We start from the raw sequence: 114,758 nt of genomic DNA on the forward strand, positions 1-114,758 counted from the left end.
ATGCGTCGTCGTGCAAGCTGAGCGCGCACGAGAACTGCGCCTTCGAGATCGCGGCCTTCGACTGTGCGGGCAAGACCTTGTTTCGTGTGCCGCTCGCGGGGTTTTTGTCCAAGAAGCAGCGGCTCGAGGTCCAGGACGCACGCTACTTCGCCGGGGTCGTCTACTTCAACGAAGCGTGCCAGAGCTACTCGCGAGAGGCGGGCGGCAAATGCTCGTCTTTGATCGCGCTCGACCCGTTCACGAAGAAGGTGCTCTGGCGCACGAAGGCGTTGACCAGCAACAACCGCATCATGGTGTACGAGAAGTACATCGTGTCCGGCTACGGTTTCACCGCCGAGCCGGATTTTCTGTTCGTGGTTCGGCGCAGCGACGGCAAGGTCATGCAGAAGGTCGATCTGCCCTCGGCGCACGAGGACTTGATCGATGGCCCGGGCTCCATCGTGGCGCAGCTCGAGCGCGGCCGCGGGCTCCTGTTTCGGCGCGACGGGTTCGACGGCGCGACGCCAAAGTTGGTGCTCGAGGGAATGAGCGAGAAGCAGGCGCAGCCGTGAAGGGTGCGGGCCGGGGGTAGGGGAGAAGAAGAAGAAGAGCGGGCACGGGCACGGGCACGGGCACGGGCGAGAAGCGGCACTCGATATAGCGACACGCCCTAGATGCGGTCCACCCAGATTGGCGCGGTCCAGGCCGCGCGGTTCGCATCGAGCTCGAGGACTTCGACGTAGAAGAAGTGCTCCCCCGGGGTGGGGACGTCGAGAGTGAGGGGGTGCCAGCCCGCCGAGAGCCCGCTCTCTTCGACGACGACCTCGACCTTGCCCAGCGCCGTGCCGTGGAAGAGCCGCACCACGAAGGGTCCGCTGTAGTCCGGATCCGCCAGCCACAGGCGCGCCGACAGACTCGCGGCGGGCGTCTGCGTGCTGCCGCCCATCGGCACGCGATCTGCCGCGAAGAACCGCACCGAGAGGTTCTGATCCTCGCTCGCGTACACCTCGCGCTGTTCGATGGCGTCCAAGAGCGCGTCGGCGCTCAATCTGTCTGCCATCACCACGGTGCGACTGGTGTGGCCGGTGCCCCAGTTGGCGTAGTGGTTGTCGTGAGAGGCGGTGGGCGCGAGGCGAAAACCCCGGGTCAGGAAGAAGTCGAGGTCACTCAGCCGCGTGCGGCGCACGATCGCGCCGGGGTTCTGCAGATCGTCGACCAGGCTGGGGTTCGCGGGCGTCTCCCCTCCGAGCTCCGTGCCGCGCCCGAGAGTGACCTCCATCGTGCGCGCGAAGGGAGCGGCGCTCGCCCAGACCGCCGCCAGCGTCTTGTCGACGATGATGGGGTCCGGCAGCGCCTCTCCGGCGATCCACTGGGCCCGCACGTCCTTGAGCGGAGCGAAGTCGTCGATGCCGTAGTCGTTGAACTTGTAACCGCGCTCGCTTGCTTTCGGGATGTCCGTCAGCTTCACACCGAAGATCATGTCCCAGTTGCCTTCCAATCCGGCTTCGTCCGCGCGGAAGGTCTTCGGGTGGTTGAGCATGATCAGCGGTCTGTCCCCGGCGGCCTCCCGCTCCGGCAGGAACTCTCCGTAGAAGGTATCGAAGCGCCCTCGCTCGGTCTTGGCCACCGCCCCCGAGCCCACCACACCGACGTGGTTGCCCAGGCTGTTGGTGCTCCATTCCATGCCCGCCAGCGCCACGAAACTCGCGCTGGTCGTGGCGGCCGCGGCGGCCTTCAGCGCGGCAAAGCCGGCCTCGCTCATGTTGGCGCCGTCGTTCCCCGCGCCGTCGTCGTGGCAGTGGGGTGACAGCGCTTGAAAGTCCAGGCCACCGGCGTCGCGCGAGTACGCGAACGCGTTCTCGGCCGCCGCGCCGACGTCGCCGGGAATGCTCACGGGCAGCGTCTGCCCGTCCGCGCCCTTCTTCTCCGGCTTGCCGTCGTCCAGGGTCACGCCGTCCGCGCTGGCGTGAAAGTGGGCGTGCAGGTTGCCGAAGTAGGAGTGGGTCTCGTCCACGTGTTGCTGGGCCGCGTCTCGGCCCTGATCGAGCGACGCCGCAGTCAGCGACCAGGTCCAGAGCCGGTGGTACAGCTCGCGGATGCGCTGCATCACACGCGGGTGATCGACCACCACGTAGTTCTCGAAGTTATTGAAGAACGCACTGCCCGACCAGTTGCCGGAGCCGTCGATCATCTGGCGCCCGTCGATGATCACGAGCTTGTGGTGCATCAGCTGGTAGGCGGCCTCGTTCACCCGCTTGTAGCGGATCCGGCCGCCTGCAGCGACCAGCTCGTTCCACGCCGTGCCGCTGTGCGCCGCCCGCTCCGGCACGTTCAGCAAGACCCGCACCCGCACGCCGCGCTGAGCGGCGTTTCGCAGCTCCTTCACCAGATCGGTGAAGGTCAGGTGATGCATGAGGACGTCGACGCTCTTTTTTGCGTTATTGAGCCGGTCCTCCAAGAGCTTGATGGGTGCGCTGCTCGGGGTGAACGCCACGCTCGGGTTGGTACAGGCTCCGGCGGCGGCGTGGTCGCTGTCCCAGATCGCCGAAAAGTGACAGGAAAAGCCCGAGATCAGCGGGTGGTCTGGGCTGCCCCGGACCAGGATGGCGTTCTCTTCGTTGAGCGTGGTTCCGGTGGAGGAGAAGTTGTTGCTGCCGTTGAGCAGCGTCTTGCCGTCGACCAACAAGAACTTCGCGTGCAGGAGCCCGGTGCCCTCGGGGCCGCTCGGCTTGCCGCTGACGAAGCGGACGTCGAGACCCTGGTTTGCGAGCGCCGTCGCCTTGGACTCGGGTACTTTCTGGGCCGAGTCGATGGCCAAGCGCACCTTGACCCCGCGCGCGTGAGCCCGCAGCAGTGCGTCGGCGATCTCCGACACGCTGAAGGTGAACTGGGAGACGTCGACGGACTTCTCTGCACCGTCGACCAGCTCGACGATCTTCTTCACCAGTGGGGAGCGCGCCTTGAGTACGGCTTTGTCCTGGTCCGTGCACACGTCGCAGTAGGGCTCGGTCAGGAGCAGCTCGATGTCGTCGCCCGCGCCGGCGCCGGGGCCCAGGCAGCCCTGCTTCGGATCCCCCTTCCAGAGCATGCCCTCCGACTCGGGCGTGTCACCGCAGGCGTCGGGGTCGGGGCCGCAGTCGGGATCGGGATGTGCGCAGTAGCCGTACGGGTCGTCGCAGAAGTTGTTGGCGTCGTCGTACCAGCCGTTTGCCGCGCACGGGTCCGGCGCGTCGGCTTTGCCCGGCGGGTACGCGGGCACACAGCCCTTTCGATGCTCTGGCGCGCCGCACACCGCGCCGGGTGCAGCTTCGGATTCAGCGCTGCAGCCGGGCAGAGCAGAGGGCAGGAAGACCAGCAAGGTCGAGGCGATGAGCAACCACCCACGGGAGCCGAGCGAGAGCTTCATACTACAGAAGCCTACATGTTCTTACATAAGCCCACAATACTGAATTGTGCCTATGATTCCGCCTAGATCAGGCTGATGGTGGAAGAAATGCTAGTTTCCTGCCCCGGTGCGCACCTTCTCCGTCGTCACATTTGGCTGCCAGATGAACGAGCACGACTCGGATCGGATGGCCGAAGTGCTGCGCGCCGCCGGCCTTGCGCAGGTGGCCGAGTACGCCGACGCCGACGTCATCCTCTTGAACACCTGCAGCGTGCGGGACAAGGCAGAGCAGAAGCTGAGGAGTGAGGTGGGGCGGCTGGCGCTGCTCAAGCGCGAGCGGCCCGGTCTCGTGATCGGCGTCGCCGGCTGTGTCGCACAGCAAGAGGGCGAGCGCCTGCTCAAGCGAGTGCCGGAGCTCGATCTCGTCTTCGGCCCCGACAACATTCCGGAGCTGCCTGCGCTGCTGCGTGAGGTGGAGGCGGGCGGACCGCCCCGCGCGCGTACGGTGCACGACGTGGACGAACCACACTTTCTCCGCGCCGCCGCCGAGAGAGGACGGGTCGGGCCCGCGGCTCACGTCACCGTGATGAAGGGTTGCAACGAGCGCTGCTCGTTCTGCATCGTGCCCCACACCCGAGGCCCCGAGCGTTACCGGCCGAGCCACGAGATCATCGACGAGGCGGCGCGGCTCTCCGCCGCCGGGGTCCGCGAGATCATGCTGCTCGGCCAGACCGTGAACAGCTATCGCGATCCGTCGAAGCAGCTCGGGGTGGCGCCCGGGGCCGGCGAGCTGCCCTGGACCCACACCCATCCCACCACCGCTCGAGAGGACGAGAGTGAGTTCGCAGCCCTGGTGCGGGCCATCGCCGCGCGTGTGCCGGAGCTCGGGCGACTGCGCTATGCGAGCCCGCACCCGAGGCACCTGACGATGAGCCTGATCCGTGCGCATCAGGAGTTGCCGGTCCTGGCCCGACACGTACACATGCCCGTGCAGAGCGGCAGCGATCGCGTGCTGAAACGCATGATCCGGCGCTACAGTTTGGACGAGTACCGCGAGCGGGTGGGGGCCCTGGTCGCCGCGGTCCCGGGCATCACCCTGTCCACGGACTTGATCGTGGGATTTCCGGGGGAGACCCGCGAAGACTTCGAGGGCACCCTGGCCATCGTGCGGGAGCTCGACTTCGCCGGAGTGTTTGCCTTCAAGTACTCCGAGCGGCCATTCACGCCGGCGCAGAAGCTCGCCGACGACGTTCCGGAAGCAGAGAAGCGTGCGCGGTTGGCGGAGCTGTTTGCGGTAGCGGATCCGTTGCGGGTGAGGCACCTCGCGGGGCTCGTCGGCTCCACTCAGGACGTGCTCGCGGTCGGGCGCGGCAAGACGGGATACACCGGCCGCACCGAGGCCAACGAGATCGTACACTTTGGTTGCACGGACGATCCCACCGGGCAGATGGTCCGAGTGCGCATCGTGCAGGCCTTCAAGAACTCGCTGGAGGGAGAGCTTGCCGACGTGCGTCGGGTGGCGCCGCTCGAGAACGCGCGCAAGGAACCCGCGCGAGTCAGCCTGCCGGTGGTCGCCTGATGGCCTGGGTGCGTCCGTTCAGGGAGTTTGTGCCGCGCATCGCGGCTGGCTGTTTCCTCGCGGAAAACGCCGTGATCGTCGGCGACGTCGAGCTCGGCCCGGACGTGAACGTCTGGTACGGGGCGGTGCTGCGCGGCGACTGCGGGCGGATCAAGATCGGCGCCCGTACCAACGTGCAGGATCTTTGCATGATCCACATGACGACCGGGATCAGCCACAGTGAGATCGGGGAAGATGTGACCATCGGTCACAGCGTCGTCATCCACGGCGCGCGGGTCGGCAACCGCGTGCTGCTCGGCATGGGCAGCATCATCCTGGACAACGTCGAGATCGGTGACGATTGCCTGATCGCGGCCGGCAGCGTGCTGCCACCGCGCATGAAGATCCCCGCCCGCAGCCTGGTGCGAGGGTCGCCGGCGAAGGTGATCCGCGAGGTGACCCACGACGAATCGCTGCTCGGGATCAACGGAGCCGTGTCGTACCTGGAGCTGGCCCGGGAGCACCAGAAGCTCGTGGGCGGTTGAGCCTCAGCCGCCGCCGACGAAGTGCACGATCTCGATCACGTCGCCGTCCGACAGCGCCGTGGTCTCGTGGGCGGCGCGCGGCACGACCTCTTGGTTCTGCTCCACCGCGACCGGGCCGTCGGTCAGGCCGAGGTGCTCCACCAGCGCGCGCACCGTGAGCCCATCCGGGATCTCGCGGGATTCCCCGTTCAAGGTCAGCTTCATGCGGGGAGGGCTATAGCGCGCCTGGCGCCGGGTCGGCGAGGTCGGGAACACGACCCCGCCATCCGAGCGTAATCCTTGGCAAGCGCTCCTCCGGCCGCCGGCACTTTGCCGGAACCACCGAGAGGCCGCTACCCTTTGTCCTGTGCGCCGTGACGTAGTCTTTGCGACCGTACTCAGTCTGAGCGCAGCTGCGCTCACCGGGGCTGGCAGCTGGGTGTATTTCGACTTCATGGCCTCGGGTCGGGCGTTGCCTGGCACCACCATCGGCGGAGAGCTGCAGCCGGAGGGTGTGGCGCTCGGCGACTGGCTCGAAGCGCGTCGGGTGCGCCTGCTGGATCGCGAGGCGTTCTTCGAGCTGCCGGATCACGACGGCACACTGCCGGTCTCGGCGGGCGAGCTGGGCATCGAGCTCGACGTGGCGGCGACCATGCGGGCCGTGCGCGACGAGCTCGATCGCGGGAACGCCAGCGAGCGGCTGTACCGTGTGCTCAAGGCCCGGCGCGGAGAGATCGACGTTCCGCTCAGCTGGTCGTTCGACACCGAGCGCGCCAAGGTCGCGCTCGCCCGGGTCGCGCCTCACGTCGAGCAGGCCCCGGTCGACGCGCGCCTCGACCTGGTCGAGCACCTGCGCATTGACGAACGCGTGGGCCGGGTGCTCGACGTCGAGGGCACGTTGCAGATGCTCACGGAAGGCGAACGGAACGAGCTGTCGGTCTACGCCATCGCAACCCAACCGGTTGCTGCGAGGGTCACCAGCGCGAGCCTGGCGGCGGTGGACGTGTCCAAGGTTCTGTCGTCGTTCGAGACCAAGTTCGGCGGGACCGGGCATGGCCGCGCCGTCAACATCGAACGGGCCGCAAACAACCTGAACGGCTTCGTCGTGGCCCCCGGTCAGACCGTCAGCTTCAACCAGATCGTCGGGCCCCGGACGCTGGAGCGGGGGTTCGTGTCGGCGCCGGTGATCCGCGACGACGAGCTCGAGCCCGGGCTCGGCGGGGGCACCTGCCAGGTCGCTTCGACGGTGCACGCGGCGGTGGTCTTTGGTGCGCTCGACGTCCTGGCGCGCCGCAGCCACAGTCGCCCGAGCGGGTACGCGCCGCTCGGCCTGGATGCCACCGTGATCTGGGGTGAGGTCGACCTCAAGTTCAGGAACCCCTACGACACGCCGCTCATCATCCACGCGTTCCTGCCGAGCGCGGGCAAGCTGCGGGTCGAGTTCCTGGGACGGGAGCCGACCGGGAAGGTCGAGCACACCTACGCGGTGATCCGGACGCACGATTTCTATCGCCGCGTGTGGACGAAGCCCTTCGTGAAAGAGGGCAAGACCATCAAGCGCCAGCGGGGCATCAAGGGGTACGACGTCGTCAGCAGCGTGCGGCTCGTGCTGCCCGGCGGCGAGGTGCGACCGCTGCGCAGTTACTACAGCGAGTACCGGCCGGTGCCGGAGGTCTTCTGGGTGGGGCCCGGCGCCAACCTGGAGGAGCTGCCCGAGCTGCCGGAGGGCGCAAAACACGTCGAAATCGACGGCAAAGGCCGGGGCGGCGAGCCGGTGAGCGAGGCACCCTCGGACTCCGATCCGGCGGGCTGAGGCGCGTTTGACGTGCGCGTGAGATTCGCTATGAACCGCGACTCGTCGTGAACGCACGCAGCATCAGACAGCTCGCGGCAGTAGCGGGGCTGCTCGTCGGGGCACCGCTCGGCTGCAAGTCAGGGAAGGCCTCGGGCGCTGCACCGAGTGCCTCCGCGCGCGCACAACCGAACCCCGTGTCGAGCCTGAAGGTCGAGCACGGAGAGCTCGATACACAGGCGCCGGACACCGCGCCCAGGCTCGGCGCCACCGTCATCGCAGCCACCGTGTACAAGTTGGCGGACGTCGATTCGCGCAAGCTCGGTTACCTGCGACTCGGCGGTGTGGTGAAGCGCGATGCTGATGCCGTCACCGGCAAGGGGTGCAAGGGCGAGTGGTATCGCGTGTACCCGATGGGGTTTGCCTGCACCGACGAGGTGACGACCGACATGGAAGCGCCGCTCTTGCGCGCGGCGAGTGTGCGGCCGGAGCTCGACAAACCGATGCCGTATCGCTACGGCTTCGTGCGCGCCACGGCGCCTCAGTATCTCCGCGTGCCGACCAAGGCAGAGCAGGAAAAGAGCGAGTTCCAGCTCGCGGAACATCTGGACTGGTACGAAGCGCACAAGAGCGAGGTTCAAGCTGTCGTGACCGGCGCCAACGACGTGCCGCTCGACGCGCGCGGCATCGCATTGCCCGGGCTGAAGCTCCCGGAGGGCGTGAAGCCGAGCACCGAGCTCAGCCAGAACCAGCTCTTCGGTGGCAAGACCCCGAATGACCCGATTCCGTTCTGGCTGGAGGGTAACAAGCGCACGATCCCGAACGTCTCGGGCTTCAACGTGCCCGAGTACGCGGTGTTTGCCGATCGCGTGCGAAGAAAGACAGGCCTCTCGTTCGTCGGGGCCTTCGACGCCGATGACGGCGGATTCAAGCGGCACTTCGCCATCACGGTCGACCTCCGGCTAATCCCCACGACCAAGGTGAAACCCGATACCGGCTCGCCCTTCCACGGCATCGAGCTCGGCAAGGCAGTCGAGATGCCGTTCGCCTGGGTGAATCGTAGCGAGGTCAGCACCTGGAAGCTGATCAGGAACAAGGACCAGGCCAAGGCCGCCGACGAGATCCCCAAACGCGCCATCGTGCTGCTCAGCGGCAACGCGCGCATCAAGGCGGGCAAGCGCTTCTACCAGACGAGCAAGGACAAAACCCGCTGGCTGAGAGCCGAGGACATCTCCGTGGTGACTCCGCCCGCGACCTGGCCGGAGTCGGCCGAGAAGGGTGAGAAGTGGATCGACGTGTCGCTGGCGCAGCAGACGCTCGTGCTCTACGAGGGCAAACGTGCCTGGTACGCCACGCTGGTCTCGACGGGGCGTGACCGCATGGGGGATCCCAAGACCACACTCTCGACCATTCAGGGGCAGTTCAGGCTGCAGAGCAAGCACATCGCGGCGGCGATGGACTCCAACGAGAACTCGACGCTCGCCGGCGGCAGCATCACGCGCGCCGTGGCGGTCAGCGGCGACGCCGCGGCGACCGTGGCACGGCTCAAGGCCGCCGAGGAAGACGGCAAGAGACTCAGCGAAGACGACCAGCGCCGGTTGCTCAACATCAAGAAGGGGCGTGATCCCGAGTACGGCATTACGGTGCGACGGGGAGCGAAGAACTTCGAGCTCCGGGACGTGCCCTGGATCCAGTATTTCGCGGCCGGCTACGCGCTGCACGGCGCCTACTGGCACGACGTGTTTGGCATCCCGCGCAGCCACGGCTGCATCAATCTGGCTCCCGTCGATGCGCGGCTGGTCTTTCGCTGGACCGACCCTCCGCTGCCGGAGGGCTGGCACGGCATCAACGTCGGGCCGGACATGGGGCAGGGGACCGCCGTCTACGTCCACGAGTGACGGGCGCTGGAGGCGGCTCGCGCTTGGGCGACAAATCGCGGCGATTCGCCCTCGGTCACCCTCGGCTCGGGCCACGCCGGGCGGGCGCGCCGGTCGTATGCGGCCGCTAGCACTCGCCCGATCGGAGGAGCTGAGCTATCAGACACGGCGATGGGTGCACTGCGCTTCCGGCTCTTCGGCTTCCCGGTGGAAATCCAGATCGGGTTCTGGCTGCTGGCCCTGATCATCGGCCTGCGCCCCGGGCGGCCTTGGACCGACGCGGTGTTGTGGCTGGTCATCATCTTCGTCTCCATCATGGTCCACGAGCTGGGGCACGCTTTCGCGGCACGGGCCTACGGCCAAACCCCGAGCATCGCCCTGCACATGCTGGGCGGCGTGACGTCCTGGTCGGCCACGCATGACCTGGGCAAGAAACGGCGCATTCTGGTCACCCTCGCCGGGCCGGGCGCCGGCTTCGCCCTCGGGTTCGCGGCGTACGCGGCGCTGGTCGGCGTGACGCGACTGGTGGGCACCGCGCCGAAAGAAGCCCCCTGGGTCGAGGCGCTGGCGCTCCTGGCTTTTGCCAACGTGTTCTGGAGCGTGATCAACCTGCTGCCGGTGCTGCCCTTCGACGGCGGGCAGGTGCTCGCGACCGCGCTCGGACCCGAGCGGCGCAAACTCTTCGCGACGGTCTCGCTGATCTTCGGGGTCGTGACGACCATCGTTCTTTATCGAATGGGTTCGCTGTTCGGGGCGCTGCTCTTTGGCATGGGAGGCATCTCGAACTTCATGTCCGCGATGCAAGAACAACCCGCGGAGGCGGCGGGCCGCTTGCCGCCCGACGCGGTGAAAGAGCTGCTCGACGAGGCCAAGCGCGCGCTCGATGGCTCGGATGGCGCCCGCGCGGCGACGCTGGCGGGCGCCGCGCTCGAGACCAGCCGCGTGCCGGCTGAACGCAAGCTGGCAGTGGAGCTCCTGGCCTGGGCTGCGCTGGCAACTGGCGACGTCGCCCGCGCCCGAGACCTGGTTCGCCTCTCCAAGGGCACCCTCGACCCCTACGTCGAGGCGGCAGTGGCGGAGGCCGACGGGGGGCGGGACCACGCGATCCGGCTACTGACCGCGCTCCGACTGCAGGGCGACGCCCGCGTCGAGGTGGCCGCGACCTTGGTGAGGCTGCAGCTCGAGGCAGGCTCGACCCGGGGAGCCGCGGAGCTCACGCTCGAGATCGCCGAGCACGTCCCGGATGGGGATCTCGAGCGCATGGCGGAGCTGGCTTCCGCGGCGGGACTCGCGGATCTCGTGGAAGGTCTGCGCGCGAAACTGGCCGAGCGCAGCACCGCCTGAGCCGAGCATCGGGTCGAGTTGCGGCGTACTGGTGGGGCGCGAACGAGCGCGGCCGCAGGCCTCGTCGAGAGCGGTAGGCGGAGGCCAGACTCGGCGGCACGACGGATGCACTGGCTCCAATCATGTCCGGGAATTTGGTTGGGTCACCCGAGCGCTGCGACCATGTAGGTGGAGGTCGTATGAGTCGGCATCTCTTGGCGGGGTTCTTGGTGGTGGCGGGAAGCTTCTTGAGCCAAGGGGCTGGAGTCATTGTGGATTCGGCAGCGTATGCCAGCCGCAGCGCGATCCCGAGCTTCGCCGAAGCGGCTCCTCTGGGCACCGCCGACCCCTACCAGGGAGCGATGGACGACCGTCACGCGCCTCGTCACACGCCGCGTAACAGCGTCACCCGTGCGGGGTTCGACGTGAACGTTGCGCCCACCCCTGACAGCCCCGTCGCGGGGGCGCCGCCCGGTGCGGTGGCGCAGAGCGGCAAGGCCTGCCCGCCCGAGATGGTCACCGTGGAAGGCGACTACTGCACCGACGTGCGCCACAACTGCGTGAAGTGGCTCGACGACCCGGCGCTGCCGTACGCGCGCTGCGGCGAATACGAGCCGAAAGCGACGTGTGTTGGCGAGCGCGTGAAGATGAACTTCTGCATGGATCGGCACGAGTACACAAAACCCGGCGAACAGCTGCCGATGAACCAGGCGAGCTTCGTGATCGCCAGTGACACCTGCAAGGGCATCGGCAAGCGGATCTGCACCGAAGACGAGTGGAATTTCGCCTGCGAGGGCGAAGAAATGCGGCCCTATCCCTACGGCTGGACGCGCGAAGCCAAGTGCAACCAGGACCGCCCGAAGGAAGAGCTCTACGACGCGAACAACAAGCAGTACCAGGTGCTCGCCGACCGCCGCATGCCCAACGGCGGCAATCCCGAGTGTGTGAGCCCGTTCGGCGTCTACGACATGGCGGGCAACCTGGACGAGCCGGTTCTGCGCGAGAGCCAGCGCTACAACTACCCCTACCGCAACGGGCTGAAGGGCGGCTGGTGGATGCCGGCCCGCAACCGCTGTCGCCCGGCCACGACCAAACACGACGACCACTACAAGGACATCCAGGTCGGCGTGCGCTGCTGCTCCGACGCCCCAGGCGCCTCGGTGGGCGCGCACGGTTGAGCGGCAGGTGGGTTAGCGCACAGCCTGAGATGTGAAGGCAAAGCGGCCGAAATCGCAGCTTTGTCTGGGATGGGCAGAGATTCCGACCGGGCGGCCGGCGAACAATGCGCTTGACGCACCCGCGTTCCCCTGAGATTCAAAGACGGCGTGAGACGCCTCCCCACCGCCGGCGTGATGGGCGCAGCCTTGCTGCTGCTCGTCGCCTGTAACCGACGCGACGCGGCTCAACCGCAGGCGGTCGACGAGGTGGGCTCCGTCCCGATGCTGGCGCAGTCTCCCACGCTCGCCTCGCTGCTGCCCGCAACGGTCAACTTGGTCGACCTCGCCCGGCCGGCCGAACCGAAAGCCTGTGGCGCGGGCATGGTGCTGGTCGAGGGGGAGTATTGCCCGGAGGTCGAGCAGCGGTGCCTCAAGTACATGGATCCGCCGGGCCGCTTCGAGTTCTTCCGCTGCGCGGAGTACGCACAGCCCGCGAGGTGCCTCTCGCCCAAGAAGAAGATGCGGTTCTGCATGGACCGGTCCGAATACGTGAAGCCCGGTGAGACGCTGCCTGCGAACGACCAGAGCTGGACGGATGGGGACCGGACCTGCCGCGGGCTGGGCAAGCGGATGTGCATGGAGAGCGAGTACAACTTCGCCTGCGAGGGTGAGGAGATGCGCCCGTACCCCTACGGTTTCAAGCGCGACGCCTCCGCCTGCAACGCGGACCACACGGACGTCGTCTCGCCCGAGGGCAAGCTGCGAGACATGCGCGTGACGGCGGACGAGTACCCGCGCTGTGAGAGCCCGTTCGGGGTCAAACACCTCGCCGGTAACCTCGAAGAGTTCGTCAGCATCGACAACTCGACCCCGGTGCGACCGGCCATGAAGGGCGCCTACTGGCAGCCCAGCCGGAACTTCTGCCGCGCCGCTCAGACCGCGCACGACCGCTACTATCACGGGACCGAGACCGGTTTCCGCTGTTGCTCTGACGCCAAGTGACCCGCGGCGCGAGCCCGCCGTCAGGCGACGAGCAGGGTGCCGACGCTGCCGGGTTGGGCCGCGGCCTGCGCCAAGCCGCCGTTCAATAAGTGCACGCGGGGCACGCCGGCCTCGAGCGCGACGACGGACTCCTCCAGCTTGGGGATCATGCCGCCCCGAACCACCCCCTCGGCGATCAGCTGCCGAGCGCGCTCGATACTGAGCTGGGGAAAACGGCTGGCCGGATCGTTCCGGTCCGCGAGCACACCCGGCACGTCCATCAGCGCCATCAGATCCGAGGCGCCGAGCGCGACGGCCACGCGGGTCGCCACGATGTCGGCGTTGATGTTGAAGACGCGCCCGGCGGAGTCGGCGCCGAGGCACGCCAGGACCGGCAGGTAGCCCGCGCCCCCGAGCAGGTCGAGCAACCCGACGTCGAAGCCAGCCACGTCGCCGACGTGACCCAAGTCGATCGGGTCGGGGCCTGCACCGCTGTAAATCCGCGGAGGACGCTGGGTGGCTCGGATGACCGAGCTCGACGCGCCATGCAGGCCGACGGGTTTGGCGCCCGCAGCCAGGAGCGCCGCGCACAAGTCGACGTTCGCTTGCCCTGCCACCGCCATCTTGATGGCTTCTAGGGCGAGCGCATCCGTCACGCGCCGGCCGCCGACGATGTTCGGCGTCTGGCCGAGGCTTTTCTGTAGGGCGGTCGTCTGCGGTCCGCCGCCGTGCACCACGACCACCCGCCGCGAGCGCGCGAGCTCTGCCAGCTCACTGGCGACCGAGCCGAGCTCACTGCCCCGGATGACCTCGCCGCCGAGCTTGACGACGATGCGCTCGGTCACGGATAGCCGCCGGGATCTTCGAGCGAGAGCCGCTCGTCGAGGCCGAGCAGCAGGTTCATGTTCTGAATGGCCTGGCCGGCGCCGCCCTTGATCAGGTTGTCGGTGACGCTGAAACAGGTCAAAAGCCGGGTTGCGCCGTCGACGGGCCCTGCAACGATGGCGACCTCCACGTGGTTCGAGCCGGCCACTGCGACCACCTCGGGCAGGCGCCCGTGGGGAACCCGTACGAAGGGCTCGTCGGCGTAGAAGCGGCTCGCCAGCGTCTCGATTTCGGTCGAGGGAATGGCTGCGTCGACTCGCACGAAGGACGTCGCGAAGATCCCGCGGGTGAGCGGCGCCGACACCGGCACGAAGCGCACGGACAGCTGCTTGGCGCCCGCGGCGGCGAGGGTCTCCTCGATCTCGGGCACGTGCTGGTGTGACAGCGGTTTGTACGTGCGCAGGTTGCCGGCTCGCACCGGGTGATGCGTCCCGGCGCTGGGCACGATGCCGCTTCCGCTCGAGCCGGTGATGGCGACCGTCTCGACCGACCCGCTGAGCCAACCGGCTCTCGCCAGCGGGAGCAGCGAAAGCTCGATGGTCGTGGCAAAACAACCCGGCGAGGCGACGTACCGAGCGCGCCGGATTGCGTCGCGGTTCAGCTCCGGCAGCCCGTAGACGAATTCAGCGAACAGCTCCGGACAGGGGTGCGTCTTGCCGTAGTGTTTGGCGTAGGCATCGGCGCTCTTCAGCCGGAAGTCGCCGCTCATGTCGACGATGCGTACGCCTGTGGGCATCAGCTTCGGCACCACCTCGGCGCTGATCTTGTGGGGCAAGCCGAGCAGCACGACGTCCATGCCCGCGGCGGCGGCCTCGGGGGGCAGCGGCTCGAAGCGGAGCTCGGTCAACCCGTCGAGGTTCGGGTGGGCAGCGCCCAGCGGCTCGCCGATGAAATCGAGGGAGGACACCCGCGCGAGCTCCACCTCGGGGTGGAGCAAGAGCCGGCGGATCATCTCGCCGCCGCCGTAGCCCGAGCCGCCGATGACGGCTGCTTTGAAGCGTTTCACGGGGGCGGAAGTTAGCGTGCGGACCTGGGCTTGGCGAGTGGGGCATTGCCGAGGCGCCCAGGCCGCGGCTAGGCTCCCGCCGCCATGCGCCGACTCGCCTTCGTTCTTGCCGCCGCCGCCTTTGTGTACGCGCTACCCGCCGCCGCCGAAGAGGCAGCCGCCCAGCCCAAGGCGCCCGGCACCGCGGCGCCCGCGGCGGACAAACCCGTCGAGGAAGCCGAGGCGCCGAAGGAGTCTCCGCTGCCGTTCGCGATGTTCATGTCGGGCGCCGGCGTCGGCACCGCGGCGGTCGGGGCGTACCTGGCCTTTGCGACCGACGATCTGGGCTCGAAGCGCCTGGGTGTTCCGCTGATGATCGCCGGCGGTCTCAGCGCCGCCGCGGGCGTGACGCTGATCGTGCTCTCGAGCAAGGAGCCGGCGAAGGTGGGACGGGCGCCGCGCCCGGTGCACACCCTGAGCTTGGGCCCCACGAGCGCGGCCTACAGCTTTCACTTCTGATTCGGCTTTCGCGCTTTCGAGCGAAACACGAAGGCTCAGCCGCGGCCGGCAGCGGTCAGTCTTTTTCCTGGCCGCTCAGCTTGATCGGGATCCACAGCGTGCGGATCTTCACCAGATCACCGCGGCGTGTGTAGCCCGCGAGACCATACAGCACGTTCCACCAGTGACCGTCGGGGGTCTCGCCGTAGCTGAAGGCGGGGAAGACGTGGATCTCCCAGTCCAGGCCGTTCGAGAGCTTCTTCTCGTGGTAATAAACGTTGCCGACCAGCTGAGCCACGCTGTCACGATCGCTGAAGCGCCAGTAGATCGGGAAACCCACCGTCGCGCGGGAGTCCCGCCCGACGAAGTCCCAGAAGAACGGCGCGACGACGGTGTGTGAGCTGTGGCCGTTGCGTCCGAGATACAGAATCGGGTGAATGTTCGTCTCCCAGCCTCGGAGATCGGTCGTGTGCTGGAAGAACGGAGTGATCCAGGTGGTCTCACTCACGCCGTAACGCTTGAAGTGGCCCCAGAACGGGAAGAAGACCTGGTTGGACTCCCGGGGGCTCGTGCGCGAGTACAAAAACGGGAAAAAGAGCTTCTGATCGAGGCCGATGTCCGGGTCTTCGTAGTGCCAGTAGAGCGGCGTGATCATGTCGAGCTTGGTGCGCCCGCGATGGCGCGCGTAGCCCCAGGTCACGAACGTGCTCGCGCCATCCTCCGCCTTGGAGATCAGGTAGAACGGGTTCACGAACAGCGACGAGTTGCCCTTCCACCCGTAGTGGAAGAACGGGAGCAACGTCGTGTGCCGCTCGTTCGGTCCCCAGATGCTCCAGTACAGGGGCATCAAGTGGAAGATCTCCCGCTCCTGAGTGCGCTCGCGATAGTACGGCCCCCAGAGATTGACGTACGTCTCGGTGCGGTCGTTGTACTTGTAGTAGTGGAGCAGCGGCGGGATCAGCTCGTACTTGCTCTGCTCGGTCTGGCCGAAGAAATAGAAGGGCGCCACCCCGAAATCGAGGTCGTAGGCGGTGCGCGGATCGCACGATTTGCCGCCCTTCCAGGTGCAGAACATCGGCCCGACGAGGTTGAAACCACCCTGGCCGTCCGCGTCGGTGCGCGTATACGTGAGCAGCGGCGGGATGATGGTGTAGCCACCGTGTTTGCGCTTGCCCGTGAAGTAGAGCGGCGCCAACCAGTTGTCGCGCTCGCCGGGCGCAACTCGGTTTACATAAGGACCCACCACGGTGGTGCGGCTGCCAACCTTGAGGTCGCGCATGTTCCACACCAGAGGGAACAGCACGTCGTCGGCGCGCTCGGCGCTGCGGCGGTTGTAGTAGAGCCCGCCGTAGAGCGACGCGCGATCCACGACCTTGGGGGCCGTGGCTGACGGTTGGGTGCGCTCGGCCCAGACCGGAAACGCCACGCGGAAGCGGTAGCCGCCGTTCTTTTCCGAGTAATACAGGCCCAGGAACTGGCGCTCGATCTGGCCGGTCTGGCCCTGCGCTTGGTCGTCGAGCTGGGTGCTCGTGCCGATCTTCTGTTTGATCTTCTTGCCGACCTTGAGCGGGTCTTTCGGCAGTCCGGGCTCACTGCCCGGCGGGAGCAGCGAGTCGCCGCCGCCCGCCGCGTGCATCTCGGGTGAGCCGGGCGGTGCCTTCGGCTGTGCGCCCTTCGGCTGCTGACCCGTGCCCATCGGCGCGATGCCGGGGCCGAACGGGTCTTGCGCGTGGGCTGGCCGCGCCAGTGCAACGACCGAAAGCGCGCACAGCACCAGCAACCAGAGGCAGCGGAGTCGGTTCACACGCCTCCGCCGGCCGCGGCGCCTGCGACCTTGGCGACCACGTCGCCGAGAGCGAGCGCCTCTTGGGAGTGCTCGACCAGATCCTTGAGCTGAACGACGCCTTGCTCGAGCTCGGCCTCGCCGATCACGATGCACCAGCGAGCTCCCAGGCCGTCGGCACGGCGCAGCATGCTCTTCAACGAGTTGCCGCGGCCGTCGACGTCGGCCCGCACGCCGGCTTTTCTCAGTGCCCGCCCGACCTTCAGGGCCTCCTCGATGGCGCGACCGCCGAGAGGTGCGACCGCACAGGTCGGGCGCTGGGCCAGGTCTCGCTTGCCGAGCGCCAGGAGGATGCGCTCTAGGCCCATGGCAAAACCAATCGCGGGCACCACCGGACCCCCGAGCTCGCGGATCATGCCGTCGTAACGACCGCCGCCGCACAGGGTGTTTTGGGCGCCGAGCTCGCCCGCGCCGCTCTTCAGCTCGAACAAGGTGCGGGTGTAGTAATCGAGGCCGCGGATCAGCAGCGGATCGACCGTGTACGGGGTCCCGAGGGCGTCCAGCTGGCGTCGCAGCGTGTCCCAGTGAGCCTGGTCGTCGGGCTCGAGCACGTCGAGCACGTTCGGCGCGTCCTCGCAGGCGGCCTGGTCACGGGGATCTTTCGAGTCGAGGATGCGCAGTGGGTTCACCTGCAGGCGAGTCCGCGCGTGGTCACTCAGCTCGTCGGCCTTGGGTTCGAGGAAAGCGAGCAGCGCCTGGCGGTACCGCTCGCGCGTCGCAGCGCCTCCGATGCTGCCGACGCTCGCCACCACGTCGGAGATGCCGAGCTCGCGGAACAGCCCGACGAGCATGTCGATCATCTCGGCGTCACACGCCGGCCCCGGATCGCCGAAGATCTCGCAGCCCGCCTGGTAGAACTGCCGGTAACGTCCACGCTGCGGACGTTCTGCCCGGAACATCGGCCCGAGGTAGTACCAACGGCTGATCGGCTCCTTGCCGTGCAGCTTGTGCTGCACGTAAGCCCGAGCCGCGCCGGCGGTTCCCTCGGGGCGCAAGGTCAGGGACTCGTCGTGCCGAAGGAAGGTGTACATCTCCTTCTCGACCACGTCGGTGGTCTCACCGATGGAGCGCACGAAGAGCTCGGTCCCCTCCACGATGGGGGTCCTGACCTCGCCGTAGCCGTGAAGCTCCGCCGTCTCCCGGAACGCCCGTTCGAGCGCGTGCCAGTGGGCGACTTCATCCGGCAGGATGTCGTTCATCCCCTTGACGGCGCGATAGCTCATGAACGGTTCCTGGGGTGGGCTCCCCCGCGTTTTCGCCTCGCGCTTATGCTCGGATGAGGGGGTAGGGTCAAGGTCTCTGAGCGAAATCGAGCACATGGCGCCGCGCGTGATAGAACCTCCGGCGATGCGCGCGGCTGCCATCGATCTGGGGACCGTCCGGGTCGGCCTCGCCGTGGCGGACGACCTCGGCGTCCTGGCGCACCCCAGGCCGTTCTTGAACGGGCGAGACCGGCCCGCGTTGTTGAAAGAGCTGAGCCGGATGGCGCGCGAGGACGCCATCGAGCACTTCGTGGTTGGGCTGCCCCGGCGCCTGGACGGTCGGGAGGGGCCGGAAGCGCGCCGCGCCCGGCAGTTCGCCGAGAAGCTCCGGGCTGCCTCGGGCGTTAGCGTGGAATTGATGGACGAGTGGCTGAGCACCAAGGAGGCCTCGGCCCGCCTGCGTGAGCGGGGCGTCAAGGCCAAGGAGGCGCGGCAGCTGATCGACAGCGAAGCAGCCGCCGTGCTGCTGCAGAGCTGGCTCGACGGGAGACGCGAGCGCTCGTGACCGCGAAGCGTCCTCGCCCCCGAGCGCCGGCTCGCAAGAAACCTGCGAAGCGTCCGCGGCGTCGAGCTCGCGGCGGGAAGCGGACCTGGGTCGGGATCGCCATCGGGGTCGGTGTCGTGATGCTGCCCTTCTGGTTGTTGTTCGCCTGGGCGACCCTGCCCGGGGCCGGCACTGGCAAGCGCGTCGTGATCGACTGGCCGCGGGACGACGATGCGACGGCTGCGGGCGCGCGGCTCGCTCGTGCGGGCGTCATCACGAGCCCGCGGCTGTTTGCCTTCTACCTGTGGGTGTTTGCCAGTGCTTCGGAGGTCGAGCCGGGCACCCATCTCTTGGACGATCGACTGAGCGCGCGTCGCATCGCGCAGCGCCTGACCCGCGGGCGCTTCCGACCGCGAAAGAAGATCACGCTGCCGGAGGGGTGGACGCACGTGCAACTCGCCCGACGGCTCGAGGACAACGACGTCTGCGGGGCCGACGCGTTCGCGCAAGCCGTCCGGGATCCTGGACTGCGGCGCGAGCTCGGCGTCGATGGTGAGACCGTCGAAGGGCTGCTCTACCCGGCGACCTACGATTTCGGTGTGGACACCGCGCCCGCAGAGATCGTGCGCATGCTGGTCACCACGTTTCGTAAACGCTTCGGTAACCTGGCGGCGAGGCATCCCGGCGCACTCGAGGCCCTCGAGACCAAGCGGGGTTGGGGGGACCACGAGATCGTGACGCTGGCGTCCATCATCGAGCGCGAGGCCGTGGTCGACAGCGAGAAACCCATCATCGCCAGCGTGTACTTGAACCGCCTCGACGACCCCGAGCACAAGCCGGAGAAGATGCTGCAAGCCGATCCGACCGCGGCCTACGGTTGTGTGATCGAGCCCGAGCGGGCGCCGAGCTGCGCCGCGTTCAAGGGCAAGGTGACGCCGGCGCTGCTCAGGGACGCTGCGAATCGCTACAACACGTACAAACATTCCGGCCTGCCCCCCGGACCCATCGCGAGCCCGGGGGATGCGTCGATCGAAGCGGTGCTGGCCCCGGCGACCACCGACTATCTGTATTTCGTGGCGGCTGGCGGGGGCAAACATCGCTTCAGCCGCTCGCTCGCCGATCACAACAAGGCCATCGAGGAGACCCGCTGAGGCTGTCGGCCCCAGGCCGTGAGTTTCTTCTGGGCGAGTGCCCGGTAAAAGCTCGACGCTCCGGCCCGCCCCTTGGCGGCCTGACGCCGCTGGTCTACGGGACGAGGCCATGTCGACCGCCTTCGAGTCCGCCGTAAAGACCGTTCGTTTTCTGTCCGTCGATGCCGTCGAGCAGGCCAATTCTGGCCACCCCGGCACACCGATGGCCCTCGCCGGCATCGGCGTCGAGCTGTTCACTCAGCACCTGCGCTACGTGCCGACCGAGCCCGACTGGCCGAACCGCGATCGCTTCGTGCTCTCGGCGGGGCATGCGTCGATGCTGCTCTACTCACTGCTGCATCTCGCTGGGTACGACGTCTCGCTGGATGACCTGAAGGCGTTTCGGCAGTGGGGCAGCAAGACTCCGGGGCACCCGGAGGTCGGCCACACTGCAGGGGTCGAGACGACCACGGGCCCGTTGGGGCAAGGTGTCGGCAACGCGGTCGGCCTGGCTCTGGCTGGCAAGATGATGGGCGCCCGGGTGAACGAGCCCGGTGACCCCGTGATCGACTATCGGGTGTTCGGCATAGCCGGCGACGGCGACATGATGGAGGGGATCTCCAGCGAAGCTGCCAGTGTTGCGGGCCACCTGGGGCTCGACAATCTCGTTTTGATCTACGACGACAACAAGATCACGATCGACGGCGCGACCAGCCTGTCGTTCAGCGAAGACGTAGGCAAGCGCTTCGAGGCCTACGGTTGGTACGTGCAGCACGTGGACGGGCACGACCCGGACGCCGTGAGGAAAGCCATCGAGAGCGCCATCGCCGAAGACCGCCGACCGAGCCTGATTGCTGCGCGCACCCACATCGCGATCGGGGCGCCGACCAAACAGGACACCTCGGCGGCCCACGGCGCGCCCCTTGGAAAGGAAGAAATTGCCGGTGCAAAGGCCAAAGCCGAGTGGCCCGCGGAGCCGTTCTTCGTGCCCGCCGACGCCACGACCCCGTTCAAGGCCAAGGTCGCCGAAAATACCAAGCTGCTCGCCGCGTGGAAGGCGAAGGTCGAAGCGTTGGCAGGTCCGCGCAAGCAGCTCTTCGCCGCGCTCTCGAGCCGGAGTGTGCCGGCGAACCTGTTGCCGGAGTTGGTCAAGACGCTGGATGGCAAGGCCGACGCCACGCGCTCCCTCGCGGCGAAGATTGAACAGCAGGTCGCGGCGCTCGTGCCTTCACTCGTCGGCGGTTCGGCCGACCTGGACGAGAGCTGCAAGACCCACATCAAGGGCGGCGGCTCGGTGTCGCGTGGCGAGTACGGCGGCAGGAACTTGCACTTCGGTATCCGCGAGCACGCCATGGGTGCCATCACCAACGGCCTGGCACTCTCGGGCTTCTTCGTGCCCTTCGGCTCCACCTTCCTCGTGTTCAGCGACTACATGCGCCCGAGCATTCGTCTCTCGGCGCTGATGGGTCAGCGCGCCATCTGGATCTTCACCCACGACTCGGTGCTGCTCGGGGAGGACGGGCCGACGCACCAGCCGATCGAGCAGGTCGCGGCGCTGCGCCTGATCCCGAACCTGGACGTGGTGCGCCCGGCCGACGGGCTCGAGTGCGCCGCAGCCTGGGCCTACGCGGTCGAGCGAGTGCACGCCCCGACCTCGATCGTGCTCACGCGCCAGAAGACGGCGGCCTTGTCTCGACCCGAGGGTTTTGATCCGGCGCAAATCGCCCGCGGCGCCTACGTGCTCGACGACGCCAAGGATCCCAACGTGATCTTGATCGCCAGCGGCAGCGAGGTGGGCGTGATGGTCGAAGCGAAGAAGCTCCTCGGAGCGGATGGCTACCGCGTGCGGGTGGTGAGCGCTCCGTGCTGGGATGCGTTCGCGCGCCTGCCCGCGGCAGAGCAGGAGGCGGTGATCGGCAAGGGCGTCCCGAGGGTCACCTTGGAAGCCGGACGCACCTCGCTGTGGCAGAGCGTCGCCGGCCCGTCGGGGCTCGCCCTGGGCATCGATCGCTTCGGCGCTTCTTCGCCCGCGGCCCGCATCGCGGACGAGCTCGGCATCACGCCCGCGAAGGTGGCGGCGCAGATCCGCGCGCACCTGGTCCCGCGCTGAACATCGGATCCCGATCCCCGCTGGGGTCGGTCCAGGGTATGAATCTGCGAGCCCCGGGGTGGCACCATGAGCCTACCGATCGTTCTCGTACCGCACCCCCACGTACGCGTGGACGCGAAGACTCTTGGCGGGAGTCCGCATGTGGCGGACACCCGCATCCCCGTGCGCCGTTTGTACACGTTCTACAAGAACGGCGCGCGCGTCGAGACCTTGCTCAAGCGTTACCCGCAGCTCGAGCCGGCGAAGGTCTTCGACGCGCTGGCGTTCGCCCTCGACAACCTGGAGGTGATCGAGGCCGACCTGGAGCGAGAGCGGGAGATGCTCGAGCGCACCGGAGCGCGGCCGGCGCCTGGCTCCGGCAACGCTCGTCAGATCGATCTGCCCTTCGGGGAGTCGGCTCCGAAGACCCTGCCCGCGGCCCGGGCGCGCACGCGCTCACGAAACGCTGGGCCTCGCTCGCGCTGAGCGGGCGCCGGACCGACCCGCGGGCCGGTGTCGCTTGGCAGGGGCTCACTGAACAAAGGTCTTTACAACCCCGGAAAAAGGGGCGATATCGCCGGCGACGTGAGCCGGGATGCGCCCGACGAGCGTCTTCTGCACAGGCCTCTGGCCGGCTTTCGGCCGATGCACGTTACAGACGAGGCGAGTGACTCGAACCCAAGACTGCGCTTCCAAAGCGCGGTGATCCGGGTGTAGCGTCCCCCGCGGCTTTGGATAGTCAGCTTCCGAGGAGGAGATTGAAGATGGTCGTTAATCGTTGGCGGATGATGGGTGGTCCGGTGCTTGGCACCGCGGCTCTGATTGCAGCACCGCTGCTCATGAACTGCGGCGGCATGCCGGGGTTGCCGGGGTTGCCTGGCTCGTGCCCGGCGGACATCAGCGATCCAAGCGCGATCATGAAGGCCAACTTCGGCCTCGAGGCGGGCATGGAAGGCAAGATCAAGGGCGCGCTCGCAGCGGGCGCGAACTTGAAGAACCTCGCGGCTGCGGTCGAAGGCGACGTCACGGTCGCGTGCGGCGACCTCGCGAAGGATCTCGGCGCTTCGGACGAAGACATCACGGCGAAGGAAGAGGGCCCGGGCAAGAAGGCGGAAGCCGCCTGCCAGGCCGCCGTGAAGTTCCTCGGTGTGGTCAAGGCCAAGGCCAAGATCAGCGGCAAGCTCGACGTCAAGGTCGTCCCGCCGAAGTGCTCGGCGTCGATGAACGCGGCGGCCGAGTGCGCTGGCTCCTGCGACGCATCGGTCTCGGGCGGCAAGGCCGAGGTCAAGTGCGAGGGCGGCGACATCAGCGGCTCGTGCGAGGGCGAGTGCAAGGGCGGATGTACCGTCGAAGCCGGCGCGAAGTGCGAGGGCAGCTGCGGCGGCTCCTGTGAGGGCAGCTGCGAGGCTGACTTCAGCGGCACCTGCGGCGGCGCTTGCGAAGGCAAGTGCGACGGCCAGGCCTCCACCGGCAGCGACAAGAACAAGGGCGCATGCAAGGGCAAGTGCGAAGGCAAGTGCTCGGCGAGCGCGAAGGGCAACTGCGGGGGCAAGTGCTCCGGCAAGTGCTCGGCGTCTTGTGAGGTCAAGGGCCAGGCCAAGTGCGAAGGCACTTGCTCGGGCAGCTGCTCGGTCGAGTTCAAGGAGCCCAAGTGCTCCGGTGAAATCGTCCCGCCGAAGGTGAGCGCGGAGTGCAAGGCGAGCTGTGACGCTGAGGTCAGCGCGAAGCTCGAGTGCACGCCGGCCCGCGTCAGCGTGAACTTCTCGGGTGCGGCGGACATGGAAGCGTCGGCCAAGCTCAAGGGCGCGCTGGAGAAGAACCTCCCGGCACTGCTCAAGGTGACCCTCGGAATGAAGGGCCGTATCGAAGGCGCGATCGCCAGCGTGAAGGCCTCGATCGAGGGCGTGCAGGCGGCGGTCAAGGGCGGCGGCAAAGCTGCTCTCAAGGTCGGCGGCTGCCTCGTGGCGTCGCTCAAGGCTCAGGTGGATGCTTCCGCCAGCCTGAACGTGTCGGTCTCGGCGAGCGCTTCTGCAAGCGGCTCGGCTGGCGCCGGCTGAGTCCAGTCTCGACTGGATGAGGACCAGGGCCTCGCGGAAACGCGGGGCCTTTGTCTTTTGTGGGGAGAGGGCTACGGGCGCGGCAGGCGGGCAAGGGAGCCGGGAGCGGCCGCGGGTGCGGGACGCGATCAGCTGAGGCGCTCTGCCAGCTCGGCTTCGAGTGCTTTCACGCTCGGACCACCAATCTTCGACGCATCCGCCGCCGGTCGGGGAGGGAAGCGGCGGCGCGCTGAGAGGCAGCGGCCGACGGCTTGTTCGCAGCGCTCGCGGAACTCCGGTGAGCGCTCGGCTTCCGCGGTGAGGGCGGCGTGAGCGCGCTCTTGCAAAGCGAAGTCACTGCAGATGAGGAGCGCGTCGCAGCCCGCGCGGATCGCGCGCACGGCGCTCTCCTCGACAGGCATGCGATCGGCGAGGGCCTTCATCTCGAGGTCGTCGCTGAAGAGCACGCCCGCGAAACCCAGTTCGCTGCGAAGCATTCGAGTCGCGATGCGCTCGCTGAGCGTCGCTGGCTGGGCGGGGTCGAGCGCGGGGTAGACCACGTGGGCGCTCATGAAGCTGGCGATGCCCAGCCTGGCCAGCGCGCCGAACGGAGGGAGCTCGAGCTCCCGCAGTCGCGCCTCGGAGTGGTCCACGAACGGCAGCGCGAGGTGGCTGTCCAAGAGCGTGTCGCCGTGACCGGGGAAGTGTTTGCCGCAGGCCATCACGCCGGCGGACTCGAGCCCTGCGGCCAGCGCCCCCGCGAGGCGGGAGACTTGCGTGGGATCGGATGAAAACGCTCGGTCACCGATGATGGGGTTGGCCGGGTTCGAGTCGACATCGAGCACGGGGGCAAAATCGAGGTTGTAGCCGAGGGCCGAGAGCTCTTGCCCGAGCATCACACCGATCCGTCGCACGAGCTCCGCGTCGGCAAGTGTGCCCAGGGCGCGCATGGGCGGAAGCTTCAAGAACGGCGCGGGCAGTCGGCCGACACGCCCGCCCTCCTGATCGACCGAGATGAAGGGCGGCAGCGCGGCCGGCGTCGCCTGAATCACCTCGAGGTTGAGCGCGTGGGCTGCCTCGAGACTGGGCAAGTTGCGCTTGAAGACGATCACTCCTCCGCGCCGCCCCGCCGAGAGTACGTCGCGCATCTCGCCCGGCAGGCTCGTGCCACTGAAGCCTCCCACGATCAGCTGACCCGTGAGCTCGAGGGTGGACAGGGTGCTCGGCATCACGTCCGAGATTTACGCGAAAGCCGCGCCGCGGGCGAAAAACGCGCCCGTCACTGGCCGAGCCATCACTTGTCCCGGCTGAGCGCCTCGGCGGGGTCGGTGCGCGACGCTCGCCGCGCAGGGCCGAGGGCGCCGAGCAGCGCAAAGGCGCAGGCAAACGCCACGGCCAGCAGCCAGAGCCAACCCGGGAACACGAAGAACGACTCGGGCTTGAAGGGAAAATCCGGGAGATCTTTGGCGGCGCGCCAGTCGGCCACGAACGCACCGGCGCGGGCGACCAGGGCTCCCGCGAGCCCCGCCAGACTGCCGATGACCAGCGCGATGGAGAGCAGCCAGCTGCGCATGTCCCGGGCGCTGGCCCCGAGCGCGCGATAGAGCCCGATCTCGTGCTGTCGCTCGGTGACCAGCATCCGGAACGTGTGCGCGATGTTCAGCGCGGCAACCGCCAGGATGACCGACGCCACCAGCACCAGCAGCGCGAGCACGCCCGAGATCAAGACACTGACGTCGCGTGCGCGGGTGTCGTGGGGCGTGAGCCCGAGCAGGGCGGCGGAGTTGATCACGCGTCCGGAATCGCTGGGGCTCGCCACGCGCACGACCACACTCGAGTATTTCGAGGCCGCGGACTCCCCGGCGTATTCGCGGTTCCAGCGGCGGACGACCTCGATCGGCAACGTGACCCCGAGATCGATGGCCTTGGGGGAGATGCCAACCACCTTCACCCGCACCTTGCGCTCCTCGCCGTGACGAGCGACCCCGAGCAGGGAATTGCCTAGAGTCATTTCGAAGGCCACGCCTTGGGCGCGTCCGATCAGCGTTGCGGCCACCGGCGGCAGGCCGTGTGCGGGTGCGATGCCGTGGTCGAACAGCTCGACCAGGTAGTGACTGACCAGCGCCGGGACGGGATCGGAGCACTGCCCCCGAGGCACGCCGCTCGGGCGCTCGCAGTACTTGGGCGCCGTGCAATCGGCATTGGTCGTGCACTCGGCGCCGGGGCTGGCGAGTGGATCCGTGAACTCCGGGATCGAGGCTGGCCCCGGTCGCGTGACGAGCGCCGTGTCGATGCCGTCGCCGACCATCTCGTGCGTGCCGATCTCGGTTCCGAGGATTTCCTTGCCCCCGCGGGCCATGCTCGGGAATCGAAAGCGCAGCTTCGGGAAGACCTCGAGCACGCCAGACTCGGCCTTCAGCCTGTCGACACTCGCAGCATCGATGCCCGGGGGTTCGGTGGGGCCGCCCAGGAGCGACAGGAGGCCCGCGCTGGTCTTTTTCGGCTCGAGCTCGATCTGATCGATGGGGAAGACGTCCCCGAGCAGAACCTTGCGCGCGCCGAGGCCCAGCGCCAGGAAGAAGACCAGGGACGCAACGCCGACGGCGATGCCAAAGCCCGCGGTGACGAGGGGCCCGCGGGCGCGACCGAGCTCGGTCTTCACCATCGTGGACAGGGCGTCGAACCTCATGCGCCTTCCGCTTCCTCGGCGTGGATCACGTCCGCGTCCACTGCCTCGTGCTCGCGCCCCATACCCAGCTGGCCATCCACCATGTCGATGGTGCGGTGAGCCAAGCGGGTCAATCGGTCCTCGTGGGTCACGATGACGATCGTGCTCTGAAAATCCTCGTGCAGGCCGGCGAAGAGGTCGATGATCTGCTCTCCGGTCTTGCGATCGAGGTTGCCCGTTGGCTCGTCACACAGGAGCAACGTCGGTTTGTGAAGCAGGGCGCGCGCAATGGCAACACGCTGGCGCTGACCGCCCGAGAGCTCGGCCGGCGTCGAGCCTGCGCGATCCGCGAGCCCGACCCGCTCGAGCACCTCCCGAGCGCGCTCGACCACCGGGCGGCCCGCTTCATCGCGCGCGAACAGTGCGGGTACCATCACGTTCTCGAGCACCGTGAGGTGACCGAGCAAGTGGAAGGCCTGGAACACGAACCCGATCCGCTCACCCCGGAGACGCGAGAGCTCGGCGTCCGAGAGCGCACTGACGTCTTGGCCAAATAGGCTCAATTTCCCCTGAAAACTGCGATCCAGCCCGCCAAGCATCGACAAGAGGGTGCTCTTGCCGCAGCCACTCGGGCCGAAGATGAGCACGACCTCACCCCGCTCGACCGAGAGGCTCACAGCATCCACCGCCTTCCGCGCGGCCTCGCCGGCGCCGAACACACGGGTCAGATCCCGCGCCACGATGACAGGTTCGGCGCGCGTCACTCGGACAAGCCCATGTCGGAGCGCGCGGCCTCGGCCATGGTCTTCACGCTTTGCTCGAGCACGGCCAGATCCGGACCTTCGACCATCAAGCGGAGTTTGGCCTCGGTCCCGCTCCATCGCACGAGCACCCGCCCGTCGCGACCGAGCTCGGCCTCGACCCGGCGGATCTCCCGCGTGAGCGCCGGCATCTCGTCGACCGGTCGCCGGCTCGGCAAGACGACGTTCTCGAGCAGCTGCGGCACCTTGGTCATGACCTGCGCGAGCTCGGACAGCGGTTTGCCCTCCGCGACCATGATCGCGAGGACCTGCAGCGCGCCGATCACGCCGTCTCCCGTCGTAGCGTGGTCGATGAAGACCAGGTGACCACTCTGCTCGCCGCCGAAGCTGAAGCCACCCTTGCGCATGGCCTCGACCACGTAGCGATCGCCGACGGCCGTGCGCAGGACGGTGCCGCCGAGGGGGGTGAGGGCGCGCTCCAGTCCCATGTTGCTCATCACCGTTGCGACCACCGTGCCGTGCGCCAGCTGCCCGGCCCGCAGCATGCGCGTGGCACACAGCGCCATGACCGCATCCCCGTCGACGATCTGCCCGTTCTCGTCGGCCACGATCACCCGGTCAGCGTCGCCGTCCAGCGCGATGCCGATGTGGGCGCCACGCTTGGCCACCTCACGCACCATGGCTCCGGGGTGGAGCGCGCCGCAGGCCTTGTTGATGTTCCTGCCATTCGGGGTGACCCCGATTGCAAACACCTCGGCGCCCAGCTCGGTGAAGACCAGCGGCGCCACGCGATAGGCCGCGCCGTGCCCGGCGTCGACCACGACCTTGAGCCCATTCAGCGTCAGATCCTTGGGGAACGCGCTCTTTGCGTAGACGATGTACCGACCGGTCGCGTCGTCGATGCGCTCGGCCCGACCCACGCGGTCCCCGGTGCATGGCCGCTGATCGAGCGCCGCGTCGTCGAGCAGGCGCTCGATCTCGAGCTCGCTTTCGTCGGCTAGCTTGAAGCCATCCGGGCCGAAGATCTTGATGCCGTTGTCGTCGTAGGGGTTGTGACTGGCGCTGATCACGACGCCGGCGTCGGCGCGCATGCTCTGGGTGAGATTGGCGACGGCTGGCGTGGGCATGGGGCCCGTCAACAGCACCCGCCCGCCCATGGCGCAGATGCCCGCGGCCAGCGCCGTCTCGAGCATGTATCCCGAGAGGCGGGTGTCCTTGCCGATCACGATGCGGGGGGCGCGCCCGCTCTCGCGCCGCGCGACCAGCGTGATGGCGCGCCCGAGCCGCACCACCAGCTCAGGCGTCATCGGCGGGATGTTCGCCTTGCCCCGGATGCCGTCGGTCCCGAAGAGCCTGCGCCCGCTCATCAGTCCCTGAAATTCACGAACTGGAGCTCGATTCCCAGATCTTCTTTTTTCAAGAGCCCGATGACGTCCTGCAGGTCGTCGCGCTTCTTGCCGGTGACCCGGACGGTGTCTTGCTGAATCGACGCCTGGACCTTGGCCTTGCTGTCCTTGATCAGCTTGATGAGCTGCTTCGACTTGTCCTGCTCGATGCCCTCTTTGATCTTGACCAGGATCTTGGCGCCGCCTCGGGGCCCAGGGGTCGGATCACCCACCTCGGTGTGTTTGAGGCTCACCTTGCGCCGGATCAGCTTCTCTTGCAGCACGCCAACCGCGGCCTGCGCACGCTCATCGCTGTTCGCGCGGATGACGATGCCTTCCTCGGTCTTGTCGAGGCTGGTCTCGGTGTCCTTGAAGTCGAAACGCTGGGAGACCTCCCGCGAGGCCTGATCCAGCGCGTTCGTCACCTCGGCCCACTCCACTTTCGAGACGATGTCGAACGACGGCATGTTGACGACGAAGCTCCAGCTGGCGACGAAACGTAAACCTAGAGATCCACCGCCGGATCGGCGGGAAGGTTCAACAAGATGGCGCGGGCTGCGCCCACTAAATAAGTCGAGCCGGTGACCACGACGAGCCCGGTCTGACCCACGCGCGCGCGGGCGAGGCTCAGGGCCTCCGCCACGCTCGCGGCGACGGTGCCGTTGAACGCCGCTGCCATTTCGCTCGGGTCGACGACCTTTGCGGGGTCGAGCGGGGGAGCGACGAAGATCTTGTGGGCCGCAGCCTGATCGAGCCGCCGCACCATGGCCTTCCAGCTCTTCGTGCGCAGGGCGCCGAACACCAGAGCGACGTCGCGCCGGCTCTCGATCTCTCCGAGCACGGAAGGATCGAGCACGTGCGACAGCGCCACCGTGCCGTCGGGATTGTGTGCGCAGTCGAGCAGCGTGAGCTCCTGGCCGTTCCGGTGCAGGAGCTCGTTGCGCCCAGGCCACTGGGCGGACTCGATGCCATCGGCGATGGTGCGGGGCGCGAACCCCAGCTCTTGCGCCGCAGTGACCGCGACGGCGAGGTTCGAGCCGAACATCGCGAAGCGTGGGTACGCGAGCGCGGCGCCGGGGATTGGCTCGGGGCTGCCCAGCGCCACCACGTGTGCGCCCACCTGAGCCGAACGGCGCTCCACCACGTCGCGCGCGTCGGGGTGCAGCTTGCCGACCACGACCGTGGAGCCCTTCTTGATGATGCCTGCCTTCTCGGTGGCGATCTTCGCGAGGCTGTCCCCCAGCTCTGCCATGTGATCGAAGGCGACGCGGGTGAGGACCGCCACCCGCGGTGGGGGGATGACGTTGGTCGCGTCCAGGCGACCGCCGAGCCCGACTTCGAGCACCGCGAGCTCGACCTTCGCCTCCTGAAAGGCCAGGAACGCCGTCAGCGTGGTGACCTCGAAGAAGGTCAGTTCCGGCGCCGCGTCGAGCACCCGGGTGAGGATCCGGAGCAGCGTCTCGTCGTCGAGCGGAACCCCGTCGATCTGGATCCGTTCCGCGAAACGGATCAAATGCGGGGAGGAGTAGAAACCGACGCGTTTGCCGCCGGCGAGGGCGATCGAGGCGAGGAAGGCCGAGACCGTCCCTTTGCCGTTGGTGCCCGCGATGTGCACGGCCTCGAAAGACCGCTCCGGGTTTCCGAGCGCGTCACACGCGGCCTGCATGCGCTCGAGGCCGAGCTGCCGGCCCCGCGGAACGAGGGCGTACAGGCGCTCGAGCGTCGTCTTGAGGTCGTCGCTCACGCGCGCCCCCCGGTCAGGTGCCCGATCAGGACACTCAGCGTGGATTTCATGTCTGCTCGCGGGACGATGCGGTCGACCATGCCATGACTCTTCAGGAACTCCGACCGCTGGAAGCCTTCGGGCAACGTGGTGTGCAGGGTGCTCTCGATCACGCGTGGGCCTGCGAAACCGATCAGCGCGTTCGGCTCGACGATGTTCAGATCACCGAGCAGCGCGGTGCTGGCCGCGACGCCTCCGGTGGTCGGGTGCAGACACAGGCTGATATACGGCAGTTTCACGCTGCGAAACTGCGCCAGCGCCGCCACGGTCTTGGCCATCTGCATCAGGCTGAGGATGCCCTCTTGCATGCGCGCGCCGCCCGAGGCGTGGAGCAGCACGACGGGCAGGCGTTCCGCGGTCGCACGCTCGAACAGACGTGTGACCCGCTCGCCGACGACGGAGCCCATGCTGCCGCCCATGAACGAGAACACGTAACAGCCGTACGCGATGGCGCGGCCGGCCAAGAGCCCGCGTCCGGTCTCGACCGCCTCGGAGTGGCTGCTCTGCTTCTTCGCGCGATCCAGCCGATCGCGATAACTCTTGCCGTCGTTGAAGCGCAGCGGGTCGGCGGGGGCAACGTGGTCATCCCAGCGCTCCAGCGCGCCGCCGTCCAGGAGCAGGTTCCGCCACTCCGCGGGTGACATGCGGTGGTGGTAACCGCAGTCCGAACACACGTGCCACGAGGCGCTGAGCGCCTCGGAGGTCAGGACCGTGCCGCAGCCCCCGCACTTCCTGAACACACCTTCACCGAGTGAGCGTTTCTCGTTCGAGAAGCTCTGAGCCGGGGTCTTGTCGGGGAGGCGGGACACGAGCGGAAGGCTAATCTATCAGAGGGAATAAATAGGGCCGAATGCCCAGCCGGCTTTGACCGCGGAGGGTCGTACAGGCCGGGCGTGAGCGCAAGGCCGGCCTGGGCGTCGGGGCTGAAAACGCCGGGAAAAACCCGAGGTCGGCGTCGATGTCGTACCAGGATTTGGCCCAACCCGCCCGGGGCCGATAGCAATCTTCGTCATGCGCCGGCTCCTACCGACGCTCGTGCTCTTGTCGAGTGTGGCGATCCTGTCGCCGGCGCTCGCGCGCGAGCCTGCCACCGCCAAACAAGCCAAGCGGGGCGCCGCGGCGGGCAAGGCCGCTCGCCGGGTGGCGCGGGCGCGGGCCCGGAGCATCGGCTCGCCCACCGACGGCAAGCTCGAGGGCGCCGTGCCGCTCGAGCCGAGCGCCGAGATCCGGCTGCGCCATGCCAACGGCGCCCACTATGGGCTGCCCGCGCTGATCAACATGCTGGAGCGCTCCGGCCGCCGCCTGGCGGCGCGTTTTGTGGGGCTCACTTTGCACGTGGGCGACATTTCACTGCGCGACGGCGGCGATCTGCCCGGTCACAAAAGCCACGAGAGCGGGCGGGACGCCGACGTGGCCTTCCTGTTCGTCGGGCCCGACGGTGAGAGCATCTCGCCGCCGGAGTTCTACAGCGTCGATGACAAGGGTCTCGCGCTGGAGAACCGGGCTCACCGCTTCGACGACGCTCGGAACTGGGCGCTGGTAGAGAGCTGGGTGACCGACCCCGGAGCGCGAGTCGAGCACATCTTCGTCGCCGACCCCATTCGCCGCCGCCTGCTGGCGCACGCGCGCAGCAAGGGGGTCTACCTGCCGGTCTTGCACCGCGCGGCAATGGCGATGAAACAACCGTCGGCCGGGCAACCCCACGACGACCACTTTCACATCCGCATTGCGTGCCCCAGCGCACAGCGCCGAGTCTGTGTCGCAGCGCCGTCTCGGGCCGCGCCGGAGACCACCCCAGCCGGGATCCGTCGCACATTTCCGCTGCCGCGCGCCCTTGTGAAGCAGAAGAAAGAGCGCGAAACTACGCGGCGATGACCGACCCGCCGCCCCCGCAGATCCCCTTCGGAATCAACGACCTGCGGGCGCCCATCGTGGGGCGCGACGGAGAGCTCGCGTTTCTCCGGACCCAGGCCGAGAAGTCCCGCACGAACGCTAGCGCCGAGGTCGTCAGCCTGGTCGGACCGGGCGGCGTGGGCAAGAGCCGCATCATCCACGAGTTCCTGGTCGGGCTGCGCACCGCTGGCGGGCGCATCCCCCGGGTGTATCGCGGCAGCGCCCGCAACCTGCAGACCTCCAACGGTGTGTTTGCGCGCTTGCTGCGGACGCGCTTCGGCCTGGTCGAGGGCATGGACGCCGAAGCGGCCAAGGCGCAGGTCCGGGCCCAGGTGTCGACCGTGCTCGAGGACCGCAAGGTCGGCGACGTTTGTTATTTTCTCGGTCAGCTGATCGAGCTCGACTTCCTCGGCAGCCCGCTGACCAAGGCCGTCGAGGACGACGCGATTCAGGCGCGGCTCTTGCGGCGCTCGATCGTCAAGGCGTTCTTCGAGGGGGACGCAGCCCAGGGGCCGATCTGCCTGGTGTTCGAAGATCTGCATTTTGCCGACGACGACTCCATCGAGTTGCTCCGTTACCTGATCGAGAACCTCACCGGCCCCATCCTGTTGGTCTGTGCGATGCGCCCCGAGCTCATGACGCGGCACGAAGACTGGTTCTCGTTTGGCAAGGATCGGCACTCGAAGCTGGAGATCGGCACGCTTGCCGAAGAGCAGGCGGTCACGCTCGCCAAGGCCCTGCTCGCCCCGTGTCAGGGTGGGGCGCCAGACCCGCTGGTTGCGGCGGCCGTGCGCATGGCCGGCGGGAACGCCGGGTCGCTCGAGCAAATGGTGCGAATTTTTCACGATTCGGGCGTGCTCGAGGAGCGTGACGCCCTGTCTCGGGATCCGGTCTGGAAGGTCGATCTCGAGAAGCTGGCCGGTGCTCGGTTGCCGATGAACGTCGCCGACGCGGTGGCGGCTCGCATCTCGTCGCTCAACCCGGGTGAGCGCGAGCTGCTGGAGCGCGCCGCGGCCATTGGCAGCGTGTTCTGGCTCGGCGCGCTGGTTGCGCTGTCTCGCATGGACAAACCCGCGCCCGAGCTGTGGACCGCGGGGGACATGAAGGACTGGGAGGAGCACCAGACCACGCTCGAGTCGCTGATTGCCCGCGACTACGTGCTGAAGCTGCCGGACTCGTCGTTCGCCGGAGAGCTCGAGTACGTGTTCAAACACAACCTCGAGCGCGAGCGCATCACCCAGCTGACCAGTGGGGCCGCAGCGCGCCGCTACCACCAGACCATCGCTGATTGGCTGGCGCAGAAAGCCGGCGTGCGCTCCCAGGAGGAGTACTGCGCGATGCTCGCGCAACATCTCGAGAAGGGCGGCGCGCTGGGTCGAGCCGGCCTCACGTTCCTGGAGGCAGGCGATCTGGCCCGGGGCAGCTACGCCGCCAAGAAGGCCAACGAGTACTATCAGAAGGGCCTCGAGCTCCTGGGCGATTCGGACGCTCGCCGGCGCATCGATGCGCTGCACGATCACGGCGACGTCCTGACTCTGCTCGGCAAGCCGGACGAGGCGCTGGCGGCCTTCCGCGAGATGCTGACCCTGTCGTACCGGCTCGCGCGCCGCGCCAAGGGCGGCGCGGCTCACAACCGCATCGGGCGGCTGCACCGGGACACGGGCATGCTGGCCCTCGCGCAAAAACACCTGGAAACGGCCCTGAACTTGTTCGAACTGGCGGAGGACCGCCGCGGCATCGCCTCGTGCCGGGACGACATTGGCAAGCTGCTCTGGATGAAGGGGGACTACGACGAGGCGCTGAGCGAGATGAAGATCGCCCTGGAGATCCGCAAGGAGCTCCAGGACATGCGCAGCATCGCCCTCAGCTTCAACAACATCGGTCTGGTGTGGATGGACCACGGCAAACCGGAGAGCGCGACGGAGGCCCTCGAGGCATCGCTCAAGCTACGGCGGGAGATCAACGACCCGTTGGGCATCGTGCAGAGCCTGAACAACCTGGGCAAGCTGGCCCAGGATCGCAACGACAACGCCGAGGCGCTGCGGCTCTTCCGCGAGTCCCTGGAGGTCGCGCGGGAGATCGGTGAGCGGAACCGCTTGGCGGTCGTGCTGACGAACATAGGCGAGACCCACTACCGGCTGGGGGACACGACCGAGGCCATCCGCGTGCTGAAACAAGCAGAGGAGCTGTGTGACGAGCTGGGGGACAACCTGCACCTGGCCGAGGCCAAACGTGGCCTGGCGAAGGCGTATTTGCTGCAGAAAGATCTGCGCAAGGCCCGCGAGGCGATCAAACACGCGGTCGATCTGTTCGGTCAGGTGCGGAGCAAATCTCACCTGGCGGTTGCGCTGCGCACGCTGGGAGAGATCACCGCAGCAGGCGCATGGGGCGCGGGACACGAGGGCAAGGCCATCGACTACTTCCTGCGGGCCATTGCCCTGTCGAAGGAGATCGGCAACGAAATCGAGGTTGCCCGAAGTTATTACGCCTTCGCCGAGTACGTGATGGGCAGCGACCACTACAAGAACAACACCGACATTCAGCGGGAAGCGCTCAAGCTCAAGGGCATGGCGGACGAGGTCTTCGAGAAACACCGGCAGGCCCGGGCCGCCTCCCAATGAGCGAGCGCTCGCGCTCCGGCAGTCGAGCAGGTAAAAGGCACTGAGCATGGCCGCCGATCTGTCGTCTCGCCTCGGGCGAGTAGCGGAGACCCTCGACGCGCAGTTCCTGGGCAAGAGCGAGGTCATCCGACTGCTCCTGATCGCCGTCGTCGCGCGCGAGCACGCGGTCCTGATCGGGCCGCCCGGCACGGCGAAGAGCGCCCTCATCCGCAGCCTGGCCGAGCTGATTCAAGCGCGTTACTTCGAGTACCTGCTGACCCGCTTCACGGAGCCGAACGAGATCTTCGGGCCGGTCGACATCGCGGCGTTCCGGGACGGGCAGTACCGCCGCAAGACCGACGGCATGCTGCCGGAGAGCGAGATCGTCTTTTTGGACGAGGTGTTCAAGGCCAACAGCGCCATCCTGAACTCCCTCCTCAGCCTGCTCAACGAGCGCCGCTACACCTCGGGCGGGCAGGTGCTCGAGTGCCCGCTGATCAGCGCCTTCGGGGCCAGTAACGAGGTGCCCAGCGACGAGTCGCTGTCCGCGATGTTCGATCGTTTCCTGTTGCGCATTCGCTCGGACAACCTCGACGCTTACCACTTCAACGAGCTGCTCCAGCTCGGGGTGCGCCACGAGGTGCAGAAGCTACGGCGCGAGAAGGCGCAGCCGCTGCTCAGCGCCGCGGACATTCACAACATGACCGAGGATCTGGCGCGTCGGCTCAAGTTCTCGGACGCGTTTTTGTCCAGCTACAAGGGGCTGATCTTCCAGATCCGCGCCGAGGGCGTGACGATCAGCGATCGGCGCGTGGTCAAGATGCTCAAGCTGTTTGCGGCCAGTGCCTACATCGACGGGCGCAGCGAGGCAGACACCAGCGACCTGTTCGTGCTCAAACACATCTGGAACGCGGAGGACCAGGGCCCGATCCTCGAGCAGATCGTGCAGCCGGTGCTGGAGGCCTTTTATCGCGACCACCCGGATCGGCGCCGGGTGGGGGCGCTGGGTGTCGGCGTGGAGGCTCTGTCCGCCGAGATCGAGCGCATCCGCCAGGTCCTGACCGGGGCCGCTCCGCCCAGCGATCTGCAGCTCTTCAGTCAGCTAAAGGCCCTCGGTGAGATCAAGACGGCGCTCTCCCAGATCCCGGACCAGCAGGCCCGCGCGCTCGAACAGCGCGTGAGACAGCTGCTCGACGCGGCGCTCAAGAGCGGGAGATTCGCCGAGCTGTGAAGCCGGTGGTGGAGGTGAAGCGGGTGGGTGCGGTGGAGGTGCCGCTGCCGAGTTATCAGACCGATGGCTCCGCCGGCCTCGACCTCGCGGCCGCGCTGAGCGAGCCGGTCGAGCTCGGCCCGGGACAGCGACGTTTGATCCCGACCGGCCTCGCGCTGGCGATCCCGCCGGGTTTCGAGGGGCAAATCCGGCCTCGCTCGGGGCTCGCGCTGCGCCACGGTGTCGGCATGGTCAACAGCCCCGGCACGATCGACGCGGACTATCGCGGCGAGGTCGGCGTCATCCTGGTCAACCACGGGAGCGAGGCGTTCGTCGTGCAACCCCTGGCGCGGATCGCGCAGCTGGTCATCGCGCCGGTGGCGCACGCGGAGCTTCGCTCGGTCACCGAGCTCACACCCACCGAGCGCGGTGCCGGTGGCTTCGGCTCCACCGGGCGCTGACGCTGCGCGCCCGGTGGCGAGCGCTCGGAGTGTCGCGGGCGCGCGCCCGTCATCCCGCGTGCTGCTCGAAGAACTGGCGCAGCTCGACCAAGACCTGCGCTCGTTCGAGGTCCCGCGTCAGGATGTGGCGGGAGCGGGGCAGGATCACGACCCGAACGTCCTTGGTCCCGAGCCGCGAGGCGACGGCCTGGGCGTTTTTCGCCGGACACACCCGGTCCCGCGCGCCGTGCAGAATCAAGGTCGGGACACGGACCTCGGACAGCCGCGCGCGCAGGGCGCGGCCCGCTCGCTCAACCTCGACCGCAGCGTGAACGGGGTGCTGGCCGTAGGTGAGGTGAGTGCGTCGCGCCTCGGGATCGGCGAGGTCCGCGGCGACCTTTGGCATGCGGAAATCGGGGATCTTCAGCAGATCGACGGCGCGTAACGCCCAGGCGGGGAAGGGGGAGGTCAGCCAGAACGCGTTGCCGAGCAGGACCAGCGCCTTCACTCGGCTGCTTCGAGTCACGGCCAGATGCGTCGCCAGGAGCGAGCCGAGCGACAACCCCACCACGATGGCGGGCTCGCCTTCGGGTGCGGCTCGCTCGAGGGCGCTCTCGACGGCTTGAGCCCAGTCGGGCCAGCGAACTTTCGCGAGGTCGTCGGCGTGCGTGCCGTGGCCCGGCAAGAGCGGCAGGTGCACACGGCGACCGATGGCCTGCGCTGCATCCGCGACGACCCCGACCTCGAGCGGAGTCCCCCCGAAACCGTGAATGCCGAGGATTGGCGGTCCTCGGCCGTCGTGCAGGATCGCCGCAGGATCACCCGGACCGATCAGACGGCCGCGGCTCTGGGTGTCAGCCGGCATTGGTTCGCCGCAGCGTGGGAGCGGGGCCGCCGCCTTGGGCGAAGGCGCTGGCGGGTCCGGCCCGCACGGCTCAGCCCTCTCCGCGCTTGATGCCGTAGGCGCGGATCTTCTTGTGCAGGTTCGTGCGCTCCACTCCGAGCACGACCGATGCCTTCGAGATGTTCCACTCGAACGCCTTGAGCGTGTCGACGATGTACGAGCGCTCGGAGGCCTCGCGGTACTCCCGCAGGGTCAGGCGTTCGCCGCCCTCCTTGACGGGGAAGGGTCCGCCGAGCGCCGCCACGGAGGTCTTGGACTCGGACCCGTCGTCCGCGTCGTCTTCGAAGGGGCTCTGGTGGGGATCCTCGGGCAGATCCGCGATCGTGATCACGTCGGCGGACAAGATCGCCGCGCGCTCGACCACGTTCTTCAGCTCGCGCACGTTGCCAGGCCATTTGCGCCCGGACAGCGCCTCTTTGACCACGGCGTCCATGGCCTTCGCCTTCAGGCCGTTGTCCTTGCAGAAGGCCTCGACGAACGACTGGGCGAGCAGCGGGATGTCCTCTGGGCGCTCCCGCAGAGCGGGCACACGGATCGGGAACACGTCCAGGCGGAAGAAGAGATCCTCGCGGAAACCCCCGGCCGCCACCGCCTTCGAGAGATCTTTGTTCGTCGCCGCCAGCACCCGCACATCGACGTGGATCACGTGCTCGCTGCCGACGCGAACCACCTCGCCATTCTGGAGCGCCCGGAGGACCTTGGCCTGCGCGGTCAGATCCATGTCGCCGATCTCGTCGAGGAACAGCGTGCCGCCGTGGGCCTGCTCGACCCGCCCCCGCTTGCGGGCCTGGGCGCCGGTGAACGCGCCCTTCTCGTGGCCGAACAGCTCACTCTCGATCAGCTCGCGGGGAATGGCGGCGCAGTTCACCTTGATGAAGGGTGCGTCCTTGCGCGGCGAGAGCCGGTGAATGGCGCGACTGACCAGCTCTTTGCCGGTGCCACTCTCCCCCGTGATCAACACACTGGCCTTGGTCGGCGCGACCTTGTCGATCTTGCCGTAGAGCTCCTGCATCACAGGGCTCGTGCCGATCATCTCGTAGCGAGCCTCGAGCTCGCCGCGCATCTGGGCGACGGTGCGCGACAGGCGCGCGGTGCGGATGCAGTTCTCGACGCTGACGAGCACGCGCTCGCGGTTCAGCGGCTTCTCGAAGAAGTCGCTGGCGCCGAGCTTGATGGCATTGACCGCGTCGTGCACCGTGGCGTGCCCGCTGATCACGATCACCGGCAGATCCCGGGTCGCCTCGTCGAGGCGCATCTTCTCGAGGGCCTCGAGCCCTGTCATGCCGGGCAGCTTCAGGTCGAAGATCGCGAGATCCACCGGCTGCGCGGGGTTGTTCAGGGTGGCCAGGGCCTCTTCGGCACTGCCAGCCTCGACCACCCGGTAGCCCTCGCCGGTGAGCACCATCTCGACGGTGCGCCGGATGTTCTTTTCGTCGTCGACGATCAGAACCGTCGGGGAGACGGTGGAGAGCGGCGACGGATCGGCCATGGTCAGTTGAGCGGGGCGAGGGGGATCGCCGCGTCATCCTGCATCAGCTTGAGGAAGTTGCGGGCAGGGATGCCGAAGGCGCTGTCGGGGTGCAGCGAGAGCATCTGCCTGAGCACGGCGCGAGCGCGCTTGCGCTTGTGCATCTTCATGTACGTCTCACCCAAGAGCAGCATGGCCTCGGGCTCGAGCCCGGAGCCCTCGTAGGTGCGGAGGGCGTGCTGGCAGCGCGCCACGGCCGCATCGAAGTTGCCACGGGTCAGGTAGAACCGGGCCACGTAGAGCTCGTGGCGGGCCAGCAGCCCCGCCACCATCTCCAGCATGTAGCTGAGCTCGCGCGCTTGTTTGTAGTTGGGAAAGTCTCCCAGGAAGGCGCGGATCGAGTCGTACGCGTCATGCACGCTGGCGAGATCGCGCTCCTCGAGCGGCGGCAAGAGCAGTGTTGGCCCCGATTGCTCGAACAGCGCCTTGGCCACGCGGTAGCGCGCGTAGGGCACCTCGGGATCGTTCGGGTAGTCGTGGACGAACGCCTTGTAAGAGCTGATCGACTCCGCGAACTTCTCTTGTTTGAACTCGATGTCGGCGAGCCGCAGATCGGCGAGGCGCGCGTAGCGGCTGTAGCCGTACTTGCGCTTCACCTCCTTGAACAGCAGGGTCGCCTCCTCCCAGTCCTTGTCGAAGTAGGCCTTGAGCGCGTCCTCGTACTCGATCCTCGCGTTCTCCGAGTACTGGAGCGGGCTCACGGGGGGCTTCTTGGCGCCGCACGCCGAAACGGAAGCCCCGACCGCCAGGAGCAGGGCAAATGTTGGCAAGAGCCGCATGAGGCGGACGCCTGAGTAGCGGCTTGGCCGAGCGGCGGCAAGCTCCGGCACACGCCGGGCGAGCCTTGGGGCTTGATTAGGCGTGCACCTGAGGTAGATCGGGGGTCGGTATGGTCGAGAAGGTCCCCATGACCCCCCGCGGGGCGGAGAAGCTCAAGGAAGAGCTGCACCGCCTCAAGGAGGAGCGCCCGAAGATCTCCCGCGAGATCGGCGTCGCGCGCGAGCACGGCGACCTCAGCGAAAACGCCGAGTACCACGCGGCCAAGGAGCGCCAGGGTCTGGTCGAGGCCCGGATCAAGGACCTCGAGGACAAGATCTCCCGGGCCGAGGTCATCGACCCGACCACGTTCTCCGGGGACCGGGTGCGGTTCGGGGCCACGGTCACTTTGCTCAACGTCCAGAGCGAAGAGGAGGCCACTTACCGGATCATCGGCGCCGACGAGGCGGATCTGAAAGACGGGAGCATCTCGGTCTCGGCTCCGCTGGCCCGGGCGCTGATCGGCAAAGAGGTCGGCGACGAGGTCAAAGTGGAGCTGCCAGGCGGCGCCCGGCACTACGAGATCGTCAGCGTCGAGTTTCGCTGAGATCTTTGCGCCCGCCCGCCGAGAGTTCGATGAGCGAGCGCATCACGAAGGCGATCGGCGTTGCCATCGCCGTGGCCGCGCTCGAGCTCGGGCTGGTGCTCGTGCTGCGGCGTGAGCTGATCGCCAGCGTCTGGGAGACCCAATCGGGGCTGCTGTTCCTGGGGCCGACGCTGTTTTTTTCGGCGGCCGTCCTGGGTCTGGTCGGTGGTGCGTGTTCGTACCTGATTGAACGCGGCGAGCGGCGGGACGCGCGCCTTACGCTGACGTTGATCGTCGCGGCTGTGGCAGGCGCCGTGGCGCACGGGGTCGGGGGAGGGCGCCTGCTCGGGAGCGCGAGCGTGCGCCTGGCGTTTGCGGGCAGTTTTGCGCTCTTGATGGGAGCACTCAGCCATTTTGCGGCGCCGCGTCTGGCGTCGCTTTCCAGGCGCAGGCCGAAGGCTCTGGCCGTGGCCGCGCTGCTCGTGGTCGTGGGCTGCGAGGCCTTGAACCGGTTCGTGCTCGTTCGCCTGTACCCGGTGTTCCACCTGGCGCTGGCGGGTCTCTCGCTGGTGATAGCCGCCAGCTTCGTTCCGCTTGCCTTCGCGGCCCCGCGCCCGGGCAGGCCCGGCCCACTCACCCTCGCGCTGGCCCTGGGCCTCGTGGGACTGGGTGCCGCCGCGCGCCCCGGAGCGGAGCGCCTGGCACGCTTCGATAACTTCCGCTTGCTCTTGCTCGATGACGCCCCGGTTGCCGGCCAGGCCGTGCGACTCGCGGCGTTGCTGTCGCCGCCGCCGCCGCTCGTCGATCCCGAGGCGTCACCCGCCACAGAGAGCTCCGGGCTGAATGGGATTCGCCTCGAGGGCCGCGACATCTTGCTCGTGAGCATCGATGCGCTCCGCGCGGACCACGTGGGGGCGTACGGCTACCCGCGCAAGACCACACCGCACATCGACGCGCTCGCCGCGAGCGGCGCGCTCTTCACTCACGCGTACGCGCCGACCCCGCACACCAGCTACTCCGTCACGTCGTTGATGACGGGAAAGTACCTGCGCCCGCTCCTGCTCCAGGGGGCTGGGGCGGACTCCGACACCTGGGCCTCGCTGCTCAGGACGTACGCGTATCGAACTGCAGCGTTCTATCCGCCTGCGGTGTTCTTCATCGACCCGGAGCGGTTTGCAGCGTTTCGCGATTCGTTCCTCGGCTTCGAGTACAGCAAGGTCGAGTTTCTGGAGGGGCAGAAGCGCGTTGACCAGGTCGCGGCGTACCTCGATCTCGAGGCCAAACAGCGCACTTTCGTCTGGGTTCACCTGTTTGGTCCTCACGAACCCTACGAAGCCCATGCCGAGTTCGATTTCGGCGCACGAGACGTCGATCGTTACGACTCGGAGATCCGCGCGGCGGACGAGACGGTCGGGGCCTTGGTCGCAAACTTCCGCGCAAAGCGTCCCGAGGGTGTGGTGATCGTCACCGCCGACCACGGGGAAGAGTTTGGCGACCACGGGGGGCGCTATCACGGCACCACCGTGTACGAGGAGCAGGTGCGCGTGCCGCTGGTCATCTCGGCGCCCGGCGCCATCGCAACCCAGCGCGTGAGCGAGGTGGTGCAAACGATCGATCTGCTGCCGACGCTGCTTGGTGCCTTGTCGATCCCGATCCCGCCCCGAGTCCGGGGTCGGGATCTGGGCCCGCTGCTCTCGGGCGCGAGACCGAGCGGGAAGGGGCTCGCGCTGGCCGAGACCGAGGAACAGGCGCTGCTCGCGGAAGGCGAACTGCGGGTCGTCTGCCAGCGCAAGCTCGGCGCTTGTCAGATGTTCGACGTCGCCAAAGATCCGGGACAAACCCGGGATTGCTCCGGGGAAGAGGCGACCCGCTTCCGCGAGCTCCGGCTGAAGCTGCGAGAGCTCGGCGCATCGCACGGGCGATTCGAGGTGAAGGGACTGCGAGCGGAGGGCAAGGGCTGGCCCGCGGCGATCTTGCGTGGCATTTCGGGAGACGGGGACGCCGCAGAGGATCTCGTTGCGCTGCTCGACGACGCGGATCTCGCGATCCGACGCAAGGCCGCCGAGCTCCTGTTCGAGCTGAGGCGGCCCGAGACCGCCGCCGGACTGCGTCTGGCGCTGGCGCGGGACGACGATGAAGAGGTGCGGCGCTGGTCGGCGCTGGCGTTGACCCGGCTCGATCAGGGTGCGCCGCTGGTCTACGAGCTCGAGCGCGTCGACGACCCGCGCTGGAAACGCCTGGCGTCATTGGCGCTGGCTGAGGCCGGTGACCGACGCGGTGAGGCCGCGCTGGTCGCGTGGTGGAAGGACACTCCAGCGCGGGACTACTCACGCTCTCGGGAGCTGCTCGAAGCCCTGGCGAAGATCCGTAGCAAGGACGCGGTCTGGCCCTTGGTGCAGAGCCTCGACGATGTCCGGCTGAGGCCCTTCATCGCGGACGCCCTGGCTCGCATCGGCGACGAGGCAGGCCGGGTGCCGCTCGCCCGAGCCTTTGCCAAGGAGCGCTACCAGGGCGCACGTGCGGCCATCGCTCGAGCTCTGGTCAGCCTGGGCGCCGAGGCCGAGATGGCGGAGCCTCTGGTGAGGTTCCTCGGGGTGCCCGATCCCCTGCCAGAGGGCCTCGACACGGCGCGGCGGGCGGGGATCCTGCAGAACGTCGGCGGCCCGGACCAACGCGAGCTGGGGCGTTTGGCCAAGCAGAGCGCGCTCGGGATCCGACTGCAGCTCATCGTGCCCCGGGGCGGCAATGGGGCAGGGGTGCGGGTGCTCGTCCGCGCTGGCGCGCAGGGCCGCGCGGGGAAGGTCCGGGTGGGAGCCCCCTTCGAGAGCCTCAAGTACGATCGCAAAGGTATGCCCATAAAGGAGCGAAAATTACCGCAAATTCACCCGACCAACGTCGTCACGCTGGAGTTCCCTCCGGGTCCGTCCCGGGAGCTCCATGCGCTGCTGCCGAAGAGCATGGGCGCCGCGGCAGGGCGTCCCGTGGTGCTGGTCGTGTTCTCGGACGAGAACGTGGCGGTGGAGTCCTTGGCCGTCGTGCCGCTCGCGGACGAGCTGCCCCCGCCGGCCCCGAAGCCCTGGAAGCCGGGGGACGACAGCGGAGATTGATAGAACCCTCGCGGTGGCTGGGGAGGGTGGTATAGAGGCGCCGGTGGCTGACCAAGAGGATCAGAAACAGCTCTCTCGACGCGCACGCCGACGTGCTGCCGCGGCCGAGACGGACGCCGACCGCGACAACGAGTCGGAGGTCGACGAGACCCCGCCGGACTCGGACGAGGCGGCGGACGAACGAGCGCCGGACTCCGCTGACTCGGACGACGAAGATCTGACGGAAGCCGAGGCGGGTGCCGACGCCGACGACGAAGCGCCAGCGAAGCTCAGCAAGAGCGAGAAGAAGCGCGCCAAACAAGAGGAGAAGAGCGCGACCAGCGCGGTGCGCGATCGCAACAAACGCCTGCGAGCCGAGGGCGCACAGACCCGTCGCAAGAAGTCGCAGAAGCGTGGCAAGGAGCGGCAGGCGGCCGTGGCGCGGGGGCTCGATGCCTCCGAGATGATGGACGACGCGTTCGCCCGTGGAACCCACGCGGCCTCGCAGTTCATTCGCAAGAATTTCAGCGCGATCCAGTGGGTGATCGTGCTCGGCATCGCGGGTGGTATCGGCTGGCAGATCTACTCGTGGCGCAGCCACAAGACGGCCGGCAAGACCTCCGACGGCTTGATGGCCGGGGTCGACGACGAGCTCTCCAAGGTGGGGACCGAGGCCGCGAATACCGAAGACAAGACGCTGACCGGGCGCAGCTCATTTCCCACGGAAGAGGCGCGCCTCGAGGCGGCGTACAAGGCCTTCGAAGCGGCGGAGAAGGCCCAGCCCGGCTCCGGCACCTCGTTGCTCGCAACACTCGGTCGGGCCGGCGTTCTGTACGATCAAGGCAAGTACGACGAGGCCAAGACGGCCTACGAAAAGGTCCAAGCTTCCGAGCTTGCCAAGCACGATGCTGACGTGCGCCTGCGCTCGCTCGAAGGGGTTGGCCTGTGCCTCGAGGCGAAGGGTGATTCCGACGCCGCCATCAAGGTGTTCCAGGAACTGGAGAAGTCCGATGAACCGGGCTTTGGCTCGCTCGGCATGTATCACCAAGCGCGAGTCCTGGTGACCAAGGGCGAAAAGGACAAAGCCAAGGAGCTGCTCGGCAAGGTCAGCGAGAAGCTCGTCAAAGAGAAGTCGCCGTATCAGACCGCGAGCTACGTCGAGAAGGCGTCACGCGACCTCATGGCCATCATCGATCCGACGACCGCACCGGCGAGCGGCTCCAGCTACTCCGCCGATCAGCTCGATCAGATGCGGGAAGCCATCCTCAAAGATCCGACCAAGCTGAAGAAGATGCTCGAGGACATGGGGAAGATGAAGGTCCCGCAGATGCCTGATCCGGGCGGGGCACCCATGCCGCTGCCCGAGGAGCCGGAACCCACACCGGAGCCCGCGCCGCCAGCGAGCGGAGCGCCGTGAGCCGAGCCCGCTCGCTCGCTGTCGGGCTGTGCGTGACGCTCGGAGCGGCCGGAGCCTTCGGGTGTGAGGCGCTGCGCGCCGGGGCAAGCCCCGAGCTGCCGCTCTGGAAGTACCGCCCGAGCGGCTCGCTCTCGCTGGTATATAAGCGGCAGATCGTCGCGGAATCTCGCAAGGTGGGTGAACCTTACGAGCGGGGTCAGCCGGAGCTGGACGTCAAGCGTCGGCGCATCTTCGTGGGCTCGAGCGATCGCGGGCTCTACTCAATCAATGCGGTCAACGGTGAGGTGCAGTGGCGGTTCGAGACCTTGGGTTTCGTGCAGTGCGCGCCGCTCTACGACGCCGGCGAGGACGTCGTCTACTTTGGCTCGAACGACGGGGCGCTGTATCGGATCAAGGCGAGCACCGGCGAGCTCGAGTAACGCTTCTCGACGAACGCCAAGGTGTCTCGGCGCCCCGTGCTCACGAACGGCGTGATCTTCGCGGTCAACGCCAACGACACGGTGATCGCCCTCGAGGCCAAGACGGGCAAACTCATCTGGAGCCAGCACCGGACCCCGGCGCTGGGGATGGAGGTTGCCGGATACTCGGGGCCGCTGGTGTGGCGCGGCAAGGTCTTCGCCGGTTTCAGCGACGGAACGGTCACGGCGTTTGATGCGCGCTCGGGGGACGAGATCTGGCAGCCGGTCGATCTCGCGGCCGAGGCGGAGCAGGGCCTGGGAGAAATTCCGACCTATCTGGACGTCGACACCACGCCCGTGGCTGATACGCTCGACACCGGCCCGGTGGTGTTCGTGGGCAGCTACGCCGGCGGGGTCTGGGCGCTCGACGCCGACAGCGGCACGCCGGTCTGGTCGAATCCTGGAGTGGAAGGCGTGAGCGAGCTGACCCTCTGGACGCAGCCCGCGCACGCGCCACGGGACGGCAAAGGCCCGATGATCCCGGAAAAGAAGCTGCTGCTCGCTGCGACCGGCACGACCGGACTCTGGGCGCTCGATCCAGAGACGGGGCGCGACGAGTGGCGCCGGGCGCTGCCGGACGGCGGAATTTCGGCCCCGGTTGCCATCAACGGTGCGCTCCTGGTGAACACCACCAAGCTCGGGGTGTTTCTGCTTTCGCCGCTCGACGGCAGCGTCATCGACGGCATCCACCTGGTCGACGGTTCGTCCCACACGCCGGCGGCCCACGGCAATCGAGCGTTCGTGGTCTCGAACCACGGCGATCTGATCAGCCTCCAGGTCGCACGACCCAACTGAGCGCCCAGAGCTGGCTGGCCGCTGAGACGGCGCGGGCGCGGGCACGTTTACGGGAAGAAACGCGGCCGGCGGGCACGGGTACGTTTACGGGAAGAAACGCGGCCGGCGCTCAATGCCCGCGGAGGCAGCGGCTGCAAAGAGGTCGCGCCAGGCGTGTACGGGAAGAAACGCGGCCGGGGCGCTCAATGCCCGCGGAAAACCCACTCATAAAAGATCGCATAAGATAGATTATGTTAACTTTTTGAAACGGGGTCGCTCAGGGGCTGGGCGCCTGGCGCGACAGCCCGCGTGCTCGCGCCCGTGCCCCTACGACCCCCGTGCCCATAACGGCACGTAGTGGTTTGCAGCCCGCGTGCTCGTGCCCTTGCCCTTACAGCACGTAGTGGTCGCCGATGCCCATCACGCCGAGGTTCACACCCTTCAGCCGCGCGCACTCCTGCTCGACCTCACCCTGGAACACGGGCTTGATGTGATAGAGCAGCGTCGGCAGGTCCTTCGGATTGCCGAACTTCTTCAGGTCCTTCTGGAGCGTGCGCGGTGTGTGGTGGCCGCTCACCGTCGCGAGCTTCTGCTCTCGGTTCGGGAAGCTGACCTCCATCAAGAGCGCCTTCAGGTTCGGTGTTTCCTTGAGCAGCTTCCAGATGCGGTCCGTTGGCCCGGTGTCGCCGCTGTAGCCGATGGCGGTGTCGGCGGTCTCCACGATGAAACCAGCTGATTCGATGGTGTGATTCACCATCACGCTGCGAACCGTGTAGCCGGCCACCAGCGTCGGTTTCTCCGGGGTGAGCGGCACGAAACGGATCGTCGGATTGGCCTTGCTCGGGATCTCGGAAAAATCCGGCCAGATCAGGTTATTGAAGAAGTGCTTCTTCAGCACCCGGATGGTCGCCGTGCTCGCCGCGACCAACAGCGGCTCGCACTCCGCCTGGCAGCGGTTGTCGGCGATGGTGGCCAGATCTCGGACGTGGTCGAGATGGGCGTGGCTGACGAGCACCGCCTGCAGCCGGAACTGGAGCTTGAGGTCGAGCCCGCTCGTCAACGAGCCCGCATCAATGGCCAGCCGCTCGTCCACGACGAAGGCGCTGGTGCGATGCTTCGGCGTTTCCCCGCCGTGGCAGCCGACTACGCGAAGCTCCATGAGGCTCCGAAATTCCAAGGCCAGTCTATCCCGCGGATCTCCAAGCGGTCAAAAGCGCCTCGTGTTGTGCAGGAAACGAGCGGTGTCATCACTGATTGGGGTCGGGCCTCGAAGCCCGACGGCCGGTTCACATATCGAAGCCGCCCATGCCGCCCATGCCGCCCATGCCGCCCATGCCGCCCATGCCGCCCATGCCACCCATGCCGCCCATGCCACCCATGCCGCCCATGCCGCCGCCCGGCATGCCGCCAGCGTCTGCTTCGGGCTGCGGTGCGTCGGTGACCGTGCACTCCGTGGTCAGCATCAGACCGGCCACGCTGGCTGCGTTCAGCAGTGCCACACGCACGACCTTCACCGGATCGATGATGCCCGCTTCGACGAGATCACAGTAGCGCTCGGCGTGCGCGTCGAAGCCGTGATTGCCCTTGCCCGCTTTCACGGTCTGCACGACGACGGCGGGCTCGAGCCCAGCGTTGGCGGCGATCTGCGCCAGCGGCGCCGAACAGGCGCGCGCGACGAGCGCCGCTCCGAACGCCTGATCGTCCGAGAGCTTCAGGCCGTCGAGGGCTGCCCCCGCACGGATCAGCGCGACGCCGCCACCGGCCACGATGCCTTCGGCGATGGCGGCACGGGTCGCCGCCAGAGCGTCGTCCACTCGGAACTTGAGCTCCTTCATCTCTGTCTCGGTCGCGCCGCCGACGCGGATCACCGCGACGCCGCCCGACAGCTTCGCCAGGCGCTCCTCGATCTTCTCCCGGTCGTAGTCGCTGGTGGTCTCCGCGACCTGCCGCTTCAGGAGCTCGATGCGGCCTGCGATCTCTTTCTTGTCGCCGAGGCCGTCGATGATCGTCGTGTTGTCCTTGTCGAGGGTGACCCGGCCGGCGCGACCGAGGTCCGCGAGAGAGATGTTTTCGAAGGAGCGCCCCGCCTCTTCCATGATCAGCGTCGCGCCGGTCAGAATCGCGATGTCTTTCAGCATCTCCTTGCGGCGATCCCCGAATCCGGGCGCCTTGCAGGCCGCGACCTTGAGCACGCCGCGGAGTTTGTTGACCACCAGCGCGGCAAGCGCCTCGGCGTCGACGTCCTCGGCGATGATCATCAGCGAAGCCCCGCCCTTGACCGCCTCTTCGAGCAGAGGGACGAGGTCCATCATCGCGGAGATCTTCTTGTCCGTGACGAGGATGTGCGGGCTCTCCAGCTCCACGCTGAGCGTCTCGGCGTTGGTCACGAAGTACGGCGACAGATAGCCGCGATCGAACTGCATGCCCTCGACCACGTCGACCTCGGTCTCGAGGCCCTTGGCTTCCTCTACGGTCACGATGCCGTCCCGGGTCACCTTCTCCATGGCGTCGGCCAAGATCTTGCCGATGGCCGCGTCGCCGTTGGCGCTCACCGTCGCGACGCGCTGGATGTCCTCGGCTCCCCCGACCGCGACCGCAGCTTTCTTCAGCTCGGCGGCCACGACCTCGACCGCAGCGTCGATACCGCGCTTGATTTCCATGGCAGGGTGGCCGGCTTCGACCAGCTTGATCCCGCCGGCGTAGATGGCCTGGGCGAGCACCGTGGCGGTCGTCGTGCCATCTCCGGTGTCGTCGTTGGTGCGCGACGCGACCTCACGCAACAGCTGTGCGCCGAGGTTCTCGCTCTTGCAGTCGAGCTCGATCTCCTTGGCGACGGTCACGCCGTCCTTGGTCACCACCGGTCCGCCCCAGCTCTTCTCCAGCGCCACGTTGCGTCCGCCGGGGCCGAGCGTGATCTTCACCACGTTGGCGAGCGCGTCGGCTCCGAGGCCGATGGCTTTGCGGGCGTTGCGGGAGTAGAGAATTTCTTTCGGGCTCATCGAGGGGCTCCTTGTGCGCGCAAGTGCGCGGGGCGGGATCTCTAAGCGCGGAGCGGCCCGACGGGAAGCGGAACATGCCGATTTCTCCGGTTCTCTCCCCGCTCCCGCCCGCTTTGTCCTTGCCTAGGCCGGAAGATAGAGCTAGGTAGCCGGCCCCCACCCCGTTCTCGGGGGGTTGCCCCATCCAAGCTTAACTTTGCACGGGTCCTCGGCTCTGCCGCGGACACCCCTTGGGGGATCGTCTAAAGGCAGGACACAAGGCTCTGGTCCTTGTTATCTAGGTTCGAATCCTGGTCCCCCAGCTCATCATCGGCCCCATCGTCTAGCGGTTAGGACATCGGCCTCTCACGCCGGTAACGCGAGTTCGATTCTCGCTGGGGTCACCGAGACTTAGCTCTTTCAAGGCAGGCCAGCAGCCAGACCGCCACTGGCCGGTGCAAGGTCAGTAGACCAAGTCCACGGGCGGGAGTTGATGCACGAGGGTCGGTTCGTTGATCTGCAACGTCTGGGCGTGCTGTTTCGGCCCACCACCGACCGACCAGGATATCTCCACCGCACCGTAGGTTGGCGAGACCTCCATCGTGCCGGCCTCGCAGTTGACACCGCCGCTACTCGAGCCGGTGTAGTTGGGATATTTGGCGCTGGCTGCTTGGGTCGTGTTCCAGTGCAGGTCGACCTGAAAGATCTGCTGGCAGAGCGCGGGGGTGGGTTTCGCGCCGTTGATGGTGAAGCTACCTCGCAGATAGAAATCGCCGTGCCACGCCGCCGTGCCGCAGGTCCCGTCCGTCGGCACCTCGACAATGCCGCGCTGCACTGTTCCGATGGCCTTGAGCCGATAGGTCGTGCCCGCCAGCAATGTGTTCAGGGTGAACTCGCTGCTCCCGATCACCGTCCCAGCCAGCAATCCCGGCTGCCACACCGAGCAGCTGGTTTTTACGACCGTCAGCGCGACCACCTGACTCATGGTCTTGTCATCCAGGAAGCTGTCTGCACAGCCCGACGCGCACGACGGAGGGATCGGCTGGTCGCAGTTCCACGGGGTGAAGTGGCTCACCTTGCCAACGTAGGTGTTGCCTACCCGCGTGGCGGTGCCCTCCTCGACCCACTCCTTCTTCCCGGCGGGCAGGTACCAAAGCGGTAGGGTCTGTGGCCCCGCCGCAAGGGCGGGGATCGTGATCTGAGCGGTCTTCCCCTTGACCAGGTTGACCGGGTTGTCAGAAGCATCCTTCAACACCACGTCGATCACGCCGTAGGAGATCAGCTGGACCGCGCCGCCGCTTGCGTCGATGGCCGCAAAGCTACCGGGCATGTCTTCCGGGCCGCTGTCGGCCGTCACGGCGTGGGTCACTGTCGCGGTGACGTTCCCGACGACCGCGGCGCCAGAGGCCGTCTCGAGGCTATTGGCGTCGAGCTGGACGCGCGCGCCGCTGATGGTGCTCACGTCGGCCGGCGTCTGGGGGTCGAATGTCACGCTCGCTTGCGTCGTGCTCGAGCTGCCACCCGCGGCGCCGCCCGTACCCCCGCTCTCGCCGCCGCCCGTGTTGCCCGCGCCGCCCGCGTTGCCCACGTTGCCCGCGCCGCCCGCGCCGCCCGCGCCCGCGGCGCCGCTGCTGTCGCTCGAACCGCACGCAAACAGACAACCCGCCGCTACGCAGATGGCTCCCGAAAGCATTCTCGCCCGCATTCCTTGAGTTTCGGGCAAATCGCGACGCCAAACAAGCAGCGCAATGCCCCCCTGCGGGTTGTTCGTGATCAACCCCTGACCAACCGCCCCAACCACACCAGCAGCACCACGGCCGAGCGCCCTTCCGCCCCGAGCTGGGCCCGCGTTGAGCCGCGATGCTTCCGGTGCGGCGAGGGACATGGCCCCCCTGATGCCCCGTTTCAGCTCGCGGGCGGCGGGCGTCGACTGAACGAGAACCCTTCCACGGCGAAGACGTTCACCGCGTCCTTGCGCCCCTTCACGACGACGGGCCCCAGTGCTTTGTATGTAAAACCGTTCCTGGCCGCTGCGTGGGTGAAGTCGCTCACGAGGATGTCGACACCGAACTCCTTGGTCGCCGATTCCAGACGCGAAGCAAGATTCACACAGTCGCCGATCGCCGTGTACTCCATGCGGCGCTGGGAACCCACGCTGCCGACAACGGCATAACCCGAGTGGATTCCGATCCCGATGCGCACTTCCTTCCGGCCGAGCTCCTGCCACGCGGCGCTGAGCGCCCGCATCTCGGCCTGCATCTCGAGCGCGGCGCGGATGGCGTTCTCTTCCTGGTGGTCGTCGTGCTCGGGAGCACCGAAGATGACCATCAGCCCGTCGCCGAGGAACTTGTCGAGCGTTCCATGATTGCGAAAGATGACCTCGATCATCCGTTCGAAATACTCGTTGAGCAGGGCTACCACGTCCTCGGGGCGCATGTTCTCGGAGAGGGACGTGAAGCCTCGGATGTCAGCAAAGAGCAGAGTGACTTTCCTTCGCTCGCTGTCGGGCGTGACCGCACGCTCAGCCTGGAGAATGTGATCCATCACCTGGCCCCACGGTGAGTAGTTTCCCCCGGTAGGTCATGGCGGCGAGGATACGTCGATCCCACCCGCTGCTCTAGGCGTTGAAGCGTCCCGGCATGAGCGCCGGGACGCTCGAACACGCCGCGGAAGGGCTCAGCCGTGAGTGACGCCAGCACGCCCCGTCAGATACTGTCGCAGCGCATCGGGGACCGGGACTGGAGTGAAGGTTCGGGCGTTCACCCAGACGTGGACGGTCTGGCCCAGCGCCGCGACCTTGTTGTCATCGGCGCGCCGGATCCGATACCCGTAGCCGGTGCTGGCACCGCCGATGCGCGCGAGGACGACCTCGACCACCACCGCGTCACCGAAGCGGAGCGGCGCCAGGTAGTCGGCCTCGGCGTGGATCAGCGGTGCCGCGGCCTCCCGGCGCTCGAGCAGCCCGGGCACGTCGAGCCCCGCTGCGAGCAAGAGCTCGAGGTACGCGTCCGACATGTACTCGAGGACCTTGGGAAAGAAGACCGTCCCCGCGGCGTCCACGTCCTGGAACCGCACCCGCCGAGTCTGCGCGACGAGGCTCTGGGCTGCTCCCTGGATCAGGTCGTTGGCAAATCGCTCGCTTCGGCTCATGCCCGCCGCATACCACTTCCCGCCCCTGGCGAACCCGGGACAAAGGTGACAAATAGCGAGCTCCGCCATGAGTGACAGTGAGCTCGATACCGGCTGGGCACGCTATCAGCTGCCCGTGCTGCTCACGGGCGGGCTCGTGCTCTACGGCGCGTCCCGCTTCGACGGCACCCGCGCGGTCGCGGGCATGCTGCTCACCTACGGCTTCCCGCTCCTGGCCCTCTTCATCGCGAGCGCCCCGCTCAGGGAGAGCTCGCTCTTTCCCAGTGCGCTGACCGTCGGGGGGATCGCCGCCGGCGCCGCAGAGCTCGCCATCGGGCACGCACTCATGCCAAAAAGTGAGCTCTTTGCCCTCGTGCCAGGCCCGATCTTGGCGGGCACCTCGGTGGTGGCGTTGCTGCTCGCGGCGGTCGTGCAGGCGCGGGCGGCGGGGCGCGGCATGCGCAACACCTTCGCCGCGTGGATGGGCATGGTCACGATGGTGGCGCTGTATCTCCCGGGCCACGCCCGGGCAGGCAAAGACTCCCTCGACGCGTTCGTCGCGGCGCTCTTGGTGTCGCTCTTCGTGGGCGGTGGCGCGGGGCTGATGCTCGGCGGTGTCGCGACTCGCCTGCTCAAGAAGAACCCGCCGCCCGAGCGCAAACGCTCCGGCTCGACCTGAGCGACTCCCCTCACCCACCCTCACCCAAGCGTTGCTCACTCCGGCGCGAGCGCCCAGGGTTTGCCTTCGGTCGGGCGTCGCTCCTTCAAGAGCCACGCGACCACGCGCTTCGCCCACTCTTTCCGGGCGCCGATGGTCGGATGGATCTTGTCGTTCAAGCGCGGCATCTCCGGATACACGAGCTCCGTGTCCATGTAACGGCACGGTGCGAGGTTGTCGCGAATCACCTGGTAGAGGCCCTTTTCCACGGTCCATACCGGCGGCGCGATCCACACACACGGGCGATCGCCGATCATCTTCACGATCTTCCTCACCAGCGGCGCGCGTTGAGTTGGATCAGGCATCTTCACCTCGTTCGTGCCGAGCGTGATGAGCACCAGATCCGGCTTGAGCTGGGAGAGGTGTAACGGCAGCTCGAGCCCACCCGCCCAGCCAGGGATGTAACTTGCCACCTTGAAGCGGAGCATGCCGCGGACGTTGTGTTGCTTGAGCTCGGCGTTCAGTGCAACGCCGAGGGCGCCCGCCATCGAGTCCCCGATGTGCAACACCACCGTACCCTCCGGGAGCGGAGGCGGCTCGGGCAGAGGTGGCGGCGTTGGCGGCGTCTCCGGCGGCGCGGCGTCCTTCGTGAGCTCGGCGCCCGCGTCCACTTCCGTGGGTGGTGCGGTTGCCACCGGCATCACACTCGGCACAGCACTGGGCGTCGCAGCGCTCGGCGGCGCAGCGCTCGGCGTCGCGGTCGGGCCCGTTGCAACCGCAGCTCCGCCGCCCGCGCAGGCAGCTCCCGCGATGGCGGCGCTCAGCACCAGCGCGCGTTTCAAGGACAGCAGGTCGAGTTCCATCCGACTCCGACGTCACGATTGGCACATCCCGCAGCTCCGCTCACCTGGTTTCGCGCGTGGTGGGTGCCCCCGCTGTATCGGTAGGCGTTTGGCCGACCGGGTTTGTTCTGCTGGCAGTCAGCGTCGAACTCCGGGGTGCGCACGCGGCCCACCGGCGATGCGCCGACCTCCGGCGCGGGGCCCGTGACGTCGAGCGCGAGGACACAGCCGTGCCCAGCTCGTTTTTCCGTCCCCGCCGGGCACTCGGGCTCACCGGGCAGCGCGCAGCGCAGACCGTTCCACTTCAGGCGCCCAACACACGACGCGGTCCTGACTCCGCCTTCACAGCGGGTCCCATCGGGGGTCTTGCCGAAGGGACAATGCGCGTCGGTGGGCGTCAGCGCACAACGAAACCCGAGGTGTGAGCCGAGCTGTCCCGGCGGCCAGCGGTTGCGAAGCTTCGGGCTCATCCACTTCTCGAAGCGCCGGCTCCAGCTGCCCCCGCGATACACCTTGTTCGTGCCATGGGTCGCCGGCCACGGGTAGTCGCCAAACCAATCCTCCGTCCACTCCCAGACGTTGCCGATCATGTCGTAGAGGCCAAACGCCCCCGCCGGAAACTGCTTCACCTGGCAAGAGCCACCCACGTGTTTCCAGCACGTGCGCCCTTCGGGCGGTTCGTTGCCCCAGGAATAAGCTCGATAGTCGTCGCCCCCGCGAGCGGCGTACTCCCACTCGAGCTCGGTGGGCAGTCGGCGGCCTCGGGCCTCGCAGTACGCGCGGCTCTGTCTCCAGTCGACGCAGTTGATCGGATGCTGCCCGCGGTCGGGAAACCGCACGTTGCAGAAGCGACCCTCCGGGTGGGACGGCGTGCACTTCTCGCTCTTCACACAGGCGGCGTAGGCGTCCACCGTCACCTCGGTGAGATCGAGGCAGAACGTACCGAGCTCGGTCTCGAAGCGCGGCGTCTCCTCGGGCGCCGCTCCCGGTGAATCGGTGCCGGACTTGAAGGAACCGCCGGCGATCCGAGCCATGTCGTCGGGACAGCCAGCGGCGCGTGCGGGAACTCCACCTGCGTCGCCAGCGTCCGCGACCTCGGCGGCTCCCGTCGACGGCGGGGGCGCAGCAGTCGAGGCCGGAGCCACGCTGCCCGGGCTCTGGCTCGCGCCGACCGGCGCCGGTGAGCTCTTGTCGGCCGACCTGCACGCGAGGGCCGTTACGCCGAGGAGCACGGAGCAGGTTGCATGGCGAGACCGTCTCCCGCCGAGCCGCTGAAACAAACGCAACATCCGTCGGCGGGCAGCCTAGGGCGACTCTGCCCCCACGCCAACGCGGGTTTCAGTGGGAAGACGTCGCCTTCGGCACCAGCTTCATCTTGCACTTCGGGCAGTGCCCCGGCTTGTCCGAGGTGATCTCCGGGTGCATCGGGCAGGTGAACACCTTCAACTCGTCCGCACCCTCCGCCGACACCGCAGGCCCCCGGTTCGCGCCGCTCAGCGCAGCGCCCGAGAGCAGACCGATTCCGAGGATGAGCAGGGCTTTGTGGAGCATTGCCCTGAAGTCTGCCGCACGAGAGCCGGTGTCGCACTGACGGTCGTCATCGTTCGAGCTCGTCGCCGCCGTCGCGGGGATCTGCGCGAGGCGGAGCCGCCGACCGCCCTCGAATTTCTGAAGCCGGGAGTTTTCCCGTATATCAGCGGCAGGCCCCCTCGCTAGGGCCGGACCGCCCATGGCCACTGACGTCGTCCTCGAGCACCTGTCACGCCGCTTCGCAGGCAGCGAGCGCCCGGCCGTCGATGACGTGAGCCTCACGGTCGAGGCAGGCGAGGTCGTCAGTCTGGTCGGGCCGAGCGGCTGCGGCAAGAGCACGACGTTGCGCATGGTCGCGGGTCTGGACTTCCCCGACAGCGGTCGGGTGTCGATCGGCGGCAAGGACATGACCCGGGTCCCACCGCAGGCCCGAGACGTCGCGATGGTGTTCCAGGGTTTTGCCCTCTACCCACACATGCGCGTGCGTGAGATCATGGCGTTCCCGCTCAAGATGCGCGGGGTGCGCGCGGCGGAGCGCGAGGCGACGGTGCAAAAGACCGCCGACCTGCTCGGCATCGGTGGACTGCTCGAGCGTCGCCCGGGCCAACTCTCGGGAGGCGAACAGCAGCGGGTCGCCATGGGTCGCGCGATCGTGCGCAAACCCGCCGTGTTTCTGTTCGACGAACCGCTCTCCAATCTGGACGCGGCGCTCAGAGCCGAGCTGCGCGTCGAGCTCGGCAAGCTGTTGCGACGCCTCGAGGCAACGGCGCTGTACGTGACCCACGATCAGGCCGAGGCCATGACGCTGTCGAGTCGCATCGCCGTCGTGCGCGCGGGGCGGCTCGAGCAGGTGGACACTCCACGACGGATCTACGAAGCGCCTGCCACCGCGTTCGTTGCGGGGTTCTTCGGCGCTCCGCCCATGAACCTGATCGACGCCACCCGCACCGGCGAGCGGCTTCGGGCGGGTGCCTTCGAGCTCGCCGCCCCGGCCGACGCCCCGGCCAAGTTGATCTTGGGGATCCGCCCCGAACACATCCGGGTCGGAGTCGAGGCAGAGGCCCTGACAATGCGCGCTCCCGGCAAGATTTCCCTGTCGGAGCCCCATGGCAGCGAGACCCATCTCGAGGTGCTCTCCGAGTCGGTGGCGTTGCGCGTGAAGGTCAGCGGTTTCGAGGCACCGGCGGTCGGCAGCAGCGTGACGATCGGGTTCGATCGAAAGCACGTGCACTGGTTCGATCGCGAGACCGGGAAAGCCACGTGAGGCGGTCCCGCGGCCTCAGTCGACGCGACTTCTTGCGCGCAACGGCCCTCGCCGCGACGGCGAGCAGCCTCGGCTGTTCCGTCTCGGACGGGCCTCCGGGTCGCAAGTCAGCCGCGCTCTGGTTCACCTACGGCGGCAAGAATCGCGAGGTGCTCGAGGCACTGGTGAAGCGCTTCAACGAGTCGCAGAGCGAACACTTCATCCGCGCAATCTACCAGGGCGACTACTTCGAGGGGCTCGCCAAGCTGCGCACCGCGATCGCCGCGCGCCGGGCGCCCGCGCTCTCCCACGTCGTGGGCGAGGTCGTGCCGTATCTGGCGGAGGCCAACGTGCTCGAGCCGCTGGACGACTACCCGGGGGCGCACGACTTCGGGATCGTCGATGCGCTCGGGCAGCGCGGTTCGTGGGTCGGCGGCGCTGACCGCCCGCTCGTCACCCTGCCCTTCAATCGCTCGACCCCGATTGCATACTTGAACGGCACGCTGTTCGCTGAGCGCAAACTCGAGGCGCCCAAGACCTGGAGCGAGCTGAGAGAGACCGCTCGCGCCTTCAGCGAGACGAGCGCGGGGCGCACCATCCGTTATGGCTTCGGCTGTCCCATCGACTGGTGGTTCTGGGCCGCGCTGGTCGGGCAGGCGGGTGGCAACGTGGTCGAGGACGACGGCCGGGTGACTCTCGGGGGTGAGGCCGGGGAGCGGGCCCTCGACTTCTGGAAGACGCTCGCCCTCGAGGACCGCAGCATGAAGCCGCCGCCCGGGCGCGACTACAACGCCTGGGAGCAGACCAATCAGGATTTCCTGGCGGGTCGCGTTGCGATGATCTGGACGAGCACGGCGTTCCTCAAATACCTCGAGCAGAATGCGCCGTTTCCTGTCGTGGCCGCGGCGCTGCCGGCCGAGCAGCGCCGCTCGGTGCCGACCGGTGGCACCCACTGGGTGATGCTCCGGAGCGCGCCCCGAGAGAAGAAACAGACCGCCTGGGCCTTCCTCAGGTTCATGCACGAGACCGAGAGCGCCATCACCTGGGCAACCCGCACGGGATATCTGCCGGTGACAAAAGCCGCCGTGGCGAAGCTCGAGGCCGACGGTCATTACCGGCAACATCCCAACGACCGCGTTGCGCTCGATCAGCTCGACGTCGCGCGACCCTGGCCCTGGTCCCCGCAGCTGTTCCGCGTGCAGCGTGAGATCGTACAACCGCGGCTCGAAGGGGCGGTGCTCGGCGGACGCGACTCCCACTCGGCCCTCGACGAGGCGCGCAGCCTGGCCGCGAGGTGGCGCTGATGCGACCGAGTCGACGCTTCGACCCCTGGTGGATGCTCGCGCCGACCCTCTTGCTGCTGGTGCTGTTCTTCTTCTTGCCGCTGCTGCAGGCGGCCAAGAGCAGCCTCTACGAGTGGGATCTGCTGACGGAGCCGCGCTACGTCGGTCTGGACAACTACCGCGCGCTGGTTGCATCGGGCGAGCTGCAGAACGCCCTCGGCACCACCCTCGTCATGAGCCTGATCGTGGTGACCGGTTCGATGGGCCTCGGGCTCGGGCTGGCCCTCGCGCTCAACCGCCCGACGCGATTTGCCGACTTCGTCCGCAGCGCGATCTTCAGCGCCTACGTCGTGTCTTGGGTCAGCGTCGCGCTGCTCTGGTTGTGGGTGCTCGACGCCGATGCCGGCGCGTTCACCGCGCTCTGCCGCGCGCTCGGCGTGCCCACGACCAACTGGCTCGGCAATCCGAAATCGGCGCTGTACGCGCTATCTGGCGTGACAATCTGGAAGATAGCCGGCTACTCGATGGTGCTGTTTCTGGCCGGCCTGCAGGACATTCCCCAGGCGCTCTACGAGGCCGCTGCGCTCGATGGCGCCGGCGCTTGGCAGCGTTTTCGCAACGTGACATGGCCGCTCTTGCGGCCGACGGCGGCGTTCGTCGGAACGACCAGCTTGATCATCAGCTTCCAGGTCTTCGACGTGGTGCGGGTGATGACCCAGGGCGGGCCGGTGCGCTCGACCAGTGTGTTCGTGTACGCCATCTACGAGCAGGTCTTTCTCAACCTGCGGGTCGGCCGCGCCAGCGCGTTGACCGTGGTCTTCTTCGTGCTGTTGCTCGGGCTGACGGCGCTCCAGCTGTGGGCGTGGCGCAAGCGAGGTGCGGCGTGAACGCGCGCGAGACACGCCGGCTAAGCAATCCGATCACGGACGCGCTGATCAACCTGGGGCTCGGACTCGTGGCGCTGATCTGGCTGCTCCCCTACCTGTGGATGCTCTCGACCAGCTTCAAGACCTTGCCGGAGATCGTGCGCGCGCCGACGGCGCCGCTGCCGGCCGGCCTCTCTTTCGAGGCCTACCGCGCCGTGCTCGAATCGATGCCACTCGACCGTTACTTCTTCAACACGACCGTGATGGCGCTCGGCATCGCGCTGCTCCAGATCGTGGTGGCGTTGCCGGCGGGGTATGCACTCGCCAAGCTCGAGTTCACCGGGCGGGGCGTGGCTTTTGCGCTGGTGGTCGCCACGCTCTTGATCCCGGCGCAGGTGCGCTTCGTCCCGGTGTTCGCTCTCCTGGCGGACGTGGGGCTGGTCAACACCATGTCGGCGTTGATCCTGCCGTTCGGCGTCAGCGCCTTTGGCACCTTTCTGATCCGACAGGCGCTGGCCAGCGTGCCCAATTCGTTGATCGAGGCGGCACGCATGGATGGCGCGAGCGAGCTCCGGATCGTGTTCGGTCTCCTGGCCCCGATGCTGAAACCGACGCTGGTGTCGTTCTTCCTGTTCAGCTTCGTCTATCACTGGAACGACTACTTCTGGCCGCTCGTGATGACGACGGACGATCAGGTCCGGACGTTACCGCTCGGCATTGCGCTGTTGCGCGAACAAGGCACCGGCGTCCGCTGGCACATCGTGATGGCGGGCAACGTCGCGCTCTCGGCCCCCGCGCTCTTGGTGTTTGCTCTGGCGCAGCGGCACCTGCTGCGGGCCGTCGCGTCCAAGGGGCCGTGACTCATGCGAGCGGGCGCCGCTCGGTAACGGCCGGGTTGAACTCGATCGACTTCAGTACCCGAAGTCGTCCGGTTTCGGCTTGGTCGTCGGTTTGGTGACGGGTTTCTCGACCGGCTTGGTGACGGGTTTCTCGAGCGGTTTTTCCACTGGCTTGGTCACGGGCTGGGTCACGGGTTTACCCACGACCGGCTTCGCGCCCGTCTTGCCCGGCTCGGGCTTGTCGGGCTCCGCGACCGTCTCGGGCTCCGCGGAGGCGACGGGCGCTGGATCCGGCGCGGCCGCCGACTCCTCCGGCTTGGCGCTCTCGACCTCCGGCAGCTGAGCCGCGATGTCGACGTCGGTGCTTGCGGAGGTTGCGAGCTCCGGCTCACCACCCCCGCGGGTCGCGAGCTTGAACGCGGCAAAGGCGCCGCCCGCCACGAGCACGAACGCGACCGCTCCGAGCGCGGCGAACAGCGGGACCTTGCTGCTCTGCATCGGCGGCTTGAAATCGTCACTGCTGCTGGACCAGACGGCCCCGTTGGCGGTGCCACCGTGGCCCGGCGGCGGCATACCGGCCGCGGGCAGAGGGGCAGCCGGGGGGATCACGACGTCGGGCGAGGGACCGTGGCCGATCTCCGGGGGAATCGTGACCGGACTCCCGCCCTGAGCCCAGGCATCGATGGCGGCGACCAGATCGTCCGCCGACTGGAAACGGTGGGCGACGTCCCGGGCCATCGCCTTGTACACGATGGACTCGAACGCGCGATCGATGTCCGGCACGACCTCGGTCAAGGGCGGGGGCGTCGACAGCACGATCTTGAACAGCAGCTCGTTGAACGTCTCGGCGTCGAACGGCTTCGCTCCGGAGAGGGCCTCGTACATGATGACGCCCATGGCGTAGACGTCACTCCGGACGTCGATGTCGCGGCTGCCCTTGGCCTGCTCCGGCGACATGTAATACGGCGTGCCCATCACCGCGCCGGTGCGCGTCATGCTCATGTCGCCGGTGAGCGCGTGAAACTTCGAGATCCCGAAGTCGATGATCTTGACGAAGTCTGGTGTGCCCGCCTTCTCGCGCAGGATGAACAGGTTGTCAGGCTTCAGATCGCGATGGATGATGCCGGCGCCATGCGCAGCCCTGAGGCCCAGGAGCGCCTGACGGATCAGCGGCGCGACCTGCCCGGGCGTCAGGCGCCCGCAGCGTTCGATGCGCGCGCCCAGCGTCTCGCCGTCCAGGTACTCCATGACGATGAAGCGCTCACCGCCATCGAGCGTCCCCAGGTCGAGGATCTCCAGGATGTTGTCACTGCCGATGCGGCCGGCGGCCTGCGCCTCTCGCTCGAAGCGAGCCACGGCGTCTTCGTTCTGCGCGGCGGCGGCGTGCAGCACCTTGATGGCCACACGGCGACTGATGCGGGTGTTCTCGCCTTCGTAGACCTCGCCCATCCCGCCGACCCCGATGGGCCGGACGATCTTGTATTTCCCCTCGATGATCGTGCCGGGTTCGAACACTCGGATCCTCCGCCTGAGAGCCCCGGAGTCTACACCGCCGCCCGGCGCCGGGCACGAAAGGCTCGCCCGGGCAGGGTGAAAGTCGCGGAATCCTCGGCAGGCGGCCGCCCCCGGTCACAGCTCTTTGTCGATGATCGAGCGCAGAATGGAGGCGGCATGCGACTGCGCGGCGTCCTTCCAGCCGAGCAGCTCGACGCTCCCTTCGACGATCGCGACCCAGGCGTTGGGCTGTTGGCTCAAGTAGTGAACCACCCGGCGTACGCGATCGTAAGGCACGGTCGAGCGGACGATGGACGGCAGCCCGTTATAGATGAGCAACGCACAGTCCTCGATGGCCATGTGCAGGCGATCCGGCGGTGTCTTGGCGATGGCGCCGTGGGCGTGCCCGACCAGGCGGACGACCCGCATCACCTGGCGCGGGGACACGCCGCCCATGGTGTACGCATACCAGGCTCGTTCAATGGCGGCCCGCTCGAACGCATCGGCTTCTCCGCGCTGGATGCAGGCATCGAAGGCGTTGGACATGGCGCGGGCGGCCCGCATCCACTCCGGCGCGTCCCCCTGCATGGCGGCCAGCGGGACGGTCTGGGATCGCCCGCGCAGCGACTCGGCGCCGCTCGACTCCGGGATCTCGTAGCGCGCCAGCTCGAGGAGCTCCTCGTTCGGCGGCGCGTAGGCCGTCATCAGGTTGGACGGATCGGCCGGCAGCACGGGGCGCTCGGAGGGGCGCATCACCAGCGTGGCCTGGTTGTCGTCGTGGATCACCGGCCCGCGCCGGCCCGGATTGGACACGAGGCCATGGTAGCCGATCGCCCCTGACCTGTCGGGCGCAAATCCTGAGAAGTGGCCGGGCGCTGACCCCGTTTGTTCCACTCTACCCCCACGCCTGCGCGTTGATGTAGGCTGCCGCCCATCATGATGGTGAAAACGCGGAGTACGTGGCGCGCTCGGATGACTGCCGGGCTCGTGGCAACGGTGATGGCGGCGCAATCCAGCCTGGCGTTCGGCCAGACCGACGAGGAGCGCGCGGGCGCTCGCGCCGCCGCCAGCGAAGGTTCGAAGGCGTTCGGCGAGGCCCGCTGGGCCGATGCCATCGATCTCTTCACCCGAGCTCAGACCCTGGTCAAAGCGCCGCCGCACCTGCTCTACATCGCGCGGGCGCACGAGAAGCTCGGGCAGCTGGTCAAGGCGCGGGAAGCGTACCTGCAGATCAAACGCATGAAGCTGGCGGATGACGCGCCGGGGGCCTTCAAGGAGGCGCAGCAGTCGGCGGAGACGGAGCTCACAGCCCTCGAACCTCGGCTGCCGTATGTGACGGTGAACGTGCAAGGTGCCGGTGGGGCTCAGGTCCGGGTGACCATGGACGGAGTGCAGATCCCGGCGGCGCTGGTCGGCGTTCCGCGGCCGGTCGATCCGGGGGCGCACAAATTTCAGGCGTTTGCGAAGGACATGGAGTCGCCCGTCGCAGAGGTCACGGTGGCCGAGGCTGCGAAGGAGAACGTGGCTCTGACCCTCGAGGCCAAGCCCGGGGCGAGCGCGGGCGCCGCCGCTGGCCCGGACGCGGCAGCGGGGGGCGACGACGCGAAGAAGGACGGCGGCGGCGGGTCGAACGCGATGAAGATCGGCGGCTACGTCGGGCTGGGAGTCGGTGTGGTCGGGCTCGGACTCGGCACGATCTTCCTGCTGCAAGCGTCGAGCAAACGCAAAGACGCGGACGCTTTGTGCGACCTTCCCGGCGGGAAATGCCCCGACAACAAGGCTGGCGAAATCGACTCCCTGGACAAGGACGCCAACAGCGCCTCGACCCTGGGAGTGGTGAGCATGGTCGTCGGTGGCATCGGGGTTGCCGCGGGGGTGACGCTGCTGGTCTTGAGCTCTTCCAAGGGCTCGAGCTCGGCAAAGGCCCACAAGGCACCCACAGTGGTGCCCTGGGTCGGATACAAGAGCGCGGGCGTCCTCGGGCGCTTCTGAGTCGAGCCCCGGGCGAAAACCTCGGACCTGGCGAGCTGCTGATATGGTAGCTTCCGGAACAGTGGGCAGGCTGGAGGTCTCCGGACCGAGGCGTGTCTCCGTGCTTCGCGTCTCAGTATTCGTACCGAACTCACCGTGCTCTCCGCAGCCCGAGGTCGCTCATGAAAATCAAACTAGCGTTCAACGTGATGTTCATCGCCGGAGTCACGCTGCTGGCGAGCGCGGCGACTCCTGGCTGCAGCGGCGACAGCCGGAAGTTCTCCGACTCCACCGGTGCCACGGGCGGAGCGGACGCATCGGTGGGCGGAGGCGGCACGGGCGGCAGCGGCGGAGCGACGGGCGGCGCCTCGGGCAGCGGTGGCGTGTCCGGCAGCGGTGGCGCGGCGGGTAGCGGTGGCGCGGCCGGCGCATCGGGCAGCGGCGGCGCAGCGGGTAGCGGTGGCGCGGCGGGCAGCGGCGGTACCGCGGGCAACGACGCCGGCGACGGTGCGGCGGGCTCCGATGGCGGCTCGCTGTGCGGCAACGGCGTGGTCGACTCGGGTGAAACCTGTGACGACGGTGGCACCAACGATTGCGGCAAGTGCAACAAGGATTGCACTGGCCCGGGCACCGGCTCGGTGTGCGGTGATGGCCTCGTGTGTCCGGACACCGAGAAGTGCGATGACGGCGGGACGAATGACTGCGGCGCGTGTCTGGCCGACTGCTCCGGTCCCGGTACGGGCTCGACCTGCGGTGACGGTCAGGTCTGTCCCGAGACCGAGAAGTGTGACGACGGCAACAAGACCGCGTGCGGCTCTTGCGACGCGACCTGTACGGGTCCGGGTACCGGCTCGATCTGCGGCGACAACATCGTGTGTCCCGACACGGAAAAGTGCGACGACGGGCAGACCAACGACTGCGGAGCCTGTAATGCCAGCTGTTCCGCCGCCGGCACCGGCGTGAGCTGCATCTGCGGCAACGGCAAGATCGACCCGGGCGAGACCTGCGACGACGGGGGCTCCAACGACTGCGGGCCCTGTAACGCGACCTGCACGGGCCCCGGCACGGGGTCCAAGTGCGGTGACGGCACGGTCTGCCCCGAGGTCGAGAAGTGCGACGACGGCTTCACCTCTGCTTGCGGCACTTGCAACGCGACCTGCAGCGGCCCCGGCACGGGCTCGATCTGCGGGGACGCTCAAGTTTGCCCTGACACCGAGACCTGCGACGACGGCGGCACCAACTCGTGTGGTGCATGCAACAACAACTGCACCGGGCCCGGCACCGGCTCGAAGTGCGGCGACAGCGTGGTCTGCCCGGACACCGAGAAGTGCGACGACGGCTTCACCACGGCGTGCGGAGCCTGCAACGCCGACTGCAGCGGGGCCGGCAGCGGTGCTGCGTGTGGTGACGGCGTGCTGTGTACCGACTCCGAGAAGTGCGACGACGGGTTCAAGACGGACTGCGGCGTGTGCAACAAAGATTGCTCGGGCGCCGGCACCGGCTCGACCTGCGGCGACAACGTGGTGTGTCCGGACTCCGAGAAGTGCGATGACGGGCAGACCAACGATTGCGGAGCCTGCAACGCGAAGTGCTCGGGTGCGGGCACCGGAGTCAGCTGCATCTGTGGCAACGGAGTGATCGACGCCCTCGAGACCTGCGACGACGGTGGCACCGACGACTGCGGACCGTGCAATGCCACCTGCACCGGACCGGGCAAGGGCTCGGTCTGCGGCGACGGGGTGGTCTGCCCGGAGACCGAGAAGTGCGACGACAAGAACACCACGGCTTGCGGCGCTTGCAACGCCACCTGCAGCGGTCCGGGCACGGGCTCGGTATGTGGCGACGGCCAACTCTGCCCCGACACCGAAGCGTGTGACGACGGCGGGACCAACGACTGCGGACCCTGCAACTCGAAGTGCACTGGCGCGGGCACCGGCTCGAAGTGCGGTGACAAGGTGGTCTGCCCGGACACCGAGGTGTGCGACGACGGGTACAACACCGCCTGCGGCGCGTGTAACGCGACCTGCACGGCCAACGGCAGCGGTTCGTACTGCGGCGATGGCTCGCTCTGCCCCGACACCGAGATCTGCGACGACGGCTTCGTCGACAGCTGCGGTGCGTGCAACGCGACCTGCACGGGTGCCGGTACGGGGCAGGCCGCAAGCGTCTGCAACCGCGGCTGCGCCGATGGCACGCCGGAGAACGGCTACATGGGTGGCATGGTTGGTTGCGGGGGGACGCTCGACTTCAGCAGCCGGGCCAAGGCCTGCGCCGGAGGCTACGTCGCCTGCTCCTCGGCCCAGTGGAACAACCAACACGGCGAAGCCGGAGCGTCGCACCACTACTGGACGAACAACCATCTGAACTACGACAACGGGCCAAACTTCGCTTGCGTGGTCACGACCAAAACGACCGCGAACCTGTGCACGACGGCGCCGGCCCACGTCTGCCACAGCGTCAAATCCGGCACGAGCGTCGACCCCTTGGGTAACAAGTGTGACAACTACGGTTGTGGCTACGGCAACGCGACGGACAACGACTACCTGGGCGGGTGCAACAACACCACCGCCGGAACCCTGTGCTGCCCGGTCATCACCTGCGCCGATAACACCGTCGAGCAGGCCTTCATCGACGGCATGATCGGCTGCTCGGGGCAGGTCACCTTCGACCAGCGGGCCACCCTCTGCGGCGCGGGTAGCCACGTCTGCACTGGTGCCGAGTGGGTCGCAAGGTTCGGGGCCCAGGCGCCGACCTACCACTACTGGACCAATGACAACCTGAAGTGGAGCGGGGCGAACCAGAGCTGCACGGCGTCGACGACAGTTGGCGCTGACTGTGGAGCCACCACGCCGATGCGGATCTGCGCGCCGACCAACAACGGTGGCGTGGCCTACGACCCCCTGAACAACGCCTGCAACTGGACCAACTGCGGGCTCGATTCGGCAGCCCCGAACGAGTTCTTCGGCGGCTGCGCCGGCAACACGACCGCCGGCACGCTCTGCTGCCACAACTGAGCTGGCTTCGAGGAGGGGCGGCCGCACGTCGGGTGCGCCGCCCGGACTGCCCAGCCGGGACCGGCGGCGGAAGCGTCGCGTGGCGTTCGCGGGAAGACAGAGCGTCGGCGACACGCTCTAGAGCGCCGAACAGGTTGAACGTCGTTTGTTTTCCGGGACTTGCAAGGTGTTCGGCGCTCGCGCGCGGAGCGCGCACGGCCGAAGGGCCGGGGGTTTGGGGCGCAGCCCCAACGTAAAGGTCCTAGAACACGAGCAGCGCAAGCTGATCGGTGTTCTAGAGCAGCGTCTCGTTCAGCACACGGGCGGACACGACGCGGCTTGCGCGAGCGCCGATGTCCGCGACGTCGAACTCGGCGCCGGGGCCCTTGGCGCGCACGCTGTCGCCGGGTCGCGAGCCGCTCGGGAGCTGCACCTTGGCCTCGACGCGGATGCTGACTCGAAGACCCCGAGCGCCCCGAGGGACACGCAGCCGCCGCGTCGCGAGCGCACGGGTCAGCGCAGCTCGAACTCGGGTCCACGACGCTCCGCCGCGGGCTTCACTCAGCGTCACTGCTTGCACCTTGCCGTCCGCGTCCGTGTCCACGACGAAGGTCGCGGTCCCCTCGGCAGGCCCGAGAGAAATTGCGGCGCTGCGGGCGTGCGTGGCAATCAGACCGCCGCGGGCTAGGCCTCTCTCGCGGTCCCGAGCCTCGAGCTCCGCACCGAGCCCCCCTGCGGTCTCCGCACCGCTCTTCCAGCCCTGCGTGCGCGGGCGATCGGGGAGCGCGGGGCGCATCCACAGGCCCCCCAAGCCGAGCTCGAGGGGCCGCGCGGCCCTGGGGTTTGGCTCGCCGGAGGTGTCCGTCGTCTGCGCGACCGCGGGGCCCTCGCCGCTCGATGACCCAGCATCGCCAGCGCTCGACCGCGAGCTCAGCGCGACCTGAGGCGAGCCGGCCGTCCGCGGTACGTCGGCAGTCTCCGGCACTCGAAGGGGCGCGGCCGTCACCGTGGGTCGGGGCAGCGCGGGGGATGCTTCCGGGGTCGGCTCGAAGGACAGCTCGTAGACCACCGGTGCGGGCGGCGCGGGCGGTAGCGGTCCGGGTGGGGCCGACCGGACCGCAACCGCCACCAGCGTGTGGAGCCCCGCCGCGAGGGCAAGGCAGGTCGTGAGCGGGCGGTCCATCGGCAGCTTCGTCTTGGTTGCGCCGGCGACCGCGCGGATCATTGGGCGCCGCAGCGCCGCGCCAAGCGCCCGAGACCCTCGCGGGCGGTGGGTGCAATCCCTGGGAGAGCCCGATACCGCGCCAGCGCCTCCCGCGCCCGAGCGCGGTCCTCCAGCACACAGGCGACCATCAGGCGCATGCGCAGCGCCTCCGCCTCGACCCGCGGCAACGTGAGCTTCTTCGACAGCGCGGCGTCCAGGCGTCGCGCTGCTTCGGGGTAACGGCCACCCTGATAGAAGTTTCGTCCGAGCAGATACTCCGGCAGGCCGTTGTCTGGCTCGGCCACCGCCCACTCACCGAGGCGCGCCGCCGCTTCGCCGAAGTCGCGACCGAAGCGCAGATCTCCGACCAGGAGCGCGGCGATCGCAGCGCGGCCCCGCTCACTCATGGCAAGGGCCTTCACATCGAGCGTTCGCAGGTGGTCCTCGTCGGCGACCGAGCGCTCGATGCGCCGGTAGCGTTCGGCTGCCGCGGGCGCGTCTCCAGCCTGCAGATCGAGATCGGCGATCGACTCGTCGGCGGTCATGCGGAGCACGCTGTGCAGCTTCTCGTCGTTCGCCAGCTCGGCAAAACGACGACGTGCGTCGCTCAGGTCCCCTGCCCGTGCGGAGCAGCTGCCGAGCCCGACGCGCGCGCCGAAGTGTGCGGGGTCCAGCGAGAGCACGCGTTCGAAGCGTTCGCGCGCCCCGGTCACGTCCCCTTGCCCGAGGTGCCCATGCGCCTCGCCGAATACGCTGTCCACGACGTGCGGGCACTTGCGTCCAAAGATGGCGGGGCGATCGAAGCGCGCTCGCGCTGCCTCGCGGGCGGGGCCCGACAGCTCGAGCCCCGCGAGGGACGCCTGCCAGTCTCGCTCGAGTGCGCCGAGATCCCTGCCGCCGGTCACCGCTTCGAGGGGTTCTCCCGCATACCAGCGACGGACCGCCGACGCGCCGTGGGCCTGCCTCAGCCACTCGACGAACGCGCCGGCAACCGTGTACGCCTTGCTGCTGTTCTCCCCCAGGAAGCTCAGCCGAAATACCGAGGCCAGGGGGGGCAAGAGCCCGAGATCTTGCATGGCACGCGACCACTCTTGCAGCGACAGCTCCGGATCGTCCGAAGGCGTCGCGGCGGTGGCCACGCCTTCGATACGACCGGGGTCCGGGATCCAACCGCCGGCAGGGCCGCTGACCAGAAACGGTCCGGCGCCAAACCCGCCAGCGATCACGTGCGCGAGCTCGTGTCCCAGCACCGGGTGCGGGTAACGCGCGAACTGCAGGTAGATCTCTCGGCGCCAGGGCTTGGCAATGTAGGTGCTCGCCGCGCCCATCAAGCGGCCCTTTTGCTCCTCCGACTCGAACAAGAGCACGCTGATTCGGTCGGGGCCGCGCGCCTCGAACCAGGCTTCGATCTCCCTGACCTGTGCGTCACAGTCCCGACCGAGCACGGCGGCCTCGCGCTCGGGGATGCTGGGCGCGTAGATGATCTCACAGCGCTCGGTCGTGAGGGAGCGCTCGAGCTGGAGGCGAATGCTGCGCGCGGTGCTCCAGTGTCCGAGTGTGGGTCCCGAGAGTGAGATGAAGATCGACCCCGCGAGGGCGGCGACTCCCGCCAACGCGAGTCCCGGTCGCCCACGCCCGACGAGTCGGACGCGGGCCTCGTCCGCGTCGAGATGGAAGAACAACGCAGCGGCGGAGAGCAGCGAGAACAACGAGCCGAGGCGATAGCTCTCGAGGCGGTCGACGGGCTCGATCACGGTGTCGTAGAGCGGTCCGGCGAAAAAACCGAAGAACGGGTCGAAGGCAAAGACCATCGGGCTCGACCAGAAACGCCAGAGACTGATGCCAATGCTGGCGATGGGTGCGCCCAAACTGAGGCTGAGCGCACAGAGCAGGCGGCTCTGCCGCCGTGATACCTGGCGCGCGAACAACCCGGCCGCCGCCCCCCAGGCACCGCCAACCAACGTGCCGACCCCGGGCCCGAGGGCAAACACCGCGACGCCTCCGGGCAGATCACAGAACCCCACCCGGACGCCGTGCAGAACACTGAGCACGAGCCCGAGCCCCGCCAGCAAGAGCCCGGTGACCAGACCGCGACTGAAGGCTTCGAACGGAGCGCTGCGCGTCCCGGACACCTCGAGCGCCGTCGCGACGGCAGCGGTGCTCGGCAGGACGACGCCGGCTAGCAGCGCGGCCTCGTACCCCGGGCCGCCGAACAGGGGCAACCAGCCGCTCAGCAGGCACACGCCGCCGCCGACGCCGAGAGCGACGACGCGCGCTTTGGACTTGTGCACGTCGACCCCCGTGCGCGAAACGGGCTCGCGGCTCAGGGCCTCGCCTCGCCGCTATCCGCCGGCGGGATCGAACGATCGGAGAGCGGGCCTCGCTCCTCCGGGGGGGCGAGCACCAGCGCCAGGACCTCGTCCACGCGGTGCACGAAGTGGATCTGGAGATCACTCTTGATCTCGTCGGGGACCTCTTCCATGTCGCGCTCGTTCTTGGCGGGCAACACCAGCGAGCGCATGCCCGCGCGGTGCGCGGCGAGCACGGTCGACTTGATGCCGGAGACGGGAAGAATGCTGCCGCGCAGTGTGAGCTCGCCGCTCATGGCGACGTCGGGTTTCACCGGCACGTCCAGCAAGAGCGACGCCACCGCCACGAAGATCGGGACGCCGGCGCTGGCCCCATCGCGGGAGGAGGCGGCCCGGGGCAGGTGCACGTGGAGATCGATCGTCTTCAAGAACTCCGGGTCGAGCTTCAAGAGCTCCGCCTTCGAGCGCACGAACGACAGCGCGGTCGCCGCGGCCTCTTTCATCACCGCCCGCAGCCCGCCGGTGACCGTGATCTCACCCTTGCCCGGCATGCGCGTGACCTCGACCAACAGCAGCTCACCGCCGCTCGCGGTGACCGCGAGCCCCGTTGCGGCTCCCGGCGCCAGGCGGCGTTCGGCGATCTCGGGATCGTACTTGTGCGCACCCAGCACCGTCTCGACCCACTCGCGGTTGACGTCGACGTTCTCGACGGGACGTCCCTCGGCCAGGCGCACCGCCGCGTCCCGGCAGACCGCGGCGATCTCGCGCTCGAGGCCCCGGACTCCGGCCTCGCGGGTGTAAAAATCGACGATCGTCTCGACGCCCTCTCGGCTGAACGCCAGGGTCTCCGGCTTCAGGGCGTGTTCCTTGAGCTGCTTCGGGACCAGGAATTTCTCGGCGATTGCCCGCTTCTCACTGCGTGTATAGCCCGGAACCTCGATCACCTCCATGCGGTCACGGAGCGCCGCGGGAATGTTGTCGAAGTAGTTCGCCGTCGCCAGGAACATGACCTCGGAGAGGTCGAAGGCCACGTCGATGTAGTGGTCGACGAAGGTGTTGTTCTGTTCCGGATCGAGTACCTCGAGCAGGGCCGCGGCTGGATCGCCGCGCATGTCGACGCCCATCTTGTCGACCTCGTCGAGCACCAGGACCGGGTTGCGGGTGCCCGCCTTCTTCAGGGCCTGAATGATGCGTCCGGGGAGCGCTCCGACGTAGGTGCGGCGATGTCCACGCACCTCGGCTTCGTCACGCACGCCGCCCAGGGCGATGCGCCCGTAGCGCCGTCCCATGGCCCGGGCGATGGAGCGGCCAAGGCTGGTCTTGCCGACACCAGGTGGGCCGACGAACAGCAAGATCGGCCCCTTCTTGTCCCGGCGCAGCTGCCGAATGGCGGAGAACTCGACGACGCGTTTCTTGACGCGGTCGAGCCCGAAGTGATCCTCGTCGAGGCAGCGGCGCACCTCGCGCACGTCGAAGCGGTCGCTGGTGGTGCGATTCCAGGGCAAGTCCGCCAGCCACTCGACGTAGGTCCGGGTGACCTGGAATTCGGCCCCTTGCGGCTGCATGCCGGAAAGGCGTGAGAGCTGTTTGCGCGCGACTTTGTCGGCCTCCGGCGGCAGCTCCGCCCGCGCGACTCGCTCCCGCAGCTCGTCGATTTCGTCGTCGTCGCCCGCCTCGCCGAGCTCTTCGCGGATGGTGCGCATCTGCTGCCTCAGCACCAGATCGCGCTGCGAGCGGCTCAGCTCTTCCTGCACCATCGCGGTGATCTCACCCTTGACCCGCAGCACGTCGAGGTGGCGCTCCACGACGCCGAGCACGATCTCGATGCGGCGCCGCACGTCGACGGCCTCCAGCACCCGCTGCCGGAAGCTGATCTCCGCCTGGTCCTCCGGCAGGTTCGACGCGATCAGATCGGCGAGCGCACCGGCGTCCTTCACGTTGTCGAGGATGCCGGCCGTCTCCTTGGGCAAATTGGGCAAGAGCGCGAGCATGCGGCGGGTGGCGTCGCGCAGGCGGTTCGGAAGCTCACCGAGCGTGGCCTCGTCCGCATTCTCGTCGCCCAGCCGCACGATGTCGGCGCGCATGTAGGGCTCGAGCCCCAAGCTCTGATCGACCCGGAAGCGCCCGATGCCGTTCAGGACCACGCTGTAGTTGTTGGGCCCCAGCCGGATGACCTTCACCAGCCGCGCCAGGGTGCCGACCTCGTACAGATCTTCGAAGCCGGGCTCCACGGTGTCCGCGTCCCGCTGGGTGAGCACACCGACCAGGGCGCTCTCCCTGCCGACGAGCTCTTCGACCAGGCGGACGCTGCGCGGCCGGCCGACGTTGATGGGAACCACCGACATCGGGAACAGGACCGAGTTGCGCAGTGGAACCACCGCGATGCGCTCGGTACCCTGGGGCTGCGGCGGGACGGGCGCCATACCCCGCACACTAGTACGCCTCGGGGGCTAGTCCAGCTCGCTGACGTGCGGCCCGGCCTGTGGTATCCCCGCGGCGTGTCCGTCAGCGCCATCCGCCGCATGGGCCTGCTCGCCTCCGCCTCGCTGCTCGCATGGGGCTGTGCGTCGCAGCGCCCCGCCCAGGGACCCAAAGAGACACTCGACGCCTACGCCCGCGCGCTCTCCGCGGGACACATCGACGAGGCCTACTCGCTGCTCAGCGGCGAGGCGAAAAAGCAGCTTCCGTTCGAGGCGTTCGCCCGCATGGTGAAGGAGAACCCCGAAGAGGTGAAGGACATCGCCTCGGCCCTCGGGCGGCCATCGGGGCCACCGCTGGTCACCGCCACCGTGACGGCGCCGAACGGCGAGTCGTTGCTCTTGGTGTACGAGTCGGGAAGCTGGCGCGTGGATGGTTCCGCCATCGATCTCTACAGCCAGGCCTCGCCCGAGGCGGCCGTCCGCGCGTTCATCCGCGCCTTCGAGAACCGACGCTGGGACGTGCTCTTGCGCTTCGTCCCCGACGGCAAGAAGGAGGGGCTCGACGCCGCCAAGCTGAAGAAGGCGTGGGAAGGTGAGCAGAAGGACGAGCTCTTGCGCCTCACTCAGGCGCTCGGAGCCGCGCTGCCGACGGCCAAGTTCGAGCGCATCGGCGAACGGGCCACGATGTCCTACGGAGCCGGCGGCACGGTCGAGCTGTTGCGCGAGCACGGCGCGTGGAAGATCGAGGAATTCCGGTGAGCGCCCGCCGCGCGAGCTCGGAGCGCACGACCAAAGAGACGTCGGTGACCGTCGAGCTCACCCTCGACGGAAGCGGCCAGAGCCGCATCGAAACCCCGCTGCCGTTCCTCTCGCACATGCTCGAGCAGATCGCGCGGCATGGGGCGTTCGACCTGGTGGTGAAGGCCAAGGGCGACGTCGAGATCGATGGGCACCACACCACCGAAGACATCGGCATCGTGCTCGGCAAGACGCTGCTCGACGCGCTGGGGGACCGCGCCGGCATCCGCCGCTACGGCTCCGCCACGCTGCCCATGGATGAAGCGCTGGTCACCGCCGCGCTGGACCTATCTGGCAGGCCCTATTTCGTCTGGCGGGTGCCGATGCCGAAGGCCAAGATCGGCGAGTTCGACAGCGAGCTGGCAGAGGTTTTCTTCGAGGCCTTCGCTCGCAGCGCCCAGGCCAACCTGCACCTTCACCTGCACAGCGGCGAGAACCTGCACCACATCGTCGAGATCTGCTTCAAGGCATTTGCTCGGGCGCTGCGCTCGGCCGTCGAGCTCGATCCACGCGGGGCCGGCATTCCTTCGACCAAGGGCGTGCTCTGAGCGCCGAGGCAGTCCCGTGCAGCTGACCGTCATCGACACCGGCCTGGGCAACCTGCGCTCGGTGGAAAAGGCCATCGTGGCCGCCGGTTCCCAGGCCGGGCGCGGCGAACTGAGCGTGCTGCGCACGGCCGATCCCGAGCGTGTCCGGCGCGCCGATCGACTGGTCTTCCCCGGCCAAGGCGCATTTCGCGATTGCATGCGGGGGCTCGCCGGCGGGCTTGGCGAGGCGCTCGCTGAACGGCTCCACGCCGGCACGCCCTACCTGGGAATTTGCCTGGGTCTGCAAGTGCTGTTCGAAGCGAGCGACGAGGCCCCCGGAGTGCCGGGCCTCGGCCTCTACTCCGGTCACGTCGAGCGCCTCTCGGGGCGTGGCGTGAAGATCCCTCACATGGGCTGGAATCAGCTCGAGCTGGTCGGCTCGGGGCATCCGTTTCTCGAAGCGGCCGGTGGTGAAGGGACGTGGGTCTACTACGTGCACTCGTTCGCCGCGGTGCCCGTCGATGAATCCGTCGTCGTGGCAGTCTCGCAGCACGGGGACAACTCGGTGACCGCCGCCATCGCCAAAGACAACGTGTTCGCCGTGCAGTTTCACCCCGAAAAGAGCCAGGACGCGGGCCTCCAATTGCTCGCGGCATTTCTTCGGACCTGAGGCATGGACGTCATCCCGGCCATCGATCTGTTGCACGGCAAGGCGGTGCGCCTGCGGCGTGGCCGCTACGACGACGCCACGTTCTACGAACATGACCCGGCCCAGCTCGCGGCGCAGTGGAAGGGGCAAGTGCCCCGGCTTCACGTGGTCGATCTCGAGGGCGCCCGCGCCGGGCGGGCGGTGCAGACCGAGCTGGTGCGCAGGGTGGTTGCGGCGTTCGGCGGCGGAGTCCAGGTGGGCGGGGGCGTGCGCACTCTGGAGGCCGCCCAGAGTTATCTGGAGCTCGGGGTCGAGCGCGTGGTGCTCGGAACCGCGGCGGTGAAAGATCAAGCGCTGGTGCGCGCGCTCGCCTTGGCAAACCCCGGACGTGTGATTATCGCCCTCGACGCCAACGACGGCTGGGTGGCGACCGATGGCTGGGAGCAGACGAGCGATCGCCGCGTCGCGGACCTCGTACACGAGCTCGAGGCACTGCCGCTCGCGGGCGTGCTCTACACCGACATCGAGCGCGACGGGACCGAGGTCGGACCCAACGTCCGGGCAACGGCCGAGCTGGCCTTGGCCACCCACCTCGAGGTCATCGCCAGTGGCGGCGTGGGCACCCTCGGACACCTCACGGAGCTCGCGCGAGCCGGAGGGCCGATCCGCGCGGCGATCGTCGGGCGGGCGCTGCACGAAGGGCGCTTCAGCCTGGCAGAAGCGGTCCTGGCGGCCGGCTGAACGCCGAAGCGGGGAAACACCCGGGCCAACGGTGTAGGATCGGCTCGACATGGCTTCGCGACAGCCCAGCGCCCTCCCCTCGCTCGAAGAAGCCAGCGCGCGCGCCGGGGGCAGCAACGAGAGCCCGGAGCCTGCAACGGATGACGGACCGCGGGAGTCCGAGCTTCCTCCGAGCAGCACGTTCGAGGCCGAAGACTTCCTGTTTCACCTCTATCGCGGCAGTGAGCTGCTCCAGGACAACCGGGTTGGTGAGGCCAAGGAGGAGCTGGAGCGAGCGCTCTCGTTCCAGCCCGAAGACATCGAGGGCCAGGGGCTGCTCGGCGTCGTTTATTTTCGCCTGGGGCTCTACCCGCGCGCCATCAACATCTTCGAAGAGATCGTGCGTCTGCGCCCCGAGGCGCTGACTCCGCGGTTGAACCTCGGGCTGTGTTTCTTGAAGACCGGCCAGCTACTGCGCGCGCGCGACACGCTCGATGCGCTGCTGGAGCTGGAACCCACGCACAAACGCGCCGCCGGTTACCTTGGCCTCGCTCATCAGCGGCTGGGTGACTTCGAGCGGGCAGCCCAGGCCTTCGAGCGCGCCGGACAACCGCACCTCGCACGGCGCATGGAGCAAGCGCTCAACGACTTGATCGAACCCGGGCCCCGCCCCGAGATGCAGGCCGTGCGCGCGGTTGCAGCCGACGCGGTCCACGAGCTGGAGGCGGATGCTCACGCATTCACGCGGGCAGAGTCCGGCGCGGGCGAACCCGTGCTCGGTGGCCGCTGGCACTCCCTCGAACCCGGCGGCGATGCCGGGCCGCCGGCGTCACGCCCGTTCCGACCGCGAGCCTCGGTGCCGCCCCCAGCAGCCTCGGACGTGGGGCAGCCTCTGGATCGCCCCGCGGCGCTGCGACCCGACGCACCGACCTCCCCGCGACGCCTGGCCGAGGGGCTCGTGCTCTCGCTGCCGGAGGGCCGGCGCGCCGTTCAGCTCAGCCACGGCGTGGCGCGCATTCGCCTCGATGGTGCGTTCGTCGTGCGCCTGGACCGGGTGCGGGCGCTGTTGCCGGAGGCCGGCCCCTTCCGCGAGAGCGTCATCCATCGCCGCTCCCGCGGGCGCGCGCTCGACGAGCCGCTCGGCGGCATGCGCACTCCCCTCATCGTGCTCGATGGGCTCGGTTCGCTGGTGCTCGACGCAGAGCCCCGGGTGGTCCTGACGCACCTCGATCGCGAGCTGTTCTACGTGCGCGAAGATCGCCTGCTGGGTTTCGACCTCGCGCTCCGCTTCGAGAGCGGGCGGCTCAGCGTCGGCACGATGGAGCACGTCCCGATGCTGCAACTGTCCGGCGAAGGCTTGGTCGCGCTCCGCGCGAGCGCGAGCTTGGTGGCCGTGGAGGTGGGCCCCGAGCGACCCGCGATGCTGCGCGGCCATCACATCGTCGGCTGGGTCGGACGCATCCTGCCCCAGCCAGTTCCGGCGACGACCGCCCCCGCGGCGGCCGCAGGCCTCGTCAGCATGACGGGTGACGGTGCAGTATTCGTCGACGCGCCCTGACGCGATCGATTCCTTGTATGCTCGAGCCCCGATGTCCGCCTCGGAGACACCGCCCACCTCGCGCCGCCCGCGCCGCCCGCGTCGGCGCAAACCCAAGTTGGATCCGACCGTGCGCGCGGCACGTCGTCGCTCACTGAGGCAGGATGCGGTCAACCTCCCCAACCTGCTGACCTTCGGTCGCATCGCGGTGATCCCGCTGGTCTTGTGGTTGCTCTCGAGCGGCACACCCACCGACTGCACCTGGGCGGCCATCGTGTACGGCGCTGCCGCCATCACCGATCTGCTGGACGGTTACCTGGCGCGCAAGCTCGGAGTGGTGAGCGTGCTCGGCAAGTTCCTGGACCCGCTGGCCGACAAGTTGATCGTGATGGCCACCCTCGTCTGGATGGTCCCCATGGGTCGCATCCCCGAGTGGGCGGTCGCGTTGCTCCTGGCCCGCGAGCTGAGCATCACGGGGCTGCGCTCGATCGCCAGTAGCGAGGGTGTGGTGATCGCGGCGGGCGAAGGCGGCAAGAGCAAGACGGCGCTGCAGATGATTGGCATCATCGCCCTGATCGTGGGCTACCCGTATCACCTGTCCCTCGGACCCTGGGACCTCGGCGTCGTCGATCTGGTCGTGGTCGGTCGTGTCCTGGTCTACGTCTCGCTCGTATTTTCCCTGACCAGCGCCTTCCAATACGTCGGGCTTTTCGCCGAGGCGGTCGAGGCCAAGGAGCGTCGCCCGAGCTGAAGAGCGTGGACAGAACCCCGGAAAAACGTGCTAGGACATGCCCCACATGACCTCTTCCCCGCGCCGCTTCCTGCGTTACCTCTGCGCCCTGCCGCTGTCCCTCGTCTTGTGGGTGCCCGGCTGTGCCAAGCAGGCCGAGGGTGAGCGCTGCGACTTCAACCGCAACGGCCATCAGGACTGCGAGACGCCGCTGGTCTGCGTCCCCGCGACGGAGCTGATCGACGACTCGACGGATCGCTGCTGCCCCGAGGAGGGCCAGTCCATCGGTGACGATCGCTGTCTGCGCAGCACGGGCAGCGGTGGCACCGGTGGCACGGGCGGAAGCGGCGGCAAAGATACCGGCACGAACGGAACCGACAGCGGCTCCGGCGGCGTATCCGGTGGCGGCGGCGCATCGGGCAGCGGCGGCGCATCCGGTGGCGGTGGCGCATCCGGAAGCGGCGGCGCGTCCGGCGGCACCTCCGGTGGCGGTGGCGCATCGGGAAGCGGCGGCGCGGCGGGCTCCGACGGAAGCGCCGGCACCGGGGCTTCTGCCGGCGACGCGGGGACTGATTGATGGCGAGGCGCGCCGTTCACGCGGGTCTGCTGCTCGGAGCGCTGCTCGCGTTCGGCGCTTGTAGCGACGCGGCGGAGGGTGAGAGCTGCGATCTCGCCAACGGCAACGACGACTGTGCAGAGGGTTTGATCTGCCGGGGCGCATGGGAAATTCGCTCCAAGGACGCGGTCTGTTGCCCTGCCCCTCCAGCCGAGCCGGCCGCCAGCGCCTGTAAACCGAAGCTCGAAAACGTCGAACCCGACCCATCGGTGGATGCGTCTGCCATTCCGCCCGGAACCGGCGGGGGCTCCGGGGCTGGGGGCAGCGGCGGCGCCGCGGGCAGTGGCAGGCGCTGCCGGAGCTGCCGGCAGCGGCGGCGTAGCGGGCAGCGACGGCGCCGCGGGTGGCGACGCGGCCGACGCTGCCCCGAACGACGACGCGGGCGACGCGCCGAGCGAAACGAGTGGGGACTGAGTCGGTGCCGGACGTCTCGCTCTTGGCCGCCAACGCTCAGGAAGCGCTGCTGCTCGCGGTCGCCGTTTCCCTGCCGGTGGTGGGCGCCGCGGCCATCATTGGGCTCCTGGTGGCGGTGATGCAGGCTGCAACTCAAGTACAGGACGTCACACTCGCCCATTTGCCACGACTGGTCGTGGTCGCGGTGGTGTTGGCGGTGGCCGGACCGTGGATGGGCAGTCAGATCGCCGCCTTCGCCGAACGCGTCTTCGCGGGCGGCTGAGCTCGGTTCGCGCGCCAAGCGATCTGCTCGCGCTCGACCCCTCGTCGCGCCAGGGCCGCGGACCGGTAGCCGTCGGCGGCCGGGTTCAGCTCGTGGAGGGAACCCGCGTGAGGCTGAGCGATGCGCTCGGAGTGATCGACGTCGTGCTGGACGATGCCAGCGGATTGCAGGCCGGCGATCTGATCGTCGCCGTCGGGCGACAGGTCGGTCAGCGCCTGCTGAATGCGACGCTCGAAGCGCGCTTCCCCTGCCCCACCCCTCGCGGAGACGGCGACATCGCGCGCTTCACGTGGCGGGGCGTCGGCCGCAATTTGCAGGCGCGCGCCGCGGCCTTCGCAACCATCCGCGCGTACTTCGCCGAGCAGGCCTTCATCGAGGTCGACACCCCGCAACGTGTGGGGACTCCGGGGCTCGATTTTCACATCGACGCGCTGAGGGCGGAGGCGGGTTTTCTCGTCACTTCGCCGGAGTTTCAGCTGAAACGCCTGCTGGTGGGCGGCGTGCCGCGCGTGTATCAGCTGGCGCACTGTTTCCGCGCCGACGAGAGCGGCCCGTTGCACGAGCCGGAGTTCGCGATGCTCGAATGGTATCGCGCGTTCTCCGGGCAAGAGGCCGTCATGGCGGACACCGAGGCCATCGTCTCCCGCGTCGTGGAGCGCGTGGCCGGCAAGCTCACGCTGAAGCGGCCGGATGGAACTCGTCTGGAGCTGCGCCCGCCGTTCCGCCGCTCGACCGTACGCGAAGCGTTCAAGCGCCACGCTGGCGTCGCGGACGCGGTGGATCTCGCCGAGAGCGACGAGGCTCGCTTCTTCGAGCTCCTGGTCGAGCGTGTCGAACCGGCCTTGGCCCGGGCGCGCCGCCCCGTGTTTCTGTGCGACTACCCGGCGACCCAGGCCTCGCTGGCTCGCCGGAGCCCTGAGGATCCTCGCGTCGCGGAGCGCTTCGAGCTCTACGCCGGGGGTATCGAGTTATGCAACGGGTTCGGTGAGCTCACCGACCCCAAGGAGCAGCGTCGCCGCTTTGTTGCCGAGCGCCGTGCGCGCAAATTGGCGGGGCGCCCCGCCTATCGCGTCGATGCCCGGTTCCTCTCTGCCCTCGATGCCGGCATGCCTCCCTCGGGCGGCAACGCCCTCGGCGTCGACCGCCTGGTCGCGCTCGCGCTCGGCTCCGCAGACATCGGCGCCGTCATGCCGTTCCCGCGCCGAGAGCTGTGAGCCCGCCGCTCAGTCAGCGGGCGCTCACTGCCAGCGGGCGGTCACTGCGCTCGTCCGCATCAAGGGCCGACCTGGGGCACTGCGCCTTCGGCGACCATGCCCAGGAAGCGTGTGATGTCACTGGTTGCGTTCGCCACGTCGAGGGCAACGAAGTGCCCGTCCTTGCCGCTCGGAGGGCCGTATTCCCGCACGACCAGCGTCACCTTTGCGCCAGCGACGGTCTTGTTGCCGGCGAGCGGCAGCGCCTTCTCCGCCAGGCCTGGATCCCCGATGGGCTCCGGCTTGGTGGCGCTGGCGTCGTGGGTGCCCAGATCGAAGCCACCCGCGAGGGCGAACGCCGCCATCGTCGTGCCGGGGCTGTAGTTGTCGCCGGTGCCGTAGGTCTGGAAGACGTGCTTGGGCAGGCTGCCGGTCTCGGGCTGTGTGCCGATGGCCCGCGCGTGGTTCAGGGGATCCGCCGGATCGATCCAGATCTGCAACAACGTCAGGACCGGGTGCATGTCACCCCCGTTGAGCTTGCCGCTGGAGTCCATGTCGGCGAGCACGAAGGGCAGCGCGCCCGCGATGTTCACCGGCTGTTTCTTGGCGAGCAGCGCGTGGATCAGGCTGGCTCCGTTGCCGCTCAGCACCGAGCCCTTGTAGACGTCGGTGTACGGCAGGGCCAGGCTGCCGGCCGTCGAGCCCTGGGAGTGGCCATAGAACACGATGGCGTTCGGATCGACCTTGATGTCCGCGCCCTTGCTGGTCGCCGCGTCGACGTTCAGCGTCGAGGCGAAACGAGCGAGCGCCAGCTGATCGACGCCGCCCTGGAGCGGGTTACCGCGCGCCGCGGCCGGATTCTTGAAGTTGTAGAACAGATCGTTCGGTGACGCGCTGGACGCCCCGCGCCTGGGTCCGTGCTCGGCCTGATCGATACCGAGCACCGCAAAACCAACGCTGCCGGCCGGCGTCTTGGCCTTGGAGAGCGCCCCGGCAATTTCCGGTCGCACGTGGCTGCGGAACGAGCCGCCGGTGCCGTGAGCGAACACCGTCAGCGGCCAACCCGCCGCCGGCATCGCTCCCTTCGGCACGGTCAGCGCCATGCACACGTCCTCGGAGCGCTCCGGCTGATCGAAGCGCAGGTCTCCGCCCGCATCCGTGTACGGCGGCGTCCCCTTCTGGAACACCGGCAGCGAAAGCAGGGCGTGGTACTCGTCGAAGTCCGGCGAAGCGCCGTCTCCACACGCGCGGTCGCCGTCTGCCTGGGGGCACGGCGACTTGGCTCCGCCGCCGCACTTGACCCAACCCTTCGCAGCCGGCACCCCCGCGGACAGCACCGCGGTCGCCAGCTGTTTCATCGGCTCCCGCACCTTGCCGGCTGTGATCACCGACGCGTTCAAGACCAGCGCCGAGTCGATCAGTTTGTCCTTCAGGTAGTCGCGGAACGGCTTGAACGCCGCGTGGGCCAGCGCGAGCTCGCCGTCGGCGGGAGCCGCATCGGCGAGCACCGCGGTCAGGTGCTCGGAGCGATCGATGCCCACTCCGCTCTTCGCCTTGCCCGCAGTCGTCAGGTAGACCGCGTACTGGTGGCCCGGTGTCATTGGCGCACCGGTGGGCCGCCGGACCGACAGGTTGTTCTCGCAGACGTAGTGGGTCTTGTTGGGATTCCAGGCCCAGAACAGGCCCGCGCTGGAGCCGTACTCCGGCGTCCCGGTGGTGATGTCGACCCACTGCACCGGATACTTTCCGGCCGCCTCGGTCGAGAACGAATCGAAGTCGATCTCACCCGAGAAGCGGAAGATGACCGTCGGGCTGGTGCCCCACGCGCTCTCGTTCTTCTCGAGCGCGTCGATGTATCCCTTCACCGGGTCAAAACCCAAGAGCTCCGGACCAGGCGTCGGAAAGCCGTAGAGATCGAGCCAGCCGCCCTTGATGCGCACGTCGTTGGGGAACGGCAGGCGGAAGAAGTCCGCCTCTTGCCCCTTCGGCGCCTTGACCCCCGGCACCTCGAAGTACGCCCGAACGCTGCCGGCGCTCGCGGCGTCGCAGGCCACACCCTGCCAGGTCGGGAGCCCGAAGGTTGGCGCGCCCGGCAGTGGTTGGTTGCACTTGCCGAGGGTGCAGGTGAGTCCCCCGTAACAGTCTCCGCTGGTCGTGCAGAGTGCGCCGACGTCCCCGGTGCCCTCGGGCGCACACTGGGTCGAGAAACCTGCGAGCACACAGCGCAGTCCGCTCTCACAGTCCGCGTCGCTGGTGCAGCCATCGCCGTTCGTCCCGCTCCCGGCCTTTGCACACTTGCTGGTGATGCACTGCAGGCCGTCCGCGCACTCGCCGGCGATCACGCAGATTTGCCCCTCCAGCGTCGAGTGGCCGAGCTCACACAGCCCGTTCTTGCACGCCAGACCTTGGCGACAGGGTTTGATGCCGCTGCACTCCTGCCCGACTCCGGCGCCGGTGATCGGCGCGCCGCCGCCACCCCCGCTGCCTCCGAGCCCATCGTCGCCGGCGTAGGCGCCGTCGTCACAACCCTGCGTTGCCAGCGGCAGCGCGCAACAAAGCCCCAAAAGCGTCCAGCCCCGAAGAGTCATCGGACGATCTTTGCCTCACTCGGGCCGGAGGGCAACCCGAACCGCTCGCCCGGTCGCAAGCCGACGTTCCGTCTCGCTCGGCGCGGCCGCCACGCGGGCTCTCCCGACCCTTCAGTCGTAGCGTAGAAACGAGATCGCCGGCACGGGCAAGAGGCGCTCGCGCCCGCCGAGGGACTCGAGCTCCACGACGAAGGCAAACGCCACGACGTCCGCACCCTGCCGGTGAACCAGCTCCCCTGCGGCGGCCGCCGTGCCGCCGGTCGCCAGGAGGTCGTCCACGACGAGCACCCGCGCGCCCTCGGCCAGCGAGTCGCGGTGCATCTCGAGCTCACTCTCCCCGTACTCGAGCGAGTAGCTCACCTTGTCGGTGCGGTACGGCAGCTTGCCGGGTTTGCGCACTGGCACGAAGCTAGCGTTGAGCCGCGCCGCCAGTGCTCCACCGAAGATGAAGCCGCGGGACTCGATACCAACGACGGCATCGATGTGCTCTCCGACGAACCGCTCCGCGATCGCGTCGAGCACGATGTGGAACGCCTTGGGGTCAGCCAAGAGCGGCGTGATGTCCTTGAAGAGGATCCCGGCCTGCGGAAAATTCGGGATCTCCCGGATCAGCTCGCGGACGTAGGAGAGCCCGTCGACCAGCTCCGGAGCAATGTGCGGCAGCGAGCGCTTCTGGGGCTTCGCGGCGGGGACTGCCTTGCCTCCTCGTGGAGTCAAGCCGGGCCGGGACGGCGCGCGGGTCTTCGGGCTCGGGGCGGAACGCTTGCGGGCAGCCATGCGCGCTTCAATAGTTCATTTCGCGTCACCGCCCAAGCGCTCATCTCCGGAGCCGGTGTGGCGCTCGACGACCAGCTCGGCGTGCTCCTGGTCCGGGCGCGCCCAGAGATCCAACACCAAGGGTGTGACCCCAACGACTCCTTGGTCGAACGCCTCGGTGTCCGAACCGGGCACGTGGCGGTGTTCGAGCAAGGGTCCACCGATCCACAAGTACTCGCGCCCGCGGGGATCACGCCGAAACTCGATGCTCTCTTCGTACTCACGACGGCCCAGGCGTGTGGCCCGGACCTGCCAGCCAGCGCCCGCCGGGAAGTTCACGTTGAGCAGGGTCCCGCGCCCGCGCGGCTCTCCGAGCAAGGCCAGGAGCAGACTCGCCGAGACCTGCGCGGCGGCGGAGAAATCCGCTCCGGCGCCGGCGGATACAGCCAGCGTCGGCAGGCCCTTCAGCGCACCCTCCCGCGCCGCTGCCACCGTCCCGCTGTAGAAGACGTCGTCACCCAGGTTCAGTCCATGGTTCAGTCCGCTGACCACGGCGTCGGGTTTCCGCGCCAGCACCCGGTCTCCCGCCGCGAGCGCCACGTACACACAGTCGGCGGGCGTCCCGTCCACCGAGAAGACTCCGGGCTCATGGCGATACAGCCGCAGCGGGCGATGCAGGCTGAGAGCGTGGCTCGCAGCGCTCTGTTCCACCTCCGGCGCACAGACGACGACGTCGGCGACCTCCATCAGAGCCGCGCGCAGGCTGGAGATCCCGCGGGAGCGGTAGCCGTCGTCATTGGATAGGAGCACCAGGGGGCGATCGGTCATTTTTTCACCAGTCGAGGGACGCCGCAGCATTTTCGCTGCCGGCGCCGGCGTCCAGTCGGAAAACGGATCAGACCAAAAAGTCCACGCACGCTCCCGAAGCGTCGACTACCCTCGACGCTTCGGGATGAGTTCCGCCGGGCCGCTGGAGAAGATCGGACGCTACGAGGTCGTTGCTCACCTGGCGACCGGCGGCATGGCGGAAATCCTGCTGGCGCGCCTGGTCGGGCCGGCGGGTTTCGAACGGGCGGTGGTGCTGAAGCGCATCCTCCCGCACTTCGCCCAGAAGCAGAGCTTCGTCGACATGTTCCTCGACGAGGCGCGCATCGTCGCCGGCATTCAGCACAAGAACGTGGTGCACGTCACGGATCTCGGTCACACGGGCGAGCACCTCTACCTGGTGATGGAGTACCTGGAGGGTGAGAACGTCGCTGGGATCATTCGGCGGAGCCTCTCCCAGAAACGGAGACTGCCGACGTGGGTCCCCGCATTCGTCATTGCCGAGGTCTGCGCCGGGCTGCACGCTGCCCACGAGCTCACGGACGACACGGGCCGGTCACTCGGGCTGGTCCACCGGGACGTGTCCCCGCAGAACGTACTGGTCACGTACTCCGGTGAAGTGAAGTTGCTCGACTTCGGCATCGCCAAGGTGGGCGCGCGTGCCTCACCCGAGACGGAGCCGGGTCAGCTCAAAGGCAAGGTCGAGTACATGTCGCCAGAGCAGGCGCGCGGCAGACCGCTCGACCGCCGCAGCGACATCTTCGCCACTGGAATCGTGCTCTACGAGCTGGTCAGTCGACGGCGGCTCTTCAATCGTCCCAGCGTGCTCTCGGCGCTGGAGGCAATCTGCCATGAGACCGTGCTCGCCCCTTCGCAGGCGGCGCCGGATTGCCCCGCGTCGCTGGAGCGCGTGATCTCGAGGGCAATCAACAAAGATCCCGGCGAGCGCTACCCCACCGCAGCTGCGATGCGCCAGGACCTGCTCAGCGTCACCCACGAGCTGATCGGCGCCTCCGATCCAGGTCAGGGTCTGGCGAGTCTGATGCAGGAGATGTTTCGGGATCGCCTGCTCGAGAAGCGCGAAATGCTCCGCCAGGTCCGCGCGGGTGACCGGCAGCTGACGGTACCCAATCCCGAACCCGACTCGTCCGTCGACGTGCCCGATCTGATCGTGCCGCAATCCGCTGCGCCGGGGCTCCCGCCTGCGCCTGCCTTCCCCGGCTCTACGCCTGCCTTCCCCAGCTCCGCGCGTGCCTTCCCCAGCTCCGCGCCGGAGCCGACCTTGCCGTCGGTCGCCGGGCTCGAGAGGCCAGGTCAGGTCCGCGTGCCCCCGCCCGCGCCCGATCACTACGATGGCAGCTTCGCGGATCTCGAGATCTTGGTGGGCGAAGCCATCGCTCGGTTTGGCATGGCGGGCGACGCCATCGTCGAGGGGAATCGGATCCGGCTGGTCGGGGCGGGGCCCGAGGTCGCAACCGAGCTCGCGAACGTGGTGGAGCATTGGGAGACCCTCGCGCCGGAGCTTCGACAGCGTCGCGCGGGGGAGCTCGCGCGGCGTCTGGTACAGGCTCGCCGGGCCGCCCTCGAGGGTGGCGGGCAGCGGACTCGAGTCGGCATCCCTCGCTGGCTGCCCCCGCTCTTGATCCTCGCCGTGGGCGCTGCCGCGATCTTCGCCGCGTTCAACTACCTCGCGCCCGGCTCTCGCTGGTCGTTTGGTGCGCCGGCCCCGACGGCCACGGCGATCAGCAGCGACGAGTACGAACGCCAGCGCGTCGAACGCGCGGAGCGAGTGTGCCAGGCGACTCGCGCACGCATCATGCGCGGCGCCACCATCGGCCCCACCGACGTCGAGGGTTGGGTGGTCGAGCTGGTGCTCGCGCGGCCAACGGAGGCGCTCACCAGCGACGCCAAGCTTGCCCAGTTCGTCAGCGGGACTCCCGCGCGGTTCGTCTGGAAGGAGGCGCCGGAGATCGAAAAACAAGAGGGCATCGGCACCTCGGTCAGCGTGGCCACCGAGGCCCTGCCCGGGGCCGTTGCGCTGCACGGCGTGCGGCTGACGTTCAGCGGCAAGTACGCGATCCCCTATTTCTATTCCGGCGAACGTCGAGCCTATGTGAAGACCGCCAACGCCATGGCGGAGAGCCTGGGGCGACGCACGGCGCGCTCTACGCTCGCTGCGCTCTCGGTGCGACCCATCACCTTGGGGCGTGGTTCCTCGGTCCAAACCCGGGCGCCGCCGCCGCTTCGCTGGTCTACTGGATCGGCGCGTTTGCCGATCCGCCTCAGGTGAGGCAGTCGATCTTGTTCCCCGACGGCGGGACGGACGTCCGGGCTGCGGGCTCCCTCGGGCGCATCCTGGAGCTGACCGGGCGTCTCGATCGCACGCGGGTCCGCACACTCATCGGCGAACACGACGGCATGATCACCGGCAAAGACGCCGGGCCGACGACGCTCACGTTCCCGTTCGCCGACGCGAACCGGGCGGCCCGCGCCAGCCTCGAGGTCGCGCGGGTCGGAGGCGTCGGCGTCGAACGCTAAGGGGCGACCAGCGTCTTCAGCTCGCCGGTCTCGTGCAGCTCGATGACGATGTCGCAGCCGCCCACCAGTTTCCCGTCGACGTAGAGCTGCGGGAACGTCGGCCAGCTGGAGTACTCCTTCAGGCCGTCGCGCAGATCGGGGTCTTGCAGGATGTTCACGTCGCGGAAGTCGACCTCGAGCTCCTTGAGGATCTGCACGACCCGAGCCGAGAAACCGCACTGCGGAAAATTCTTGCTGCCCTTCATGAACAGCACGACCGGGCTCTGGTCGAGGGTGGACTTGATTCGATCTCGGAGTGCCTCATCCATGAAGATTCATCCTTTGAGCTTCGCCCAAGCTTCGGGCGTGTAGGTCTTGAGCGCCAGGGCGTGGACTGCCCCCTGCATCGCGTCGCCCAGGGCGGCGTACACCATCCGGTGTTGTTCGATCCGGCTTCGGCCCACGAATGCCCCAGACACCACTCGGGCGTCGTAGTGGTCCTTGGTCCCCGTCATGTCCAGCACTGCGACGTCCCCGTCCGGGAACGCCTGGAGCAGCAGGGAACGAACCGCCTCCGGCTCAATCATGGGCGCTTCAAATGATACGTAAGGGAAGGTTTGTCAACCCGCCGCCGCGCGCTCGCGGCGCAGGGCCTGGCTCAACGCCGCGTCGAGCTCTGCCATCGAAAACGGCTTTTTCAGCAGCACCACCCCGGGTTTGACCACGCCTTTCTGCAGCACGACGTTCTCCGTGTAACCCGACATGAACACGACCGCGAGGTCGTGGTCCTTCAGCAGGCGGTCCGCGAGCTCCCGGCCGTTCATCCACGGCATGACCACGTCCGTGAGCAAGAGCTCTGCCTTGAAACCGGGCTGGGCCGCCGCGACCAGGGCGTCGGCGCCGTTGGCCGCGTCCGTGACCTGGTGCCCCAGCTTCTCCAGCAGCCTTTTCGCGGTCCTGCGCACGAGCTCGTCGTCCTCGACCAACAGGATGTGCAGCGACGGGGTCACGACGTGCGTTGGAGCGTGTCGAGGCCCGCCGAGGACGACCTTCTGTTGGCGCGGCCAGTAGATATCGAATGTCGTTCCTCGACCCGGCGAGCTGTCGACGAAGATGTGACCCCTGAGTTGTTTGACGATGCCGTACACCACCGCGAGCCCGAGACCGGTGCCCTTGCCGACCTCCTTGGTGGTGTAAAACGGCTCGAAGATCCGGGCCCGCGCCTCGGGCGACAACCCTGGGCCGTTGTCCGAGACGCGCAGGCGCACGTATTCACCCGGCGTCACCTCCGGCATCGCGCGAGCAAACTCCTCGTCCAGGGTGGAGTTCTCGGTCTCGACGCTGATGGTGCCGCCGGACTGAAGCGCGTCCCGCGCGTTCGTCAGGAGGTTCATCAGCACCTGCTGGACCTGGGTCGGATCCCCATCAAAAGCCCACGGGTCGAGCGCGAGCTCGGTCCGCAGCAGGATGTCCTCGGGCAGCAGGCGACTGAGCAGCTTCTCGGACTCGATGACCCCCGCGTTCAGGGTCAGCGTCTGGAGCTCCAGCATCTGGCGGCGGGCGAATCCCAGCAGCTGTTTGTTCAGGTCCGCGCCGCGGCGCGCTGCCAGCTCGATGTTCTCGGCCATCGGGGCCTGCTCTTTGCTCGGCTTGAGCAGGTGGAGCGAACCTTGGACCACCGTCAGCAGGTTGTTGAAGTCATGGGCCACGCCGCCAGCCAACCGCCCGATGCTCTCGAGCCGTTGGGACTCAATCAACGCCGCTTCGAGTCGCTGGCGCTCGCTGATCTCCCGTCGCAGCCGGGCGTCCCGATCCTCGACGGTCCGGCGCGCCCGCTGTTCGGCGTCGATCGAAGCGGTGATGATCAGCGCCGCGGCAACGAACAGGAACACGGCCACGCGGTCCCCCGAGTGCATGGGCCAGAGGCTGCCGCGCGGCTGGGCGAACAGCACCGACGCAACGATGACCGAAGCGAGCGTGGTGATGCCCCCGGCCCGCCAACCGCCGAAGCGCGCGGCGGCAGCGACCGCGGCGAGGTAGAGCACGTACAGAACCCGGTCACCCACGACCGGCTCGAGCAGCGCGCGGATCGCGGTCGCGCCGACCACGGCGCCCACCACGAGGGTCGCCTTGCCAACGAGGCCGAGCGGGGGGGGTGACGGCGGCGTCGGCGTTGGACGCGCAGGATCATCGATCGGGACTTGCCCCATACGGCGCCCAATTCATAGAACGCGGGCTGCCGTTGGTCCAGGTGCCGCCGAAAGCGGGTGGATTTGAGCGGCTCGAGCTCGTGCTGTTCAGTCCTTCAGCGGCGGCGGACTGAGCAGCTTGATCTCCCGCACCGAGTCGCGGAAGCGGATCTCTTGCTCGTTCATCGCCATCTTGACCTCGATCAGGCGCTTGGTGATCTGCTCCATGCGCTTGGTGACCTCGTCCAGGCGCCGGGTCAGTTTGGTTCGCAGATCCGCGGCCTGGGTGTTCTTCTCGATGGCGCGCAGCGACAACCGCGTCTCGTTGGCGGCCTTCTCCAGCTCGGCCTGTTCGTCGACCAGCTTCCGCTCCTCGTCGACGCTCTTCTTCCAGATCTCGCGCACCGCCCACACACCCTTGAGCTGAGCTTGCACCTGCGCGCTGCCCCGGGGATCCGCCAGGAAGGTCTTGATGGCCTCGTCCGCGAGCGGGGACAGCCAGTTCGCGATCTGGTGCTGCGCGCGCCGTTCGTCCACGGTGAGCTCGCTCTTGCCGAACGCTTTCACACTCATTGGCACCAATGCGTGCCCGAGCGCTGCGTTGTCCTCGGTGCCGACCGGTGGTTTGAACAGGCGCGTGCCCGCCGAGCGCGTGTGTTTGACCAGGACCTTGCCCAGTTTGTCGCTACCGTTCGAGACCGTGTAGAGCGTCTTTGCGACACTGTCGCGCTCGATCCACAGCTCCCCGGATTCGATCTTGAAGATGCGCGCGCCTTGTTCGTCGTACTTGCGATCGATCGCCACGGCCAGGCTGCGCTCGAGGGCAAACGGCACTACGGCCGTCGCTCGCGGCGGCAGTGGATCGAGCATGCCCTGGCCCAGAAACGAACCCTTCTCGAAGACCGCAATGGGTCCGCGTTCCAGGAGTCCTGTCGTACCATTGGTGAAGCGCACCACGCGGAACGGATGGGTCGCCGACTCCCCCACTCCGCCGTCCGGCGCGAACAAGAACACCGCCTCACCCGGCACGCGTTTGTTCAAGAGCAGGACCATGGTCGCACTCTCGTTCGGCACCGTGATGGCGTTCGGGATCTCGTAGCGGGTTGCCCCGGCTTCAACCGCCACCGCGGCGAGCGCACTCATGCGCCGCGGTGCGCTCAGGCCCTGGCGTTTTGCTTCTTCGAGCGCCACCCTACGGCGTTCGTCCCGGCTGGGCTGGCGTGGCATGTCAGCCGCCGCTTCGGGCTCCGGCGCCGGCGCCGACGAGGGCCGGGCCATGCCCGTCGAAGCGCTCCGGCGAGGCGCAGGTTTCTTCGCCATCTTGTTCTTCTTGCTCGGCCCCGCCTTGGTGCCGGCCGTGTCGCCGTCGGACAGATCGTCCTCCGTCATGCCCTTACCGCCGCCACCGACCCCGGCGCCGCGCAGCCCGAGTCCGCCTTCTTTGTCCGCGGGGGCCTCTTCCGCCGCCTCGCCGGCACCAAAGCGCTCGATCTCGGCCTCGCGCCGCTGCTCCATGCTGGTCACACCCGTGGGCATGGCCGCAATCACCTCGCCCGTGTCGGTCACGATCGGCCGATTGGGGATCACCGGCTCTCCGAGGGTCGACTCGAACGCGAGCGGCGCACCCGCGACCAGCGCGAGGTTGACCGACTTCCAATCCTCACCCGATAGGTTCTGAACGATGCCCCAGGTCTGCAGATCGGCGTTGCCGCCCTCTTGCACCACCAGGCGGTAGGAGGGGCGCCAGACCGGGGTCTCGGAGACGTAGCCGATGGCGAGATCGTGCTCCTTGCCGTCGAGCTGCAGGATCACCTCCCGCAGCGGGTTCTTCTCCTTCTTTTTCGGGGGCAGCCCGGGCCAGGGTTTGAGCATGCTCTGGTAGCGCGGATCGAGCGTGGGCTCGTCCTCGTCGTCGTCCAGGATCTCGAGCGGGAACGAAGCGGAGCGGACCGAGCTGCCGCCGCGCTCGACGATGGCGAGGGAGGCCAGGAAATCGCCGACCATGCGCTGCCGCATCTTGAAGGTCACGGCGTCCGCGTCGACGTGACCCGAGCGCTCGAAGTAACCGACCCCGTTGCGATAGATCACCACCCGTTTGAGCGGCAGCTGGTCGGTGGAAATGTTGGGGCCGCGCGCGCAACCGATGGCGAGCAGGCTGGAAAAGAACAAGGTTCGAAGTCCAAAGCGCATGGCATCCTCCACGAGAGTCGGCCGGACGCTACCTCAGAGGGCGGCGTGCGGCGACCGAAGAGGGTGTTCCCGGGCCCGGAGCTCTGGTCGGCTCGGCGGCGCACGACCAAAGCGGGCGACGCCCGCCACGACCTCGGCTATCGTTCGACGTCGTGACCGACGCCTCCCCGCCTCGCAAGCCCCCGCCGAAGCCCCCGCAGCGCCCGCCGCCCCCGCGCCGCGAGGCGGTCCCGATGAGCAACCACGACAAGGAGAAGCTCACGTTCCAGGCGCTGGGTCTGTTGAACGAGCAGGTCCAGGCCCGCATCGTCCACTACAAGGGCGAGCTCGAGACGAGCCCCGAGCTCGACGCCATCACCGCGCAGGTCGTGGCGCAAATCAAGGGCATGCAGGCGGCGCTTGGTGGAGAGGGCGGCCCCGGCGCGCCGCCCGCCGAGCTCGAAGAGCAGCAGCAGAAGACCATGTCGCGGCTGCTCGGTCGCCTGTTTGCAACCGACGGCAACTTCGCGACGCAGAACATGAAGACGATCGGTCGTCGCATCGCCAAGCTGTTCTTCGAGAGCGAGCTGCACGAGAAGACCCGCGGCGACAAGGAGAAGGTCATCTACCACCCGGAGCAGGGTGTGTATTACGTGCTCAACCGCTACAAGAACCGCCTGCGCGCCGAGCTCGACGGGTTCGAGTACCAGAGCGCCGATGTGAAAGAGAGCACGCTGGAGCTGTTGACCAAGATGGAGCGCGATCTCCAGGTCGGATTTTTGTCGCGTCGCTCACCCGAGCTGAATCGGGTGATGCACATCCACAGCGGTGTGCTGCTCGAGTTCCTCCAAACGCACCTGCCCCCACGGCTGGAGGCCATGTGCCGGGCGACGCTGCGCGCGGCCAACACGGGGGATGGGCCTGGCGCCGTGAACTACAAGGTGCTGAGCAGCCAGTTCCCCGAGTTTCGCGCGCACTGGGAGCGGATCTTCATGGAGCAGATGGTGAACTTCTGCGGCGACGAGCTGTTCGGTCGACTCACCAGCAGTGAAGAGCCTTTCTTCGACGAGACCATTCGGTTCTTCACGGATCCGCACCTGTTCAGCGACACCGCCGAGGTGATCTGCGACGGCATCTACGACTTCCTGTGCCTCGAAGGGTTCCTGGATCTGCCGGTCGACTGGCGCGTGAAGCTCGCGAGGAACTGAGTTGTCGCGGCGTGCGCTCGCGATCGGCGCAGCCGTCCTCGGGGCTCTGATCCTGCTCTACGCGCTGTTCGCGAAGAAGAGTGACGAGGAGCTGATCCGTGAGCAGCTCGAACGGCTGGCCCGAGTGGTGCACGTGTCGGGTCCGGACGAGAACCCGATCTTCCGCGGCAAGCGCATGAACGACGAGTTCGAGACGCTGTTCGTCCCGAACGTCCGGGTCGACATCTCGGAGCTCACGAGCATGCGCTCCGGTAGACCGGAGCTCGTGGGTGTTGCCACCCGCGCCGGCACCATCTTCCGCAGCGCAGAGGTCGACATCAGCCCCGATTCGATCGACGTGCTCGCTGGGGGGACGAGCGCGAAGGTGAGCGGCTCCGCGACCCTGGTGGCCGACCGCGGCTCCGGCGCCGAGCGCGATGAGCGGCGGGTGAGCTTCGGCCTCACGAAGACCGACAAAGGCTGGCTCATCGACACCGTCGTCGTCACCCCGAAGCGAGAGTGATTCGAGGTAAACTCCCGCGTTTCCCGGCGCGGCTTCCCTCAGAAGGTCACCCCCAGCTCCGCCGCGAGGTCCATCGAGACGACCGCCCGCTCGTGGGTGATCCAGACCGTCGGAGCGAGCAGCGCAACACTGAGGTCGAGGTCGTCACCGAGCGGCGCGGAGAGCCCTGCCGACGGCTGAACGACCGGACCGTTCTTCACCAGGTAGCCACTGGCAAACCGCAGCGGCACCGCCCAGCCTGCGCCGAGCCCCACGCGGTATTCGAACAGCGCCCACGGCAGCACGTTGTGCGCACGACCGTCCTTGCCCTTCAAGTTCGCGTACTGCACCGCAAGGCCGAGGGACGCACGCTCGGAGAATCGCCAGTCGAAGCGGGCCCCGAGCAAGTGGTTTTGAAACGGCCCCGGTGAGACACCAAACGCCGTCTCGCCGCCCAGGGCGAGGCGGAACCTCCCGTCGGGAAACTCATCGCGCGGCGCCGGGGTCGGCGGGGCGCTCGGACTCGGGCCCGTCGGCGGCGGCGCCGGGGGCGGCGCGAGGGAGCTCGCTTCAGGCAGGCGCGAGCCCACCGCGCGGTCGATGGAGGCGTACAGATCGGACGACACCCCCTCGGCGTCAGCGCTCGTGGCGAGTGCGTTCGCCGGCGCGACCTGCACATTGACGTGATAACGCCCGTTGCGGCTCTGCACGCTGGCAAACAAGCCGAAGGCGGAGCCCGCGTCGCGGACCATGGTCATCGCACGCTCCGGCGTCAGCGCGCCGGACGTGGCGCCGGCAACGCGCGCCGTCGTTGCGGCGTCCGCGAGCTGATACCCGCGCTGGGCCGCGCTCCGGCCGAGCTGCCGTTCGATCAGCGAACGCAGGCTCGGATCGAGCCCCGGCGCGACGTGCACCGGGAACACGGCGATGCGTGGCGCCGGAATGGCGGGGGCGGGCGCCGGGGCAACGGGTTGCACTGCGGCTCCCGCGAGCGGCGGCGCCGTGGGCGCGGACTCGGGCGTCGGCCCCGGCGGTGCCAGGACCGGAGCGGGCGGAGGGGGCGAGGTGCCCGAGGCGGGCGGCTGCGGCTGACCTACGGCGCGCGAGCCCAGCGCGAGCACGAACATCGGTGCGAGCGCGCTCCCGAGCCTGGTGCGCGCCGCCCTCACCGCCGTCCCCGTCGCGACCACGCGGCGGCGGCCAAGAGGACGGCGAACAGCGACAGCCCCGAGCCACGTCTGGACTGTGACGTAGTGCAGCCGTTGAAGAACGGCGGCGCCACGGTCGTCGTGCAGACTTCCTGCGCGCCGCTGGCGCTGACCTTTCCCGTCAGGTCGCGGGTCACCGCGGCAAAACACACGTCGCCTTCGCCGTCGTTGATGGTGCGGGTCAAGCGCAGCGGTTTGCCCGCGGCGGGCAGACGCTGAACGCTGATCGGCTCGGGGGCGGAGCTCTTGATGTGGGGCCCTTGGGTCTGGAAGACCGCGATCATCAGCGATTCGCGCCCGCCGTCGTCGCTGGCCGCCCCCAGATCGAAGTCGAAGACGTAGCGCTCTTCGAGGCTGTCCGTGCAGTCGTCGCGCTCCCGATCGACGTCCCACTCGAGGGCCTTCAGCCCGGTAAATTGTGGCGTTTCCTGGTCGAGACTGGCTCCGACCGCGAACGTGATGCTCTTGCCACGGCCGAGGTTTGCGGAGTTGATCCCGCGCAGCCGCGGCCACTCGACGCTGTAGCTCTGACCGGGCTCGAGCTTGGGGGTGACGGAGAGCAACGTCTCCGCGGAGTTCCAGTCGCCCGTCAGCACCTGCTCGGCGCCGCTCGCCATGTCGGTGACGGTGATGTCCTCGCCCGTGTATTCGGCGTTGGACTTGTAGCGCGCGTGCAGCTTGGCGTTCGGCGCAACGACGGCGTCATCCGGCGGCACGGCGAACTGCAGGTCCGGGCGGTTGCAGGCGGCCTCCGCCGGCGCGGCTCCGAAGAGGAGCGAAGACAGCGCGGCGGCCTGTGCTGCTCGCCTCACGGCTTGCACAGAACGTCCTCGCACTCGCCGAGCATCTCTCCGGTGTTGCCGTCGTCGTCGAGATCGAACGTGTCGAGACAGCAGTAACCGTTGTCGACGCAGCACTCCTCGAGATCAGAGGAGTACTTCTTGTCCTTGGCGACGCTCTTGCACTCGGCGGGGGGGTCTTCCTCGTGGCACTTGCCGAAGCTCTTGCCGTCGGTGGTGCAGGTCTGGACCGCCCAGTACTTGCAATACGAGAGGAAACACACCCGCTCGCTGCCGGGCATGCACGCCTCGCAGCGCTCCGGGCAGGCGCTCCAGGCGCCGGCCACGCAGTACTGCTCCCCGCCCTCGGCGCAAGGTTTCGGGGTCAGCTCATCGATCTGACCGTTGCAGTCGTCGTCTACGCCGTTGCAGGTCTCGGGTGCTGGCACACACTCCGTCGTCTGGGCGTCGGGCTGGGCGGTGCCGCCCCCGACCGCGGCGTCGGGCGCCGGCCGCTGGCCGTCGATCCACTCGAAGTCGTCGGCGTCCAGGCCACTCCGGCCACAGCCGACCGCGAGGGCGAACGCCGCGATGAGGGCGGTGACCCAGGCTCTGGCGCGGCGGCGAGGATTCTTCATCGCGGAGGCTCTCTCTGGAACGCGACGTGAATGCAAAGCCGGAACCAGTCCACTCCTGGCCCGACATGAGCGAAAGTAGCAGCTCGCACCGGCCTTGACCATCGACCCACCCGCCGCCCAAATGCAGACCTCCATGAAGCTGAAACTCCGGGCGTTCGGTTGCTTTTGTGTGACCGTCACCTGGGCGCTCGGCAGTGTTGCCCAGGCAGGGCCGGGTCCAGCGCCCGGCGCCGCGAGCGAACCACCGGCTACACCGGCGAGTGAACCGCCTGCCACAGCACCCGGCGCCGCGGCGGCTGCGCCGTCCGCGAGCGCGGCTCCCTCTGCGGCGGCCGCGCCGGCGCCGGCTCCTCAATCGGGCTACGTGGCGCCGGCCTACGGCTACGGGGCGACGCCCAGTGGTCATGCCTTCGGCGCGCCAGTGGCGCGCGCACCAGAGTTGCGTCTGCGGGATCCTCGAGTTGCAAACGCGCACGCCGACCGGGTGGTGCTTCTACCGACCGCGTACACCCATCCGGAAGGCACGCTCTACCTGACCAGCAACGAGCTCGTGATCCTTCAGGCCGGGTATGCGATCACGGACTCGACCCAGCTCACGCTGACCGGACTGCCTCCGCTCAGTGAGGGTCCGGACAAGGTCCTTCTGTTCGACCTCAGCCTGAAGAATGCATTCCTCCGCCAGGGGCCGCTGCGGCTCGCGGGCATCGGCTCGGTGTCGGGAGTGTTCGGCATCGACCAGGGCAACTTGGTCCTGGGTCGAGTGGGTGCCGTGGCGGAGCTGTGTTTCGAGGCCGACTGTGAGTCGAGCGCGAGTTTGTCGAGCCACGTGCTGCTCGCAGGCCCGGGGACCTTCATGGTCAACGGAGTCGGAGTGATCTGGCGCATCGCCGACTGGGCCGCGCTGTTGCTCGAGGTCGACACTGCCGTGCCCCTGGGCGGCGAGGTCGGCGAATACAGCGGCGTGCTGGTCGCGCCGGGCTTCCGTTTCCCCTATCGAACCTGGTCCCTCGATCTTGCCGCGATGCGCCCGCTCGATACCGAAGATCCACCCGAGCTTGCGCTGTACCCGTGGATCTCGTTCACGTATCGGTTCCTGCCGTAGCGCCGGTGGTGTCCTGTGCCAGCGCCCGCGCCGCTCTGGCATCAGAACTCGTCGTCGTCGTCGCCGATCTCCGCGGAGTACGACACGACCGCCGTGCCGCCGCCGACGACCGCCAGCGGATTCCACGGCGGCGATACCTGCCCGAACGCGCTCGAGTTGTCGACGACCAGGTAGTACGAACCCCGCGGCACGGGGATGCGCTTCTTCACGTCGACGTTGGCGGGCAGAGGAAAACCCAGCATCGGTGGACCAGGCGGCGGACCGAGAGCGGCGCCGCGCTGCAGCGCATCGCGCCACAGATCCCCGGTGCCGCGCTGGAACAAGAACGCCTCGGCGGCCGGACCGTCCACCCGCATGCGGAAGAACAGCGCCTGGTCTTTGTCCTCGACCTCGAACGGCCCCAGGAAATCGATCTGGTTCGAACGGATCTCCGTCGTCTCGTTGGCGAACACAAACCGCTCACCTTTGGAGGTGTCGAACGGATGACGCGGCTTCTGCGGCGGCACCAGGATCCCCAGCGAAAAATCGTCGCCGGCGTCCCCGTGCAGCACGGTGAACCCGCTGGCCAGCTGGCTCGAGACGATCTGCGCGCCGAACTGATCGACCATCCAGCCGGCCGGTGATTTCAGCCCCCAGTTGACGACCTTGTTCTCGACCGAACCGACCTGAAACTCGGGGCCACGGAGGATGCGCGGGCGCTTGGCCCACACGTAGATGTCGTCTTCACCCATGAAGAAGTCGAACTGGTACTCGACGGAGGCCTCGGCAGAAAATCCCACCCTGCCGGCGACCGGTGTCCACGCGAAGCCGGTGCCGCCGAAGTGCAGCGTCATCGTGTGGGCGTCGTCGTTGATCTCGTGCTGACAGCGCGTCGGGAAGAAGCGCCCGATGGTGTTGCCGGTGGGGTTCAGCTTGAGCGGCGCGCCACGCTTGAGCATCTCGGGGCACACGCGTTGTGCGCCGAAGTTCGAGAACAGCCACCAGCGCAGCGCCGGACTCGCGTTGACCGGTCCCTTCACGCAGGGACAACCGACCCCGAGCAGCAGCACACCCAAGAGCCCCAAGAGCCTCAGCCTCAGGGGAACCACCCGGGTCTGTTGTCTTGGTGTTCGACCGCGAACTCGCGAGGCGCCCGTCATCCGGCCCTTCTTACCTTGGATCACCGGGGGCGCATCGTGGCTTTGCACGAGAGTAGTACGCTCGCCGCCCCCGCGCTCCCCCCTCGGGCCGCCCTAGCAAGGCAGAGAGGCCGCAATGCGCGCGGGTTCCAGGCGGCTGGCGCGCGGCAGTCCGCCGCCCTCGCGCCGCCTTCATTGTTCAGGGGTTGGCTGCGAGATCCGCGAACAAACCCGCGGGACGACTCGAGTCCGGAGTTGTTCGGCCCGTGTGGACGATTGGGTGGCGCGTTGAAGCGCGCTACACACGTCTTTGATGAGCAAACGGAGCCACGTCGACGATCTGCGCGGAGCCAGCCGGCTGGCCATCGAGGCCACCAAGAGCGTCACCGAGCTCGTGCGTGCGATGCACGTCACCATCGGCAGCGGCCCGGCGATCCTCGGCGAGCCCTTGGCCGGCCCGACCCGTCTCGTGACCGATCTCGTGTACGGAACCATCTCCGGCGTCACGCAGGTGGTGGGCGCCGGCATCGACCGGGCGCTCGCTGAGCTCGGGACTCTGCTCGGCGAGAGTACTCCGGGGCCGGAGCGCGAAGCAGTGCTCGCGGCGCTCAATGGTGTGTTGGGCGACTACCTGACCGAGACGGAGAACCCCCTCGCTCTCGGCATGAGCCTGCGGAGCGAGGGGCGTCCGCTGCCACTCGAGGCGGAGGCGCTCCGAGCCGCCGTCCCCGACGCAAAGGGCCGGGTGGTGCTCTTGGTGCACGGCTCGTGCATGAGCGATCTTCAATGGCGCCGCAGCGGACACGACCACGGCGCGGCGCTCGCGAGCGAGCTCGACGTGAGCGCGGTCTACGTGCGCTATAATAGCGGGCTCCACATTTCGGACAATGGTCAAGAGCTCGCGGAGCTGCTCGAGCAGCTGGTTGCCGTGTGGCCCACGCCTCTCCGCGAGCTGACCTTGCTCGGCCACAGCATGGGTGGGCTGGTCGCCCGGAGCGCCTGCGCCGCGGCTGAAGCGCGCGCGCACGGCTGGCGCGAACGGCTCGGCACGCTGGTGTGTCTGGGCTCGCCTCACCACGGCGCCCCGCTCGAGCGGGGCGGCAATTGGATCGACGTGTTGCTCGGCGCCACGCGCTACGGCGCGCCGCTGGCGAAGCTCGGCCAGATCCGCTCCGCCGGCGTGACGGATCTGCGCTTCGGCAACGTCCTCGATGCGGACTGGCGGGATCGCGATCGGTTCGAGAAGGGCGCGGATCCACGCACGCCGCTCCCGCTCCCGGACGGCGTGCGAGCGTTCGCCATCGCAGGCACGCTCACCGAGGCACCGCGTCCCGAGCTGCTCGGGGACGGCCTCGTGCCGGTCGAGAGCGCCCTCGGACAGCACAAAAGCTCCGAGTTCGCGCTGCGGTTCCCCGAAGAACGTCAGCACGTCAGCTTCGGCACGGCCCACCTGGAGCTCCTGAACCGCCCCTCCGTCTACGAACAAATCCGCGACTGGCTCGCGTGAGCCGCCGGGCTTTCAAGTGAGCGCCCTCCGGGCTTTCAAGTGAGCGCCCTCCGGGCTTTCAAGTGAGCGCCCTCCGGGCTTTCAAGTGAGCGCCCTCCGGGCTTTCAAGTGAGCGCCCTCCGGGCTTTCAAGTGAGCGCCCTCCGGGCTTTCAAGTGAGCGCCCTCCGGGCTTTCAAGTGAGCGCCCTCCGGGCGACCGCCTCCAGCGCGCTGACCAGGTGGGCGTCGTCGTTGAGGGCGGGGACTCGCACCAGCTCGAGGCCGAGCTCCTTCGCCCAGCCGGCCGCCTCGATGTCGAGATCGTAGAGGGTCTCGACGTGCTCGGCTGGAAACCCGATGGGGGACAGCACCACTCGCTCGGTCCCCCGCCCTCGCTCACTCTCGAACACCGCGCGCAGATCAGGACCGAGCCAGTCGCCGCCGTCGGCGCCCTGACTCTGAAACGCAACCAGCGGCTCACTCCCGAGCCGTCGACCCACCGCGGCCGCGCAGGCGCGAAACTGCGCTTCGTACGGATCGCCGTCCCGGATGGCACGCGACGGCAAGCTGTGGGCCGTGAGCACGACGCGCGTTGGTTTGCCGTCCTCCGGCAGCGCGGCCTCGATGCCCGCCACGAAGCCGTCGATCAGCGCGGGCTCGGTGCCCCATGGCTCGGTCGGCACCAGCTCCGGCGCGCTCGACCCGAGCTCTTCGCGGGCGGCCGCGAGGGACTCCTGGGCCGCCTCCCAGTACACGTGAACCGAGAACGGCGCGAGCGGGAGCACACACAGACGCGCGAGCCTGAGCCCGCCGATCCCACGCAACACGTCCTCGACCCGCGGGCGCCACAGCCGCATGCCCACGAGCACCGGCAGCTCCAGGCGTTTGGCGAGGGCGCTGGCCTGCGCCCGGGTGATGTCGAGCAAGGGAGAGCTGCCGATGGCGGTGTAGCGCCGGCGAATTTCCGCGACGAGCTCGGGCGAGGCCGGGCGCCCGCGGCGAATTTCTCGCAGAAACTCCGGCAAGTCGTCGAGATCCGTCACCGTACCGTGGGCGACCAAGAGCACGCCGTCGTGAGGGCCGAGGGGCATCGACCCAGCATAGAGCGCTGCGGCCTCACTCCGGAAGTAGTACTGCTCTCGCCCATGTCGCTGATTCACCTGAAGGACAAAGTTGCGATCGTGAGCGGGGCTAGCCGAGGGATCGGCGAGGCCATCTCCATGGCCTTCGCCGAGGCCGGCGCGAAGCTCGTGATCGCGTCGCGCAAGCTGGACGGGGTCAACGCGGTTGCCGCCAAGATCCGCGAGCGCGGCGGCACAGTGCACCCCATGAGCGCCCATGTCGGTCAGATCGACCAGTGTCACGCCCTCGTTCGGGAGGCCGTGGCTCAGTTCGGCAAGGCGGACGTGCTCGTGAACTGCGCCGGGACGAACCCCTACTTTGGTCCGATGATCGGCATCGACCCCGGCGCCTACGAAAAGACCTTCGAGGTGAACCTGCGCGGCGCGTTCGAGGCCAGCCGCGCCTTCGCGGAGCATGTCATCGGCCGCAACGGCCAGGGCTCCATCGTCACCATCACGAGTGTTGCCGGGCTGCGCGCCGCCCCCTTGCAAGGGGTGTACGGCATGACCAAGGCCGCCCTCGGCAGCATGACCCAGAGCCTGGCCTTCGAGCTCGGCCAGAGCGGCGTGCGCGTCAACGCCATCGCCCCCGGGCTGGTCGAGACGCGGCTGGCCGCGGCGATCTTGGCGAGCCCCGAGATGCTCGAACACGCCAACCGCCACACCGCCCTCGGCCGGGTGGGACGCCCGGAAGAGATCGCTGCGGCGGCGCTGTTTCTGGCCAGCGACGCGGCCTCCTTTGTGACCGGCCAGACGTTGTGCGTGGACGGCGGATTCACCGCGTTCTGAGCGGGGTTTTTGGCACAACGAGCGGCACCGCGCCGACGCCACCGTAGCGGTACGAGCGCGGGCGCAGAGCGTGTACCATCCCGCGCATGTTGAACGCCCGCAGCGACGTGCCGTCACCCGTCAACGAACCCGTGCTGAGTCACGCGCCGGGCACGCCCGAGCGCAAGCTGCTGAAGGCCGAGCTCGTGCGCATGGCAGCGACCGAGACGGACATGCCCCTGATCGTTCTGGGCAAGGAGCTGCGAACCGGCAAACTCGGCGCCTCGGTCATGCCGCACGACCACCAACACGTGCTCGGGCGTTACCACATGGCGGGGCCGAGCGAGGTGCAGGCGGCGATCGACGCCGCGCTCTCGGCCCAGAGTGACTGGTCCCGGTTGCCGCAAGCCGCCCGCGCGGCGGTCTTCCTGAAGGCTGCGGAGCTGCTCGCCACCAAGTATCGCCCGGTGCTCAACGCCGCGACCATGCTCGGGCAGAGCAAGACGGCGCACCAGGCGGAGATCGATGCGGCCTGTGAGCTGATCGACTTCTTTCGCTTCAACGTGCACTTCGCCGAGCGCATCTTGGCGGAGCAGCCGTTGTCGAGCCCAGGCGTCTGGAACCAGGTCGATGCGCGCCCCCTCGAAGGGTTCGTGTTCGCCGTCTCGCCCTTCAATTTCACCTCCATCGCCGGCAATTTGCCCACGGCGCCGGCGATCTTGGGCAACACGGTGGTGTGGAAACCCGCGAGCAGCTCGGTCTACTCGGCCCACTTCATCATGCAGCTCTTGCTGGAGGCGGGGCTGCCAGCCGGGGTCATCAACCTGATCTACGGCTCCGGGAGCCAGATCGGCAACGCCGTGCTCGAGAGCCCTCACCTGGCCGGCGTGCACTTCACCGGCTCGACCGCGGTGTTCCACGGCATGTGGAAGGCCATTGGCGGCAACATCGATCGTTACCTGACCTACCCGCGCCTGGTCGGCGAGACGGGCGGCAAGGACTTCATCTTCGCTCACGAGAGCGCCGATCGCGAGGCCCTCGCCGTGGCCATCGTGCGGGGCGCCTTCGAGTTCCAGGGACAGAAGTGCAGCGCCGCGTCTCGGGTCTACTTGCCGAGCAGCATCGCCGGGGAGATCCGCGAGCGGGTGGTGGCCATGATCGCCGAGCTCGAGGTGGGCGACGTGTGTGACTTCTCCAACTTCATGGGTGCGGTGATCGACGCGAGCGCGTTCAAGGATCACGTCGGCTACATCGAGCACGCTCGCGGTGATGGCTCCAAGATCCTGGCGGGCGGGACCTACGACGACAAGGTTGGGTACTTCATCCAGCCGACGCTGGTGGAGACGCCGGATCCCAAGAGCCGCCTGATGCGGGAGGAGATCTTCGGCCCGGTCCTGACCTGGTACGTGTACGACGCGGCGAAGGTCGATGACGCCCTCACGCTGTGCGACGAGACCTCCCCCTACGCGCTGACCGGCGCGGTGTTTGCGCGGGATCGCGCCTTCATCGAGCGGGCTTCGCTGCGGCTGCGACAGGCGGCGGGCAACTTCTACATCAACGACAAACCCACCGGCGCAGTGGTGGGTCAGCAGCCGTTTGGTGGCGCGCGGGCGTCGGGTACGAACGACAAGGCCGGCTCACTCTGGAACCTGATCCGCTGGGTCTCTCCGCGGACCGTCAAAGAGACACTCGCGCCGCCGACTTCGTGGCGATACCCGTTCTTGGCGCCGGATTGAGCGGCCCCGGTGCGACAATGCGTCGACGCTGACACCGGCGTCGGGCGTCGCCGGCACACCTGGGCTTGGCACAGTGATTCTCTCGCAGTACGAGCTTCCGAGCTGACGGCACGGTGTTTGCTGCTTTGCCTGCCATGCGGATAGCTACGATTGGGTTCACGACCCTCGTCGGGGTCGCCCTCGGCTGTGCCTCGGCTTGCGGGGGCAGCACCGACAGCGACACGTCGAGCACGGGCGGCAGCGGCGCCGTAGCCGGGACCGGCGGCGGCTCGGGCTCGGGTGGCAGTCCAAGCGGCGGCTCGGGTGGCATCGACTGCTCGAACGTGGGCTGCGGTGCGCCGCCGATGTGCGACGTAGGCTGCACCGCAGCCTGCGGCTGCTGCAACTGCGGCGAAGGGGAACAACTTCCGGCCGATGGCGGAACCCTGGTCTGCACCGGGGGTTGCTACACCCTGGTGACGGGCAAGACGTGCGGAGGCATCGCAGGCGTCAGTTGCGCCAGCGACGAGTTCTGCGATTTTCCGAGCACCAGCGCCTGCGGCGGAGACGACTCCCAGGGCGTGTGTGTGAAAAAACCCCAGGCCTGCGACGCCGACTGCCCGGGCGTCTGCGGTTGCGACGGCAAGTTCTACTGCAACGCCTGCAACGCCAACGCCATGGGTGTGGACGCGAGCCTCGACCCGAGTTGTTTTGGAGACGCCGGCGCGGGCGCCGCGTGCGCCAGCGACAGCGAGTGCAACCAGGGGCTCAAGTGCTGTTACCCCTGCGGCATCCCCGGTTGCAGCAATCAGTGCATGGCTCCGATGCCCAACGGGCAGTGCCCGATGTTTCCTTGAGCCTGCTGCTGCCCCCAGTCCTGGATACGACCCAAGGCGCAGACCGGCTTTCGCGTGGCGACGGGTGCGCCATGCCCACCTGCGTCGGCGACGATCGCTTCGGGAGGGATGCGTCTGAAGTTGCAAACGCGGGGGCGAGTTTTCGGAGCGGAGTTCACGAAGAATGCACAATGCGGTCACGCGCTGCTCACGCGCACAGCCCACAGTAGCTCTTCATGGGAACCACCACCGTCCGTTTTTTGGAATCCAGTGCTGGATCACTCGCTCAGCTCGAGATCGAGACGCCGCGAGGCTTGGGCTTCTTCGCCCACATCACCCGAGCGCTGTACGCACTCGAGGTTCAGATCGTCCGGGCCGAGTCACGCGTCGAAAACGGGCGCCGTCTCGAGCGTCTCTTCTTAGTCGAGCTCGACGGCACTCCAATCGTTTCCGCGCGGCGGCTCGAGATCCAGGTCGGCGTGCTCAGAGCCGTCGGAACGCTGAATAATCCTCGACCCGAGCTCCTCCGACGCCCACAGCTACGGCGGCGCCCGCGCGTGGATCAAGCGCCACCGGCTGCCTGATCGCCGCGCGTAGACCGGACCCTGCTCCGAGCGGACGTGGGGACGCGTCACGTGAGCGCGCGAACGCTGTCGACAGATCGTCACCCGACGGTGAGCTCGCGGGGCACGACACGCAGGCGTTGCCGCGAGTTTGCCTACTGCTCACCGTCGCGAGCGCGTCCCGACACTCGGGCGTGAGAAACGAGTATTCCCATGAACAGAAGCAAACTCATGGGAGGAAGCGCCGCCTGGCGCTTCGGCACGCTGGGTCGCGTCGTGGTGCTGGGCGCCGCTGTGTTGTGGACCAGTTGCTCCGCAGCTGATCGCGATGGTGTCCCCCTTTCGCCAGGGTCTCTGGTGAGCGGGCGGCCGAAATCCAGCCATACCGAGCACACCTTCGTCGTCGTCGCGATAGACGGCGTCCGCTGGACCGATGTGTTCGACGGCGTCGACCGGACGCTCGCGTTGGCCCACGGCATGTCCGAAGCCGAGGTGTTCGACGCGAACACTCTGACGCCGAACTTGCACGCCCTGATGGAAGAGGGCGTGGCGCTGGGCGGCACCGGGGGAAGCGCAACGATCTCGGCGACCGGGCCGAGCTTCGTCTCGATCCCAGGATACCTCGAGATGATGACGGGACGGCGTCCCACGGGTTGTACGACGAACGGCTGCGCGCCGACCCAGCTCGCGACGCTGGCCGACGACTTCGCCGAGGGCATGTCGCCCACCGACGTCGCCGTCATAGCAGCGTGGGACGGCATCGAAAGAGCCGCCTCTCGCGATCCGTCGAGGCTCACGCTGTCGGTCGGGAGATCCCACGGCGCGACCCGTGGTCGATTGCGCTACGACACACTCTCGAGCGCCCTATTGAGCGCCGGCGAGCATGCGGGCCCGGAGCCGGGCCACGGCGACTTCCGCCGTGATCTGGAGACCGCGGCCATCGCGCTGCACTACCTGGAGACATTCCGGGCTCGCTTCCTGTTCCTAGGCCTTGGCGAGACAGACGAGTATGCGCACGACGACGATTACCGCGGCTACCTGCGTGCGTTGACCCGCGCCGACCACATCATCGGAGAACTGCGGGAGAAGCTATCAGCGCTGGAGCACGACGGGCGGCGTGTCACCCTGGTCGTCACGACCGATCACGGGCGCAGCAACACGTTCGTTGGCCACGGCGGCGACGCGCCGGAGTCCGCGCGCGTCTGGCTGGTTGCAGCCGGCGACGGCATCGCGCGGAGGGGAGCGGTCAATCCAGACAAGCCGCGGCATCTCGCCGATCTGACGGCGACCCTCCGACTGCTCGGCGGAGTAGGGAGCCAAGACCCTTCGGGCGAACCACTGAATGAGCTCTTGGTTCCGGGCCGAAGCCCGCTGGCGCAACGCTGAGCAGACGAAAGCAAGGGAGCATGTCGAGCTTCGCCCACATACTCTGGCTACTGTCGGCCGCGGGCCTCCTGATGTCGTTCGTGGCCCACGCTTGTGTTCGACGCGTTCTCCGACGGCGTCCGGGCCCGGGCGATTTGCCACCCATCAGCGTGCTCAAACCGCTGAGCGGGCTCGACGAAGGACTCTACGAAAACCTCGCCTCGCTGTGTCGCCAAGACTATCCGGTGTTCGAGCTGGTGCTCGGGGTCGCCCACCCGCTCGATCCCGCCCTCGCGATCGCCCGCCAGCTGCGGCGCGAGTTTCCACGGGTAGCCATCCAGATCGTCACCGAGGCGCCGCCTTTCGGCGCAAACCCCAAGGTAAGAAACCTCGCGTCGCTCTCGAAGCGCGCGCGCCACGAGCTCTGGCTCATCTCGGATTCGAACGTGCGCGTCACGCCCGGATACCTGCGGGCCTTGGCGGCGGCGGTGAGCGAACCAGGCGTCGGGCTGGTGTCCAGCGTGCTCGTCGGGAGCGGCGAGCGAAGCCTCGGGTCTCTGCTCGAGAGCCTGCACCTCGGCTCTTTCATCGCGAGCTCGGTGTGCGGCGCCGACGTCTTGGTTGGGCACCCCTGCGTGATCGGCAAGTCGATGCTGTTCCGGCGCACGGATTTCTTCATGCTCGGTGGTTGGGAGTCCGTCGCCGACGTGTTGGCCGAAGACTACCTCTTGGGCAAGCGTTTCGACGCCGCCGGCCTGCGGGTCGCGCTGTCCTCCCACGTGATCCACACTCTGAGCTTCGAACGCAGCGTCGGCGATTTTCTGGCCCGGCATTTGCGCTGGTGTCAGATGCGTCGGCGCATCTCTCCCCTCGTCTACCTGAGTGCGCCGCTGCTGAACCCGGTGCCATTCCTGGTCATGGCGTTGGTCCTCAGCCTGGCCACTCGCGACCCGGTCGCGGCGTTCTGGGCGGCCACGGCCATCGCGCTGAAGTGCGCTTCGGACGCTTCGCTACTTGGCCGGCTGCGCGGACTTGGACTGAATGCGAGCGACGTCGCGTGGATCCCGCTCAAAGATCTGCTGGTCCTCGCCGTCTGGGCCATCGGCATGTTCCGGCGGACCGTCACCTGGCGGGGCCACCGCTTCCGGGTTGGGCCGGGTTCGGTCTTGACCGCGCTGCCCCGCACCGAACCCGAAGCGGAATGCGCGCCGAGCGCCTAACTTCGCCGCGCCGATCCGGGTAGCCCGCAGTCTCCAAAAGCTGGTCCGCGCAAGATCAAGCCGCATACCGGTAGTAGTAGCGGAGGATTCCGCCGAGCCGCTCCCGCGATCGAAGCGTCCGCCCGGCGTTCGAGCTTGCTGGCGGAAGGTCGATCAGCGCGCTGCCTGATGCCTGACCGCTAACCGCTCTCGCGAATCGTGCCGCTCACACGCGCAAGATGTAGGTGATCTCGGTCTTCACGACGGGTGTGCCCAGGCGCAGCGCCAACATGCGTGCCCGCACCTCGTCCCCGCGATAGCCGTAAGCGGTCGAGCGCACGTCGCTGATTCGATCGACGGTGCCATCGGGCTTGACGACCTCGAATGAGCGCACGTCGCCGATCTCGACCACGCCGCGCACGTGTTCGTACTGCGCAAAGCTGTAGCCGCCGCCGTGCGGGAGCAGGTTGGCCTTCGAGAGCCGCTCGACCAGCCCGAAGCGCTCGGCCCGGGGACGGAAGCCGGTCTCGTCTAGCGCGGCGGCATCGAAGTTCGGGGTCGGTTTCACCAGGTACGCGGGCAGATCGGGGCCCAAGGTCAGCGGGAACAGCTGACCCGACGCCAGATCCGCGTCATCGAAGTAGTAACAGCCGAGGATGGCGTCGTTCATCGCGACCTGGCCCTGATGGGTGCGGTTCACGATCACGTCGAGCGGCCCCAAGAGCGCGCGGGCCAGAGCCTCGCGGCGGCGCAGGCTGAACTCCTGGCACCACGAGTAGACCGCATAGAACTCCTTGGCCTTGTCGCCGGTCAGCACGTGGAGCGGCCCCCACGGGGTGTCCCGGGTCTCCATCAGCTTGCGTAACTCTTCACTTGCGTCCCAGTAGATGCCCGGACCCTTGGGGGAGCGTTCGCGCGTCTCGTGGCCCGACGAGTGGATGATGGCGAGTTTGTCCGCCTTCGGCGCGTCGTCGCTGTAGCGCTCGCGCACCTCGCAGATGTCGAGGAAGTGATTGCCCTCGGTCAGGTCGAACTCCACCTCGACGCCGTCGAGCACCAGCGGCTCCGCCGCCAGTTTCTTCGCGCGCGCTTCAATCTCGGCCGGCGGCGGCGGATCGTGAAGCTCGACGGCGATCATGCCGCAGTGGTTGCTCTTGATGTCGAGCACCGAGAAGTCTCCGGTCCACTGCACCCGCCCGCCGTAGCCGAAACCCTGAGCCCAGCGGCCGACGTTTCGCGTCACGGTGGCATCCGACGCCCCGATGAACGAAGCGTCCATCGGCAGACCGAGCTCCCGCTGCACGTGCTGGATCTTGGCGATGCCGAACGGCATGTTCGCCCCACACAGCTGCTCGCCCACGTCCCCCACCCCGGACATGAAGCAGTGCTCACGGGCGCGCTCGAGGGCCGCTTCTTCGCTGTCGTCTTGCATGTGACCGGATGCGTAGTACGGCGCCGGCGCGCCGACCAGCGGGGGACGGACCGAAGCGGGTCAAGTCTGCGGAAAGCGTTTGCCCCCGAGGACAGCCCGGCGCTCTCAGCGGAGAGGTGGGGCTCGCCAAGCTTGTGAAATGGCAAAAGGCCCGCACCTTCCGGCACGGGCCCAGCGCCCGAGTAACGCGCGACCTCAGCCTCAGATCGCGGGCGCCGAGGCGAACGCGCAGAGCGAGGCTTCACCCTCCTTCGACTGGTAGTTCACGCTGTCTTCGTAATACACACGATAAAAGTCCGAGCCCCAACACTCGACCGCCTTGACCGTACCGGGATCGGTCGGGACGTCGCCGCCCGAGAGCGTGATGTCCGCGCGACCCGCGCCGGTTCCGTTCCACTGGCTGAGGATCGAGATGTCCTCTTTCTGCGTGGCGTTGCTGTCGTCTGCGTCGGCGTAGGCATCGACCTTCAGCGTGCCGGTGCCGTCCGCGAGGCTGTCGCTCGCGACCGTGTACCAGCTGTCGTCGTTGCTCGGCGTCACCTCGGCCTTGATGCTGCGCGGCTGGGAGAACAGGTTGGTCGTGATGTCCGGCGGCAGATCATGCGTGATCTTGATCTTGCCGCTCGAGTCTCCGTCCTGGTTGAACGGGTCGAGCTCGTAGGCCACGTCGAGATCGATCGTGAACGTGCCGTCGCCGTGGCTCGCGTGACCTTTGCCGAAGCCGGTCCCGAAGAGCACACTCTTGAACTCGCCGTCGTTCGACGAAGCCTTGGGCCGCCCTTCCAGCCGGTACTCGTACTCTTTTTCCCCGACCTCCGTGACCCGGAACCGATACGTCACCGGCTCGAGGGAGTCGGTCCACGGGCCCCACACGGCCTCCTTCGAGTCGACGCTGGTGGGCTGGGTGTGAACGATGATCCAGACGCTGCCCAGGATGGCCGCGGTGACCTGGTTGACGCCCTTGCGAACGTGGCGTGTGAAACCGTAGTACTTGGCCCACGGCCCGCTGGCCCACGGCTCGTCCGCCTGGATGCTCTGGCCCGACGCCCCGCCGCTCTTTTGGGCGTCCTCGGGTCCCGAGACCTTCACGTGGTCGGCCTCGGGGATCGCCTCTTGAAACTTCGAGACGTCGTCCTTCTCCTGCAGCACACAGGCCGGTATCAACGCCGCCGCCAGGACGAATGCCCCGACCTTCGAAACCCCACGCTTGATGCTGTTGTTCATGATTCCTTGCTCCCGGCTCGCGGACGTCCTCTTCAAGGACCGGGCCAGCGCAAAGGACGCGGGATTTTCGCGACTTCTCCCCGTAGGCGTGGACGCTGGGACCCAGCCCTGCGCGTGAACCGGGGTTCTCGTACGGGCTTTTTTCCCCCGGGCAGCCCGTGCGATATCCTCGCTCACCCCGATGCGCGGCCGCATCAATCCAGCCTCCGCCCTCTTGGCGCTTGGCAGGCTGACCGATCCATCCGATCGGGCGGCGAACTTCCGCCAGGCGGTGGCGGCCCTCGGGCAGAACATGCGGGTCACGGGGCCGCCTCCGCTGGACGGCGCCGATCCGGCCGTGTTGGTCCGGGCATGTCAGGTCGCGCTCGAAGCGCGCCTCCCGGACGATCTGGACTTCATCGCTCCGGGACCCGGCACGGTCGCGCTGTACGAGATCATGATGGCCTTGCCTCCCGGCGCCGAGCGCCGCGAGTTCGGCCGGCGGGTGTTGACGCGACTCTACGAAGGCACGGCCAACACCTTTGCCGCCATCGCGACGCGCATGGCCCTCGGCTCTGGCAAGGCCCTCGAGCCTGCCACCATGCGAGCTCGGGTCGGTTTGTTGATCGACGTGCCGATTGGCTCCGATGTCGACGCGGACGCGCTCGCGCTCACTCTCGCGACCCGACGCGAGATGGCCGAACGCTGGGTGGTTCGCCCCTCGTTCGGGGCGTTGCCGGCGCGGCGCATGGCGGCGCGCATTCTGGAGCGTGCGGCCCGCGAGGCCGTGATGCGCTCCCAGCAGGGTGATCCCCTGCCCCGCGAGCTCCTGGCCGGCGAGCTGGTGCGGCCGGCGCGGCGTCGACTGCTCGCCGATCGCGAGCCGCTGGTGTGGCGACACGCGGCGGTGTCACGCGGCCTACTCGCCACGGTGGACCAGCAGCTGCGGGAACAGATCGATCTCGCGCTCGATCCGGAGCTGTCGCCTACCGAGTGGCGGCGCGCGGCGGTGTCCCTCGTCGCGACGATCGCGGCCGATCCGACCGGTGGTCTCAAGGCGTGTGTGCGGCTGTTGAAGAGCGACGTTTTGCGCAAAGATCCCGGCGTCGCCGCTACCATGGTGTGGGGCCTCGGCCCGGCCATCGAGACGGAGCCGGACGCAGCGGAGCAGCTGCTCGATCTGATCGCGGCGTCGCGCCGCCCGGACGTGGCGGAGGCGGTGGCGCAGCTCTTCACCGAGCTGGGACCGTCCCACTTCGGCGATCGCGCCGCCGACATGCTGCGCGCCGTGCTGGTCTCCAAGCTCGACGGGGACACAACGGCAATGCGTGGCACGACGGAGCGCACGCTCGCCGCCCTCGACCGCGATCGCGGGGCCGAGGGACTCGGTGAGGCGCTGCGCCGAGCGATGGTGGCCTTCGAGACCGAGGGTGCTCGCGCCGCCTTCGATCACGCGACGCTGGCCCAGGGCAGCATCGAAGCGGCGCTCGGGCAGCTCTGCCAGCTCGACGCCCACGACGAAAACTCACTGCCGGAAGCCCTGGCACTCCTGTCAGCCCTCGACGGTGTCGCGCTGGAGTCCAATCGGCTCTCGGATCTGCTCTTGCTCGGCAGGCGTCCGGGCGACAGCGACGCGAGTCTGCCCGAGATGGATCGCATCTACGATCGTCTCGGGAGCTGGCTGCTTGACGCCGAGGAGAGAGAGCTCGACGCCGCGTGGTCGCGCCTCGGCTCATTCGGAAATCAGCGCCGACTGCGTGCGTTGCTCCACCTGATCGACGCCGAGACCGCCCACGGGGATACCGACGACGCAGGGCTGCGTCTGCGCGTGCGCGTGCGTCGCAGCCTGGACGTCCTGATCCGCCGACTCGCCGCCGGACCGGACGCCTCGGTGCACCGCATCGTCTGCGCCACGCTCGCCCGGGCCTGTGACGCGGCAGTGCGGGAGGGCGTCGCCGAACCGAGCGACGTGTTCCTCTTGATCGGCGACCGGCTGGGCGATCGTCAATCGATCGCCACGCTGGGCGAGGCCTCGACCAACGAAGACGTGAGCGCGGTGCTCCGCTCGTACGCGGGCTTCCTGGATCCCAAGGGCGCCGAGCCGCAAGCGTCCCGCTCGGACGGGACCTTCGACACGGAGACGGCCAGCCTGGCGAGCCACGAGAGCATCGCAACCGCCGCGCGCCGGGTGCTTCGGCTGAGTGTGGGGCTCTCCGCCGGCGGCTCCCATCGCGCTGAAGCGCTGCGTGGCACCGTGCTCAGTCTGGCGCGTTCACTCGAGGCGGTGGTCGCGGCGCGTGGGCTGCCTGACGTGATCGATCAGGGGGCCGGGACCTCGACCATCGTCGAGCTCGAGTCGGCGCTCGACGCTCTGCGCACGCTGCTTTCAGGCGCGCGGCGGCGAGTCTTGGATCTGGAACCCGATGTCGCCGAGGTCGTCGCCGATGTGCCGGCGCTCTCCCTGCTCCTCGAGCGCGCCATCAGCGCGTCCGTGCCACCCAACGCCGACCAGCTGGCAGCGGCCGAGGTCGAGCTGTTGCGTGACCTCCCGAAGGCGCTCGCGCTCGCGGTGTCCGGCGTGCTCACGAGAGTGCGGGAGCTGCCGGCGCTCGCCCCCACCGACGTGGTTGCCATTCCGCTCGGTCGGCGCCGAGCGGAGCTGCCCGACTGGCTCCTGCCCCGGCGCACACTGGGCGCTTTCTACGTCGTGCGTCCGCTCGGAGCCGGCGGCGTCAGCTCGGTGTTCGTCGCCCGCCGCCTGGAAGAGCGGCACGACAACAAGGCCGAGAGTTTTGCCCTGAAGGTGCCGCACTTCGATCCGAGCACTGCACGCAGCCTGTCCGAGCAAGAGTTCATGCAGATGTTCCGCGACGAGGCTGGTGCACTTTTGTCGTTGCCCCAGCACGAGAACATCGCGCGCTTCGTGACCTTCGACATGGCCGCGCGGCCGAAGCCCATCTTGGTGATGGAGTTGATCCGGGGCGTCGGACTCGATCGACTGATCCGCAGTCGTTCGCTGACCGTCGAGCGTGCGTTTCAGTACCTGGACGGGATCCTGGCAGGCCTCGACGCCATGCACGGCGCCGGCGTCGGTCACCTGGACGTGAAACCGTCGAACGTGATCTTGCGCGACGGCGACGTGCCCGTGCTCGTGGACTTTGGTTTGAGCGGACGCAAGCTGCGCCCGGGCTGCGGCACGGTCGAGTACTGTTCCCCGGAGGTGATCGGCATCGTCCCGGACGACCACACCCCGACGCCGCTGGCGGCGGACGTCTACGCCTTTGCGTGTATGGCGTTCGAGGTGCTCGCGGGGCGCTCGCTGTTCGAGGCCAAGGACGAGACCGCCTCCTTGGCTCTGCACCTGGCCCACGATGGCTGGCCCGAGCGGCTGGCGGCGCTGTCGAAATTGCCGTCCCTCTCCGAGGTCAGCGTGGTCTTGGCTGCCTCCCTGCGACACGACTCGCGTGCACGACCCAGCGTCAGCGAGGTCCGTAACGCTCTCGCGCACGCCGGGCGAGCGCTCTCGCGCGCGCCGTGGCCCCTCGGGCATCAGGCGCGGGAGCCGGCGAGCGCGGGGCAGTGAGCCTGAGCCAGCAGAGTCGGGCGTGGCTCGTTGCGGGCGCGCTGAGCTCGATCGGTTGCAGTCGCCCGCAAGCGCCGAACCTCCACGTCGAGGTCGGCATCGCCGACGAAGAGCGCCTGGAGCTCAGGCCCGAGTCGTCGTTCGCCGAATACGTCGAGCTGCGAGGCCTCCGGCACGAGCTCCGGCTGAGCCTCGCGGGCTACGCCACGTCGTGCGACTCGTTTCGCCCTCCCCCACCCGGTCGCGCACTCGTGAGTGTGGTGATCACCTCACCGCCTGGTGAACCACCTCGCGCGCAGACCTACCCTCACGCTGGCCCGACGGATCGATCGAGCTCGCTGCCCGGCGTGCGCATCGGCTCCCGCGCCTATCAGCTGCCACCGGGCGGCGGGATTACCTTGCGGAAGATCGATCTCACGATGCAGGGCGTCGTCGAGGGTGAGCTCGACTTTCAATCGCCCGGCAACTCCACGGAGCCCGCCCGCACCGTGCGCGGGCGCTTCGTCGCGCACCTCTGCAGGGTCACCCGCGCGGAGACCGAATGAGCCTGCGCGCCGCGTTCGGACTCGACCCCGAATCGGTCCCGACGGTGCGACGCCTGTCCGCGCTCCTGATGCTCACGACCGGCGCCGAGATCCTGGTAGAAGGGGTAGTTTTGTCGGCGTTTCTGGCGCGGATTGGCGCATCCGCATTGCCCACGGCGCTGGCGCTCCGGGCCGTGGTCGAGGTGGTCGCCTCGCTCCTGCTCGAGCGCGGGCTGTCCAGGAGAGCCCCAGGCCGGGCGATGCTCGTGGTCGTCGTCCTGGGCATGCTGGTGTTCGGCGGCTCGGCCGTCGCGCTCTCGAGCGCAGCGGGGCTGTACACCGCGTACGTTGCGGTCAGCGTCATCGCACGCGTCAAGACCATTCACTTTGGAGTGCTGTCGCTGGCGGCGCTGTCGGGGCCGAGCGCGGCTCGGGCGTTACCGGTGGTCCAGGCCGGCGGCCGGCTGGGCGGTGTGTTTGCGGGCCCAGTGATCGCGTTCAGCGGCCCGGTCGTCGGTGCCCCTTGGATGCTCGCGCTGGGAGCGCTCCTCTACGCCATTGCGCTGGTGTTTTCGTTGCGCTCCCGGGTCGTCTTGCCCGATGCGGGGCCCGTGTCCGCGGTCGAACCCACCGACGCGAGCGGCTCACGTCTGCTGCGGGCCATCGTGCTCGGTGCGATCGCCCTCGCCCTGGGTCGCTTGGCCCTCGTGAGCCAGAGCGGTGCGATCTTGGAGCGGGCCTACGGTGAGGCGGACCTGAACCGTGTGCTCGGCATGTACTTCAGTGCGGCGAACCTGCTGGCCTTCGTCCTGCAAGCTTTCGTCGTTGGACGCGTGCTGGGAGCCGGCGGGCTGCCGCTCTTGAACGCAGGCTGGGCGGGTCTCTACCTGGCCGCGCAGAGCTGGCTCAGCTTCGGCCCGCCGTCGGTCGTCGGCGCGCTGTCGGCGCGCTGGGTGGAGAGTGAGCTCAGGAATGCGGTGCGAACCCCGGTCGCCAATCTGCTCTACGAGGCCATCCCGGAACGACGCCGGGCCTTCGCCCGCACCCTGGTCATCGGCGTCGCGGTCCCCTTGGCCTCGCTGGTCGGGGGCCTCGGCCTCCGCTTCTTCGATGGCCACCCGACCGCGCTCGGAACCCTCGGATTTGCCGCAGCGGTCGTGATCCTCCTGACGACGGGGGCACAAAACCGCGCTTGGCGCCGGGTCTAGCCCTGGAAGGCGCAGGGATTTTACAGGCCGACCCAGTGAGAGGTAGCGTCTCGGCCCGATGCGCGGGCCAAAGCTCAGTGTGCGGGGCAAGATCGTCGGCACGATCATCGCCGTCTCGGTGGTCGTGCTGGCTCTCGGAGCGTGGGCGGCGTTTCGCGCGGTGACCAGCACCGGCGGGCGCGGTGGACCGGTGCTCGAGAAACACTACGAGCGCTACAAGTCGAGCCTCGCCAGCCTCGGCACCGGCGACTACGCCATCGCCCGCATCATTGCCGGCGATCCGGCCTTGACCCAGGCGCTCGACGGCGGCGACGCGACCGAGGCGGCCAAGCGCCTGGTCGAACCCCTGCAGAGCACCATCGCGCCAGATCTGATCGTGATCTCCGACGCCGCGGGGACCACGATCCAGGGCGCAGGTCTCAAGACCCTGCCGAGCAGCGAGTACCGCGCGATGCGGCTCTACTCCGATCTTCGGGACGGCAAGCCGGTGCGGGGAAAGATCGCGCTGATCAACGGCAAGGCCTATCGGGTCTCCGGCGCAACGATCCGCCGCACCGATGCGCCGGCCCCGGGCGCTCCGCCTGTGGAGCGCATCGTGGGCACGGTCTTGATCGCCACCCAGCTCGACTCGTGGTTCGGGGACGTGGCCGCCAACAGCGGCAGTGACAAGCCGGAAAAACAACACCGCTTTGCGCTGGTCGCCGGCGACAAGGTCGTTGCGAGCGCCCTCGGCAAGGATGAAAAAGAAGGCCTCGCCGAGGCGGTAAAGACTCCCAAGACCGCCAAGGAAGGCGAAGAAGACGTCCCGATCCTGGAGTTCAACGGCAAGACCTGGGACGTGTGGAGTGAGCCCGTCCGCGGCTACGAGCGCAACGGCGACCCCGACGGAAACAAGATCGGCACGCTCTACATGGTGCGCACCCGGGAGCACCAGG

At 68.1% G+C, this 114,758-nt stretch carries 97 protein-coding genes, 2 tRNA genes and 1 pseudogene (2 of these 100 cut by a window edge); 57 read left to right on the forward strand and 43 right to left on the reverse strand.

What is annotated here, in order from left to right; genetic code table 11:
- A protein-coding gene (locus tag IPI67_21585; protein ID MBK7582774.1) for a hypothetical protein crosses the window boundary here: on the forward strand, positions 1–551 show its 3' portion. 475 nt of this gene lie to the left of the window's left edge; 551 of the gene's 1,026 nt are visible here — the last part of the coding sequence; its start codon lies beyond the left edge, outside the window; its stop codon occupies positions 549–551.
- Between the two features lie 98 nt (positions 552–649).
- Here the strand turns inward: IPI67_21585 and IPI67_21590 are convergent, their stop codons facing one another.
- A complete protein-coding gene (locus IPI67_21590) occupies positions 650–3,385 on the reverse strand; it encodes a phosphatidylserine/phosphatidylglycerophosphate/cardiolipin synthase family protein (protein ID MBK7582775.1) in 2,736 nt (911 codons plus the stop codon).
- A gap of 106 nt (positions 3,386–3,491) precedes the next feature.
- Here IPI67_21590 and miaB point away from each other — a divergent pair, with 106 nt between their 5' ends.
- Both miaB and IPI67_21600 read left to right on the forward strand, forming a co-directional pair.
- Positions 3,492–4,943, forward strand: a complete 1,452-nt coding sequence (gene miaB / locus IPI67_21595; protein ID MBK7582776.1) for a tRNA (N6-isopentenyl adenosine(37)-C2)-methylthiotransferase MiaB — start codon at positions 3,492–3,494, stop codon at positions 4,941–4,943.
- Positions 4,943–5,467: a gamma carbonic anhydrase family protein gene (locus IPI67_21600; GenBank protein ID MBK7582777.1), complete on the forward strand. Its 525-nt coding sequence runs from the start codon at positions 4,943–4,945 to the stop codon at positions 5,465–5,467. Before miaB ends, IPI67_21600 begins: the two co-directional genes overlap by 1 nt.
- Before the next feature lie 3 nt (positions 5,468–5,470).
- On the opposite strand, the gene thiS is transcribed toward IPI67_21600, so the two are convergent.
- Positions 5,471–5,671, reverse strand: a complete 201-nt coding sequence (gene thiS, locus IPI67_21605; GenBank protein ID MBK7582778.1) for a sulfur carrier protein ThiS — start codon at positions 5,669–5,671, stop codon at positions 5,471–5,473.
- Positions 5,672–5,813: 142 nt separating this feature from the next.
- On the opposite strand from thiS, the gene IPI67_21610 reads away from it, so the two are divergent.
- The 5 genes from IPI67_21610 (at position 5,814) to IPI67_21630 (ending at position 12,597) form a co-directional block, all read left to right on the forward strand.
- Complete coding sequence (locus IPI67_21610; protein MBK7582779.1) at positions 5,814–7,259, forward strand: VanW family protein; 1,446 nt, start codon at positions 5,814–5,816, stop codon at positions 7,257–7,259.
- Positions 7,260–7,651: 392 nt separating this feature from the next.
- Positions 7,652–9,136, forward strand: a complete 1,485-nt coding sequence (locus IPI67_21615) for a L,D-transpeptidase (protein MBK7582780.1) — start codon at positions 7,652–7,654, stop codon at positions 9,134–9,136.
- Positions 9,137–9,286: 150 nt separating this feature from the next.
- Positions 9,287–10,459 carry a hypothetical protein gene (locus tag IPI67_21620; protein ID MBK7582781.1) on the forward strand — a complete coding sequence of 391 codons (1,173 nt, stop codon included), beginning with the start codon at positions 9,287–9,289 and terminating at the stop codon, positions 10,457–10,459.
- A 179-nt stretch (positions 10,460–10,638) separates the two neighbouring features.
- On the forward strand, positions 10,639–11,616 hold the full coding sequence (locus IPI67_21625) for an SUMF1/EgtB/PvdO family nonheme iron enzyme (protein ID MBK7582782.1): 978 nt from the start codon (positions 10,639–10,641) through the stop codon (positions 11,614–11,616).
- Between the two features lie 147 nt (positions 11,617–11,763).
- Positions 11,764–12,597 carry an SUMF1/EgtB/PvdO family nonheme iron enzyme gene (locus tag IPI67_21630; protein MBK7582783.1) on the forward strand — a complete coding sequence of 278 codons (834 nt, stop codon included), beginning with the start codon at positions 11,764–11,766 and terminating at the stop codon, positions 12,595–12,597.
- 20 nt (positions 12,598–12,617) lie between these two features.
- On the opposite strand, the gene argB is transcribed toward IPI67_21630, so the two are convergent.
- Positions 12,618–13,421 carry an acetylglutamate kinase gene (gene argB, locus IPI67_21635; protein MBK7582784.1) on the reverse strand — a complete coding sequence of 268 codons (804 nt, stop codon included), beginning with the start codon at positions 13,419–13,421 and terminating at the stop codon, positions 12,618–12,620.
- Positions 13,418–14,413, reverse strand: coding sequence for an N-acetyl-gamma-glutamyl-phosphate reductase (gene argC, locus IPI67_21640; protein ID MBK7582785.1), 996 nt, complete (start codon positions 14,411–14,413; stop codon positions 13,418–13,420). Before argC ends, argB begins: the two co-directional genes overlap by 4 nt.
- Before the next feature lie 138 nt (positions 14,414–14,551).
- Here argC and IPI67_21645 point away from each other — a divergent pair, with 138 nt between their 5' ends.
- On the forward strand, positions 14,552–14,965 hold the full coding sequence (locus tag IPI67_21645) for a hypothetical protein (GenBank protein MBK7582786.1): 414 nt from the start codon (positions 14,552–14,554) through the stop codon (positions 14,963–14,965).
- 55 nt (positions 14,966–15,020) lie between these two features.
- On the opposite strand, the gene IPI67_21650 is transcribed toward IPI67_21645, so the two are convergent.
- Both IPI67_21650 and IPI67_21655 read right to left on the reverse strand, forming a co-directional pair.
- Entirely contained in the window at positions 15,021–16,748 is a 1,728-nt protein-coding gene (locus tag IPI67_21650; protein MBK7582787.1) for a hypothetical protein, read from the reverse strand.
- Positions 16,745–18,010 carry a histidine--tRNA ligase gene (locus tag IPI67_21655; GenBank protein MBK7582788.1) on the reverse strand — a complete coding sequence of 422 codons (1,266 nt, stop codon included), beginning with the start codon at positions 18,008–18,010 and terminating at the stop codon, positions 16,745–16,747. The genes IPI67_21650 and IPI67_21655 overlap by 4 nt, the downstream gene beginning before the upstream one ends.
- A 124-nt stretch (positions 18,011–18,134) precedes the next feature.
- Here IPI67_21655 and ruvX point away from each other — a divergent pair, with 124 nt between their 5' ends.
- From ruvX to IPI67_21680, 5 genes are all read left to right on the forward strand, one after another.
- Positions 18,135–18,554: a Holliday junction resolvase RuvX gene (gene ruvX / locus IPI67_21660; protein MBK7582789.1), complete on the forward strand. Its 420-nt coding sequence runs from the start codon at positions 18,135–18,137 to the stop codon at positions 18,552–18,554.
- 119 nt (positions 18,555–18,673) lie between these two features.
- Entirely contained in the window at positions 18,674–19,684 is a 1,011-nt protein-coding gene (gene mltG, locus IPI67_21665) for an endolytic transglycosylase MltG (GenBank protein ID MBK7582790.1), read from the forward strand.
- Positions 19,685–19,793: 109 nt separating this feature from the next.
- Positions 19,794–21,773, forward strand: coding sequence for a transketolase (gene tkt / locus IPI67_21670; protein ID MBK7582791.1), 1,980 nt, complete (start codon positions 19,794–19,796; stop codon positions 21,771–21,773).
- A gap of 66 nt (positions 21,774–21,839) precedes the next feature.
- Positions 21,840–22,238: a DUF433 domain-containing protein gene (locus IPI67_21675; protein MBK7582792.1), complete on the forward strand. Its 399-nt coding sequence runs from the start codon at positions 21,840–21,842 to the stop codon at positions 22,236–22,238.
- A gap of 278 nt (positions 22,239–22,516) precedes the next feature.
- The gene (locus tag IPI67_21680) at positions 22,517–23,809 is read left to right on the forward strand and encodes a hypothetical protein (protein ID MBK7582793.1); all 1,293 of its coding nucleotides are present in this window, start codon (positions 22,517–22,519) and stop codon (positions 23,807–23,809) included.
- A 128-nt stretch (positions 23,810–23,937) separates the two neighbouring features.
- On the opposite strand, the gene nagZ is transcribed toward IPI67_21680, so the two are convergent.
- The 7 genes from nagZ to accD form a co-directional block, all read right to left on the reverse strand.
- Positions 23,938–25,017: a beta-N-acetylhexosaminidase gene (gene nagZ, locus IPI67_21685; GenBank protein ID MBK7582794.1), complete on the reverse strand. Its 1,080-nt coding sequence runs from the start codon at positions 25,015–25,017 to the stop codon at positions 23,938–23,940.
- A 65-nt stretch (positions 25,018–25,082) separates the two neighbouring features.
- Complete coding sequence (locus IPI67_21690) at positions 25,083–26,477, reverse strand: ABC transporter permease (GenBank protein ID MBK7582795.1); 1,395 nt, start codon at positions 26,475–26,477, stop codon at positions 25,083–25,085.
- Positions 26,474–27,220, reverse strand: a complete 747-nt coding sequence (locus IPI67_21695; GenBank protein MBK7582796.1) for an ABC transporter ATP-binding protein — start codon at positions 27,218–27,220, stop codon at positions 26,474–26,476. The genes IPI67_21690 and IPI67_21695 overlap by 4 nt, the downstream gene beginning before the upstream one ends.
- Positions 27,217–28,584 carry a phosphoglucosamine mutase gene (locus tag IPI67_21700; protein ID MBK7582797.1) on the reverse strand — a complete coding sequence of 456 codons (1,368 nt, stop codon included), beginning with the start codon at positions 28,582–28,584 and terminating at the stop codon, positions 27,217–27,219. The genes IPI67_21695 and IPI67_21700 overlap by 4 nt, the downstream gene beginning before the upstream one ends.
- Positions 28,584–29,069, reverse strand: coding sequence for a YajQ family cyclic di-GMP-binding protein (locus IPI67_21705; GenBank protein MBK7582798.1), 486 nt, complete (start codon positions 29,067–29,069; stop codon positions 28,584–28,586). Before IPI67_21705 ends, IPI67_21700 begins: the two co-directional genes overlap by 1 nt.
- A gap of 38 nt (positions 29,070–29,107) precedes the next feature.
- Positions 29,108–30,346 carry a bifunctional folylpolyglutamate synthase/dihydrofolate synthase gene (locus tag IPI67_21710; GenBank protein MBK7582799.1) on the reverse strand — a complete coding sequence of 413 codons (1,239 nt, stop codon included), beginning with the start codon at positions 30,344–30,346 and terminating at the stop codon, positions 29,108–29,110.
- On the reverse strand, positions 30,343–31,194 hold the full coding sequence (gene accD / locus IPI67_21715) for an acetyl-CoA carboxylase, carboxyltransferase subunit beta (GenBank protein ID MBK7582800.1): 852 nt from the start codon (positions 31,192–31,194) through the stop codon (positions 30,343–30,345). The genes IPI67_21710 and accD overlap by 4 nt, the downstream gene beginning before the upstream one ends.
- Before the next feature lie 202 nt (positions 31,195–31,396).
- On the opposite strand from accD, the gene IPI67_21720 reads away from it, so the two are divergent.
- The 4 genes from IPI67_21720 to dut are packed head-to-tail and all read left to right on the forward strand — an operon-like array spanning position 31,397 to position 36,549.
- On the forward strand, positions 31,397–32,260 hold the full coding sequence (locus IPI67_21720; protein MBK7582801.1) for a penicillin-insensitive murein endopeptidase: 864 nt from the start codon (positions 31,397–31,399) through the stop codon (positions 32,258–32,260).
- Positions 32,257–34,899, forward strand: coding sequence for a tetratricopeptide repeat protein (locus IPI67_21725; protein MBK7582802.1), 2,643 nt, complete (start codon positions 32,257–32,259; stop codon positions 34,897–34,899). Before IPI67_21720 ends, IPI67_21725 begins: the two co-directional genes overlap by 4 nt.
- Before the next feature lie 46 nt (positions 34,900–34,945).
- Complete coding sequence (locus IPI67_21730; GenBank protein MBK7582803.1) at positions 34,946–36,109, forward strand: AAA family ATPase; 1,164 nt, start codon at positions 34,946–34,948, stop codon at positions 36,107–36,109.
- Positions 36,106–36,549, forward strand: a complete 444-nt coding sequence (dut, locus tag IPI67_21735) for a dUTP diphosphatase (GenBank protein MBK7582804.1) — start codon at positions 36,106–36,108, stop codon at positions 36,547–36,549. The genes IPI67_21730 and dut overlap by 4 nt, the downstream gene beginning before the upstream one ends.
- A 49-nt stretch (positions 36,550–36,598) precedes the next feature.
- Here dut and IPI67_21740 read toward each other — a convergent pair whose 3' ends face one another.
- The 3 genes from IPI67_21740 to IPI67_21750 form a co-directional block, all read right to left on the reverse strand.
- Positions 36,599–37,393 carry an alpha/beta fold hydrolase gene (locus IPI67_21740; protein MBK7582805.1) on the reverse strand — a complete coding sequence of 265 codons (795 nt, stop codon included), beginning with the start codon at positions 37,391–37,393 and terminating at the stop codon, positions 36,599–36,601.
- A gap of 70 nt (positions 37,394–37,463) precedes the next feature.
- Complete coding sequence (locus IPI67_21745) at positions 37,464–38,921, reverse strand: sigma-54-dependent Fis family transcriptional regulator (GenBank protein ID MBK7582806.1); 1,458 nt, start codon at positions 38,919–38,921, stop codon at positions 37,464–37,466.
- 2 nt (positions 38,922–38,923) lie between these two features.
- A complete protein-coding gene (locus IPI67_21750; GenBank protein ID MBK7582807.1) occupies positions 38,924–39,739 on the reverse strand; it encodes a tetratricopeptide repeat protein in 816 nt (271 codons plus the stop codon).
- A gap of 110 nt (positions 39,740–39,849) precedes the next feature.
- Here IPI67_21750 and greA point away from each other — a divergent pair, with 110 nt between their 5' ends.
- The 4 genes and pseudogenes from greA to IPI67_21770 all read left to right on the forward strand — a co-directional run bounded on the left by greA (position 39,850) and on the right by IPI67_21770 (position 46,058).
- Positions 39,850–40,323, forward strand: a complete 474-nt coding sequence (gene greA / locus IPI67_21755) for a transcription elongation factor GreA (GenBank protein ID MBK7582808.1) — start codon at positions 39,850–39,852, stop codon at positions 40,321–40,323.
- A 29-nt stretch (positions 40,324–40,352) separates the two neighbouring features.
- On the forward strand, positions 40,353–43,409 hold the full coding sequence (locus IPI67_21760) for a sulfatase-like hydrolase/transferase (GenBank protein ID MBK7582809.1): 3,057 nt from the start codon (positions 40,353–40,355) through the stop codon (positions 43,407–43,409).
- A gap of 43 nt (positions 43,410–43,452) precedes the next feature.
- Positions 43,453–44,805, forward strand: a complete 1,353-nt coding sequence (locus tag IPI67_21765; protein MBK7582810.1) for a tetratricopeptide repeat protein — start codon at positions 43,453–43,455, stop codon at positions 44,803–44,805.
- Positions 44,802–46,058 (forward strand): annotated as a pseudogene (locus IPI67_21770) (PQQ-binding-like beta-propeller repeat protein). The gene IPI67_21765 and the pseudogene IPI67_21770 overlap by 4 nt, the downstream one beginning before the upstream one ends.
- A 370-nt stretch (positions 46,059–46,428) precedes the next feature.
- On the opposite strand, the gene IPI67_21775 reads toward IPI67_21770, so the two are convergent.
- Positions 46,429–47,196, reverse strand: coding sequence for a 3',5'-cyclic-nucleotide phosphodiesterase (locus IPI67_21775; GenBank protein ID MBK7582811.1), 768 nt, complete (start codon positions 47,194–47,196; stop codon positions 46,429–46,431).
- A gap of 127 nt (positions 47,197–47,323) precedes the next feature.
- The gene (gene groL, locus IPI67_21780) at positions 47,324–49,036 is read right to left on the reverse strand and encodes a chaperonin GroEL (GenBank protein MBK7582812.1); all 1,713 of its coding nucleotides are present in this window, start codon (positions 49,034–49,036) and stop codon (positions 47,324–47,326) included.
- A gap of 231 nt (positions 49,037–49,267) precedes the next feature.
- Between groL and IPI67_21785 the strand changes: the two genes are divergently transcribed.
- Together IPI67_21785 and IPI67_21790 are read left to right on the forward strand one after the other, a co-directional pair.
- Positions 49,268–49,338 (forward strand) — tRNA-Gln (locus tag IPI67_21785).
- A 9-nt stretch (positions 49,339–49,347) separates the two neighbouring features.
- Positions 49,348–49,419: transfer RNA gene (locus IPI67_21790), tRNA-Glu, on the forward strand.
- A gap of 59 nt (positions 49,420–49,478) precedes the next feature.
- Here the strand turns inward: IPI67_21790 and IPI67_21795 are convergent.
- The 3 genes from IPI67_21795 to IPI67_21805 all read right to left on the reverse strand — a co-directional run bounded on the left by IPI67_21795 (position 49,479) and on the right by IPI67_21805 (position 52,165).
- Positions 49,479–50,708 (reverse strand): hypothetical protein, encoded by a 1,230-nt coding sequence (locus IPI67_21795; GenBank protein ID MBK7582813.1) that lies wholly within the window; start codon positions 50,706–50,708, stop codon positions 49,479–49,481.
- A gap of 212 nt (positions 50,709–50,920) precedes the next feature.
- A complete protein-coding gene (locus tag IPI67_21800) occupies positions 50,921–51,559 on the reverse strand; it encodes an adenylate/guanylate cyclase domain-containing protein (GenBank protein ID MBK7582814.1) in 639 nt (212 codons plus the stop codon).
- Between the two features lie 132 nt (positions 51,560–51,691).
- Positions 51,692–52,165 carry an acyl-CoA thioesterase gene (locus tag IPI67_21805; GenBank protein ID MBK7582815.1) on the reverse strand — a complete coding sequence of 158 codons (474 nt, stop codon included), beginning with the start codon at positions 52,163–52,165 and terminating at the stop codon, positions 51,692–51,694.
- Between the two features lie 67 nt (positions 52,166–52,232).
- Here IPI67_21805 and IPI67_21810 point away from each other — a divergent pair, with 67 nt between their 5' ends.
- A complete protein-coding gene (locus IPI67_21810; GenBank protein MBK7582816.1) occupies positions 52,233–52,823 on the forward strand; it encodes a hypothetical protein in 591 nt (196 codons plus the stop codon).
- Positions 52,824–52,858: 35 nt separating this feature from the next.
- Here the strand turns inward: IPI67_21810 and IPI67_21815 are convergent, their stop codons facing one another.
- From IPI67_21815 to IPI67_21825, 3 genes are read right to left on the reverse strand one after another with little or no spacing between them, the layout of a single operon-like run.
- Positions 52,859–53,665: an SGNH/GDSL hydrolase family protein gene (locus IPI67_21815; GenBank protein MBK7582817.1), complete on the reverse strand. Its 807-nt coding sequence runs from the start codon at positions 53,663–53,665 to the stop codon at positions 52,859–52,861.
- Positions 53,641–54,933: an SUMF1/EgtB/PvdO family nonheme iron enzyme gene (locus IPI67_21820; protein MBK7582818.1), complete on the reverse strand. Its 1,293-nt coding sequence runs from the start codon at positions 54,931–54,933 to the stop codon at positions 53,641–53,643. Before IPI67_21820 ends, IPI67_21815 begins: the two co-directional genes overlap by 25 nt.
- A 49-nt stretch (positions 54,934–54,982) precedes the next feature.
- Entirely contained in the window at positions 54,983–55,195 is a 213-nt protein-coding gene (locus tag IPI67_21825; protein MBK7582819.1) for a hypothetical protein, read from the reverse strand.
- A 178-nt stretch (positions 55,196–55,373) separates the two neighbouring features.
- Here IPI67_21825 and IPI67_21830 point away from each other — a divergent pair, with 178 nt between their 5' ends.
- Genes IPI67_21830 through IPI67_21845 form a run of 4 tightly spaced genes read left to right on the forward strand, consistent with a single transcriptional unit; the run spans position 55,374 to position 59,426 of the window.
- A complete protein-coding gene (locus IPI67_21830) occupies positions 55,374–56,438 on the forward strand; it encodes an ABC transporter ATP-binding protein (protein ID MBK7582820.1) in 1,065 nt (354 codons plus the stop codon).
- The gene (locus tag IPI67_21835) at positions 56,435–57,721 is read left to right on the forward strand and encodes an ABC transporter substrate-binding protein (protein MBK7582821.1); all 1,287 of its coding nucleotides are present in this window, start codon (positions 56,435–56,437) and stop codon (positions 57,719–57,721) included. Before IPI67_21830 ends, IPI67_21835 begins: the two co-directional genes overlap by 4 nt.
- Positions 57,721–58,587: a sugar ABC transporter permease gene (locus IPI67_21840; protein ID MBK7582822.1), complete on the forward strand. Its 867-nt coding sequence runs from the start codon at positions 57,721–57,723 to the stop codon at positions 58,585–58,587. Before IPI67_21835 ends, IPI67_21840 begins: the two co-directional genes overlap by 1 nt.
- Entirely contained in the window at positions 58,557–59,426 is an 870-nt protein-coding gene (locus tag IPI67_21845) for a carbohydrate ABC transporter permease (GenBank protein MBK7582823.1), read from the forward strand. Before IPI67_21840 ends, IPI67_21845 begins: the two co-directional genes overlap by 31 nt.
- A 51-nt stretch (positions 59,427–59,477) precedes the next feature.
- Here the strand turns inward: IPI67_21845 and IPI67_21850 are convergent, their stop codons facing one another.
- Both IPI67_21850 and IPI67_21855 read right to left on the reverse strand, forming a co-directional pair.
- Positions 59,478–60,854 (reverse strand): protein kinase, encoded by a 1,377-nt coding sequence (locus tag IPI67_21850; protein ID MBK7582824.1) that lies wholly within the window; start codon positions 60,852–60,854, stop codon positions 59,478–59,480.
- Positions 60,855–61,034: 180 nt separating this feature from the next.
- Positions 61,035–61,712: a hypothetical protein gene (locus IPI67_21855; protein ID MBK7582825.1), complete on the reverse strand. Its 678-nt coding sequence runs from the start codon at positions 61,710–61,712 to the stop codon at positions 61,035–61,037.
- A 159-nt stretch (positions 61,713–61,871) separates the two neighbouring features.
- Here IPI67_21855 and IPI67_21860 point away from each other — a divergent pair, with 159 nt between their 5' ends.
- Complete coding sequence (locus IPI67_21860) at positions 61,872–62,891, forward strand: hypothetical protein (GenBank protein MBK7582826.1); 1,020 nt, start codon at positions 61,872–61,874, stop codon at positions 62,889–62,891.
- A gap of 161 nt (positions 62,892–63,052) precedes the next feature.
- Entirely contained in the window at positions 63,053–65,884 is a 2,832-nt protein-coding gene (locus tag IPI67_21865; protein ID MBK7582827.1) for a hypothetical protein, read from the forward strand.
- Positions 65,885–66,158: 274 nt separating this feature from the next.
- Here the strand turns inward: IPI67_21865 and IPI67_21870 are convergent, their stop codons facing one another.
- The 3 genes from IPI67_21870 to lon are packed head-to-tail and all read right to left on the reverse strand — an operon-like array spanning position 66,159 to position 71,799.
- Positions 66,159–67,088 (reverse strand): hypothetical protein, encoded by a 930-nt coding sequence (locus IPI67_21870; protein MBK7582828.1) that lies wholly within the window; start codon positions 67,086–67,088, stop codon positions 66,159–66,161.
- Positions 67,085–69,358, reverse strand: coding sequence for a tetratricopeptide repeat protein (locus IPI67_21875; protein MBK7582829.1), 2,274 nt, complete (start codon positions 69,356–69,358; stop codon positions 67,085–67,087). The genes IPI67_21870 and IPI67_21875 overlap by 4 nt, the downstream gene beginning before the upstream one ends.
- A 32-nt stretch (positions 69,359–69,390) precedes the next feature.
- A complete protein-coding gene (gene lon, locus IPI67_21880) occupies positions 69,391–71,799 on the reverse strand; it encodes an endopeptidase La (GenBank protein ID MBK7582830.1) in 2,409 nt (802 codons plus the stop codon).
- 75 nt (positions 71,800–71,874) lie between these two features.
- On the opposite strand from lon, the gene IPI67_21885 reads away from it, so the two are divergent.
- From IPI67_21885 to genX, 10 genes are all read left to right on the forward strand, one after another.
- Complete coding sequence (locus tag IPI67_21885; protein ID MBK7582831.1) at positions 71,875–72,555, forward strand: hypothetical protein; 681 nt, start codon at positions 71,875–71,877, stop codon at positions 72,553–72,555.
- Positions 72,552–73,142 (forward strand): imidazoleglycerol-phosphate dehydratase HisB, encoded by a 591-nt coding sequence (gene hisB, locus IPI67_21890; GenBank protein ID MBK7582832.1) that lies wholly within the window; start codon positions 72,552–72,554, stop codon positions 73,140–73,142. Before IPI67_21885 ends, hisB begins: the two co-directional genes overlap by 4 nt.
- Positions 73,143–73,158: 16 nt before the next feature.
- Positions 73,159–73,791 carry an imidazole glycerol phosphate synthase subunit HisH gene (gene hisH / locus IPI67_21895; GenBank protein ID MBK7582833.1) on the forward strand — a complete coding sequence of 211 codons (633 nt, stop codon included), beginning with the start codon at positions 73,159–73,161 and terminating at the stop codon, positions 73,789–73,791.
- 3 nt (positions 73,792–73,794) lie between these two features.
- Positions 73,795–74,511, forward strand: coding sequence for a 1-(5-phosphoribosyl)-5-[(5-phosphoribosylamino)methylideneamino]imidazole-4-carboxamide isomerase (gene hisA / locus IPI67_21900; protein MBK7582834.1), 717 nt, complete (start codon positions 73,795–73,797; stop codon positions 74,509–74,511).
- 49 nt (positions 74,512–74,560) lie between these two features.
- Positions 74,561–76,048: a tetratricopeptide repeat protein gene (locus IPI67_21905; protein MBK7582835.1), complete on the forward strand. Its 1,488-nt coding sequence runs from the start codon at positions 74,561–74,563 to the stop codon at positions 76,046–76,048.
- A gap of 31 nt (positions 76,049–76,079) precedes the next feature.
- Positions 76,080–76,778 carry a CDP-diacylglycerol--glycerol-3-phosphate 3-phosphatidyltransferase gene (gene pgsA, locus IPI67_21910; protein ID MBK7582836.1) on the forward strand — a complete coding sequence of 233 codons (699 nt, stop codon included), beginning with the start codon at positions 76,080–76,082 and terminating at the stop codon, positions 76,776–76,778.
- A 46-nt stretch (positions 76,779–76,824) separates the two neighbouring features.
- Entirely contained in the window at positions 76,825–77,334 is a 510-nt protein-coding gene (locus IPI67_21915; protein MBK7582837.1) for a hypothetical protein, read from the forward strand.
- A 252-nt stretch (positions 77,335–77,586) separates the two neighbouring features.
- Positions 77,587–77,787 carry a hypothetical protein gene (locus IPI67_21920; protein MBK7582838.1) on the forward strand — a complete coding sequence of 67 codons (201 nt, stop codon included), beginning with the start codon at positions 77,587–77,589 and terminating at the stop codon, positions 77,785–77,787.
- Between the two features lie 22 nt (positions 77,788–77,809).
- A complete protein-coding gene (gene sctS, locus IPI67_21925) occupies positions 77,810–78,049 on the forward strand; it encodes a type III secretion system export apparatus subunit SctS (GenBank protein MBK7582839.1) in 240 nt (79 codons plus the stop codon).
- Positions 78,050–78,324: 275 nt separating this feature from the next.
- Positions 78,325–79,263 carry an EF-P lysine aminoacylase GenX gene (gene genX / locus IPI67_21930; GenBank protein MBK7582840.1) on the forward strand — a complete coding sequence of 313 codons (939 nt, stop codon included), beginning with the start codon at positions 78,325–78,327 and terminating at the stop codon, positions 79,261–79,263.
- 59 nt (positions 79,264–79,322) lie between these two features.
- Here genX and IPI67_21935 read toward each other — a convergent pair whose 3' ends face one another.
- From IPI67_21935 to surE, 3 genes are all read right to left on the reverse strand, one after another.
- Positions 79,323–81,830: a hypothetical protein gene (locus IPI67_21935; protein ID MBK7582841.1), complete on the reverse strand. Its 2,508-nt coding sequence runs from the start codon at positions 81,828–81,830 to the stop codon at positions 79,323–79,325.
- A gap of 111 nt (positions 81,831–81,941) precedes the next feature.
- Positions 81,942–82,607, reverse strand: coding sequence for an adenine phosphoribosyltransferase (locus tag IPI67_21940; GenBank protein MBK7582842.1), 666 nt, complete (start codon positions 82,605–82,607; stop codon positions 81,942–81,944).
- Positions 82,608–82,622: 15 nt separating this feature from the next.
- The gene (gene surE / locus IPI67_21945; protein ID MBK7582843.1) at positions 82,623–83,414 is read right to left on the reverse strand and encodes a 5'/3'-nucleotidase SurE; all 792 of its coding nucleotides are present in this window, start codon (positions 83,412–83,414) and stop codon (positions 82,623–82,625) included.
- A 124-nt stretch (positions 83,415–83,538) separates the two neighbouring features.
- Between surE and IPI67_21950 the strand changes: the two genes are divergently transcribed.
- Positions 83,539–85,701: a serine/threonine protein kinase gene (locus IPI67_21950; protein MBK7582844.1), complete on the forward strand. Its 2,163-nt coding sequence runs from the start codon at positions 83,539–83,541 to the stop codon at positions 85,699–85,701.
- On the forward strand, positions 85,698–85,949 hold the full coding sequence (locus tag IPI67_21955) for a hypothetical protein (protein ID MBK7582845.1): 252 nt from the start codon (positions 85,698–85,700) through the stop codon (positions 85,947–85,949). The genes IPI67_21950 and IPI67_21955 overlap by 4 nt, the downstream gene beginning before the upstream one ends.
- Here the strand turns inward: IPI67_21955 and grxD are convergent.
- From grxD to IPI67_21975, 4 genes are all read right to left on the reverse strand, one after another.
- Positions 85,946–86,257, reverse strand: a complete 312-nt coding sequence (gene grxD / locus IPI67_21960) for a Grx4 family monothiol glutaredoxin (GenBank protein ID MBK7582846.1) — start codon at positions 86,255–86,257, stop codon at positions 85,946–85,948. The genes IPI67_21955 and grxD overlap by 4 nt on opposite strands.
- Before the next feature lie 6 nt (positions 86,258–86,263).
- Positions 86,264–86,515, reverse strand: a complete 252-nt coding sequence (locus tag IPI67_21965) for a BolA family transcriptional regulator (GenBank protein ID MBK7582847.1) — start codon at positions 86,513–86,515, stop codon at positions 86,264–86,266.
- A 33-nt stretch (positions 86,516–86,548) separates the two neighbouring features.
- A complete protein-coding gene (locus IPI67_21970) occupies positions 86,549–88,138 on the reverse strand; it encodes a response regulator (GenBank protein ID MBK7582848.1) in 1,590 nt (529 codons plus the stop codon).
- 87 nt (positions 88,139–88,225) lie between these two features.
- A complete protein-coding gene (locus IPI67_21975) occupies positions 88,226–90,307 on the reverse strand; it encodes a DUF4139 domain-containing protein (GenBank protein MBK7582849.1) in 2,082 nt (693 codons plus the stop codon).
- A gap of 233 nt (positions 90,308–90,540) precedes the next feature.
- Here IPI67_21975 and IPI67_21980 point away from each other — a divergent pair, with 233 nt between their 5' ends.
- Entirely contained in the window at positions 90,541–91,494 is a 954-nt protein-coding gene (locus tag IPI67_21980; GenBank protein MBK7582850.1) for a hypothetical protein, read from the forward strand.
- A gap of 1 nt (position 91,495) precedes the next feature.
- Complete coding sequence (locus tag IPI67_21985; GenBank protein ID MBK7582851.1) at positions 91,496–91,996, forward strand: hypothetical protein; 501 nt, start codon at positions 91,496–91,498, stop codon at positions 91,994–91,996.
- 38 nt (positions 91,997–92,034) lie between these two features.
- On the opposite strand, the gene IPI67_21990 is transcribed toward IPI67_21985, so the two are convergent.
- Genes IPI67_21990 through IPI67_22000 form a run of 3 tightly spaced genes read right to left on the reverse strand, consistent with a single transcriptional unit; the run spans position 92,035 to position 94,600 of the window.
- A complete protein-coding gene (locus IPI67_21990; GenBank protein ID MBK7582852.1) occupies positions 92,035–93,144 on the reverse strand; it encodes a hypothetical protein in 1,110 nt (369 codons plus the stop codon).
- Positions 93,141–93,995, reverse strand: coding sequence for a hypothetical protein (locus tag IPI67_21995; protein ID MBK7582853.1), 855 nt, complete (start codon positions 93,993–93,995; stop codon positions 93,141–93,143). The genes IPI67_21990 and IPI67_21995 overlap by 4 nt, the downstream gene beginning before the upstream one ends.
- Positions 93,992–94,600, reverse strand: coding sequence for a hypothetical protein (locus tag IPI67_22000; protein MBK7582854.1), 609 nt, complete (start codon positions 94,598–94,600; stop codon positions 93,992–93,994). Before IPI67_22000 ends, IPI67_21995 begins: the two co-directional genes overlap by 4 nt.
- A 133-nt stretch (positions 94,601–94,733) precedes the next feature.
- On the opposite strand from IPI67_22000, the gene IPI67_22005 reads away from it, so the two are divergent.
- Positions 94,734–95,702, forward strand: coding sequence for a hypothetical protein (locus IPI67_22005; GenBank protein MBK7582855.1), 969 nt, complete (start codon positions 94,734–94,736; stop codon positions 95,700–95,702).
- A 41-nt stretch (positions 95,703–95,743) separates the two neighbouring features.
- On the opposite strand, the gene IPI67_22010 is transcribed toward IPI67_22005, so the two are convergent.
- The gene (locus IPI67_22010) at positions 95,744–96,790 is read right to left on the reverse strand and encodes a hypothetical protein (GenBank protein MBK7582856.1); all 1,047 of its coding nucleotides are present in this window, start codon (positions 96,788–96,790) and stop codon (positions 95,744–95,746) included.
- Positions 96,791–97,133: 343 nt separating this feature from the next.
- Between IPI67_22010 and IPI67_22015 the strand changes: the two genes are divergently transcribed.
- Positions 97,134–98,327: an alpha/beta hydrolase gene (locus IPI67_22015; protein MBK7582857.1), complete on the forward strand. Its 1,194-nt coding sequence runs from the start codon at positions 97,134–97,136 to the stop codon at positions 98,325–98,327.
- 173 nt (positions 98,328–98,500) lie between these two features.
- Here the strand turns inward: IPI67_22015 and hemH are convergent, their stop codons facing one another.
- Complete coding sequence (gene hemH / locus IPI67_22020; protein MBK7582858.1) at positions 98,501–99,397, reverse strand: ferrochelatase; 897 nt, start codon at positions 99,395–99,397, stop codon at positions 98,501–98,503.
- Between the two features lie 54 nt (positions 99,398–99,451).
- Here hemH and IPI67_22025 point away from each other — a divergent pair, with 54 nt between their 5' ends.
- From IPI67_22025 to IPI67_22050, 6 genes are all read left to right on the forward strand, one after another.
- Entirely contained in the window at positions 99,452–100,216 is a 765-nt protein-coding gene (locus IPI67_22025) for a glucose 1-dehydrogenase (GenBank protein ID MBK7582859.1), read from the forward strand.
- 86 nt (positions 100,217–100,302) lie between these two features.
- Positions 100,303–101,931, forward strand: a complete 1,629-nt coding sequence (gene pruA / locus IPI67_22030) for an L-glutamate gamma-semialdehyde dehydrogenase (protein MBK7582860.1) — start codon at positions 100,303–100,305, stop codon at positions 101,929–101,931.
- Between the two features lie 134 nt (positions 101,932–102,065).
- Positions 102,066–102,767: a hypothetical protein gene (locus IPI67_22035; protein ID MBK7582861.1), complete on the forward strand. Its 702-nt coding sequence runs from the start codon at positions 102,066–102,068 to the stop codon at positions 102,765–102,767.
- A gap of 215 nt (positions 102,768–102,982) precedes the next feature.
- Positions 102,983–103,330 carry a hypothetical protein gene (locus tag IPI67_22040; GenBank protein MBK7582862.1) on the forward strand — a complete coding sequence of 116 codons (348 nt, stop codon included), beginning with the start codon at positions 102,983–102,985 and terminating at the stop codon, positions 103,328–103,330.
- A gap of 192 nt (positions 103,331–103,522) precedes the next feature.
- The gene (locus IPI67_22045) at positions 103,523–104,695 is read left to right on the forward strand and encodes a hypothetical protein (protein ID MBK7582863.1); all 1,173 of its coding nucleotides are present in this window, start codon (positions 103,523–103,525) and stop codon (positions 104,693–104,695) included.
- Between the two features lie 20 nt (positions 104,696–104,715).
- The gene (locus IPI67_22050; GenBank protein MBK7582864.1) at positions 104,716–105,894 is read left to right on the forward strand and encodes a glycosyltransferase; all 1,179 of its coding nucleotides are present in this window, start codon (positions 104,716–104,718) and stop codon (positions 105,892–105,894) included.
- Between the two features lie 205 nt (positions 105,895–106,099).
- On the opposite strand, the gene IPI67_22055 is transcribed toward IPI67_22050, so the two are convergent.
- A complete protein-coding gene (locus tag IPI67_22055; GenBank protein ID MBK7582865.1) occupies positions 106,100–107,305 on the reverse strand; it encodes a hypothetical protein in 1,206 nt (401 codons plus the stop codon).
- 201 nt (positions 107,306–107,506) lie between these two features.
- The gene (locus IPI67_22060) at positions 107,507–108,529 is read right to left on the reverse strand and encodes a hypothetical protein (protein MBK7582866.1); all 1,023 of its coding nucleotides are present in this window, start codon (positions 108,527–108,529) and stop codon (positions 107,507–107,509) included.
- 181 nt (positions 108,530–108,710) lie between these two features.
- Here IPI67_22060 and IPI67_22065 point away from each other — a divergent pair, with 181 nt between their 5' ends.
- The 4 genes in view from IPI67_22065 to IPI67_22080 are tightly spaced (at most 58 nt apart) and all read left to right on the forward strand, a layout consistent with a single transcriptional unit that may run on beyond the window.
- Positions 108,711–112,091, forward strand: a complete 3,381-nt coding sequence (locus IPI67_22065) for a serine/threonine protein kinase (protein ID MBK7582867.1) — start codon at positions 108,711–108,713, stop codon at positions 112,089–112,091.
- Complete coding sequence (locus tag IPI67_22070) at positions 112,088–112,636, forward strand: hypothetical protein (GenBank protein ID MBK7582868.1); 549 nt, start codon at positions 112,088–112,090, stop codon at positions 112,634–112,636. The genes IPI67_22065 and IPI67_22070 overlap by 4 nt, the downstream gene beginning before the upstream one ends.
- Positions 112,633–113,823 (forward strand): hypothetical protein, encoded by a 1,191-nt coding sequence (locus tag IPI67_22075; protein ID MBK7582869.1) that lies wholly within the window; start codon positions 112,633–112,635, stop codon positions 113,821–113,823. Before IPI67_22070 ends, IPI67_22075 begins: the two co-directional genes overlap by 4 nt.
- Positions 113,824–113,881: 58 nt before the next feature.
- Positions 113,882–114,758: the start of a HAMP domain-containing protein gene (locus tag IPI67_22080; protein ID MBK7582870.1), read on the forward strand. 1,112 nt of this gene lie beyond the right edge of the window; 877 of the gene's 1,989 nt are visible here — the first part of the coding sequence; its start codon is at positions 113,882–113,884; the stop codon falls past the right edge of the window.

It is taken from the genome of Myxococcales bacterium (genome assembly GCA_016706225.1).
Classification (GTDB): Bacteria; Myxococcota_A; Polyangia; order Polyangiales; family Polyangiaceae; genus JADJKB01.

What these genes read in the sequence shown, in the direction of transcription:
- IPI67_21590 (MBK7582775.1), bottom strand. Translation starts at nt 3,385, where the DNA reads ATGAAGCTCTCGCTCGGCTCCCGTGGGTGGTTGCTCATCGCCTCGACC.
- IPI67_21600 (MBK7582777.1), top strand. Translation starts at nt 4,943, where the DNA reads ATGGCCTGGGTGCGTCCGTTCAGGGAGTTTGTGCCGCGCATCGCGGCT.
- thiS (MBK7582778.1), bottom strand. Translation starts at nt 5,671, where the DNA reads ATGAAGCTGACCTTGAACGGGGAATCCCGCGAGATCCCGGATGGGCTC.
- IPI67_21615 (MBK7582780.1), top strand. Translation starts at nt 7,652, where the DNA reads ATGGGGTTTGCCTGCACCGACGAGGTGACGACCGACATGGAAGCGCCG.
- IPI67_21620 (MBK7582781.1), top strand. Translation starts at nt 9,287, where the DNA reads ATGGGTGCACTGCGCTTCCGGCTCTTCGGCTTCCCGGTGGAAATCCAG.
- IPI67_21625 (MBK7582782.1), top strand. Translation starts at nt 10,639, where the DNA reads ATGAGTCGGCATCTCTTGGCGGGGTTCTTGGTGGTGGCGGGAAGCTTC.
- argC (MBK7582785.1), bottom strand. Translation starts at nt 14,413, where the DNA reads ATGATCCGCCGGCTCTTGCTCCACCCCGAGGTGGAGCTCGCGCGGGTG.
- IPI67_21645 (MBK7582786.1), top strand. Translation starts at nt 14,552, where the DNA reads ATGCGCCGACTCGCCTTCGTTCTTGCCGCCGCCGCCTTTGTGTACGCG.
- IPI67_21655 (MBK7582788.1), bottom strand. Translation starts at nt 18,010, where the DNA reads ATGAGCTATCGCGCCGTCAAGGGGATGAACGACATCCTGCCGGATGAA.
- ruvX (MBK7582789.1), top strand. Translation starts at nt 18,135, where the DNA reads ATGCGCGCGGCTGCCATCGATCTGGGGACCGTCCGGGTCGGCCTCGCC.
- mltG (MBK7582790.1), top strand. Translation starts at nt 18,674, where the DNA reads ATGCTGCCCTTCTGGTTGTTGTTCGCCTGGGCGACCCTGCCCGGGGCC.
- tkt (MBK7582791.1), top strand. Translation starts at nt 19,794, where the DNA reads ATGTCGACCGCCTTCGAGTCCGCCGTAAAGACCGTTCGTTTTCTGTCC.
- IPI67_21675 (MBK7582792.1), top strand. Translation starts at nt 21,840, where the DNA reads ATGAGCCTACCGATCGTTCTCGTACCGCACCCCCACGTACGCGTGGAC.
- IPI67_21680 (MBK7582793.1), top strand. Translation starts at nt 22,517, where the DNA reads ATGGTCGTTAATCGTTGGCGGATGATGGGTGGTCCGGTGCTTGGCACC.
- nagZ (MBK7582794.1), bottom strand. Translation starts at nt 25,017, where the DNA reads ATGCCGAGCACCCTGTCCACCCTCGAGCTCACGGGTCAGCTGATCGTG.
- IPI67_21690 (MBK7582795.1), bottom strand. Translation starts at nt 26,477, where the DNA reads ATGAGGTTCGACGCCCTGTCCACGATGGTGAAGACCGAGCTCGGTCGC.
- IPI67_21700 (MBK7582797.1), bottom strand. Translation starts at nt 28,584, where the DNA reads ATGAGCGGGCGCAGGCTCTTCGGGACCGACGGCATCCGGGGCAAGGCG.
- IPI67_21705 (MBK7582798.1), bottom strand. Translation starts at nt 29,069, where the DNA reads ATGCCGTCGTTCGACATCGTCTCGAAAGTGGAGTGGGCCGAGGTGACG.
- IPI67_21720 (MBK7582801.1), top strand. Translation starts at nt 31,397, where the DNA reads ATGCGCCGGCTCCTACCGACGCTCGTGCTCTTGTCGAGTGTGGCGATC.
- IPI67_21725 (MBK7582802.1), top strand. Translation starts at nt 32,257, where the DNA reads ATGACCGACCCGCCGCCCCCGCAGATCCCCTTCGGAATCAACGACCTG.
- IPI67_21730 (MBK7582803.1), top strand. Translation starts at nt 34,946, where the DNA reads ATGGCCGCCGATCTGTCGTCTCGCCTCGGGCGAGTAGCGGAGACCCTC.
- IPI67_21740 (MBK7582805.1), bottom strand. Translation starts at nt 37,393, where the DNA reads ATGCCGGCTGACACCCAGAGCCGCGGCCGTCTGATCGGTCCGGGTGAT.
- IPI67_21745 (MBK7582806.1), bottom strand. Translation starts at nt 38,921, where the DNA reads ATGGCCGATCCGTCGCCGCTCTCCACCGTCTCCCCGACGGTTCTGATC.
- IPI67_21750 (MBK7582807.1), bottom strand. Translation starts at nt 39,739, where the DNA reads ATGCGGCTCTTGCCAACATTTGCCCTGCTCCTGGCGGTCGGGGCTTCC.
- greA (MBK7582808.1), top strand. Translation starts at nt 39,850, where the DNA reads ATGGTCGAGAAGGTCCCCATGACCCCCCGCGGGGCGGAGAAGCTCAAG.
- IPI67_21760 (MBK7582809.1), top strand. Translation starts at nt 40,353, where the DNA reads ATGAGCGAGCGCATCACGAAGGCGATCGGCGTTGCCATCGCCGTGGCC.
- IPI67_21775 (MBK7582811.1), bottom strand. Translation starts at nt 47,196, where the DNA reads ATGGAGCTTCGCGTAGTCGGCTGCCACGGCGGGGAAACGCCGAAGCAT.
- groL (MBK7582812.1), bottom strand. Translation starts at nt 49,036, where the DNA reads ATGAGCCCGAAAGAAATTCTCTACTCCCGCAACGCCCGCAAAGCCATC.
- IPI67_21795 (MBK7582813.1), bottom strand. Translation starts at nt 50,708, where the DNA reads ATGCTTTCGGGAGCCATCTGCGTAGCGGCGGGTTGTCTGTTTGCGTGC.
- IPI67_21800 (MBK7582814.1), bottom strand. Translation starts at nt 51,559, where the DNA reads ATGGATCACATTCTCCAGGCTGAGCGTGCGGTCACGCCCGACAGCGAG.
- IPI67_21805 (MBK7582815.1), bottom strand. Translation starts at nt 52,165, where the DNA reads ATGAGCCGAAGCGAGCGATTTGCCAACGACCTGATCCAGGGAGCAGCC.
- IPI67_21810 (MBK7582816.1), top strand. Translation starts at nt 52,233, where the DNA reads ATGAGTGACAGTGAGCTCGATACCGGCTGGGCACGCTATCAGCTGCCC.
- IPI67_21815 (MBK7582817.1), bottom strand. Translation starts at nt 53,665, where the DNA reads ATGGAACTCGACCTGCTGTCCTTGAAACGCGCGCTGGTGCTGAGCGCC.
- IPI67_21820 (MBK7582818.1), bottom strand. Translation starts at nt 54,933, where the DNA reads ATGTTGCGTTTGTTTCAGCGGCTCGGCGGGAGACGGTCTCGCCATGCA.
- IPI67_21825 (MBK7582819.1), bottom strand. Translation starts at nt 55,195, where the DNA reads ATGCTCCACAAAGCCCTGCTCATCCTCGGAATCGGTCTGCTCTCGGGC.
- IPI67_21830 (MBK7582820.1), top strand. Translation starts at nt 55,374, where the DNA reads ATGGCCACTGACGTCGTCCTCGAGCACCTGTCACGCCGCTTCGCAGGC.
- IPI67_21840 (MBK7582822.1), top strand. Translation starts at nt 57,721, where the DNA reads ATGCGACCGAGTCGACGCTTCGACCCCTGGTGGATGCTCGCGCCGACC.
- IPI67_21850 (MBK7582824.1), bottom strand. Translation starts at nt 60,854, where the DNA reads ATGGGCGAGGTCTACGAAGGCGAGAACACCCGCATCAGTCGCCGTGTG.
- IPI67_21860 (MBK7582826.1), top strand. Translation starts at nt 61,872, where the DNA reads ATGACTGCCGGGCTCGTGGCAACGGTGATGGCGGCGCAATCCAGCCTG.
- IPI67_21865 (MBK7582827.1), top strand. Translation starts at nt 63,053, where the DNA reads ATGAAAATCAAACTAGCGTTCAACGTGATGTTCATCGCCGGAGTCACG.
- IPI67_21870 (MBK7582828.1), bottom strand. Translation starts at nt 67,088, where the DNA reads ATGATCCGCGCGGTCGCCGGCGCAACCAAGACGAAGCTGCCGATGGAC.
- lon (MBK7582830.1), bottom strand. Translation starts at nt 71,799, where the DNA reads ATGGCGCCCGTCCCGCCGCAGCCCCAGGGTACCGAGCGCATCGCGGTG.
- hisA (MBK7582834.1), top strand. Translation starts at nt 73,795, where the DNA reads ATGGACGTCATCCCGGCCATCGATCTGTTGCACGGCAAGGCGGTGCGC.
- IPI67_21905 (MBK7582835.1), top strand. Translation starts at nt 74,561, where the DNA reads ATGGCTTCGCGACAGCCCAGCGCCCTCCCCTCGCTCGAAGAAGCCAGC.
- pgsA (MBK7582836.1), top strand. Translation starts at nt 76,080, where the DNA reads ATGTCCGCCTCGGAGACACCGCCCACCTCGCGCCGCCCGCGCCGCCCG.
- IPI67_21915 (MBK7582837.1), top strand. Translation starts at nt 76,825, where the DNA reads ATGACCTCTTCCCCGCGCCGCTTCCTGCGTTACCTCTGCGCCCTGCCG.
- IPI67_21920 (MBK7582838.1), top strand. Translation starts at nt 77,587, where the DNA reads ATGCGTCTGCCATTCCGCCCGGAACCGGCGGGGGCTCCGGGGCTGGGG.
- IPI67_21935 (MBK7582841.1), bottom strand. Translation starts at nt 81,830, where the DNA reads ATGACTCTTCGGGGCTGGACGCTTTTGGGGCTTTGTTGCGCGCTGCCG.
- IPI67_21940 (MBK7582842.1), bottom strand. Translation starts at nt 82,607, where the DNA reads ATGGCTGCCCGCAAGCGTTCCGCCCCGAGCCCGAAGACCCGCGCGCCG.
- surE (MBK7582843.1), bottom strand. Translation starts at nt 83,414, where the DNA reads ATGACCGATCGCCCCCTGGTGCTCCTATCCAATGACGACGGCTACCGC.
- IPI67_21950 (MBK7582844.1), top strand. Translation starts at nt 83,539, where the DNA reads ATGAGTTCCGCCGGGCCGCTGGAGAAGATCGGACGCTACGAGGTCGTT.
- grxD (MBK7582846.1), bottom strand. Translation starts at nt 86,257, where the DNA reads ATGGATGAGGCACTCCGAGATCGAATCAAGTCCACCCTCGACCAGAGC.
- IPI67_21965 (MBK7582847.1), bottom strand. Translation starts at nt 86,515, where the DNA reads ATGATTGAGCCGGAGGCGGTTCGTTCCCTGCTGCTCCAGGCGTTCCCG.
- IPI67_21970 (MBK7582848.1), bottom strand. Translation starts at nt 88,138, where the DNA reads ATGGGGCAAGTCCCGATCGATGATCCTGCGCGTCCAACGCCGACGCCG.
- IPI67_21975 (MBK7582849.1), bottom strand. Translation starts at nt 90,307, where the DNA reads ATGCGCTTTGGACTTCGAACCTTGTTCTTTTCCAGCCTGCTCGCCATC.
- IPI67_21980 (MBK7582850.1), top strand. Translation starts at nt 90,541, where the DNA reads ATGAGCAACCACGACAAGGAGAAGCTCACGTTCCAGGCGCTGGGTCTG.
- IPI67_22000 (MBK7582854.1), bottom strand. Translation starts at nt 94,600, where the DNA reads ATGAAGAATCCTCGCCGCCGCGCCAGAGCCTGGGTCACCGCCCTCATC.
- IPI67_22005 (MBK7582855.1), top strand. Translation starts at nt 94,734, where the DNA reads ATGAAGCTGAAACTCCGGGCGTTCGGTTGCTTTTGTGTGACCGTCACC.
- IPI67_22015 (MBK7582857.1), top strand. Translation starts at nt 97,134, where the DNA reads ATGAGCAAACGGAGCCACGTCGACGATCTGCGCGGAGCCAGCCGGCTG.
- hemH (MBK7582858.1), bottom strand. Translation starts at nt 99,397, where the DNA reads ATGCCCCTCGGCCCTCACGACGGCGTGCTCTTGGTCGCCCACGGTACG.
- IPI67_22025 (MBK7582859.1), top strand. Translation starts at nt 99,452, where the DNA reads ATGTCGCTGATTCACCTGAAGGACAAAGTTGCGATCGTGAGCGGGGCT.
- pruA (MBK7582860.1), top strand. Translation starts at nt 100,303, where the DNA reads ATGTTGAACGCCCGCAGCGACGTGCCGTCACCCGTCAACGAACCCGTG.
- IPI67_22035 (MBK7582861.1), top strand. Translation starts at nt 102,066, where the DNA reads ATGCGGATAGCTACGATTGGGTTCACGACCCTCGTCGGGGTCGCCCTC.
- IPI67_22040 (MBK7582862.1), top strand. Translation starts at nt 102,983, where the DNA reads ATGGGAACCACCACCGTCCGTTTTTTGGAATCCAGTGCTGGATCACTC.
- IPI67_22045 (MBK7582863.1), top strand. Translation starts at nt 103,523, where the DNA reads ATGAACAGAAGCAAACTCATGGGAGGAAGCGCCGCCTGGCGCTTCGGC.
- IPI67_22050 (MBK7582864.1), top strand. Translation starts at nt 104,716, where the DNA reads ATGTCGAGCTTCGCCCACATACTCTGGCTACTGTCGGCCGCGGGCCTC.
- IPI67_22055 (MBK7582865.1), bottom strand. Translation starts at nt 107,305, where the DNA reads ATGCAAGACGACAGCGAAGAAGCGGCCCTCGAGCGCGCCCGTGAGCAC.
- IPI67_22060 (MBK7582866.1), bottom strand. Translation starts at nt 108,529, where the DNA reads ATGAACAACAGCATCAAGCGTGGGGTTTCGAAGGTCGGGGCATTCGTC.
- IPI67_22065 (MBK7582867.1), top strand. Translation starts at nt 108,711, where the DNA reads ATGCGCGGCCGCATCAATCCAGCCTCCGCCCTCTTGGCGCTTGGCAGG.
- IPI67_22075 (MBK7582869.1), top strand. Translation starts at nt 112,633, where the DNA reads ATGAGCCTGCGCGCCGCGTTCGGACTCGACCCCGAATCGGTCCCGACG.